Source organism: Paracoccus halophilus (genome assembly GCF_000763905.1).
Taxonomy (GTDB): Bacteria; Pseudomonadota; Alphaproteobacteria; order Rhodobacterales; family Rhodobacteraceae; genus Paracoccus; species Paracoccus halophilus.
This window is the reverse complement of the sequence record NZ_JRKN01000001.1, coordinates 167,073-273,015: the sequence shown is the minus strand read 5'-3', so window position 1 is coordinate 273,015 and position 105,943 is coordinate 167,073. Positions and strand designations below refer to the sequence as shown.

Here is a 105,943-nt window from a genome sequence, read left to right as displayed (position 1 = left end):
GCCTCGGCCTCGATCTTCAGGGTTTCGGGGTTGATCCTGACCAGCTTCGATTCCTTGACCGGCGGGCGGCCGACGGCGCTGGTGACAAAGACGGCGGCGCCGTCCTCGGTCCGGATGACCTGATACAGGCCGCGCGTCACCGGCTCGCTGACCACGTCGAACTTGTCGGCGCCGGAAACCGGGATCTCGGGCGAAATCTTCATCTCGACGACCTGCGCCGCCGCCGGGTTCTCGGCGATGACGACGACCGGCTGCAGGCCGGTTTCGGCCTCGGCGTCGATATCCAGCGTGAAGCTGAAGGCGCCCTTGTCATCGACGGTGATCGGCTCGGCGTTCAATACCTCGTTGCCGCGCATCAGGGTCACGGTCTGGCCGGGGATCATCTCTTCGCCCGAGATTATCGCCTTGCCGCCCTTGTAGATGGGCATGCGGTCGGGTCCCGAAGCCGAGACATCGCCGGCGAAATCCACCAGCGGCTTGGTAAACACGGTGTCGGCCAGGGCCGTACCGGCGCAGGCCATGGCAATGGCCGAAGCGCAAAGCGTCAGCCTGATCCGCGGGAAGGAGATAATCGTCATGCGTCGTTCCTTGTTCTGAACCGCTGCGGGTATGGGCGTCCATACCCGCGACCTCCGAGAGTAGAGACGGATCGGCGCGCCGCGGGCATGGCAGGTCTGTTCGGGAAGCGGGCTGGGAACTGGCTGGCTGGAGGCAGTTAAAAGCACCACGCGCGACCGGGCGCAAGCCCGGAATGACGCGGCGTTCCCCATTCTGGCGCGAAACCCCGGGCAAAGGGCCGGATCGCGGCGATTTCGGACCGCGCCATGACCCCTGCCCCGATGGCGACGCCTGCCGGGTGCGGGCCATGGCGCAACACATGTGCAAAACCGGCGATTTGGCGCTAACATATGAATCCGCGCCGATCCGGGGAGGGAACATGACGTTCCGGATCGCGCCGCGCACCATCCTGCAAACCAAAAAAACCGGGAGGAAGATATCGTGAAGCATTTCCTGAAAGCCGCCGCGACCGCCACGGCCCTGATGATGGCCGGGTCTGCCATGGCGCAAGAGATCATTGTCGTCGCCCATGGTCAGGCCAATGACCCGTTCTGGTCGGTGGTCAAGAACGGCGCCGCCAAGGCCGGCGAGGATACCGGCGCCAATGTCGATTTCCGCTCGCCCGAGACCTTCGACATGGTCCAGATGAGCCAGCTCATCGACGCTGCCGTCAACCAGGAGCCGGACGGGCTGGTGGTTTCGATCCCCGACGCCGATGCGCTCGGCCCCTCGATCCGGCGCGCGGTCGAGGCGGGCATCCCGGTGATCTCGATGAATTCCGGGGGCGATGTGGCGCGCGATCTGGGCGCGCAGCTGCATGTCGGGCAGTCCGAATACGATGCCGGCAAGGCGGCCGGCGCGAAGCTGGCCGAGATGGGCGCGACCAAGGCGATATGCGTCAATCAGGAGGTCGGCAATGTCGCGCTGGATCAGCGTTGCGCCGGCTTTGCCGAGGGCTTCGGCAACCCGGTCGCGGTGATCCCGACGCAGAACGACCCGACCGAGGTGCAATCCAAGGTCCGCGCCGCGCTGGAATCCGATCCCGATGTGAATGCGGTGCTGTCGCTGAATGCCACGCTGGTGGGCGAGCCTTCGGTCGCCGCCGTGCAGGCATTGGGGCGCGACGATGTCAGGATCGCGACCTTTGACATGTCGGCGGGCTTTCTGGAGGCCGTGGCCGAAGGCAAGGCGGCATTCGCCATCGACCAGCAGCAGTTCCTGCAGGGCTATCTGCCGGTCGTCTTTCTGGCGCTGCATGCGCAATACGGGCTGATGCCGGGCGGCGACGTGCCCTCGGGGCCGAACCTGATCACCGGGGACAAGGCCGCGCAGGTGGTCGAGCTGTCCGCGCAGGGCATTCGCTGAACCCTCGGCGGGCGCCCGCAAAGACCGGGCGGCCGCCCCATGACACCGGCGCAGCCGGGTGGAGGAGCCATGACGACGGACCCCGGTATCCCGGCGGATGAGCGGATCAAATCCGAATCCCTCGCCACCCGGCTGATGAAACGCCCCGAACTTGGCGCGATCGGCGGCGTCATTCTGGTCACGATCTTCTTTCTGATCACCGCCGACAGCGCCATGTTCACCCTGTCGGGCATCATGAACTTCATGACCCCGGCCGCGCAGCTGGGCATTCTGGGCATTGCCGCCGCGATGCTGATGATCGGCGGCGAATTCGACCTGTCCATTGGCTCGATGGTCGCCTTTACCGGGCTGATCTTCGGCGTGCTGGTGGTGAATATGGGCCTGCCGCTGATCGTCGCCATCCCGCTGACCCTGCTGGCGGCGGCGGGCATGGGGGCGCTGAACGGCTATGTCGTGATCCGCACCGGCCTGCCCAGCTTCATCGTGACGCTGGCCTTCCTGTTCATCCTGCGCGGTGCCTCTCTGGTGGGTCTCAAGCTGTTCACCGGCGGCTCGACCCAGCTGCGCGGCGTGCGCGACGCGGTCGCGGGCGATTTCCTGACGCCGATCTTTTCCGGCGATGCCTTTGGCGGGCTGTTCCGCTGGCTGGCCGGGCGCGGCATCATCGACAGCTTCAGCTCGGGCGCGCCCAAGGTGCCCGGCATCCCGGTCGAGATCCTGTGGTTCATCGCCATGGCGCTGGTCTGTACCTTCGTGCTGCTGCGCACCCCCGCCGGCAACTGGATCTTCGCCACCGGCGGCGACGACAATGCGGCGGCCAATTCCGGCGTGCCGGTCAGACGGGTCAAGGTCTCGCTCTTCATGCTGACCGCCTGCGCCGCCGCGCTGGTCGCGATCATCACCGTCATCGACGCGGGCTCGACCGATGCCCGGCGCGGCTTCATGAAGGAGTTCGAGGCGATCATCACCGCGGTCATCGGCGGCTGCCTGCTGACCGGCGGCTATGGCTCGGCCATCGGCGCCTTCTTCGGCGCGATCATCTTCGGCATGGTGACCATCGGCCTGACCTATACCGATTTCGATCAGGACTGGTTCCAGGTCTTTCTGGGCGGCATGCTGCTTCTGGCCGTGGTCTTCAACAATGTCATCCGCAAGCGCGTGACGGGAGAGCGTTGAGATGTCCGACCCCATCATCCACATGGAAAACATCAAGAAGCATTTCGGCAATGTCATCGCCCTGAACGGCGTGACCTTCGATGTGCGCGCCGGCGAATGCCACTGCCTGCTGGGCGATAACGGCGCCGGCAAATCCACCTTCATCAAGACCATGTCAGGTGTCCACAAGCCGACCTCGGGCGAGATCTTCTTCGAGGGCCGGCCGCTCAGCTTCGACAGCCCGCGCGAAGCGATGGAGGCCGGCATCGCCACCGTCTTTCAGGATCTGGCGATGATCCCGCTGATGAGCGTGACGCGCAATTTCTTCATGGGCCGCGAACCCAGAAAGGGCGGTTTCATCAAACGCTTCGACCTGGACACCGCCAATTCGGTGACCATGGAGGAAATGCGCAGGATGGGCATCAATCTGCGCGCGCCCGATCAGGCCGTGGGGACCTTGTCGGGCGGCGAACGTCAGACGGTCGCCATCGCGCGGGCGGTCTATTTCGGCGCCAAGGTGCTGATCCTCGACGAGCCGACCTCGGCCCTTGGCGTGCGCCAGACCTCGAACGTGCTCGCGACCATCGACCGGGTGCGCAATCAGGGCGTCGGCGTGGTCTTCATCAGCCACAATGTGCGCCACGCCATGGCGGTGGGCGACCGCTTCACCGTGCTGAACCGCGGCCAGACGCTGGGGACCGCCGTCAGGGGCGAAATCGACGCCGGCGCATTGCAGGACCTGATGGCCGGCGGGCAGGAACTGGCCGAGCTGGAAGGCTCGCTGGGCGGCACCGTCTGAACAGGCCGCGCGACGACCGCTCAGGGCTGCGGGCCGGCGACCGGATAGGTGGCGCGGGACAGGATCTGGCCGTCGACATCGACGGTCAGGCGGCAGGCGAGATTGCCGTGCTGGAAGACCAGCCGCCAGCGGCCCTCATCCTCGTCGATGCCGGTTTCGCAATGCGAGGTGATCGCCCCCTCGCGCATCAGCCGCTGCACATCGGCGGCATCAAGGTCGAATATCCCGGCCAGCAATTCGGCATCGACCACGAAACCGTCACCCTGACGATGCAAGGTCACCTTGCCGCCCGCCAGTAATCATTGGCCGCCGCGACGGTGGCGAAATGCGTCGCCACCACCTGGCTGGCGGCAATCAGCGAATCGGCATTCTCGGCATAGACCGGGCGCAGCCTGTCGCGGGTTTCGGCGTCGGGCTGGGTCAGCTTGACGGCGACACGCGACAGCTTGACGGCCAGGTCAGAGCCTTCGCCCGGGGTTTTCGTGATCAGCGTTGGCAACCATTCGGTCATCTTGTTTCTCCTCTTGCGTGGCTGGGTTCGGCTTCGGAATGAGGATGCGGCAGGAATTGCCGGCGGGGTCGTCGAATTGCCCATGTCGCAGGGCCCAGAAAAACGCGCCAAGCCCGACAAGGCCCATGACGAGCGAGACCGGGATCAGGATCAGCGCGCTCATGCCGGGCCGCCCTCGGGCGCGCCGCGAATGGCGCGAAAGGCGTGCCATGTGCCATGGCCCAGCACCGGAAAGATCACGATCAGCCCCAGAAGCCCGGTCGCCACGGACAGCGCGATGCCGCCCGCCACGATGCCGCCCCAGGCCAGCGCCACAGGCAGGTTCTGCACCGTCATGGAAAAGCTGAGGCCAAGCGCGGTCAGCGAATCGCGCGGCTCGACCAGCAGCATCGGGATCGAGAACAGGCTGAGCGCAAAGGCGAAGGCGGCGAACAGCGCCCCCACCGCGCCGCCGGTCAGGATCAGCCCCCAGCCGCGCGCCGTGGTCAGCACATTGGCCAGCGCGTCACCGGCGCCGGGAAAGGGCGTGATGCCGAAGAACAGCGCATAAAGCAGGTCCGCCGCGCGCAGCCAGAACAGCACCAGCAGCCCCAGCAGCAGCCCGGCATAGGCCAGCTGCCCGCCCGAGGCCGGACGCAGCAGCAGCATCTCGCCCAGCGAGATCGGCTGACCGGCCTCGCGCCGGCGACTTTTCTCGTAAAGCCCGATGGCAAAGAACGGGCCGATGATCAGAAAGCCCGAAATCGCCGGCAGCGCCAGATAAAGCAGCCCCGACAGGTAGAGCAGCGCCAGCACCGCATAGGAGAGCAGCACCACGAACAGACCGTAAGCCAGGCTGGAGGCGGGCGCGGCGCGCAGATCCGCCCAGCCCCGGGCCAGCCAGTCCAGCGCCGCGCGGGGCGGCAATCCGCGCGCGAAAGCGGCGGCGGGACGGGCGGGGGGACGCAATGTGGGAAGGGGTTCTAGCATGGCGTCCTCTCAGCAAGCGGGTCGGGCGGCCATGGCGCTGTCGGACAGCACGCAGGCCGGTTGCGAACGAAAGGCGACGGTAAAGAAATGCGCGTTCGCCAGGATGAAGATGCCGGCCACCAGCAGGGCAGCGGCAATGGCCAGCAGGCGTTGCCTCCGCGGGGTCATTGCGCATCCTCCGCATCGGCCCGCGACAGGCCCGAGACATAAAGCGCGAGCAGGCCGATCTCGGCCTCGGACAGACGGCCTTCCCATGCCGGCATGACGCCGGCGCGGCCGTCGAACAGCGTCCGCATCACCGAGGCCCGGTCCTGACCATAGATCACGGCTTCGTCGATCAGCGATGGCGCGCCGATATCCAGCCCCCCCTCGCCCGCCTCGCCATGACAGGCGGCGCAGTTTTCCACGAACGAGACGCCGGCGGCCGAATCCGGATCGCTGCGGCCGTCAAGCATCCCCGCGACATGGCTTGCCATGGCCGCGCGTTCCTCGCGGCTCATCCAGTTGAAGCTTGGCATTTCCGCGATGCGGGTATCGGGATGCGTGGCATTGATGCCATAGCGCAGCGTCTCGGCGATGGTTTCCGGGTCGCCGCCCCACAGCCAGTAGCCGTCGCTCAGCACCGGAAAGCCGGGGCCGCCATCGCCGGTGGCACCATGGCAGGCGGCGCAATTGTCCTGAAACAGGCGGGCGGCGGCCGGCATGGCCTGCGCCATCAGCGCTTCGTCCCCGGCCAGCGCCGCGTAATCGGCATCGGCGAAACGGGGCAGCCAGTCCTGACGCACCGCGTCCATCTTGCGGAACTGCTCGACCGCAAGCTCGCGCTGATCCAGACCCAGAAGCCCGCGCGTGTAATCGCGCCCCCAGGGAAAGGCCGGCAGCAGCACCCAGGCGATCACCGAATAGACAAAGGTGATCACCAGCGCCCAGATGACGATCCGGGGAAACGGGGTGTTCAGTTCCTTGATGCCGTTCCAGTCATGGCCGGTCGTGTCGTAGCCGGTGACGGGATCGACCTCGGGCGGCTGGTCGCGATGCGCGCTCATGGCCGGTCCTCCGGCCTGGTGTCGGGCAGGATCGAGCGGGCGGCGCGGTCGTGATCGGCCCGGCGCCGGGGATTATAGGTGCGGATGATGACGACCAGAAAGAAGCCCATCATCCAGATCGGGCCAAAGGTCTTGGCGATGAAGACCAGGGTCTCGTAGCTCATTGCGCGCCCTCCTCTGCGGCCATCAGGCGATAGGGCGCGTCGGTCAGCCGGCCCAGCGATTGCAGATAGGCGACCAGCGCATCCATTTCGGTCAGCCGCGCGGGGTCGCCGTCGAAATCGCGCAGGGCGATCTCCTCGCCCCAGCGTTCGATGAACCCCTCGGCCTCGGTGGAATCGGGGCGGCTTTGGGCCAGCGCGTCGGCCGGCGCGGCTGCGATCTGCGCCTCGTCATAGGGGACGCCCAGCCGCGCCAGCGTGGCCAGCCCGTCGCGCAGCAATCCGGTGTCCAGCGGCCGCATCAGCCAGGGATAGGCCGGCATGATCGAGGCCGGCACCACCGCGCGCGGGTCGATCAGATGCGCGACATGCCAGTCGTCGGAATATTTCTCGCCCAGCCGCGCCAGATCGGGGCCGGTCCGCTTGGAGCCCCACAGCATCGGATGGTCATAGGCGCTTTCGGCGGCCAGCGAATAAGGGCCGTAGCGGTCCAGTTCATCGCCCAGGCTGCGCACCATCTGGCTGTGGCAGGCATAGCAGCCCTCGCGGATGAAGATCTCGCGCCCGGCCAGTTCCAGCGGCGTGTTCGGGCGCAGGTCTTCGGGCAGTTGCACGGTCTCGTCGATGCGAAACAGCGGCGCGATCTCGACGATGCCGCCGATCGAGGCGGCGACGATGATCGCCACGACCAGCCCCATCGAGACCTTTTCCAGATTGTAATGCAGCTTCAGCATGGGTCCTTACTCCGCCGGCTGGGGGCTAAGCGGGCGCTCGCTCGTGTCCGGCAGGGCGGGCGCGTCACGGAAGGTGGCGCGGCAGTTCAGCGCGCAGAGGATCGCGCCGGTCAGGAACATGCCGCCGCCGATGGTGCGCAACAGGTAATAGGGGGCCATCGCCTCGACGGTTTCGATGAAACTGTAGGACAGCGCGCCGCCTTCGTCATAGGCGCGCCACATCAGGCCCTGCGTGATGCCGGCGTTCCACATCGAGACGACGTAGATCAGCGTTCCCCCGACAGCCAGCCAGAAATGCCATTCGATGGCGCGCGGCCAGGCCATGGTCTCGCGCCCGGAAAGCTGCGGCACCAGCGTGTAGATGGCGCCAAAGACGATCATCGCCACCCATCCCAGCGTGCCGGAATGGACGTGGCCCACCGTCCAGTCGGTGTAATGGGACAGCGAATTCACCGGCCGGATCGCCAGAAAGGACCCCTCGAATGTGGACAGCCCGTAAAACACCGCCGCCACGAACATGAAGCGCAGCGTGGCGTCGTCGCGGACCTTGTGCCAGGCGCCGTTCAGCGTCGCGATGGCGTTCCCGGCCGAGGCCCAGCTTGGCACCAGCAGCATCACCGAAAATGTCATTCCCAGCGTCTGCACCCAATAGGGGAGCGCCGTGTAATGCAGGTGATGCGAGCCGACCCAGATATAGAAGAACACGATCCCCCAGAAGCTGATGATCGACAGCCGATAAGACCAGATCGGCCGCCCCGAGCGCACCGGCAGGAAATAATACAGCATCCCCAGAAAGCCCGCGGTCAGGAAGAAGGCGACCGCATTATGGCCGTACCACCACTGGATCATCGCGTCCTGAACCCCGGCCCAGACCGGAAAGCTCTCGGCCGTGCCCAGGTTCACCGGCAGGGCGATATTGTTGACGATATGCAGCATCGCCACGACCAGGATAAAGGCCATGTAATACCAGTTGGCGACATAGATATGGGGCTCGTTCCGGCGGGCCAGCGTGCGGATATAAAGCACGAAATAGGTCACCCAGACGACCACCAGCCAGATATCGGCATACCATTCCGCCTCGGCATATTCCTTGGACTGGGTGCTGCCCATCAGATAGCCGCTGGCCGCCCAGAGGCAGAACAGGTTGAACCCGATCAGGATGAACCACGGGCTGACCGAATCGGCCAGCCTGGCCCGCGAGGTGCGCTGCAGCACATGGAACGAGGTGGCGATCAGCGCATTGCCGCCAAAGCCGAAGATCACCCCCGACGTATGCACCGGCCGCAGCCGGCCGAAGCTGGTCCATGGCCATGGCGGCGTGCCCTCGGGCCAGTAGAGCAGCGCCGCCACCCAGACGCCGACACCCATGCCGATCACCGCCCAGATCAGCGTCAGGCCGATGCCGAAACGGGTCGGCGCGTCGTAATAGCGATGCAGCCGGTCGGCGGGCGGCTCGGGCTCGTTCATCGCCCCGGCCAGCGCCACGCTGAGAAACAGCCCCAGGGCCACCGCCATCATGCCATGGGTCGCCATCACGCCCTGCCGCGCGACGGCGGCCATGACCAGCCCGAGCACCGCCAGCCCGATGGACAGGAGCAGGGCCGTCCCGCGCTCCGGCCGGGTAAGTGTTGCGATTGCCTTCATGACGTTCCCTTCCTTCAGGCTGCGACTGTGGGGTGGGTGATATCCGCGAGTGTCGAGCGGTCCAGATCGGCAAGGAATGCCGCCTCGGCCAGCCGCAGCCGGACCTTGAGCCCGCAGCAGCCGTCAAAGGTGCAGGTTCCGCCGCCGGGCCGCAGACATTCGACCAGTTGCGGGCCGCCTTCCAGCAGCCGCACCACGGCGCCCAGCCGGATCTCTTCGGGTGCCTTGGCCAGCACCGCGCCGCCGCCGCCGCCGCGGCGGGTCTGCACCAGACCGCCACGCGCCAGGCGCTGCAATATCTTGGTCAGGTGATTGCGCGACAGGCGCAATCTCGCGGCCATTTCGGCCGTCGAGAGGGCTTGCCCGGGTTGGCTGGCCAGCAACATCAGCATTCGCAACCCGTAATCGGTGAACGAGGTCAGGCGCATGACAGCTTTCGCTATTGAATCGGTATCTATTATACCTATTAATAGTGCTGCCGTGAATACAAGCCGTTTCCGGCCCGCCCGCTGCGACCCGTTGTCGCGATCGCGGGACATGGCGGGCGGATTGACCTTTGCCCCGGAAACGGCCAGAAACCGGCGATAACGCAGCCCAGCCTCGCGCCAGGTCGAACATCCTGACCATTCCAGCGAAAGGCGGCGCCATGCGCGACAAGTTTTCCGTTTCCACCTTGCCTGCGGTCGCCCTTGGGGCGGTGATCGGCACCGCGAGCCCGGCCTTGGCGCAAAGCGACGTGGTGGTGCTGGATGCGATCACGCTGATCGGCACCGGCCTGCCCACCGAGGTGATGCGCAATCCCGCCTCGATCACCATCATCGAAAGCGACAGCATCGAGCGCAGCGCGCCGGTCTCCATCGCCACGCTGCTGCGCGACGTGCCGGGCGTCCAGATATCGGAAGAGGGGATCGAGCGGGTCTCGATCCGGGGCGAGGATGCGCGCCGCGTGGCGATCCTGATCGACGGGCAGAAGCTGACCGACCACACCAATTACGGCCAGCCGATCCTGGTCGATCCGACCATCATCGAGCGGATCGAGGTGGTGCGCGGCTCGGCCTCGGTGGTGTCGGGCAGCCGGGCCATCGGCGGCGTGATCAACATCATCACCAAGCGCGGCGCGGCGCAGCCCTTTGCGCTCAGCACCACCGCCGGCTACATCTCGGCGACCGATGGCTATCGCTATTCGGCGACCGCCTCGGGCACCGTGCAGGCCGGAGCGGGCGCGCTGGATTACCGGCTGAGCTATGGCCGCATGGATCAGGAGAACCGGCAGACCCCGGATGGCGAGCTGGTGCCCTCGGACGTGCAGGACCGCAGCCTTTCGGGACATCTGGGCTATCGCCTGGGACGCCATTATTTCGGGCTCAAGGCGCAGTCCTATGACCTGGCCGCCAATGTCTATGTCGGCCAGCCTGGCTTTGACATCGCGCTGCCGAAACGCGATCTGCGCAAGGTCTCGGGCTTTTACGAAGGGACCGATCTCACCCCCTGGCTGAACCGGCTGTCGGTGGATGTCTACCGCCAGACCATCGACCGTGAATTCGTAAACGATGTCAGTACAATGGCCGGCCCGATGCAGATCGACGTGCAATCCGTCTCGGTCGACGATCAGGAAACCGAGGGCCTGAATCTGCGCGCCGAGATGAGCTTTTCGGCCAATACCCGCACCGTGGCCGGTCTGGAATACGAGGACGACCAGCTGACCACCGACAAGGTCACCCAAACGACGATCACGCCGCCGGGCTTTCCCTCGACCACGCTGCGCTATGACCGGGCCAAGATCCGCACCTTCTCGGTCTTTGCGCAGCACGAGTTTGACCTGAACGAGGAACTCACCGCCACCTTCGGCGCGCGCTGGTACGACGTGGATGCGGATCACGAGGCATCGACCACCGATGGCGCCGGCAATCCGACCTCGTCGAACAGCGACAGCCTGCTGCTGCGATCCGCCGGGCTGGTCTGGACGCCGCGCGCGTCGCTGGCGCTGCGGGCCAATATCTCGGAGGGCTACAGCTATCCGACCCTGTCGCAGCTGTTCCTGACCACCACGGCGGGCGGCGAGGGCACGACCTATGGCAACCCGGATCTGGACCCGGAAACCTCGACCACCTATGAACTGGGCGCGCGCTATGACGCGGATGGCTGGCTGTTGGACGCGACGCTGTTCTATACCAAGGCCGAGGATTACATCGTCTCGGCCCCGTCCGGCCCGCGCATCTTCACCTATGAAAACGTCGATGAGGCGCGCAGCTGGGGGCTGGAAGTCTATGCCGAGCACGAATTCGACAGATGGGGCCTGACGCCCTATATCTCGGCCGCGCTGCTGCGCCGTCAGCTGCGCTATGCCAATGGCTACAACACCTTTGACAGCGGCGCGCCCGAGGCGGCGGGCCGGATCGGCCTGCGCAAGGACTGGCAGATCTCGGATGTCACCGGCACGCTGGACCTGTTCCTGCGCGCCGAAAGCGGCACCGATTACCGCGACGATACCGGCAGCGTGACGAATTCCGCCGGCGGCTACGCCACGATCAACTTGCGCGGCGATGTCGAATTCGTCAATGGCATCCGGCTGGTCGCCGAGCTGAACAACCTGACCGACCGCAGCTATCAGCCCTATGGCCAGATGCCCGGAGCGGAGCGTTCGGTCAACCTGTTCCTGACCAAGAGCTTCTGAGGGGGGCGCCATGCTGAAACCCGCGCTGCTGGTCCTGACCCTGATGGCCGATGGCGGCACCCGCCTGACCCTGAGCGAGGCCGAGACCGCCGAGGATTGCGAGGCCATGCGCGAGGTGGTGACGCAGATCCTGACCGAGGCCGGGCAGCCACCGCTGCTGTCGCGCTGCGGCGCGACAGCGCTGCGGCTGACGCCCTTTGTCCATGGCGTCCCGGCCGAGGCCGAGATCTGGCGCTATCGCGTGGAACTGCCCGAGGGCGGCGGTTTCAGCGTCACGCCGCTGGACAGCGCCGCCGCCTGCGATCCCGCCCCGCAGGCCCGGCCCGCGATCCATTGCGCGCGCTCGGCCCAGAAGGTGCTCGCGGACGGCTAGCCTGCGGATCGGTCGCGCAACCGGCCCCCGCCGGCGCGGCACCGCGCATGATTGTTGAGCGATTCCCGCCAATCACCGGCCGATTTTCACCCTGTCGCACAGCCCGGCTCCGGTTTCGCCGGAATATTCGGACGGGTTTCATGGATGGGCCTCGCCCGATTGGCCGGCAACCCATGCGCATCGGCTTGTCCTTGGCACGCCGCCGGGACATGATCGCCATCCGATGAAAGGATCGCCGATGTCCGAGACCCGCCGCCCCACGCCCAGCCTTGCCGAAGAAACCGCCGAGCGTCTGCGCGCCCGCGTGACCGGCGGCGAGATGCTGCCGGGAGAGCGGCTCTCCGAGGCAAGGCTGGCCGCCGATCTGGAGATTTCGCGCAATACGCTGCGCGAGGTGTTCCGGCTGCTGACGCGCGAGGGGATCCTGCGCCACGAACCCAATCGCGGGGTCTTCGTGGCGACGCCCTCGATGGCCTCGATCCTGGATATCTACCGCGTGCGCCGCCTGATCGAGATCCCGGCGCTGACGCAGGCGTGGCCCGGCCATGCCGCCGTCGCCCGGATGCGCGCGGCGGTTGAGCGCGCAGCGGCGCTGCATGACCGCGGCGACTGGCGCGGCGTCGGCAGCGCCAATATGGAGTTTCATCTGGCCATCGTGGCGCTGACCGACAGCCCGCGCCTGACCGGATTCTTCGCCCAGATCATTGCCGAGCTGCGGCTGGCCTTTGGCCTGCTGGACAGTCCCGAATTGCTGCACCGGCCCTATATCGGCCGCAACGCCGATATCCTCGCCCGGCTGGAAGCGGGTGACCAGACCGGCGCGGCGGAACTGCTGGAGAGCTATCTGCACCAGTCCGAACGCGCCGTGCTCGAGGCCTTTGCCCGGCTGGGATAGCCGCAGACCGGGCAAAGGCGTCGCCGCTGGCGGGGCAATCCTGCCGCAGCCGCGAAAATAGACGGATGGCGCGGGCCATGGCGGCTTGCGCCCCGCCGGCGGGCGCGCCTATCAGCCGCCGGCACCGCCCCGAATCGCGGGCGTCAGGAAACGCGGAATGACACAACCCACCCGGAGCAGACTGCAGCGGATCGGCCAGGCCCTGGGTCCGGCCATCGTCGCCGGCCCCCCGGCCGAGGCCCTGCGCGCCGGCATCGGCGCCCTGGCCGGGCTGGCGGTGACGGGGCTCTTCGTGCTGGCTCCGCTGGCCGACGGGATGCTGGAACTGTACCTGATCGCGCCCTTCGGCGCGACCTCGGTGCTGGTCTTCGCGGTGCCCAACAGCCCGCTGGCGCAGCCATGGTCGGCGGTGATCGGCAATGGCACCGGTGCCGTCATCGGCGTGCTGGCCTGCATGCTGGTTCCCGATCCGATCTGGCGGGTGGCGCTGGCCGTGGGCCTGACCGTCGTCGCGATGATACCCTTGCGGGCCGTGCATCCGCCCGCCGGCGCCGTCGCCATGACCGCCGCCCTGAACCCCGAGGCAATCGCGGATCTGGGCTTCGGCTTTGTCCTGACCCCGGTGCTCGCGGGCACACTGACGCTGGTCGCCATGGCGATGCTCCATGCCCGCGCCACCGGCCGGCGCTATCCCTTTCGCCAGTTCGACGAGCCCGGACCGCATGGCACCGCCGACCCCGCCCCGATCAAGCGGCTGGGCCTGTCCCGCGCCGAGCTGAGCGCGATCCTGCAGCGCTATCGCCAGTCGCTGAACCTTGGGGTCGAGGATCTGGCGCGGCTGATCGGCGCCGCCGAATTGCAGGCCGCGACCCATCGCAGCGGCCCGCTGACCGCCGCCGACATCATGTCGCGCGATCTGGTCTCGGTCGGGCCGGAGACGCGGCTGCGCAAGGTGGCCGAGCTGTTCCGCCAGCATGATTTCACCTCGCTGCCGGTGGTCGAGGACGGCGACCGGTTTCGCGGCATCATCTTCCAGATCCACCTGATCCGGCGCGCGCATGAGGACGCCTTTCGCCATGACCGGCGGCTGATCGCGGCGCTGGCGCGGCTGCTGGACCGGCGCCAGGAACTGCCCACCCGCGCGGCCGAGATCATGCTGACCGATCCGCCCCATGCCGCGCCGGGAACGCCCCTGGGCGCGCTCTTGCCGCTGCTGGCCTCGGGCGGTTGCGACGCGGTGCCGGTCCTCGACGGCGGGCGCATCCTCGGCATCGTGACGCAGACCGACCTGATCGCGGCGCTGGCGCGCGAAAACCTGCGACACGGACCGCCGGCGCGCTAACCAACTGTCGGGATTGACCGCCCGCGCGCATTGACATGCGTCGCGCGGCCAAGGATAGCTGCCCTATCGCCGGACCCGACAGGAGCGTTTCATGACCCGCCCCACCCTTGGCGCCGTGGTGATCGGCCGCAACGAAGGCGACCGGCTCAAGGCGTGTCTGAATTCTCTGGTGCCGCTTTGCGCGCGGGTGGTCTATGTCGATAGCGGCTCGGGCGATGACAGCGTCGCCTTCGCGCGGGGCCTTGGCGTCACGGTGGTCGAACTGGACACCGCCACCCCCTTTACCGCCGCCCGCGCCCGCAATGCCGGCTTTCAGGCCCTGCTTGCGGCGGGCGAGACGGATCTGGTGCAATTCGTCGATGGCGACTGCACGGTTCTGGCCGGCTGGCTGACCGCCGGGACCGAGGCGCTGGCCGCCGATCCCGGGCTGGGCCTGGTCACCGGCTGGCGATCCGAGATCCATCCCATGGCCACGGTCTATAACCAGATGTGCCAGGTCGAGTGGCGTCGCCCCGCCGGGCCGATCACCGCCTGTGGCGGCGACATGATGGTGCGCACCGAAGCATTTCGTCAGGTCGGCGGCTTCAACCCCGGCGTCATCGCGGCCGAGGATGACGAATTCTGCCTGCGGCTGGGCGAGGCGGGCTGGAAGCTGATCCGCCTGCCGGTCGAAATGACCCGCCATGACGCCGCTATGACCCGCTTTGGCCAGTGGTGGCGGCGCGCCAGACGCGCCGGGCACGGGTTTGCGCAACTGAACCGCATGCATCCGCCGCATTTCCGGCGCGAAAAGCTGCGCGTCTGGGTCTATGGGCTGGTCCTGCCGCTGATCTTTCTGCTGGGCCTGTTCACCTGGGCCTGGATTTCCCTTGCCGTTCTGGGGCTTTATGCGCTGTCCTGGTGGAAAACCTGGCGCGGGCTCGCGGGCCAGCCGATGGCCGCGCGGCAGGCCGCGCTGCTGACCCTGGCCAAGCTACCTAACCTTTTAGGAATGTTGACTTACTATCGCCGAGCCCGCAAAGGCGAGGATATGCGTATTATCGAGTATAAATAGGGTATTTCCATGACCTCCGATCTTCGTGTGGGTATTGTCGGCGCGGGCTACATCGCCTCGTGGCACGCGGATGCGATCAGGGCCACGCCCGGCGCGCGGCTGGTTGCCGTCTGCGACCCCGCCGCCGACGCGGCCGAGGCGCTGGCCGGCAGCTATGGCATCGCGGCCTTTACCGACCTTGACCGGATGATCGCGGCCAAGGTCTGCGATGCGGTCCATGTGCTGACGCCGCCGAACCTGCATCGCGACATCGCGGTGAAATGCCTTGAGGCCGGGCTGCATGTCATGGTCGAAAAGCCCGTGGCCCTGTCGCTGGCCGAAATCGACGACATGGCCCGCGCGGCCGATGCCGCCGGCCGCCAGCTTGGCGCCTGCCACAATTTCCTGGGCCTGCCCTCATACGAAAAGCTCAAGGCGCGTAAACAGGCGGGCGATCTGGGGCTGGTCTCATCGGCGCAGATCAACTGGGCGCTGCCGCTGGTGCCGCTGCGATCCGGCCCTTACGGGCTGTGGATGCTGCGCGAGACGAAAAACCTTCTGCTGGAACTGGGCCCGCATCCGTTTTCCATGGCCGTGGACCTGTTCGGCCCGCTGGAGATCGAGCATGTCAGCCTGGGCCAGTGGATCACCCTGCCCGGCGGCGAACAGCGCCCGCAAAGCTGGCGCATCATCGGCCGCGCCGGTCAGGTCGATCTGTCGATCAACCTGTCGCTGGTGGAGACCTTCGACGACCGCTCGGTCAGCCTGCGCGGCTCATCCGCCATGGCGCGGATGGATTTCGCCGCCGATACGCTGGTGGTCACGCGCGACAATACCGCCGATCTGGTGCTGAACCCGCTGATCAAGGAACTGGGCCGCGCCGGCGGCCACCTGCGCGAAGGTCTGCGCAACGCGTTCCGTCAGGCCGCCTCGCTGAACCAGAAAAGCCCCTATGGGCTGAGTTTCCGCACCACCGTCGCCGCGTTTTACGACGGCATCCGCAAGGGACAGCCCGATCCGCGCTTCGCGCCCGCCTCGGCCCGGCTGGTCATGCAGGGGATCGGCGACGCGCTGGAGCGCCTGCCCGCCCTGCCCGCGATCCCCGCCCGCCCGACCGGCACGCCGCGGCCGCGCGTCATGGTGATCGGCGGCACCGGCTTTATCGGCCGCAACCTGACCCGGCGGCTGGTCGAACGCGGCCATGATGTGCGCGTGCTGTCGCGCGGCAGGGGTGGCCCCTTTCCCGACCTTGCCCACCGGGTCGAAACCGTCGGCGTCAGCCTGCGCGACCCCGATGCGCTGCACCGCGCGATGCAGGGCATGGATTGCGTCTATAATCTGGCGAAATCGACCGATAAAAGCTGGGAAGCGGCGCTGGAAAACGATGTCGCCACGACCGAACGCATCGGCCGCGCCGCGCTGCGCGCGGGCGTCGGCCGGCTGGTCCATACCGGCACCATCGCCTCCTACGACATGTCGGACCCTGCCCGCACCATCACCGAGGCCACCGATTTCGGCGATATGGAAAGCCGCAATATTTACGCCCGCTCAAAGGCCGAGGGTGAAAAGCGGCTGCTGGCCATGCAGGCCGAGGGCCTGCCGCTGGTCATCGCACGTCCCGGGATCGTGCTGGGCGATGGCGGGCCGTTGCAGCATTGGGGGATCGGGCGCTGGCACGGCGCCGGCGCGGTGCGGCTGTGGGGGGACGGGCGCAATATCCTGCCCTTCGTGCTGGCCGACGATATCTCGGACGGGCTGATCCTGATGATGAGCCGCCCCGAGGCGATCGGCGAAAGCTTCAACCTGATCGGCGATCCGATGTTCTCGGGACGCGATTATTTCCAGGCGATCCATGACCGGATGGGGGCGAGGCTGCGGGTCAGCGGCTCGAACCTGAGCGCGCTTTGGGCGGTGGACGCGGCGAAACAGGGGCTCAAACGATATGCCCTGCGCAAAAAGGGCGCGGCGCCGGCCTCCAGGGCGGACTGGAAATCGCGCGGGCATCTGTCGCCCTTTGACAACCGCAAGCCCAAGGACCTGCTGGGCTGGACGCCCGAGGCGGATCGCGACGCCTTCTGGCGCCGCGCCATCGACGAGGCGCATCTGTTCTGGTGAGACGCTAAAGGCCGCCCGCCGGCACGCCGGTTTCGGGGATCGAGGTCACCACCTGCCAGACGATTTCCTGCATCCGCCGCGCCAGTTCCGGGCTTGGCGCGGTGGCGGGCGTGCCATCGGCGCGCAGCAATTCATGCGGCAGGCCGACCGGGCTTTTGCCATAGAGCACCGCGTAATGGGTCAGCGCCACCAGATAGATACCCAGATCGTTGGGATGGATGGTGTCCAGCGCGCCCTCGGGCGTGCGACCGAAGAGATCCTCGCGGGTTTTCAGCTCGGCGATGCCGCCCTGCGCCTCGGCCTCGGCGACCAGTTTCGCCATGACCTGCCCGGCGGGGATCAGCCAGACCGGCTTGCCCGCGCCGCGCGCGGCGGGCCATAGCAGATCGGGTTTCCACATGGTTTCCAGATCGGTCGGCAGGCGGTCCAGCCAGTCCTGCGGATCGTCCAGCGGGTGCCATGTCTCATACAGGAAAATCTCGCCCGCGGGATTGCCGGCCGCCGCCTCGGCCGCCCATTTTCCGACATAATCGCGGGTGTCGAAATATTTGATCGCATCGGCCAGCCCGACCATCTCGGTCAGGATGAAATCGTCATATTCGCCGCTGGCCAGTGCCTGATGCGCGTCGCGATATTTCGGCGTGTCGTTTTCCTGCGCGAAGCCGTTGATTTCGACATCGGGTTCGAAATGCGCCTTGAGCGTGGTGCCCCAGCCCAGTTGCAGCGCGTAATCATGACCCGCGACAAGCTGCGCCAGCATCGCCGGCATCTCGCGCCCGACAAGGCTGTGGCCCAGATGATAGACGCGAAGCGGACCCTGCGGCGGGGTACGGCTCTGGCTGTAGTAATCCTGCACATCCTCGCCGTTATCCTTGGCCGGCGCCGCCAGCGGCAGCGCGGCCAGAACGCCCGCGACCAGCGCGCCAAGCCCGGTTCCGGCGCTGCGCAGCCGCGATCCGCGCCGCCCGCGCCAGGTCAGGACCAGCAGAAAGACGGCAAGCGCGGCCAGGGCCAGGGACAGGATCATGGGGTAAGGCAAGGGATGCTCCGTTCCGAGAACCGGGACATTCTAACCCAGACGGGCCCGGGGGCGAAGGCCGGATCGACGCAGCGGCCGATCCGGCTGCGCGATCAGGCCCTGGCCACGCCGTTGCTGCGGTTCCAGCGGATCGAGGCCCAGAGCGAGATCCCGATCAGCGTCGCCCCGCCAAGCCCGGTCACCACCTCGGGGATATGGACCAGGGGCTGCACGAACATGATCACCGACAGCGCGATGATGGCATAGAACGCCCCGTGTTCCAGGAAGCGATAGGCGGTCAGCGTGCCCTTTTCGACCAGCATGATGGTCATCGAGCGCACATACATCGCGCCGATCCCCAACCCGATGGCGATGACGAACAGGTTATGGGTCAGCGCGAAGGCCCCGATCACCCCGTCGAAACTGAAGGACGCATCCAGCACCTCAAGATACAGGAACGCACCCAGCCCGCCCTTGGCGCCGGCCTGCAAGGTCTGCTGGCTGCTGTCCAGAAGCCCGCCCAGCACCTCGACCAGCAGGAATGTCAGCAGTCCCCAGATCGCCGAGCGGAAAAAGACCTCGGATTCGGCAGGATCGAAAAAGCGCGAAAAGATCAGCACGGTGATCAGGGCGATGGCCACCTCGATGCCGCGGATGGTGGCGTATTTCTGCATCCGCCCCTCGAGCCAACGGACCCAGTGCACGTCCTTTTCATGGTCGAAGAAAAAGCTCAGCCCGACCATCATCAGGAAAGTGCCGCCAAAGGCCGCGATGGGCAGATGCGCCTCTTGCATGATGCGCGAATATTCATCGGGCTGGCTGGCGGCCAGAACCATCGCCTGCCAGGGGCCGATATTGGCCGCGATCACCACGATCAGCAGCGGGAACACGATCCGCATGCCGAAAACCGCGATGACGATCCCCCAGGTCAGAAAGCGGTGCTGCCATTTCGGCGTCATGTCCTTGAGCTTGTTGGCGTTCACGATCGCGTTGTCGAAGGACAGCGAGATTTCAAGAACCGCCAGAACCGCGCAGATGAAAAAAACCGAGAGCATGCCCCCGATCGTGCCGGTCGTCTGCCAGCCAAGGGCCGCGCCAAGCACCAGGCCCAGGACCGTGACGATCAGGGCCCATTTGAAATAATGCATCAGCGAAGGCTGGGCGCCACCACCAGCGGCCCCCCCCGGGGGATTGTTTCCGTGCGTCATGCGATAAAAGTCCAGGCGGCTGGTCAAAAGATCGGTGCCGACATCACGAACGTGCCGCCACGTCCGCCAGAGGGGCCCGGACACCAAACTGTATTCACGAATTCGCGAATGGCGGCAAGATGAGGTCAATCATGCCGTTTTGCAAGTCCCCGAGGGCCGGGCCGGAAAAAATTTACCGCCCGAACCCGGCCGAAAACCGCGCCGGCATCCTGCCCGTTGGTCACTGCCATGCCCGCAGGTCATGGCGGCAATGCGCTATGCTGCATTGCAGAAACATTCCATCGGGCCCATGTTTGCGCCATCGGAAATTGATATGCAGACAGGCTACTGACATGAACATCATCCGCTCGGCTCTCCGCGCCCTCCGCGCCGCCGTTTCGGTGGTTTCGGATCTGAAACAGAACAATACCCCGTCCGAGCGCGAGTTGCGCCGTCTGGGGATCTCGAAATCCGATTTCGAGGGCGCCCGCCTGCAATAAACGCAAGCGCGGCGGGCCTTTGCCCGCCGCAGCCCGGCACGGCGCGCCCCCTTACATGCGCCCGCCATTCGTGACAGTCTGCGCTCAGTTGTCATGGACCCCTGAGACCGCATGAGCGCCACGTTTCCCGTACGCATCGCCCGCAGCACCCTTGTCGGAACCGCCCGCGCCCTGCTGAGCCTGCGCGCCATCGACCTGCCGCCGCCGGCCACGGTTCCGCGCATCTTTGTCGCCAATCACGTCAGCCATGCCGATTTCGTGACGCTGTGGTCGGCGCTGCCCAAGCCGCAGCGCCTGCGCACGCGCCCCGTCGCGGGCGCCGATTACTGGCAGGCCTCGCGCCTCAGGGGCTGGATCGCAAACCAGGTCTTCCGCGCCGTGCTGATCGACCGCGACCCGGCCAGACGCAGCGCCGATCCGGTCGAGACCGTGGCCCAGGTGCTGCGCGGCGGCGAGGATGTGATCTTTTTCCCCGAGGGCACGCGCAACCTGACCGACATGGCCCTGCTGCCGCTGAAATCCGGCATTTTCCATCTGGCCCATGCCGCGCCCCGGGCCGAGATCGTCCCGGCATGGATCGTGAACCTGGACCGCATCCTGCCCAAGGGCGCATTCGTGCCGGTGCCGCTGAACTGCGCCGTGCGTTTCGGCGCGCCGCTGCGCCCGCGCGCAGGCGAAACGCGCGACGATTTCCTGCAGCGCCTCGCCGGGGCCATGCTGGCCCTTTCCGGCAGGGAGGGCTGAGATGTCGCGCTTTTATTCCCCCTCGGCCTTCGTGTTCTACGGGCTCTTCGCCTTTCTGATCGTCGCCACGCTGCTGGCGCGCTGGCTGATCGCGCGCGGCAAGGTGCGCGGCGACACGGCGCGCAACCTGATGGACCGGATCTGGGCCTGGTGGGTGATGATCGGCCTTCTGGCGCTGATCTTCACGCTGGGCGCGACGGCGATCACGGTCTTTTTCGCGCTGTGCTCATTCGCGGCGCTGCGCGAATTCGCCACCGTCACCCATACAAGGCGCGCCGATCACGGCGCATTGGCACTGGCATTCTATGTCATCCTGCCACTGCAATATCTGCTGGTCTGGCTGAACCTGCCGATCTTTGCGGCGCTGCTGATCCCGGTCTACTGCTTTTTGCTGCTGCCCGTCGTCACCGTTTTCCGAGGCGAGGTCGCGGGCTTTCTGACGCGCGTGTCGGAAACCCAGTGGGGGCTGATGGTCTGCGTCTATTGCGTCTCGCATATCCCGGCGATCCTGTCGCTGCAGATCCCCGGCTATCGCTACAGTTCCTTCACGCTGGTCGCCTGGCTGGTTCTGGTCGTGCAGGCCTCGGACGTGCTGCAATATGTCTGGGGCAAAAGCATCGGCAGGCATCTTCTGGCGCCGCGCGTCTCGCCCTCGAAAACGGTCGAGGGGCTGGCGGGCGGCATGCTCAGCGCCAGCCTGCTGGGCATGGCGCTGGCGCCGATCACGCCGTTTGCATGGTGGCAGGCCGGGCTGGTCGCGCTGGCCGTGACCGCGATGGGCTTTCTGGGCGGGCTGATCATGTCGGCGATCAAGCGCGACCGGGGCGTCAAGGACTGGGGCACGCTGGTTCAGGGCCATGGCGGCATCCTGGACCGGCTGGACAGCCTGGTCTTTTCCGCCCCGGTCTTTCTGCACATTCTGGCATGGGGATGGCTATGACACAGGATTCCGGCCGCCGGCCGATCGCCAGCCGCAACACGAAATGGGCGGCGCATGTCACCGACCGGCTGGTGCAGCTTCGCGTCGCGCCCAACCATATCTCGGTCGCATCGCTGATCGCGGCATTGCTGTCGGGCGCGGCCTTCGCCCTGTCGCCCGCGACCGGGCCGGGCTGGGGCGCGGCGCTGCTGGTGCTGGGCGCGGCGCTTTGCCAGTTGCGGTTGCTGTGCAACCTGTTCGACGGGCTGGTCGCGGTCGAGGGCGGTCTGGGCACGCCCGACGGCGCCTTCTGGAACGAGATCCCCGACCGGCTGTCGGATCTGCTGATCCTGGCGGGTTTCGGCATGGCGGCCGGCGCGCCTGCTCTGGGGCTGCTGGCGGCGGCGCTGGCGATCCTTACCGCCTATCTGCGCGAATTCGGGCGCGCCTCGGGGTTTGAGCCGGATTTTTCCGGGCCGGGGGCGAAATCGCACCGCATGGCGGTGGTGATCGCGGGCGCATTGCTGCAGGCGGGTGCGCTGATCGCTGGCTCCGGCTGGCCGGTCGCGTCATGGGCGCTGTGGCTGGTCGTCCTGCTGGCCGGCCTCACCGGCGCAAGGCGCAGCCTGCATGTCCTGCGCGGGTTGCGGGATCGGGCCGGCTGAAACGAAGCAAGGCGCGGCCCGTTGCCGCGCCCCTGCCCGTTCAATAGCAGGCGATCCTGGTAATCCTGCCATCCTTGCCGGTTTCCATGTTCAGCCGGCTGGGCCGGTAATCCATGGTGACCGGATCGGCGGGACCAACCACCCGCGTGCCCTCGGGCAGGGTCATGTCCCCGAGCACCGCGCCCGGCTGCCCGACCAGACCCTGGAACCGGCTCGCGCCGCAGGCATCGCTTTCGCTTGGGGCGGCGGGCTCCTGCGCTTCGGGCTGGGCACAGGCCGCCAAGGCGGATAACAGCAGGATCAGCGGCAGTTTATCTGACAGGGCCATGCCGGTCAGCCGCAGTCGATATTGTAGATATTGCCCGCCGCATCGAGGCGGAAGACGATGCGCAGGGGATCGTATTCCTGCGGCTCGATGCCGCGATATTCCGCCACCCGGTAATCGCGGGTCACGCCCAGCGTCGGAATGATCGATCCCGGCTGGCCCAGCGCCGAGGTATAGTTGCCGGCCTTGCAAGCGTCCGGCTCGCGCGTCTCGAGGCCGCTGATGCCATCGACGGGCATCAGCGGCACCGGGGCAACTTCCGGCGCCATGGCCGGCTCGGTCTGATAGGCCGGCGCGCAGGCCGCAAGCATGGCAAGGACAGTAGAAGCGATCAGGGCTCGGGTCATCAACCAGTCATCCAACACAAGAATTTCCGTTGCCGGCATCATAAGAGCATGATCCGGGAATGAGAAGCCGCGCCACCCGCCGACCGGCAGAGTTGTGATCTTGCGGTCCCTATTCGACCAGCGCGACGGCAGGCCGGCCGCCGGTTCCGTAATAGGCCAGGAACATGTCCACCGCGCTGCGATTGACCTTGCGCAGCATGTCCTTGTCGATTGATTGCGGCCCCAGGAACAGGGCGCGGTCATGCACGGTGACGCGCGCCAGTTCGATCAGCTGATCGGCCGCCAGCGACAGATCCGGGATCCTCAGCTCACCCTGGCGGACGCATTTCTCCAGATAGGTGATCAGCTGCTGGCGCAGCAGTACCGGCCCCGCTTCGTAATATTCCTCGGCCAGCGACGGAAAGCGCTCGGCCTCGCCGACGCTGACGCGATAGATCCGCAGCCCGAATTCGGAAACCATATGCGCCGAGATGATCTGCACGATGAAGGGCAGCACCTGCTCGACCGGCAGATCCACCTCGACCAGGGCGCTGGCATCCGCGGCCTCGCGGGCCAGTTCGCTGCGGAACACCTCGATGAACATGACGCGCTTGTCGGGGAAATAGCTGTAGAGAGTCGCCTTGGAGACGCCGGCCTCGCGGGCGATATCATCGACGGAGGCGCCTTCGAAACCGTCGCGAAGGAAAATCGTTCGGGCACCCTCCAGAACCTGGAGAAATTTCCGTCCGCGCGTAACCGGAAGAGCCTTCGGCATCGCTGATACCCCCTACCTATTGATTAACATGCCTGGCGCGCAGAGGTTCGGGGATTGTCAGGGGACGTTGAGCATTGCCGTACATGAACCCATCTCCACAAACCGTTTCAAAGCGCCGACACAATCAAGTTCAATATGACTAAAATCCACATGTCGATTGCACCCGTTGCTTACACTTCTTCAATGGGAAATTTCATGTGGCGCCGGAAGCACCCTGAAAATACCATATATCCCGAAATGCTCGGCGTAATTCTGCCGAGATTCCGCCATCCCCGTCCGGCCGCCGATCGACGGGTCATGCAGTTGCAGCGAAAAGCGCAGCAAAACCCGCCGCCCGGCGGCCCGATGCCACGACAGACCGGCAGATTTCGACGGTCAGCCCCTGCGCGCCCCGGGGGCCGAATTTCGGATGATGGGGGCCAACCGCCCCGGAAAAGCGGGTAAAACCGCCAGAACAGCGGATGGGAGCCCTCATGCGGCCCGATCTGACGGGATCCGGGCCCGAATCACCCGCGCACGGCAAGCGAAAGGGCCGCCCCCTGGGCGGCCCCTGTCGCGGAAAAACTGACTGCCGGTGGAATATCAGGCGGCGTCGGCCTCTTCGGCGGCGTGCCGGCGCTCGCTTTCCTCGCGCGACAGCGCGACCGAGGTGCGCACACCCTTGGCGACGAATTCCATCAGGCCCTTGACGACGCGCTCATTGGGATCGATGCCGGCGCAGGACAGAACCTCGCGCCCGTCACGCGACCGTGCCCAGCGGGCGATCTGATCGGGGCCGTTGCCATATTTCTTGTCATCCGCGATCGCGTCATCAAGCGCCGCCAGAACGACGGCGGCAAACAGCTTGCGGGCCCGCTGCCCCTGCTCGAAATTGAAAGCCGATCCATCTACAAAATCGCGCATTGCCTTGTCCTATTCTTATTGCGGTGCCCCGCCAAAACGTTAAAGTCGGTGCTACCGTGTCTGTCGCCCGTTGCCGGACAGCGAAGGATGGCTTAGCCGATCCACTACGTGATTCGGTACGCCTCCTGCCGCATGACCGCCATGCATTGGTTGCAAGCCAACGCTATTTGCATGTTTATCCCGCCAATAGCAACATTTTCGCGACGCGAGGACAGTGTGCGCTATCTTGACACTGTCGATATTGTCATTTGATCGCTCCGGGATCCGCAGGCCGATATAATCCGGAAAGGCCGAAATTCAAGCCTGACACAAGGTTTTCCGTTGCGTTTTCATGACGTTTGAATCGCCGCACCGGTCCATGCGATGCGCTGCGGCCGCCGGCGCCATGGCGTGCCGCCGCGCAAGCCGGCCCGCCCGTGCCGCGACGTAGCAAATTTCCCGCAGTTGTTTCGGATCGAATCCGCGCCACATTCGTTAACCTCGGAAGGCGGAGTTATTGTCACATGTCACAAGCATCCATCCAGATCTCGCATGAGGATTACGGCAGTTCAGGGCGCTATTTCGCGCAGCTTCCCGGCGTCGAAGGCGAGGCGGAACTGACCTGGAGAAATGGCGGGCCCGGCATCATCGTCGCGGATCACACCTTTGTGCCCAATCCGATGCGCGGCAGCGGCGTCGCCATGGCGCTGGTCAAGCGCCTGATCGCCGATGCGCGGCATCGCGGTTTGCTGATCGCGCCGAACTGCAGCTATGTTCAGGCGCAATTCGACCGGCACCCGGAATGGGCGGACCTGCGCGCCGACAGCTGAACCGCCCGCGGCGTGTTGCCGCTACGTCAGGCGGACGGACCGCCGGGGCAGCCCCTGTCGCTGAGACGGGGCAATTGCCCGATTCCCCATGGCACATATCATTTCAGATATGCAGATCGGCCGAATGCTGAATTGACGGATATATGAACCTGGCGCTAGCTTCGGGCGCAGACGGGTCGATACCGGCCGTCTGCGGCAGCGGCTGGCGTATCCGCGTCACCCGCCCGCGCGGATTGATCGACTGCACCGGCAGGAAAGGTGCTGCGACAGGCAGCCGCCACCGGCGCAGTGAACACAGGGAGGAAACATGCTGAACCTCAGGAAATGCGCTCTGGCGCTGGCCTCGGCGGCTGCGATGGCGATACCCGCCATCGCGGCGGCCCAGGGCATGGTCGGGATCGCCATGCCGACCAAGACCTCGGCCCGCTGGATCGCGGACGGCGACAACATGGTCAAGCAGTTCGAGGCCGCCGGCTATCAGACCGACCTGCAATATGCCGATGACGATATCCCCAACCAGCTGGCCCAGATCGAGAACATGATCACCAAGGGCGTGAACGTGCTGGTGATCGCGGCCATCGACGGCACCACGCTGTCCAATGCGCTGGCCAATGCCCAGGCCGCCGATATCAAGGTCATCGCCTATGACCGGCTGATCCGCGACACGCCCGATATCGACTATTACGCCACCTTCGACAATTTCAAGGTGGGCGTCGAGCAGGCCAATACGCTGGTCGCCGGGCTCAAGGAGCGCTTTCCCGACGTGAAGCCCTGGAACGTGGAGCTGTTCGGCGGCAGCCCCGACGACAACAACGCCTATTTCTTCTATGACGGCGCCATGTCGGTGATCCAGCCGCTGATCGACGACGGCTCGGTGGTGATCCCCTCGGGGCAGATGGGCATGGATACGGTGGGCACCCTGCGTTGGGACCCGGCCACGGCCCAGGCGCGGATGGATAACATCCTGTCGGCGAATTATACCGACAAGCAGGTGCAGGGCGTGCTGTCGCCCTATGACGGGCTGTCCATCGGCATCCTCTCGTCGCTGAAAGGCGTGGGCTACGGCTCGGGCGACATGCCGATGCCGATCGTTTCGGGTCAGGACGCGGAACTGCAATCGGTCAAGTCGATCCTGGCGGGCGAGCAGTATTCCACCATCTTCAAGGACACCCGCGAACTGGCAAAAGTCACCGTCGCCATGGTCGATGCCATGATGAAGGGCGAAGAGCCGCAGGTGAACGACACCGAAACCTATGACAATGGCGTCAAGGTCGTGCCCTCCTACCTGCTGGAGCCGGTGCCGGTCACGGCCGCGAACCTGACCGAGGTACTGGTCGGTTCGGGCTATTACACCGAAGACCAGCTGAAGTGATCGCTTCGCGCCGCCGCGACCCTTGCGGCGGCGCCTCCGCAATCCAAGGAGGTGGCCATGGATGCGATTCTGGAAATGCGGGGGATCACCAAGGAATTCCCCGGCGTCAAGGCGCTCGACAATGTGAACATGACCGTCCGGCGCGGCGAGATCCGCGCGCTGGTGGGTGAAAACGGCGCGGGCAAATCCACGCTGATGAAGGTGCTGTCGGGCGTCTATCCGCACGGCTCCTATGACGGCGAGATCCTCTACAACGGCAAGCCGATGGCCTTTCGCGGTATCCATGACAGCGAAGCGCAGGGCATCGTCATCATCCATCAGGAACTGGCGCTGGTGCCGCAGATGTCGATTGCCGAGAATATCTTTCTGGGCAATGAAATCGCCACGCGCGGCGTCATCAACCGTCACGAAACCAACCATCGCACCGCCGAACTGCTGGCCAAGGTGGGCCTGCGCGAAAGCCCCGAAACCCGCGTGGGCGAGCTGGGCATGGGCAAGCAGCAACTGGTGGAAATCGCCAAGGCGCTGTCGAAAAAGGTCGATCTGCTGATCCTGGACGAGCCGACATCCTCGCTGAACGAACATGACAGCGACGCGCTTTTGCGGCTGTTGGCCAGTTTCCGCGAACAGGGGATGACGGCGATCCTGATCTCGCACAAGCTCAATGAAATCAGCCAGGTCTGCGACAGCCTGACGGTGCTGCGCGATGGTGCGACGGTCGCCCATCACGACGGCATGGTGCCGGAAAGCCGGATCATCAAGGACATGGTCGGGCGCAGCATGGACGACCGCTACCCCCCCCGCGATCCGCAGATCGGCGAGGTGGTGATGCAGGTCCGCGACTGGACGGTCGAGGATCCGGCCGACAGCGAGCGCCTGCTGGTCAAGGGCGCCAGCTTCGAGCTTCACCGGGGCGAGGTTCTGGGCATCGCGGGCCTGATGGGCGCCGGGCGCACCGAACTCGCGATGAGCATCTTCGGCCGCTCGATGGGCAAATACCGCTCGGGTCAGGTCACGATCGGCGGCCAGCCGGTCGATCTGTCCACCGTGCCCAAGGCAATCAAGGCCGGCATGGCCTATGTGACCGAGGACCGCAAATCGCTGGGCCTCGTGCTGATCGATTCGATCCGGCGCAATATCCCGCTGGCCAACCTGCCGGGCGTTGCCACCCGCGGTATCGTCGACCGCCATCGCGAGGGCCGGATCGGCAATGACTTCCGCCAGCGGATGAACATCCGCTCATCCTCGATCGAACAGGAAACCGTGAACCTGTCGGGCGGCAACCAGCAAAAGGTGGTGCTGTCGAAATGGCTGTTCGCCGGGCCGGAAATCCTGATCCTGGACGAGCCCACGCGCGGCATCGACGTGGGCGCAAAATACGAAATCTACACCATGATCCGCGATCTGGCCGCGCAGGGCAAATCGATCATCGTCATCTCGTCCGAGATGCCCGAACTTCTGGGCATCACCGACCGCATCCTGGTGATGAACGAAGGGCGTCTGGTCGGCGAACTGCCGACCGAAGAGGCCACGCAGGAAAAGATCATGTCCATCATCATCTCGTCGGGCCACGACCTGACCGAAACCAACGTCACCCCCGAGGAAATCGAGGCAGAGACCGCCCATGTCTGATACCCCAGCCCGCCCCGCCGGCGATACCTTCGGCTTTATCCGCCGCAATATCCGCGAATACGGCATCCTGTTCGCGCTGGTCATCATCATGGCCTTTTTCCAGATCGTGACCGGCGGCATCCTGTTCCGGCCGGTGAACCTGACCAACCTGTTCCTGCAAAACAGCCATATCGTCATCATGGCGGTGGGCATGCTGCTGGTCATCGTGGCCGGGCATATCGACCTGTCGGTAGGCTCGGTCGCGGCATTCGTGGGCGCGCTGGCCGGGCTGATGATCGTCAAGATGGGGCTGCCGATTCCGCTGGTCATCGTGCTGAGCCTGATCGCGGGGGCGATCATCGGCGGCATTCAGGGCTATTGGATCGCCTATTGGAAAATCCCCAGCTTCATCGTCACGCTGGCCGGGATGCTGGTCTTTCGCGGGCTGACCATGTGGATCCTCAAGGGCCAGAATATCGGCCCCTTCCCGCGCGAATTCCAGATGCTGTCCTCGGGCTTCATCCCGGATATCTTTGGCCCGGACAAGCCCAACACCCTGTCGCTGATCCTGGGCTGGGGCGCGGCCGTCGCGATCCTCTGGCTGCAGATCCGCGCCCGCCGGCGCGAGGAATCCATGGGCATCGCGGATGAGCCCTTCGCCTTTTTCGCCGCCAAGAACGCGCTGATCTTCATGGCGCTGGTGATGATGACCTGGGCGCTGGCCAATTTCCGTGGCCTGCCCAATGTCTTCATGGTCATGGCCGTGCTGGTCGCGCTTTACGCCTTTATCTCGGAACGCACGACCATCGGGCGGCGCATCTTCGCCATCGGCGGCAATGCCAAGGCGGCCAAGCTGTCGGGGATCAATTCCGAACGCGTCGTGTTCATGACCTTCGCCAATATGGGCATGCTCGCGGCGCTGGCCGGGCTGGTCGTCTCGGCCCGGCTGAACTCGGCCACGCCCAAGGCCGGCGAAGGCTTCGAACTGGACGTGATCGCCGCCGTCTTTATCGGCGGTGCCTCGATGGCCGGCGGCGTCGGCACGGTGATCGGCGCGGTGGTCGGCGCCTTCATCATGGGCGTGATGAACAACGGCATGTCGATCCTGGGCATCGGCATCGACTATCAGCAGATCATCAAGGGTCTGGTGCTGATGGCCGCCGTGATCTTCGACGTCTCGAACAAGAGCAAGTCATAAGCCATGCAGCCAGACTGGATCGCCGTAGACTGGGGCACCACGAGGCTGCGCGTCTGGGCCATGTCCGGCGCGCAACCTGTGGCGGCGCGCGCCTCGGACAAGGGCATGGGAGGGCTCACGCCCGAGGGCTTCGAGCCGGCGCTGCTGGAGCTGATCGCCGACTGGCTGCCCGATCGCGGGCAGATGCCGGTCATCGCCTGCGGCATGGTCGGCGCCCGCACCGGCTGGGCCGAGGCCGAATATCGCGCCACCCCCTGCACGCCGCTGGACCCGCATCGCGCCACCCGCCCGCCGGTCCGCGACGCGCGGCTGGATCCGCGCATCCTGCCCGGCCTGTCGCAAGCCGAGCCCGCCGACGTGATGCGGGGCGAGGAAACCCAGATCGCCGGCTTTCTGGCGGCGCAGCCGGATTTCGACGGCACGCTTTGCCTGCCCGGCACGCATTGCAAATGGGTCGCGATCCGGGCCGGCCGGGTCGAGCGCTTTCAGACCTTCATGACGGGCGAGCTTTTCTCGCTGATCTCGCGGCAATCGGTGCTGCGCCTGACCATCGGCGACGCCGCGACGGATGACGAGGCCTTCGCCGCCGCCGCCAGCCGCGCCATGGCCGATCCGAACGCCGCTCATGCGGGCCTTTTTGCGCTACGCGCCGGCGCACTGCTGCACGATCTGGGCGCCGAAAAGGCGGCGGGTGCGCTTTCCGGCCTGCTGATCGGCGCCGAGCTTGGCGCGGCGCGGGATTTCTGGCACGACCGCACGACCATCGTGATTGGCGCGCCCGCGCTTGCCCGCCTATATGAGACACCGCTGCGTGCGGCCGGGGCCGATGCCGCCCATCTGGATGGCGGCGAACTGGTGCTGGCCGGCCTGACCGCAGCCCGAACCGCCCTGCAGGAGAAACCATGACCACTCCCATCATCGCCATTCTGCGTGGCCTGACCCCGCCCGAAGCCCTGCCCGTGGCCGAGGCCCTGGTCGAGGCCGGCATCGACCGGATCGAGGTGCCGCTGAATTCGCCCGAGCCGCTGGAAAGCATCCGCCTGATGGTGCAGGCCCTGGGCGGGCGGGCCATGATCGGCGCGGGCACCGTGCTCAGCACGCAGGAGGTGCAGGCGGTCAAGGACGCCGGCGGGCGGCTGATCGTCTCGCCCAATGCCGACCCGACCGTCATTCGCGAAACCCGCAGGCTGGGGCTGGAAAGCTGGCCCGGCGTGTTTACCGCCACCGAATGTTTCGCGGCGCTCGCGGCCGGCGCCTCGGGGCTCAAGCTGTTTCCCGCCGATCAGGCCGGCACCGTCGCGCTGAAGGCCCTGCGCGCCGTGCTGCCGCGCGAGGCGCCGGTCTATGCCGTGGGCGGCGTCGGACCGGCGAATTTCGCCGACTGGCTGCGCGCCGGCGCGCAGGGTTTCGGCATCGGCTCGGCGCTTTACAAGCCCGGCGACAGCGCCGAGGCGGTGGGCACCCGCGCGCGCGAAATGGTGGCGGCGCTGAAAGCCGCGACATGAGTGCCGAGCTGTTCGATTCGCGCCGTTGCGAACTGGGCGAAGGCGCATTCTGGCACCCCGAACGCGAACAGGCGTTCTGGTTCGACATTCACGGCCGGCGGCTGCTGTCGCGCGACGGCGACCGCGAACTGTCCTGGCAATTCGGTGAAAAACCCTCGGCCGCGGGCTGGATCGACCGCGACCGCCTGCTGATCGCCACCGAGACCGGCCTTGCCCGCTTCGATCTGGGCGATGGCAGCCTCGGGCAGGTCGTCGCGATCGAGGCCGATCAGCCGGGCAATCGCTCGAATGACGGACGCGCCGATCCTTTCGGCGGGTTCTGGATCGGCACCATGGCGCATGACGCAGGCCGTGGAAAGGGCGCGATCTATCGCTATTATCGCGGCGAGCTGCGCAAGCTTCGGGCCAATATGTCGATCCCCAACGCGATCTGTTTTTCGCCCGATGGCCGCAAGGTCTATTTCGCCGATACCGCCGAACAGAAGGTCTGGTCGCAGGCGCTGGACGATCAGGGCTGGCCTTTGGCCGAGCCGCGCATCTTTCTGGATCTGGCCGGCAGCGACCAGAATCCCGATGGCGCGGTGACCGACGATCAGGGCCGGTTCTGGAACGCCCGCTGGGGCAGCGGCACGGTGACCTGCCATGCGCCCGATGACGGCCGGCTGCTGCAGCGCATCGACCTGCCCGCGGCGCAGGTCAGCTGCCCCGCCTTCATCGGTGCCGCGCTCGACCGCATGATGGTAACCAGCGCGGCCGAGAACCTGAACGGCCCGCAGGACGGCCGGACCTGGCTCGTCGTGCCCGCAAATGCAAGGGGAAGACCCGAGCCCCCTGTCCTGATCCGATGATCCGGGATTTCGGCACGCTGCCAGGTCGCGGTTGCGTCCGGCGCGCGACCATCTCGGGCCATGGCCTGACGGTCTCGGTCATCACGCTGGGCGCCTCGGTGCAGGATATGCGGCTGGAGGGCACCGATCACCCGCTGGTGCTGGGCTTTCCCACGCTTGCGCCCTATCTGGACGAGGGGCGCTATTTCGGCGCCATCGTCGGGCGCTATGCCAACCGCATCGCCCAGGGCCGCGCCAGGCTGGACGGGCGCGAGTTGCATCTGGACCGCAACCAGGACGGGCGCCACCTGCTGCATGGCGGCAGCGACGGCACCAGCACGCGAAACTGGATGCTGGCCGCACATGAGCCGGGCATGGTCGCCCTGGCGGATCACCTGACCGACGGGCATATGGGGTTCCCCGGCAATATGCTGATCCGCGCGACCTATCTGATCCTGCCCGGCCCGGCGCTGCGCCTGACCATCCTTGCGACCTCGGATGACGAGACCCTGTGCAGTTTCGCGCAGCACAGCTATTTCAACCTCAGTGGCGCCGCGACCGTCGGCGGGCATTGGCTGACCGTGCCGGCCGAGCACTGGCTGCCGGTCGATGACGATCGGATCCCCAGCGGCCCGCCGGCATCGGTGCAGGGCACGCATCTGGATTTTCGTCGGCCGGTGCGGCTGGATCAGCGCCTTGGCGGCCCCGCGATCGACCATAACCTGTGCCTTGCCGATCGCCGCCGGCACACCCCCCGCGAGGCCGCGACCCTGCGGGCCGGCCGGCTCAGCATGACGCTGCGCTCGACCGAGCCGGGCTTGCAGGTCTATCCCGCCAACCATCTGCGGCCGGGCGCGCCGGGGATCGGCGGCGCCGCCTATGGCGCCCATGCCGGCATCGCGCTGGAGCCGCAGCTCTGGCCCGATGCCCCGAACCATCCCGGCTATCCCTCGGCGGTGCTGGGGCCGGGCCAGGTTTACCGTCAGGTCACGGTCATGAGCTTTCACGACCATCATTCCGGTTGAACGTCAGCCCGAAGGTGCAATCAGGTTGCCCGGCGCCTGCCGATGCAACATAGTCGCGCCGTTAACCCAGGCTGGGCGGGAATCGCAATGGTCACGAGAAACGGCACGAAACACGGCGATGTCATCATCGGCAGCAGGTTCGACGATCTGCTGCGCGGTCTTGGCGGCGACGACACGATCTTTTCGGGTCGCGGCGCGGACAGTCTTTACGGCCATTCCGGCGATGACCGGCTGAACGCCGGCGAGGGCGAGGATTCGCTGCGCGGCGGCTCCGGCGACGATCTGCTGACCGCCGGCAGCGGCGACGACACGCTTTACGGCGATGACGGCGATGACAGCCTGACCGGCGATGACGGCAATGACTGGTTGCAGGCGGGGATCGGCAATGACACCGCCTTTGGCGGTAACGGCGCCGACACGATCCATGGCTATCACGGCAATGACCGGGTCGCCGGCGGCGATGGTGCGGACCTGCTGTTCGGCAATGACGGCAGGGACATCGTGCTTGGCCAAAGCGGCAATGACACGCTTTATGGCAATGCCGGCGACGATCTGCTGCGCGGTGGTCTGGGCGATGACCTGTTGTTCGGCGGCGCGGGCAAAAACACCCTGTTGGGCGGCCAGAACCAGGACCTGATCTATGGCCATGTCGGCAATGACCGCCTTTACGGCGGCGCCGGCAACGACACCCTTGTCGGCCACACCGTGCTTTACACCCCCGGCGACAATCCTCGCTACCAGATTCGCGACGCGTTCGCGGGAAAAGACGCCTTTTACGGTGGCCAGGGCCACGACCTGATGATCGGCGGCTCCGGTGACGACTGGTTCGACGGCGGGAACGGCAATGACGGGATATATGGCGGGTCCGGCGACGACCGGCTCTGGGGACTTGCGGGCGACGACACTCTGTACGGCGACGAGGGCCACGATTCGCTTTACGGCAATGAGGGCCACGACCAGCTGCGAGATTTCAGTGGCGGCGACTATCTGGATGGCGGCGACGGAGATGACAAAATCCGCACCCTTGCCGTTGGCAACGGCGGGGTAGTTACCCAAGGCTCTACGCTGGTCGGCGGCAACGGCCACGACACGATATCGGGCCATATCGCCGACGACACCATATTCGGCGGCGAGGGCAATGACAGCATCGAAGCGACCTCGGGGAACGACATCGTCGACCTCGGGCCGGGCGGCGAGGACACGATCGCCTATTACTACGTCGAGAACAGCCTCGCCGATTCCGGCGGCGACACCATTTTCGGTTTCGAGCCCGGCATTGATCGGTTCGATTTCTTCTTTTTCTACGTCGAGCCGCGGGTGCCGTTGTTCGATGGCCCGGGTTGGAGCGATTCCGGCCCCGCAGCCAACAGCATCTGGGTCGTCACGCTGAATCAGAGCTCGCTGGTCCGCATGGATAACGACGGCGACGCGGAATATGACTTTCAGGTCTATGTCGCGAACGCGACCGGCCTGACCGAGGGTGACTTTCTTTTTGTGTGATAAGGCACGCGACCGGCCAGGAATGGAACCGGCGGGCCGTGACGCGCCGGGCCGGTACCCCGCCACCGGCCACATGTTGAAACGATTTCGCCCGGCCGCTTGCGGCCGGGCGCTGTCTTTCGTTCCGGCTGGCCGCGCAGCGCGGCCGCCCGGTCAGGCGTTCACGTCCCAGCCGCTGATCTGCTTGCTGTCCATGAACTCCTCGATCCCCCAGACGCCGCCCTCGCGCGCCCGGCCCGAGGCCTTGACCCCGCCAAAGGCCGAGCCCGCGCCACGGGCCTCGCCATTCGTCTCGATCATGCCGGCGCGCAGGCGCCGCGCCAGCCGGTTGCGGCGCTGGCCGTCCTGGGTCTGGACATAGTTGGTCAGGCCGTAGATCGTGTCATTGGCGATCTCGACGGCCTCATCCTCGCTGTCGAAGGGGATGATCGACAGGACCGGGCCGAAGATTTCCTGCCGCGCGATGGTCATGTCGTTGTTCACATCGGCAAAGACCGTCGGCCGCACGAAATAGCCGCGATTGACGCCCTCGGGCAGGCCGGGACCGCCGGCGACCAGCCGCGCGCCCTCGTCGATGCCCTTCTGGATCAGATCCTGGATCTTGTCCCATTGCAGCTTGCTGACCACCGGCCCGATATGACGGCCCGGTTGATGCGCGGTCGCGACGGGCGTGTCCTCGGCCACCTTCCTGGCCTGCTCGACCGCCTGGTCATAGAAGGACCGCTCGACCAGCATCCGGGTCGGCGCGTTGCAGGACTGGCCGGAATTGTTGAAGCAATGCCGGGCGCCGCGTTCGACCGCCGCCGGGTCGGCATCGGCAAAGATCAGGTTGGCGCCCTTGCCGCCCAGTTCCAGCGTGACCTTTTTCACCGTATCGGCGGCCGCCTTGGTGATCGCGATGCCGGCCCGGGTCGAGCCGGTAAAGCTGATCATCTCGACATCGGGATGCACCGAAAGCTGCGTGCCGACGCCCACGCCATCGCCGTTCACCATGTTGTAGACGCCCGGCGGCAGCCCGGCCTCGTCCATGATCTCGGTCCAGACGATCGAGGAAAGCGGCGCGATCTCGCTGGGCTTCAGCACCACGGTATTGCCCGCCAGAAGCGCCGGGATCACCTTCAGCGTGACCTGGTTCATCGGCCAGTTCCAGGGCGTGATCAGCCCGACCACGCCGATCGGTTCCCAGGCGACCATGGTGGTCGGGGCATGCGGCCCCAGCGGGCGGATGAATTCGAAACCCTTGAAGTTTTCGATGAAGGTGGCGATGTGAAACTCGCCCGCGCCGGTCTGGTCGCGCAGCGCCATGTCCTGTGGCGCGCCCATCTCGTCGCTGATCGCCTTGGCCATGTCGGGCGCGCGGCGGCGATAGATCTCGAGGATTTTCTCGACATAGGCCAGCCGCTCGGCCGGAGCGGTCGCGGACCATGCCGGAAACGCCGCCTTGGCCGCCGCCACCGCAGCGTCCGTATCGGCCTGATCGCCCAGCGAGATCACGGCGACGGGTTCCTCGGTCGAGGGGTCGATCACCTCAAGATCGTTGGGCCTGGCCGGGTCGACCCATTGGCCGTTGATATAGAATTTGCGCTTGTCGGCAAGATCGCTCATCCGGGTGCTCCTCTGTCTTTCATCCGTGCGTTTGCAGTTCAAGTTGGCAGCGGCGCGCGCCGGCTTCAAGCCGCGGATCGACAATTAATCGCCCGCCGGGGCGGGTGGTTGGACAATTGACGCGACGTGACTATCTTGGCGCTGACAGCAACCGAAAGGACCGGATCATGTCACTGCGTATCAACGATACCGCCCCCGATTTCACCGCCAACTCGACCGAAGGCCAGATCTCCTTCCACGACTGGATCGGCGACAGCTATGCGATCCTGTTTTCGCATCCGCGCGATTTCACGCCGGTCTGCACCACCGAATTCGGCGTCGTGGCGCAGCTGGTCCCGGAATTCGAGAAGCGCGGCACCAAGGTGATGGGCGTCTCCGTCGATACGGTCGAGGATCACGGCAAATGGATGCATGACATCGAGCAGGTCGCCGGCGTGCCCGCCAATTTCGCCATCATCGACGATGCCGAGCTGAAGGTGGCCAAGGCCTATGACATGCTGCCCGCCGATTACTACCTGCCGACCGAGGGGCGCACGCCGCAGCATTCCGCCACCGTGCGCACGGTCTTCATCATCGGGCCGGACAAGAAGGTGCGGCTGACGATGACCTACCCGATGTCGGTCGGCCGCAACTTCGCCGAGATCGTCCGCGCGCTGGACGCGGTTCAGCAAACCGACGGCGTGCCGCTGGCGACGCCTGCGAACTGGATGCCCGGCCAGGACGTGATCGTGGCCACCGCCCTGAACGACGCCGATGCCGAGGCGAAATACGGCAAGCTGGACAAGAAGCTGCCCTATCTGCGCTTTGCCCGGGATCCGAAGCACGGCTGATGGGCACAGGCCGCGCCCGGGCGGGGCGCGGCCTGTCCGGGGCGACGCGGCTGATGCGCAGATTCGATCGACGGCCCATGATATGGATCGTCGGCGACCGAACGGTAAAATCGGCGCAAGAAATGGACCGATCAGCCAGCCTGACAGATAAGGTTGCTAGAATTTCCAGGATGCTCTGAGGCCGGCGCTCCATGCGTCGGCATCAGTGCCCGAGCCACCGATATTGTTGAACTCATGCTCGAGCAGTTCCAGGCTGACGATGGCCCGGGGGCTGACGGCATAGGCGGCGCCAAGACCATAGAAACCGCCCCAGTCATCACCGAGACCATCAACATCCACTTCCGCAGTGCCGGCGACGACATATAACAACGTCCGGCCCAAATCGTAGCCGGCGGTCGCCTTGAAGCGCATCACCCGATCGACGGAAACATCGCCGGAGACAAGATCAATATCCGTCCAGTCATGCTCGAATTCGCCGCCCAGAACCCATTGACCCCCATCATACCTGTATCCGGCGTGAATACCGTAAGCTACGTCGTTTTCCTTGACACCGGCGATGCTGGTATCCACCTCGAGATTGCCGATACCGACGCCGGCGTAGAAACCTGACCAGTCTTGGGCGAGTACCGAAGTTGCCGATAGCGCCAGAAACGCCGCGCCCGTCGCAAGATGCTTTCTCATTGCTCCCTCCATGTGAACGTCCATTCGAGCAAAGCGCCGCGTTTGCGGGCTCATCAAGCGATACGTGCGGGATCGTCCGATGAATCAAATTTCCGCGTCGGCGGTTAATGACAAATATGTGAACACGGTTTGGGCATTGTGGCGCCAGGCGGCAATTCTGTGCCGGAGAGCTGATAGTATTGGCTCAAGGCAGCCATTGCCGAACCTCCATCCGCCGCGCATCAGGCCGAAGGGTTCGCGTGCCCAGACCTGCCGATTGCGCAAATCGGCCAGTACGTCCCGGCAGGTCCGCCCCCCGCCTAAAAACTGTTCCGCTCGTGATAGGTGCGCAGGAAGGCCTGAATGCGCGCATCCTCGGGCTCGTGCAGGATGCGGGCGGGGCTGTCCACGCCGACCAGCTCGCCCTTTTCCATGAAGGCGACCTGATCGGCGACATGGGCGGCAAAGCCCATCTCATGGGTGACAACGACCATGGTCATGCCCTCGGTGGCCAGCGCCTTCATCACGTTCAGCACCTCGCCCACCAGTTCCGGGTCCAGCGCCGAAGTCGGCTCGTCGAACAACATGACGCGGGGCTCCATGGCGATGGCGCGGGCGATGGCCACGCGCTGCTGCTGGCCGCCGGACAGGCGCGAGGGGTGGTTGGCCATCTTGTCGCCCAGACCCACCTTTTCCAGCGCCTCGGCGGCGCGTTCGCCGGCCTCGGCCCGGGACATGCCGCGCACGCGGATCAGCCCCTCGGCCACGTTTTCGCGCGCGGTCATGTGCGGCCACAGGTTGAACTGCTGGAACACCATGCCGATGGCGCGGCGCATCCCGCGCAGCTTGCGGCCCGGCATCCTGCGGCCCGGCGCGTCATAGCCGATCATCTCGCCGTCGATGCGGATTTCGCCGCTGTCATATTCCTCGAGGAAATTGATGCAGCGCAGCAGCGTGGACTTGCCAGAACCGGACGGCCCGATCAGGCAGGTCACCTTGCCCGGCTGGATCGCCAGATCGATGTCCTTCAGCGCGTGAAAGGGGCCGTAGAACTTGTTGACCTTGCGGATATCGACAGAGGCGGCCTGCATGTTCAGGTCCTTTCTTCGACCAGATGTTTCGTGATGCGCGCCTCAAGCCGCCGGCCCACGCGCGAGATCGCCTCGACCAGCAGCCAGAAGAACAGCGCCAGCACGAGGTTGGTTTCCAGATAGCGGAAGGTCTCGGCCGACATGCGGCCGACCTGATACATCAGTTCCGGCACGGTGATGATCGACAGGATCACCGTTTCCTTGGTCAGGATGATCGAGAAATTGACCAGCGCCGGCAAGGACGAGACCAGCCCCAGCGGCAACAGGATGCGCCGCACGATGGCCAGCTCGGCCATGCCGATGGCGCGGGCGGCCTCGATCTGGCCATGCGGCACGGCGCGAAAGCCCGAGCGGAAGATTTCCGCGAAATAGGGGCTGCCATAGACGGTCAGTCCCAGGATGCCCGCCGGCAGCGCGTCCAGCCGCAGCCCGACCAGCGGCCCGCCGTAATACAGCACGAACAGCTGCACCAGAAAGGGGGTGCCGCGAATGATCTCGATATAGGCCTGGATGATCCAGCCCAGCCAGCGCGGGCCATAGCGCTGGATCAGCGCGACCACCAGCCCCAGGGTCATGCCGAAGACGGTGCCGGCAAGCCAGCACAGCACGGTGATGCCAAAGCCTTTCAGCAGTGCCGGGCCGTATTGCAGGAAGATGCTGAAATCCATCACACGGCCGTCCTGTGTTCAAGGTAACGCCCCAGTGCCGCAAGGCACAGGTTGATCAGCAGATAGATGCAGGCCGCCGCGATATAGACCTCGAGCGGGCGAAAGGTGGTCGCGGCCTGCGCCTGGCTGGCGCGCGTGACCTCCATGATGCCCACGACCGACACGAGCGAGCTGGCCTTGACCAGCAGGATCAGCTCATTGATCAGCGCCGGCAGCGACATGGTGAAGGCCTGCGGCAGGATCACCCGCGTCCAGACATCGCGCGGCCCCATGCCGATGGCGATGGCGGCCTCGGTCTGGCCCCTGGGCAGGGCGGCGATGGCGCCGCGCCAGATTTCGCTGATATAGGCGCTGGCGCAGATGCCGACGGTGACGACGGCGGCCACGATGGCGGGCACGTCGATGCCGATCACCGGCAGCGTGTAAAAGAACACCAGAAGCTGGACGAGCAGCGGCACGCCGCGCAGAAAGCTGACCCAGACAGCCGCGAAACGGCGCAGCGGACCATAGGGCGACAATCGCGCGGCGCAGATCAGCGTGCCGATGACCAGCCCCAGGGCGATCCCCAGGACCGAGATCAGCAGCGTATAGCGCGCCGCCAGGAACAGCGGGTAAAAGCTGTCCAGAAAGACGGGGATCGAAAACATGCGGGCCTCGGGCTTGGTCAGGTGACGGGCGGGGCCGACCCCGCCCGCAAAGGGCTTATTCGGCCGGAACTTCCAGCGGCAGCTCGGTATAGGTGCCCAGCCATTTTTCCTGGATCGCCTGCACGCGGCCATCTTCGGTCATCTTGATGATGGCGTCCCTGATGGCATTGGCAAAGCTTTCGGTGGCCTCTTCCTTGCGCAGCACCCAGGCGAAATATTTCGGCTCGCCGAATTTGGGCTCATCGAACAGGGCAAAGGTCTCGGGGCGGTTCTTCACCAGATAGGTCAGGTTCGGCAGCGAACCCGCCACCGCGTCCAGACGCCCGGCGGCCAGATCGGCATAGGCTTCGTCCGTGGTGCCGTATTCCTTGATCGTAACATCGCCCAGCGACTGGCCGAATGCCTCAAGCTGCTTGAACTGCGCGGTGCCCTGCTGGACGCCGACGGTCTTGCCCTTGATATCCTCGGGCCTGGTCAGGGTGTCGTTGGCGGCGGCCCTGACCAGCGCCACGGTCGCGTCCGCGATCGGCAGGGTAAAGGTATAGCGTTCCAGCCGTTCGGGGGTGATGGTCACCGGCGCGATGACGATGTCGAACTTGCCGACCTCGAGCCCCGGCAGTTCGGCGGTCCAGGGAATGTCCTGATAGACCGGCTCGACGCCGATTTCCTTGCTGACCTCATCGAAAAGGTCCTTGGTCATGCCCTCATAGGTGCCGTTGGTCAGCATGTCGAAGGGGGCGTAATGCATGTCGGTCGCGGTCACGATCTTGCCGGCCGCCTTGATATCGGCAAGCTGGTCGGCCGATGCGGCGCTGCCAAGGCCAAGGGCGGCCAGACCGAACAGCGCGGCCCTGATGCTGGTTTGGAAAGTCATCTGTCTTGCTCCTTGTTGGACGGTTTTACAGGCGCGGCCACGATGCGTTGCGCCGCCGCGCCCCATGGATCAGAGAATCCCGGGCAGATTCAACCCGTGCTCGCGCGCGCAGTCCAGCGCGATCTGATATCCGGCATCGGCATGGCGCATGACGCCGGTTGCGGGGTCGTTCCACAGCACGCGGGCGATGCGCCGGTCGGCATCCTCGGTGCCGTCGCAGCAGATCACCATGCCGGAATGCTGCGAAAAGCCCATGCCGACGCCGCCGCCGTGATGCAGCGACACCCAGGTCGCGCCCGAGGCCGTGTTCAGAAGCGCGTTCAGCAGCGGCCAGTCCGACACCGCGTCCGAGCCGTCCTGCATCGCCTCGGTCTCGCGGTTGGGACTGGCAACCGAGCCGCTGTCAAGGTGGTCGCGGCCGATCACGATCGGGGCCTTCAATTCGCCCGTGCGCACCATCTCGTTGAAGGCCAGACCCAGCTTGTGGCGAATGCCCAGCCCGACCCAGCAGATCCGCGCCGGCAGGCCCTGAAAGCTGATCCGGTCCCGCGCCATGTCCAGCCAGTTGTGCAGATGCGGGTCGTCGACCAGTTCCTTGACCTTGCGATCCGTCGCATAGATGTCCTCGGGGTCGCCCGACAGCGCCGCCCAGCGGAACGGCCCGATGCCCCGGCAGAACAGAGGCCGGATATAGGCGGGCACGAAACCGGGAAAGGCAAAGGCGTTCTCAAACCCCTCTTCCAGTGCCATCTGGCGGATATTGTTGCCGTAATCGACGGTCGGAATGCCCGCCTCATGGAATGCGACCATGGCCTCGACCTGCTGGCGCATGCTGGCGCGGGCGGCCTTTTCCACGCCCTTGGGGTCGGTTTCCTGACGCGCGCGCCATTCCGCGACCGTCCAGCCCCGGGGCAGATAGCCATGGACCGGGTCATGGGCGCTGGTCTGGTCGGTGACGATATCGGGCCGCACGCCGCGGCGGACCAGTTCGGGAAACACCTCGGCGGCATTGCCGATCAGGGCCACGGATTTCGCCTCGCCGGCCTTGGTCCAGCGCTCGATCATCTCCAGCGCCTCGTCAAGGCTGTGCGTCTTTTCATCGACATAGCGGGTGCGCAGGCGGAAATCGGCGCTGGCCTCATTGCATTCGACGGCGAGACAGCAGGCCCCGGCCATCACCGCAGCCAAGGGCTGGGCGCCACCCATACCGCCAAGCCCGGCGGTCAGGATCCAGCGGCCTTTCAGATTGCCGCCGTAATGCTGGCGGCCGGCCTCGACAAAGGTTTCATAGGTGCCCTGCACGATGCCCTGCGACCCGATATAGATCCACGACCCGGCGGTCATCTGGCCGTACATGGCCAGACCTTTCTTGTCGAGTTCGTTGAAATGGTCCCAGTTGGCCCAATGCGGCACAAGGTTGGAATTGGCGATCAGCACGCGCGGGGCGTCCTTGTGGGTCTGGAATACGCCGACCGGCTTGCCCGATTGCACGAGCAGGGTCTGGTCCTCGTCCAGCGCCTTCAGACTGTCCACGATGATGTCGAAATCGGCCCAGGTGCGGGCGGCGCGGCCGATGCCGCCATAGACGACCAGCTCATGCGGGTTCTCGGCTACGTCGGGATGCAGGTTGTTCATCAGCATCCGCATGGGGGCCTCGGTCAACCAGCTTTTCGCGGTGATCTCGGTGCCGGTCGCGGGATAGATGTCGCGGGTGTTGTGGCGGGGGTTGTTCATGGATGCCTCCCTCAGGCCAGCATATTGCCGGAAATGATGATGCGTTGAATCTCGGACGAGCCTTCGTAGATGCGCATGATGCGCAGGTCGCGGGCAATCCGTTCGATGGGGAAATCGCGGGTATAGCCATAGCCGCCATGCAGTTGCAGCGCGGTGTCGGCGATCCTGCCCGCGGCTTCGGATGCGGCCAGCTTGGCCATGCTGGAGGCCAGCGAAAAGCGCCCGCCGCTGCCGTCATGCGCGGCCTGCCGCTGGCGCGCGGCGTCCTGCGACAACAGCAGCGCCTGTCGATAGGCAAGGCCCATATCGGCGATCATCCAGCGGATGCCCTGACGCTCGCTCAGCGCCTGCCCGCCGATCACGCGGTCCTTGGCATAGGCGATGGCGGCCTGCATCGCGGCGCCGGCCAGCCCCAGACATTGCGCGGCCACCTCGATCCGGCCGTTGTCCAGAACCTGCATGGCGGTGCGGAAACCGCGCCCTTCCTCGCCCAGCAGGGCATCGGGGGGCAGTTGGCAGTCGATGTTCAGGGTAAAGACATGGCCGCCCTTCAGGCCCATGGTGCGCTCGGCCGGGCCGGGATCGAACCCCGGGGTCCCCTTGGGCAGGATAAAGGCCGAGATGCCGCGATGCCCCTGCTCCGGGTCGGTCACCGCATAGACCACGAGGAAATCCGCAACGCCCCCGTTCGAGATAAAGCATTTCGCGCCCTTCAGGTGCCAGCCATCGGCGGTCCTGCGGGCGCGGGTCTTCATGTCGGCGGGGTCCGAGCCGGCGGTCGGTTCGGTCAGTGCGAATGCCCCTAGGGCCGTGCCGATCGCGGCGCGCGGCAGCCATTCCTGTTTCTGCGCCTCGGACCCGCCGATCAGGATCGAGTCGGTGGCCAGATAATGCGCCGTCAGCGCCGAGGCGGTCGAGCCGCAGGCCCCCGCCACGATCGCCACCGCCCGCAACAGCGCCGGGGCGGAAATGCCGCTGCCGCCATATTCCTCGGGCAGGTTGGCGCCCAGCATCCCGGCCTCGGCCAGAATTGCCAGCTGATCATGCACAAAGGTCGCATTCTCATCGGTATCCGCGGCTTTCGGGGCGATCCTTTCCGCGCAGATGCGGGTCAGCAGATCGCAGAACAGCCGTTCCTCATCGGCCAGCATATGCCAGTCGTCATTCATGCGGATCTCTCCAATCCAAGTTCTTTCAGGACGGCCTCAAGATCGCCGCCCAGGGCGGGGGCCGAGGCCGGGGCGATGGGTTTTGCCCCGTCGAAACGCACCGGCTGGCCGACCGTCGGGGCGGTGCCCAGCACCGGATGCGGCAGATGGCTGACCAGGCCGCGCGCCGCCGCGTGATCGTTTTCCGCCGCCTGCGCGATATCCCAGATCGGCGCGGCGGGCAGACCCGCGCCCGACAGCGCCGCCACCGCCTGTTCGGTGGTCAGGGAACGCGACCAGGTCTCGATCAGTGCCCTGACCTCGGGTTCATGCGCGGTGCGGGTTTCGTCGCTGGCAAAGCGCGGATCGCTGGCCGCGCCGGGCGCGCCGATCAGATCGGCCAGGGCGCTGAATTGCCGGCCGGACAGCACCGCGATCACCACCTGCCCGTCGCGCGTGGCAAAGCAGCCAAAGGGGGTGGACAGGGGGTGCCGGTTGCCGACGCGCTGCGGCAATTGCCCTGCATAAAGATGCAGCGCATGGCTGGTGGTCAGCATGGAAAACAGCGCGTCATACATGGCGACATCCAGCGTGGCACCCTGCCCGGTGCGGTCGCGCTGCACCAGCGCCGCCATGATCGACCAGCTGGCAAACAGCCCGGCGATCAGATCGGCCACGCTTTCGCCGGTCTTCAAGGGCGCGCCGCCCTCTTCGCCGGTGGCGGCCATCAGCCCCGACATGGCCTGCACGACCAGATCATAGGCCGGCAGGTCTCGAAACGGCCCCTGCTGCCCGAAGCCCGAGATCGAGCAATAGATCAGCCGCGGATTGGCGGCGCGCAGCGTTTCGGCCCCCAGACCCAGCCGGGCGGCAACGCCGGGGCGAAAATTCTCGACCACCACATCGACGCGCGCGGCAATGGCCTGCGCCAAGGCCAGATCGCCCGGATCCTTGAGGTCCAGCGACAGGCTTTTCTTGCCGCGATTGTTCAGCGTGAACAGCGCGCTTTCACCATCGCGAAACGGACCGATATGGCGGTAATCATCGCCCTGCGGCGGCTCAAGCTTGATGATCTCGGCCCCCAGATCGGCCATCAGCGCCGTGCAATAGGGGCCGGCCAGCACGCGCGACAGGTCCAGCACACGGATAGTTTGCAGCGGGCTCATGCGCGCAGCTCCGGCGCCAGCGCGGCCAGACGCTCAAGAATGGCGCGCAGGGTGAGGCGCAGCGCATCGGCCTTGGCCTCGTCATAGGCAAAGGGCGGGGTCTCGGTCGCCAGATGGGTGGATTGCGCCAGCTCCATCTGGATCGCATGGACGCCCTGCCCCGGCTGGCCGTAATGGCGCGTGGTCCAGCCGCCCTTGAACCGGCCGTTCAGCACATGGCTGCGGCCGGTGGCGGCACACAGATCGAACACAGCCTGTTCCAGACGCGGATCGCAGGAGGCGCCGCTGTTGGTGCCGATGTTGAAATCGGGCAGCCTGCCCTCGAACAGGAAGGGGATATGGCTGCGGATCGAATGGCAGTCATAGAGGATCGCCACGCCATGCAGCGCCCGCACACGTTCGATCTGGGCTGTCAGCGCGGCGTGATAGGGGGCGTGGAACGCAGCCTTGCGGGCGGCGATCTGATCCTCGCTGGGTTCCTCGGTCCAGATCGGGGCGCCGTCGAAATCGGTCAGCGGCACCAGCCCGGTGGTGTTCTGCCCGGGATAGAGGCTGGCATCGTCCGGCCCGCGATTGGCGTCGATGACATAGCGGTGAAAGGTCGCGCGCACGGTGGTCGCGCCGGGCAGCAGCCCGTCATAGAGCCGGTGGATATGCCAGTCGGTATCGGCCAGCACCTGCCCGCGCGGGTTCAGCCGCGCCCGGATATCGTCAGGCAGAAAGGTGCCGGTATGGGGCAGGCCCAGAATGACCGGGCCGTCGCCTTCGTGGATTTCGACCGGGGTCATGGGCGGACCTCATGCAGCAGTTCGGCAGGCACGGCGGCGACCAGTTCGCCCTGACGGATCAGGCGCGCGGCCTCGGCCAGATCGGGGGCAAGATAGCGGTCCTGATCCAGCGCCGGGACGGTCGCGCGCAGCCGGCCGATCACCGCCTGCAACGGCTCCGAGGTCGCCAGCGGCGCGCGGAACTCGACGCCAGCGGCCGCGCAAAGCGCCTCGATCCCGATGATCTGCGACAGGTTCGCATTCATCCGCCGCAGGCGCCGCGCGCCATGGGCGGCCATGCTGACGTGATCCTCCTGATTGGCGGATGTGGGGGTAGAATCCGTCGAGCAAGGCGTTGCAAGATGCTTGTTTTCGCTCATCAATGCGGCGCTGGTGACCTCGGCGATCATCAGGCCGCTGTTCAGCCCCGGGTCGGGGGTCAGAAAGGGCGGCAGATCATGCGACAGGGTGGGGTCGACCATCAGCGCGATGCGGCGCTGCGAAATCGCGCCGATCTCGGCCAAAGCCAGCGCGATCTGATCGGCGGCAAAGGCCACCGGCTCGGCGTGGAAATTCCCGCCCGAGACGATCTGATCGGCCCGGGTCAGCACCAGCGGGTTGTCGGTCGCGGCATTGGCCTCGATCTCCAGCGTGCGGCCGGCCTGCCACAGCAGATCGAGGCAGGCGCCCGTGACCTGCGGCTGGCAGCGGATGCAATAGGGATCCTGCACGCGGGTATCGCCCTCGCGATGGCTTTCGCGGATGACCGAGCCTTCCATCAGGGCGCGGATGGTGCGGGCGGCCAGGATCTGTCCGCGATGGCCGCGCAGCGTGTGGATCTCGTCCAGGAAGGGCGCGGTCGAGCCCATGATCGCGTCGGTGGAGAGCGCCGAGACGACCAGCGCGGCGCGCGCGGCGGCAAAGCCCTCGAACAGGCCGGCCAGCGCGAAGGCGGTCGAGACCTGGGTGCCGTTGATCAGCGCCAGCCCCTCTTTCGCGGCCAGAACCACCGGCGTCAGCCCGGCTGCGGACAGCGCATCGGCCGAAGGCATCTCGCGGCCCTGATGGGTCGCGCGCCCCTCGCCCAGCATGGCGGCGGCCATATGGGCCAGCGGCGCCAGATCGCCCGACGCCCCGACCGAGCCCTGCGAAGGGATCACCGGCAGCACGTCGCGGGCCAGCATATCCTCCATCAGCGCGACCACCTCGGGGCGGATGCCGGATGCGCCACGGCCCAGCGACAGCAGTTTCAGCACCATGATCAGGCGCACGGTTTCCGGCTCGACCGACTCGCCCACGCCGCAGCAATGCGACAGGATCAGGTTGCGCTGCAGCGTGGCCGTGTCACCCGCCGCGATCTTGATCGAGGCCAGCTTGCCAAAGCCGGTATTGACGCCGTAGACCGGCACATCGCCATTGGCGGCGGCGGCGATGCGGGCGGCCGAGGCGGCGATGCCTGCGCGCGCGCTGTCGTCCAGCCGCACGGCGGACTGCTGGCGCCAGACCTGTTCCAGCTGGGCAAGCGTGGTTTCGCCGGGGGTCAGGATCAGTTCAGTCAATTTCGCCTCCGAAGATACGCTTGTGCAGGGGGTTGAAGCCGATGCGATAGGTCAGCTCGGCCGGATGGCCGACATCCCAGACCGCCAGATCGGCGCGCATGCCGGCGGCAAGCCGGCCGCGATCGGTCAGCCCGAGGGCCTTGGCCGCATGACGGGTCACCCCGGTCAGGCATTCGGCCGGCGTCATGCGAAACAGCGTCGCGCCCATGTTCATGGTCAGCAAAAGCGAGGTCAGCGGCGAGGTGCCCGGATTGCAATCCGTGGCCAGCGCAATCGGCACACCGGCCTCGCGCAGGCCCTGCATCGGCGGCAGCTTGGTCTCGCGCAGCGTATAGAAGGCACCGGGCAGCAGGACCGCGACGGTGCCCGATTCGGCCATCTCCGCGATCCCGTCCGCGCCCAGATATTCCAGATGATCGGCCGAGATCGCGCCCCGCTGCGCCGCCATCAAGGCCCCGCCCAGATCGGACAGCTGTTCGGCATGCAGCTTGACCGGGATGCCCAGCCTTGCCGCATGATCGAAGATCGAGGCCATCTCGTCGCGGGAAAAGGCGATGCCCTCGCAGAACCCGTCCACCGCATCGACCAGCCCTTCGGCATGGGCGGCGTCCAGCCCGGCAATCACCACATCGCGGATATAGCCGGCGCGGTCGTCCTTGTATTCCGGCGGCAGGGCATGGGCGGCCAGCCAGCTTGTCTCGACATGGATGGCACGGGTTTCGCCGATCAGCCGGGCTACCCGCAACATTTTCATTTCGGTCGCGATATCCAGCCCGTAGCCGGATTTCACCTCGATCGTGGTCACGCCCTCGGCGATCAGGTGATCGACGCGGCGCAGCGCGGACGCCAGCAGCGTGGCCTCATCCGCCTCGCGCGTGGCCCGCACCGAGGACAGGATGCCGCCCCCCGCGCGCGAGATTTCCTCGTAGCTGGCGCCCTCCAGCCGCATCTCGAACTCGCGGGCGCGGTCGCCGCCGAAGACGATATGAGTGTGGCAGTCGATCAGCCCCGGCGTCACCAGCCGCCCGCCCAGATCGTGGCGCGTGGCACCGGAAAATCGGGTGGGAAGCTCAGCCGCCGCCCCGATCCAGACGATTCGCTCGCCCTCGATCACCAAGGCGCCGTTTTCGATCAGGCCGTAGCCGTTTGATTCGGCGTCCATTCCGGCCAATGTGGCATGGGTGAGAAGCTGCATGGCGAAAGCTCCGGATTGATTTATCATCGGATATATGTCTAAACTTAATTGCGATCTATGTCTAAACTTATTTTTGGAAAAATGAAGGGCGGCGAAATGGTTGATATCTGGGCGGAACGGGCCTTGCTGCCCGAAGGCTGGGCGGAAAACGTCGGCGTCACGCTGGCTGACGGGCGAATCGCCTCGGTCGAAACCGGCGCCGCGCCCGGCGGGCAGCGGGTCGGATTGTTGCTTCCTGCGCCGGCCAACCTGCACAGCCACGCGTTCCAGCGCGCCATGGCCGGGCTGAGCGAGGCCCGGGGCCCCGAGCCGCGCGATACGTTCTGGACCTGGCGCCGGATCATGTACCGCTTCCTGGACCACCTGACGCCCGACGATGTCGAAACCATCGCCGCGCTGGTGCAGATGGAGATGCTGGAGGCAGGCTATGCCACCAATGTCGAATTCCATTACCTGCATCACCGCCCCGGCGGCGGCCATTACGACAATATCGCCGAGATGTCGGAACGCATCGCCGCCGCCGCCGCCCGGACCGGGATCGGCCTGACGCTCTTGCCGGTGCATTACCAGTTCGGCGGCGTGGACGGCCGGCCTCTGGGGCCGGGCCAGAACCGTTTCGGCACCACGCCCGACGAATTCCCGCGCCTGCTGGACGCGGCCGAGGCGGCGCTGGCAGCCCTGCCCGCCGATGCCGGAATCGGTGTCGCGCCCCATTCCCTGCGCGCGGTTTCCCCCGAGGCGCTGCGCCTGTGCGAAACCCTGCGCCCCGGCCGGCCGCTGCACATGCATCTGGCCGAACAGGTCCCCGAGATCGAGGAGGTCAGCGCCGCTTACGGTCTGCGCCCGGTCGAGTGGCTGCTGGAAAACCACCAGCCCGACCGGCGCTGGACGCTGATCCACCTGACCCATATGACCGGGGACGAAACCCGCCGCCTTGCCGCCACCGGCGCGGTCGCGGGGCTGTGTCCGATCACCGAATCCTCGCTGGGCGACGGCATCTTCAACGGCACGATCTGGACGGCGGCGGGCGGGCGCCTGGGCTTTGGTTCGGACAGCAATATCCGCATCTCGCTGGTCGAGGAATTGCGCACGCTGGAATACAGCCAGCGCCTGCGCGACCGGGGACGGGCCATTCTGGCACAGCCCGAACGCTCGACCGGGCGGGTAATCTATGATGCCGGGCTGGAGGCCGGGCCGACCGCCGCGGGGCGCGAGACCGGCGCCATCGCCGCCGGCCTCTGGGCCGATCTTTTCGCGGTGGATCTGCAAAACCCGGTCATGGCCGGCCGCAGGGGCGACCAGATGCTGGACAGCCTGATCTTTGCCGGCCATGACGGTCTGATCCGCGAAGTCTGGTCCGCCGGCCGCCATATCGTGCAGGATGGCAGGCATATCGACCGCGACCGGATCGTCGCGGATTATCTGGCAACCATCGCCCGGCTCGAGGATCGCATGTGACCGACCGACCCGCCCCGACCTCCAAGGCCCAGGCCATCGTCAACGAGGTGCGCCGCCGCATCGTCGACCGCGAATGGCAGCAGGGCGACCGCATTCCCGACGAGGCCGAGCTGGCGGTGGAATTCGGCGCGGCGCGCGCCACGGTGAACAAGGCGCTGCAACTGCTGGCCGAAGAGGGGCTTCTGGACCGCAAGCGCCGCGCCGGCACCCATGTCACGGTGAACCCGGCGCGCAGGGCCACGCTGACCATCCCCATCGTGCGCGAGCAGGTCGAGGCCGCCGGTCTGGCCTATAGCCACCGGATCGTGGCGCAAAAGCTGAGCCCGCTGCCCGCCGATGTCGCCGCCCGCATGGCCCTGCCCGAGGGGCATGAGCTGATCCATCTGCGCACCGTCCATTACGGCGACGACACCCCGTTTCAGGTCGAGGATCGCTGGCTCAACCCCGCTGCCGCGCCGGGGGTCGAAAGGATCGACTTTCACCGCATCAATCCCAATGAATGGCTGGTGCGCAACTTTCCCTGGCTGCGCGCCGACATGGCCTTTTCCGCGGCAAGCGCCGATGCCCGCGACGCGCGGCTGCTGGAATGCCGGCAGGGCACCGCGCTTCTGATCCTGCAGCGCACCACCTTCAACGATCTGGGCGCGATCACCAGCGTGCGGCTGGCCTTTCACCCCGGCTATCAGCTGATCGCAACGCCCTGACGCAGCTCGGGCCGACCGGCTTCCTTGCGCAGATCAGACCGGGCCGCCCCCCCTATCCCAGCCGGTAATTCGGGCTTTCGCGGGTGATCTGGACGTCATGGACATGGCTTTCCTTGAGGCCCGCGCCGGTGATGCGCACAAAGCTGCAGCCGCGGCGCATCTCGGCCACGGTGGCATTGCCGGTATAGCCCATCGCCGCCCGCAAGCCGCCGACCAGCTGGTGGATGACGGTGCCGGCCGGGCCCTTGTAGGGCACCTGCCCCTCGATCCCCTCGGGGACCAGCTTGTCGGTGGCGGCGTCCTTCTGGAAATAGCGGTCGGCCGAGCCGCGCGCCATGGCGCCCAGGCTGCCCATGCCGCGATAGCTCTTGAAGCTGCGGCCCTGATACAGGATGACCTCGCCCGGGCTTTCATCGGTGCCGGCAATGGCGCTGCCGACCATGGCGCAACTGGCGCCCGCCGCGATCGCCTTGGCGAAATCGCCCGAGAACTTGATGCCGCCATCGGCGATGACCGGCACCTCGCCCGCGCCCTGCACCGCATCCATGATCGCGGTCAGCTGCGGCACGCCCACGCCCGCGACGATCCGCGTGGTGCAGATCGAGCCCGGCCCGATGCCGACCTTGATCGCATCGGCGCCGGCATCGACCAGCGCCCGGGCGGCCTCGGCCGTCGCCACATTGCCGGCCACCACCTGCACCTGGTTCGAGTGCGACTTGATGCGGCTGACCGCGCGGGCCACGCCTTCGGAATGGCCATGCGCGGTGTCGATCACCACCAGATCCACCCCGGCATCTATCAGCGCCAGGCTGCGCTCATAGCCCTCGTCGCCGACGGTCGAGGCGGCCGCGACCCGCAGCCGGCCCAGATCGTCCTTGCAGGCCAGCGGGTTGAGAACCGATTTCTCGGTATCCTTCAGCGTCAGCAGACCGGTCAGCTTGCCGGCCTGATTGGTGATCAGCAGCTTTTCGATCCGGCGCTCCTTCATCAGGGCGATCGCCCGTGTCCGGTCGGCGGGTTCGTGCAGGATGGCCAGGTTCTGGCTGGTCATCACCGCCTTGACCGGCGTGCGGTCGTCGCTGGCAAAGCGCATGTCGCGATTGGTGATGATCCCGACCACGCGGCCGCCGGCATCCACGACCGGAAAGCCGGTGACGTTATAGCGCTCCTGCAGGGCCTTGGCGTCGGCGACGGTCTGTTCCGGGGTCAGCGTGATCGGGTTGTAGACGATGCCGGATTCGAACCGCTTGACGCGGCGGACCTCATCCGCCTGCTGCTCGGCGGTCAGGTTGCGGTGAATCACCCCGATCCCGCCCGCCTGCGCCATGGCGATCGCCATGCGGCTTTCGGTGACGGTGTCCATGGCGCTGCTCAGCAACGGGATGTTCATCCGGATCTGTCGCGTGACATGGGTGGTCACATCGGCGGTCGAGGGCATCACCGAAGAGGCCGCAGGAACGAGAAGAACATCGTCGAAGGTCAGAGCCTCACGAATCTGCATGGCAGCATCCTTGTCAGGGGTTCGTTTGGCAGTTTCCCATTTCACGCGCGCGGCGGAATGTCCAGCCTAGGGCGACGTCGCGGCATGGGTTTTTTTAACGCCCGGGCAGTTGCGGGGAATCCCCGAAAGGCCCCGAAAGCGATTGACGAGAGGTCATATCGTTGCCGGCCGGACACGATTGCACCATCGCCTGCACTGGAACGCTACGTCAGAAATGCAAGGCAATTGACGCAACCAATGGCCTACATCACGCTGTAACGGCATGCTCGTGACGAGCATTCGAAGGGAGGAAACAAAAATGAAAAAAGTCGTTACAGGGGTCGGGCTGATGCTGGCCGGAACCGCACCCGCATTCGCGGGCGGGATCGAGCGCGCGCCGCAATCGCTGGCGCCGCTGTTCGAAAAGGGAAACTATGCCGAGATCAGCTTTGGCGCCGTCGACCCGGATGTGAGCGGTCGCGATGTCGCGCCGGCTGCAATCGGCGGCCCGTTCTCGACCGGCGATGTCGCGCAGGGCTACGGCTTCTTTGGTCTGGCCTATAAACACCAGTTCAACGAAAACCTGTCCGGCGCCCTGATCATCGAGCAGCCCTTTGGCGCGGATGTCCGTTACGATCAGGCCCCCGAGGGCTCACCCGTGGTGGGCGGCACGCGGGTTCGGGTCGATTCGACAACCTATACCGCGCTCTTGCGTTACAAGTTCGACAATAATTTCTCGGTCCATGGCGGTGTTCGCGGCTCTTATGCCGACGGCCGAGTGCAGCTGCAGGGTGCCGGCTACGCGACCACTTCGGGCTATGATCTGGATATCGACGGCACCTGGGGGTTCGGCTGGGTGGCCGGCGTGGCCTATGAGGTTCCCGACATCGCGGCGCGCATCTCGCTGACCTACAACTCGCCCATCGAGCATGATTTCGACATGTCCGAGACCGGCGGCCCGCTGCCGATCGAGTTCACCGGCGAATACGAGGTCAAGACGCCGCGCAGCTGGACGCTGGAGGGCCAGACCGGCGTGGCCAAGGACACGCTGGTCTTCGGCTCGATCCGCTGGGTCAACTGGTCCGAATTCAAGGTCGACAACTTCCTGTTCCCGATCGCCAGCCCGGCCGGAGAGATTCCGCTGGTCGAGGTCAAGGACACCACGACCTACACGCTGGGCCTGGGCCGCAAGTTCACCGAACAATGGTCGGGCTCGGTCTCCTTCCTCTATGAGGAGAGCCGGGGCAGCACCGTCTCGCCGCTGGCGCCGGTCAACGGGCGCAAGGGTGTGACCCTGGCTGCGATCTATACGATGGACAATCTGAAGGTCACCACCGGCGTCAACTATACCAAGCTTGGCGATGCCGATCTGGGCGTCGGCGCGAGCGGCGCCAAGCGTGAGGTCGCCAAGATGGATGACAGCGAAGCCTGGGGCATCGGCGTGCGGCTGGGCTATTCCTTCTGATCTTCGCGCCAGAACCGCAAGAGGCCCCGGTCGCACCGGGGCCTTTTTCATCAGCGGATCCCGCGCCGGTTGCCCGGCCGCATGGATATTTGGGTGAAGAAGAAGATCACGACGTGAGCGCCAGGACCAGCGCGGTGAAATGTTCGCCGCGCTTTTCGAAATTGGGATATTGGTCGAAACTGGCGGCGGCGGGGGCGAGAAGGACGGTTTCGCCCGGCTGCGCCTCGGCCGCGGCGCGGGCGACGGCCTCGTCCATGGTGCCCAGGACATCATGGGGGATGCGGCCGGCCTGAAGCGCGAAATCGCGGGCGGAATGGCCGATGAAATAGGCTTTCACCACCTCGTCCAGATAGGGGCTCAGCGCCTCGATGCCGCCATCCTTGCCCATGCCGCCGGCGATCCAGCGGATGCGCTTGAAGGCGGTCAGCGCCTTGGCTGCGGCGTCCACATTGGTGGCCTTGCTGTCATTGACCCAGCGGATGCCGTCGATTTCCGCCACCGTCTGGCTGCGATGCGGCAGGCCCTGGAAGCTGTGGAATGCGCGCTCGATCTCGCGCGGGGGGATATTCACGGCGCGAACGGCGGCATAGGCGGCGGCGGCGTTCTGGTGGTTGTGCTCGCCCGGCAGGCCGGTCACCTCGCGCAGGTCGATCGAGGCGATCTGGCGGCCCTTGCGATATTCCGACAGGAACCCCTTGCGGGCAAAGACCGACCAGCCGAAACGCTCGAGCTTCTGCCCCGAGGAGATGCGGATCACCCGGTCGTCTTGGGGCGCCATGGCAAGCTGGCCGGCGAGATAACGCCCCTCGGGCTCATCGACGCCGATGATGGCGCGGTCGGGGCCGCCCTCGGCGAATAGCCGGCGCTTGGCGGCGAAATAGCCGCCCGGGCCGCCATGGCGGTCGAGGTGATCGGGAGAGAGGTTGGTAAAGACGGCGATATCGGGGGTCAGGGCGCGCGCGAGATCGGTCTGGTAGCTGGAGAGTTCCAGCACCACCACCTCGCCGTCATGGGCGGGGTCGAGCGACAGGACGCCGGTGCCGATATTGCCGCCCATCTGGGTGGGACGGCCGGATTCGCGCAGGATGTGATGGATCAGCGCCGTGGTGGTGGATTTGCCGTTCGAGCCGGTAACCGCGATGACCCTGGGGGCGGTGTCGAAATCCTCCCATTCGCGGCTGGCGAAGCTGCGAAAGAACAGGCCGATATCGTTATCGACCGGCACGCCAAGCTCGCAGGCCTTGGCGATGACCGGGTGCGGTCTGGGGTAAAGATGCGGGATGCCGGGGCTGGTGATCAGCGCAGAGATGCCGTCCCAATGCGCGTCGCGGGTCAGATCGACGACCTTCATGCCCTCCTGCGCGGCCTCTTCGCGCGTATCGGCGCCATCGTCCCAGACGACGACATTGGCGCCGCCGGCGGCAAGCGCGGCCACGGTCGCGCGGCCCGAACGGCCGAGGCCGAGCACGGCGATGGTCTGGTTCTCGACACCTTGGACGGGGATCATGTGCGGGCCTTTTCGTCATGCCGGTCAGGGGATATTTGCGCCAGGATCAGGCCGGGGGCAAGCGCACCGATGTCACGCGCCCGGGCAGCGGATCAGCCTGCCGTGCTGATCGACCCGCGCATAGATGCGCGGATCGGGTTCGGGATGGGGCGGGAACGCGAACCGCTAGCGCAGCTTCAGCGTCGCCAGACCGATCAGCGCGAGAATCAGCGCGATGATCCAGAAGCGGATGACGATCTGTGCCTCGCCCCAGCCCTTTTTCTCGAAATGGTGGTGGATCGGGGCCATCAGGAAGACGCGCTTGCCGGTACGCTTGAAGTAGAGGACCTGAATGATGACCGAAAGCGCCTCGACCACGAAGAGGCCGCCGACAATGGCGAGCACGATCTCGTGCTTGGTGACCACCGCGATGGCGCCAAGCGCGCCGCCAAGCGCAAGGCTGCCGGTATCGCCCATGAAGACCGCCGCGGGGGGCGCGTTATACCACAGGAAACCCAGCCCGCCGCCGAACAGCGCGGCGACGAAAACGGCCAGCTCGCCGGTGCCGGGCACGAAATGAACGCCCAGGTAATTGGCGAAATTCGCATGGCCGACGGCATAGGCGATGACCGCGAAACTGCCGGCGGCGATCATCACCGGCATGATCGCCAGACCATCCAGCCCGTCGGTCAGGTTGACCGCATTGGCCGCGCCCAGGATCACCACGATGGTGAAGGGCAGGTAAAGTATGCCCAGATTGATCAGCGTATCCTTCAGGAAGGGCAGCGCCAGCTGGCCGCTCAGCGGGTCGGGATGCAGCCATGCTGCCGCCGCGCCCGCGCCCAGGGCGATGCACAGCCCGATCAGCAGGCGGATGCGACCCGACAGGCCGGCATGGTGCTGCTTGGTCACCTTGGCGTAATCGTCGGCAAAGCCGATCAGCGCGAAACCCATGGTCACCAGCAGCACGATCCAGACATAGCCATTGTCCAGCCGCGCCCAGAGCAGCGTGCCGACCAGCAGTGCGGCCAGGATCAGAAAGCCCCCCATGGTCGGCGTCCCGGCCTTGCTGAAATGGTTCTGCGGCCCGTCGTCGCGGATCGGCTGACCCTTTTTCTGCTTGCGGCGCAGCATGTCGATCAGCGGCCGGCCGAAGAGAAAGCCGAATATCAGCGCGGTAAAGAACGCCCCCCCGGCGCGGAAGGTGATATAGCGGAAGAGGTTGAAGAAATCCCCGCCATCAGACAGGTTGGTGAGCCAGTAGAGCATTAAGCTGTCCTTTCGCCGGGCGCGCCGCTTTGCCGCGTTCGCCGCAGCGCGTCAACCACCATCGAGATTTTCGATCCCTTGGAACCTTTCACGAGCACGATATCGCCGGCGGCGACCAGTTCATCCACCCGCTCGGCCAGGGCGGCGGCGGTTTCCGAATAGAGCCCGCGCCGCGTCCCGGGCAGCGCCTCGTAAAGCGCACGCATGCGCGGGCCCGCCAGATGCACCAGATCGACCGAGGCCATCGCCGGATCGTCAGCCATGGCGCGATGCATGGCGGCCTCATCGGGGCCAAGCTCAAGCATGTCGCCCAGAATCGCCACGCGGCGGCCACCGGTCAGGCGCGCCAGCGTCGCCAGCCCGGCCGCAAGCGAGGTCGGGTTGGAATTATAGGCGTCGTCGATCAGGCGGATGCCGTCCAGATCCTCAACCGCGCCGCGACCCGCCGGCGGGCGCCACTGCGACAGTGCCGCGGCGGCCTGTTTCACATCGGCGCCGGCGGCGGACAGCGCAGCCAGCACGCCCACCGCGTTCATCACGAAATGCGCGCCGACGCTGGCCAGCGTGAAATCGACCGTATCGCCCAGGATGCGGGCGCGGACCTGCGTGGTATCGCCGTCGGTCCGGGCGGTGACGGGGCTGGCCATGCCGTGCTGGCCGAAACCGATCACGATGCCCCCCGCCGCATCGGCACAATCGCGCAGAAGCTGCGTTACCGGCAGATCCTCGGGCAGAATGGCGGTGCCGGGCTGGGTCAGGCCGCGAAAGATCGCGCCTTTTTCCCGCGCGATGCCCTCGATGGCGCCAAAGGCTTCCAGATGGGCGGCGGCGACGGTGGTGATCATGGCGACATGCGGCCGGGCAAGCCGGGCCAGCGGCTCGATCTCGCCCGGGTGGTTCATGCCGATCTCGACAATCGCGAAATCGCTGTCCTGCGGCATCCGGGCCAGGGTCAGGGGCACGCCCCAATGGTTGTTGTAGCTGGCCTCGGCGGCGTGGATCACGCCCTGCCCGGTCAGCGCGATGCGGGCCATCTCCTTGGTCGAGGTCTTGCCGACCGAGCCGGTAATGGCGATCATCTTGCCCCGCATCCGGGCGCGGCCGGCGCGGCCCAGGGCCTCAAGCGCGGGCAGAACTTCGGGCACGACCAGCAGCGGCGCATCGGATGCGACGCCTTCGGGGATGCGGCTGACCAGCGCGGCGCCAGCGCCCTGCTCCAGCGCCCGGGCCACGAAATCATGCCCGTCGCGGGCCGCCTGCAAGGCCACGAACAGGTCGCCCGGCCGAATGGTGCGGGTGTCGATCGACACGCCATCCACCGCGAAATCGCGCGTCACGCGGCCGCCGGTCGCAGCCGCCGCATCCTCGGAGGTCCAGAGCGTCATATCCTGCCATCCAGTGCCGCCACCGCGACCGAGGCCTGTTCGGCATCGTCAAAGGGGTAGACGTCGCTGCCGACGATCTGCCCGGTTTCATGGCCTTTGCCGGCGATCAGCAGCGCATCGCCGGGCTGCAGCGCATCGACGCCGCGCAGGATCGCCTCGGCCCGGTCGGCGACCTCGACCGCCTCGGGGCCGGCGCCGGCCATGATCTCGGAACGGATCGCGGCCGGGTCCTCGGTCCGGGGGTTGTCGTCGGTGACAAAGACCAGATCGGCATGTTCGCGCGCCGCTTCGCCCATCAGCGGGCGTTTCAGCCGGTCGCGGTCGCCGCCGGCGCCAAAGACCACGACGATGCGGCCCATCACATGCGGCCGGAGGCTTTGCAGGGCCGAGGCCAGCGCGCCGGGCTTGTGGCTGTAATCGACAAAGACGGCGGCGCCGTTGTCGCGCATCGCGGCCAGTTCCATGCGGCCGCGCACGGTGGTCAGCTCGGGCAGCGTCGCGATGACCCGGGCGGCATCGTCGCCGGCGGCGATGGCCAGCCCGGCCGCCGCCAGCACGTTCTCGGCCTGGAAACCGCCGATCAGCGCCAGCCGCACCAGATGGGCCTGCCCCTGATACGAGAAGCGAAGATCCTGGCCGGTCGCGTCATAACGCTGGCCGAGGATATGCAGATCCGCGCCCTCGGCCCGGCCGATGGTGGTCAGCTCCAGCCCGCGATCGTCGGCGATCCCGGCCATCTGGCGGCCGCGCGGGTCGTCGATATTGATGACCGCGCCCGCGCCCTCATCCAGGATATGGTTGAACAGCAGCGCCTTGGCGGCGAAATAGTCGTCGAAATCCTTGTGATAATCCAGATGATCCTGGCTGAAATTGGTGAACGCGCCGGCCCGGAGTTCCACCCCGTCCAGACGCCGCTGGTCCAGCCCGTGCGAGGACGCCTCGAGCGCGGCATGCGTGACGCCCTCGGCCGCGGCGCTGGCCAGAACCCGGTGCAGGGTCAGCGGATCGGGCGTGGTATGGGCCAGCCGGGCCTGAAAATCGCCCTGCACCCCCATGGTGCCCAGGCTGATCGCGCGGTGCCCCAGCAATTGCCAGATCTGGCGGGTAAAGCTGGCGACCGAGGTCTTGCCCGAGGTGCCGGTGACCGCGACCATGGTCCCGGGCTGGGTGGCGAACCACAGGGCGGCGGCGCCAGCGAGCGCGGCGCGCGGATCCTCGGCGACCACCAGGGCGGCGTCCGAGCCGGCCAGTTCGGCCGCCGCGATCGTCGCCCCCTGACGGTCGGTCAGGATGGCGGCCGCGCCCTGGCGCAGCGCATATTGGATGAATTCGCCGCCATGGGCCAGCGTGCCCGGCAGCGCCGCGAACAGGTGGCCCGGGGCGACCTGCCGCGAATCGACGGCAAGGCCCGTCACCTCGGGGTCGCGCCCCTTGTCCCCTCTTAGCCCCAGAAGGGACAGCCGCATCGCCCGATCGGTCACGAAACCTCCGCTTGTCAGTTCGAGACGAGCTTTAGCCGATCCGGCAAAGGCCGTTCAACCATCGGCAATTGCGATTCGGTGGCCGGGCGCAGCCCCATCAGCGGTGCGACGCGACGGACCAGTTCGGCCGCGACCAGCGTCGCGGTGGCGCCGGCCGTGCGGCTGACCGCGCCGCTCACCCCGGTCACCGAAGGCTCGTCCAGCGTCACCACCAGCACATATTTCGGATCGCTCGCCGGGAAGACCGAGGCGAATGTCGCCACCACCTTGCTCTTGTAATAGCCGCCGTTCGGGCTGGGCTTGTCGGCGGTGCCGGTCTTGCCGGCGACCTCGTAGCCCGCGACCTCGGCCGAGCGCGCGGTGCCGCGCGTCACCACCTGGCGCAGCATCGCCATCGCCCCCCGCGCCGCCTCGGCGGAAAGCACCTGCTCGTCGCGGCGCGGCTTGCGGCCATGGATCAGCGTCGGGCGTACCCGCGTGCCGCCATTCGCGATGGTGGCATAGGCCGCCGCCAGATGCAGCGGGCTGGTGGCGAGGCCATGGCCGAATGAAACCGTCGCCGCGGTCACCGCGGGCCAGCGCTGCGGCACCAGCGGCCGGCCGGTCGAGGCCTCGCTGATCTCGATGGCGGTCGGCTCGAACAGGCCCAGATCCTTGAGGAATTCCCGCTGCCGCTCGACCCCGACCAGCTGCGCGATGCGCACCGTGCCGACGTTCGAGGATTTCACGATCACGTCGGTTACCGACAACCGTTCGCCGTAATTGCTGAAATCGTTGATCAGATATTTGCCGATCTTCATCGGCGTCTGGGAATTGATCATCGTGTTCGGGCTGACCAGCCTCAGGTCCAGCGCCTGGGCCACCGGGAATATCTTGAAGGTCGAGCCAAGCTCGTATTGCCCCTGAACCGCGCGGTTGAACAGCGGGCTGTCCGACGGATCACCCTTGAGCAGCGGCCGCGGCCGTTCGTTGGGGTCGAAATCGGGCAGGCTGGCCATGGCCACCACCTCGCCGGTCGCGACCTCCATCAGGATGCCGGTCGCGCCCTTGGCGTTCATCACGCTCATGCCGTTGCTCAGCACTTCCTCCATCGCGGCCTGAACGGTCAGGTCCAGCGACAGGGTCAGGGGCGCGCCCTCGTTGGCGGGGTCGCGCAACCATTGGTCAAAGGCCTTTTCCACCCCCGCCACGCCGATCACCTCGGCGCTGGCCACGCCCTCCTTGCCGAAGGTCGAGCCGCCAAGGATATGGCTGGCGATCTTGCCATTGGGGTACAGCCGCATCTCGCGCGGGCCGAACAGCAGCGCCGGCTCGCCGATATCATGGACCGCCTGCATCTGTTCGGGGCTGATCTTCTTCTTGATCCAGACAAAGCTGCGCTTGCCCGAGAAATCCTTGCGCAGGCGCTCCAGGTCAAGATCGGGGAATATCCCGGCCAGCTTGCGCGCCGCCGCCTCGGGGTCGATCATCTGCCGGGGATGGGCATAGAGCGAATAGGTCAGCAGGTTCGTCGCCAGCACCCGCCCATGGCGGTCGGTGATGTCCGCGCGCTGCGAGATGATCTGCGCGCCGGTGGTCTGGACGCGGGGCTCGCTGGGGCGGCTGCTGGCCAGCACCGCCATCTTGAACCCCACCGTGCCAAAGGCCAGCACGAAGCCGGCGGCCATGAAGCACAGCCGGCTGCGCGCTCTGCCGCGCGCCTTGTCCTGGATCTCGGCATGCCGCTGGGCGCGGTTCTCGGCCTCGATCGCATCGGGGTTCTCGCCTCTTTCGCGGGCGCGAAGGATGCGTGCCAGCGGGCGCAGGGGGGTGCGGATCATGGCGTGCTCTCCTGTGGTCGGCGGGGGGGATAGCCCGCGGGGCGTTCGACGATGGCGGCGGCGACGGCCGCCGCGGGCTGTGTCGGCGCGGGAAAGGCGACCTGTCCGACATCGACGAACTGATCGGAGCCGAAGGGCACCAGTTGCAGCCTGTCGAAATTCAGGTTGACCAGTTCCCGCAGCCGCGCGGGACGGTTCAGATAGGCCCATTCGGCGCGGAACACGGCCAGATCCTCGCGCAGGCGGCCGATCTGGTGCTGCACGTCGGACATCTCGGCGATCGTGGCCTGGGTGCGGTAATTCTCGCGATAGGCCCAGAAGGCCAGCCCCATGACGATCAGCGTGGTCAGGAGATACAGCACGGATCGCATCACACCCTCCTTTCGGTCAGCATCGGCAGGCCAAGCGCATCGGGATCGACGCGGCCGGCGGGCGCATCGGTGCGGATACCGACCCGCAACAGCGCCGAGCGCGCGCGCGGATTGGCCGCCATTTCCGCCTCGTCCGGGCCGATGGCGCGACGAAAGGGCAGCCGGAAGGCCGGCGCGGCCTGCGCGGTCTCGGGCGCGTGACGGCTGCCGCCGCCGGCGCTGTTCGAACGCGCCTGCATGAAGCGCTTGACGATCCGGTCCTCGAGCGAATGAAAGCTGACCACCGCCAGCCTGCCGCCCGGGCGCATCGCACGTTCGGCCGCGGCCAGCCCCGCGACAAGCTGGCCGAATTCGTCATTGACCCAGATGCGGATCGCCTGAAAGCTGCGCGTCGAGGGGTGGCTGTGGCCCGGCTTGGGGCGCGGCAGGCAGGCCGAGACGATATCCGACAACTGGCCCGTGCGGCTGATCGGGCGCGCCGCCACGATGGCCTTGGCGATACGGCGCGAGGCGCGCTCTTCGCCGTAAAGATACAGCACGTCGGCGATGGTGGCCTCAGCGGCCGCGTTCAGCAGATCGGCCGCGGTCGGGCCGTCGCCGCCCATGCGCATGTCGAGCGGCCCGTCGCGCATGAAGGAAAAGCCGCGCTCGGGCTGGTCAAGCTGCATCGAGCTGACGCCCAGATCCAGCACCACGCCATCGACCTGGCCGCCGGCCAGCAGGTCCATGTCGGAAAACGTGCCCTGCGCCAGCCGCAGCCGGTCGCCATATGCGCCCGCCCATGCCGCCGCCATGGCAAAGACCGCCGGATCGCGGTCGATGCCGATAACCTGCCGCGCGCCCTGCTCCAGCAGGACGCGCGCATAGCCGCCGGCGCCGAACGTGCCGTCGATCCAGACCCCGTCCACAGGCGCAACGGCCCGCAAAAGCGGGCCAAGCAGGACGGGAATATGGGGATCGGTCGCCCGTGCCATGGCCTAGCCCTGCCCCGGGCTGGACGCCGCCACCTGCTGGGACAGCAGCGACAGCGGATCGGCACCCGGCTCCAGCTCGGGCACGCGGGCCTCGATGGCGCGCTCTTCCTCTTCATAGGCGGCGGGGGACCAGACCTTCAGGTTGTCCCCGCCCGAGATGAACACCGCGCTGTCGGTCAGGCCGATCTTGTCGCGCAGTTTCTGCGGCAGGACCAGCCGGCCGTCGCCGTCGATCTCGGCCTCTTCGGAATGGCCCTGATAGATATGTTCCAGATAGTTGCGGCTGGGACTGCCGCGATCGAGCCGCGAAATCCGCTCGTCGATCTCTTCGATCGCCTCGATGGTGAACAGTTGCAGGTATTTCCAGTCGCGGGTACCGAAGACGATGACCAGTTGCGGACGCTTGCCGGTTTCCCATTCGGGATCGGCGGATTCGAAGACCCGGCGGAACTTGGCCGGAATCGAGACGCGGCCTTTCGCGTCGACCCTGACCTCTTCCGATCCTCTGAACCTGCGCGCCACCGGCCCGCACTCCTTCCACTGTTTCGTCCCTGCCCGTCACCCCGAACAGGAAAAGCGGACCGGGTTGCTGCCACGACCCGATCCGCCACCCTCGTTCCCATCTCTGGGCCCCGTAGTTTCGGGGATCGCGCCCCGCTATCCGCGCCACCTGGGGGAGGTGCTGCTCGCGCGCCGCGGGGTCATGTTCGGAAGCGGGTGCCCGTATGAAGCCTGCTTGTCGCCTTATGGGGTCTTGGCGCCCCTTCAGCCCGTCTCCGTAGGCAATGGATGACACGGGAATTAACGGGGCGCAATGGGTATCTTTGGGACAAGCGGAAAAGTCGCAGCACCGTCACACATGAACATTAAGCGAACATCAAGAAGTCAGCCGAGGCAACACGGAAAGTATTGCTGTCACAATTCACCAGACCACAACATATGGGAGGCGGAACATGGCAAACAGCGGCCCAGGGAATTCCCAGGCGAAGGCGGGCATCTGCCGAAATTCGGCTGAAACTTTGGCATCTGAGCCGGCTTTTCCTCGGCTCTCGGTTGAATCACCGGCCAACACGTTCGAGTGATTCGGCCAAAAATCACGCGACGGAAGATTCTCGCCCCGGTTCCCATGCATTCCCGGCCCTGTTTTCAGCCGCGCCCGATGCCGGTCCCATGATTTCCCGGATCGGCGGCCGGCGCGGTCGCCCGCCGCCTCGCCGCAGGTCCGGGGCGTCAGGCCGGCTCACGCCATGCCGCCGGCAACCAGCCGCTCGGCCAACCGGGCAAAGGAGTGGGCGACGGGGCTGTCCCCCGCCGCGATGGGCGTGCCGTCATCGCCGGCCAGCCGCACCTCCAGGTTCAGGGGAATCTCGCCCAGGAAGGGCAGGCCCAGCTTCGCGGCCTCGGCGGCGACACCGCCATGGCCGAACAGATGCGCCTCATGGCCGCAATTGGGGCAGATATAGGTGGACATATTCTCGACCAGCCCCAGCACCGGGGTTTTCAGCTTGTCGAACATGTCGATCGCCCGGCGCGCATCCAAGAGCGCCACATCCTGCGGCGTCGAGACGATGATGGCGCCGCTGACCTGCGCCTTTTGGCACAGGGACAGCTGCACATCGCCGGTGCCGGGCGGCAGATCGACCAGCAGCACGTCCAGTTCGCCCCATTTCACCTGATTGAGCATCTGCTGCAACGCGCCCATGAGCATCGGGCCGCGCCAGACCACGGCCTCGCCTTCCTTCATCATCAGGCCCAGCGACATGACGGTGACGCCATGCGCGTGCAGCGGCTCGATCATATTGCCTTCGCCGCTGACCCGTTGTCCGGTCAGGCCCAGCATCCGCGGCTGCGAGGGGCCGTATATATCGGCGTCCAGCAACCCGACACGGCGCCCCTGCCGCGCCAGCGCCACCGCCAGATTCGCGGTCAGCGTGGATTTTCCGACGCCCCCCTTGCCCGAACCGATGGCCAGAATCCGCGCCACCCCGCTGACCGGGGCCGGGCCGGCCTGCGGGGTGGGATGACGACCGATCTTCATGCTGGGCGGGGCGTCCCGCCCGCCCCCGGCGCCGGCCGCCGCCCGGGGCGGGGGCGCTTTCGATGCGGCGGGGGCGGTCATCACGATCTGCACCTTCTGATCGCCGCAGAGCGCGGTCAGCCGGCGCTGCGCCTCGGCCTCGACCGGAGCCAGCGCGCGGGCGCTTGCGGCATCCTCCGTCTCGATCACGAATCGGATTGCGCCGGAATCGACATGCAGCGCGCGCAGCAGATCCCTGGAAACCAGGTTTCCACCGCCCGGGACCTCGATCCGCGCAAGCTCCTCAAGCACACGTTCGCGTGATATCGCCATGGCCACCCCCGGATTTCAAAGCCCGCGCAGAATGGCAATTCGCGGCGGGATCGGCAAGCTGGCTGCGACCCGCTGTCGCAGGCTTGACGCTAAGCCATTGTGACCTCGCGTAAATACGACCCATTTTGCCGTGATAGCGCCAGCATTCGATAGCAAAATCGGAAATATTAACTACTTTTTAGTGACTTGCAGCAAGGTTCCAGAAACAGTTATGCCATTTCTGCATAGCAGCATTTCATCGGCAGCCATTGTGCAAACGCAGAAAAGGGATCATGTTCCCCTCAACAGCGCGACGGCAATCCGGCCTGCCGCGCAGACGCAAGAAAGATGAGCAAGTAAAATGGCTGTTCTCGTACTGAACCAGAACAATGTCCGCAACACCGGCCGCATCGCCAAATTCGTGGCCGATCTGCGCGACAACATGGCCCGCCGTTCGGTCTATCGCCAGACCCTGCGCGAACTGGACGAGCTGAGCGATCGCGACCTGAACGACCTGGGCCTGAGCCGGTCGAGCATCCGCAGCGTGGCCTATGAGGCCGCCTGGGGCGCGAAGTAAGGAATAGAATACCCGACCCCCTCCTCCTCCCTGGGGTCCGGGTTCAGGCGGCATCCTCCCTCCTCCTCCCTGAGGATGCCGCCGCCAGAATACGGTGAAGCCCTCTCCTCCTCCCTGGGCTTCGCGGTAAAGGCGGCCTCCCCCTCCTCCTCCCTGGGGAAGCCGCCGACTTATACGGCGGGACCGACCTCCTCCCTGGTCCCGCGGTGCAGGCGGCAGCCTCTTCCTCCTCCCCGAGGGTGCCGCCAAACCGATCCGCCGGGCCCCTCCTCCTCCCTGGGCCGGCGGTGCTGGCGGCGCCCTCCCCCTCCTCCTCCCTGGAGGGTGCCGCCCAAAATCCCCGCGAAGGCGGGACGGAATGCGACGGTCCTCTCCTCCTCCCTGGGACCGTCAGCTTGCGGCGAATGGCATCCTCCTCCCTGCCATGCGCCGCACCCCATACGCGGCCCCTCCTCCTCCCTGGGCCAGCGTTGCGCGGCGGTACCCCCTCCTCCTCCCTGGGTACCGCCGCTTTTTATTTGCGCGGCGGCGGTATAGAGGCAGGCCATGTTGTCCTATCAGCACGCCTATCACGCCGGAAACCTGGCCGATCTGCACAAGCACGCCCTGCTGGCGTGGATGCTGGATTACCTGACCGCCAAGCCGAAACCGCTGAGCTATCTGGAAACCCATGCCGGGCGCGGGCTTTACGACCTGGCCGGCGCGGAAGCGCAAAAGACGGGCGAGGCACGGGCCGGCATCACCCGCGCGCTGGTGCAGGGCTGGCTGGACGCGGATCATCCGCTGTGCCGGGCGCTGCACCAGATCCGCGCCCGGAATGGCGCGACGGCCTATCCCGGCTCGCCGCTGATCGCGGGGCATTTCCTGCGCCCGGGCGATACCGCGCATCTGGCCGAGCTGCACCCCGCCGAGCATGAGGCCCTGACCCGCGTCGCCGGTTTCGCCCATATCCACCGACAGGACGGATTCGCGATGGCACAGGCGCTTTGCCCGCCGGTGCCGCGCCGGGGGCTGCTGCTGATCGACCCCAGCTATGAGGTCAAGGCCGATTACGACCAGATCCCCGGCCAGATCGGCAAGCTGGCGCGGAAATGGAATGTCGGCGTGATCGTGCTGTGGTTCCCGGTGCTGAACGATGCCCGCCACGCGCCGATGATCGCCGCCCTGCGTCGCGATCACCCGCAGGCATTGCTGTCGCAGGTGGCCTTTGCGCCGGCGCGGCCGGGGCATGGCATGACCGGCTCGGGCATGTTCGTGCTCAACCCGCCCTACGGGCTGCAGGACGAGGCGGCGCGAATCGCCGCGATCTACGAGGCGCTATAGGCCAGCGCGGCCGCGAGCCTGCGATCGGTCGCGTCCTCTGGCCCCTCGGCCCAGGGACGAAAGCGCAGCCGAAAGGCGGCCAGCCGCGCCGGGCTGTCGGGATAGCCGATCCGCGCCAGACTGTCGGCCAGCGGCAGATCGCTGCCCGGCCCATCCGGCCAGATCGCCAGCCTCCGCAGGGCCAGCCGCCGCCAGTCAAAGCGCGGGCCGGGGTCGGATTTGCGCTCGGGCGCCAGATCGGAATGGCCGATCACGCCCTGCGGCCCGATTGCCCAACGCCTGAGGATCGCGGCCAGCAGATCCTCGAGCGCGGCCATCTGCGGCTCGGGAAAGGGGCGGTCGCCGGGATTGACCAGCTCGATGCCGATGCTGCGGGAGTTCACATCCTCGCGGCCCTGCCAGCAGCCGGCGCCGGCATGCCAGGCGCGCCTGCCCTCGGGGACCAGCGCCTCGGTCAGGCCGTGCTCGTGGATCAGCCAATGCGCGCTGACCTCGGACGCGGGATCGCACAGGCGGGCGCGGGCCGAAGCCGCGTCCGCCATGCCGGTGTAATGGATCACCACAAGTTCGGGCCGCTGCCCGCGCCGGTCGCCGTGATTGGGCGACAGGCTCACATCCGCGACTGGCGGAAGGGGCGCGGATCCCAGCCGCAGACGAAACCGTCGCCATCCGGGTCAAGCCCGCGCGGGTCGATCATCGGCCCGCCGGCGGCGATAAAGGCGGTCTGCGCCGCATCGGCCGAGGCAAAGCCCCGGCAGGCCCGCTCTGCCGCCGCGACGGATCCGCCGCTGCGCGTGTATTTGCCCGTTCCGGGGGCCTGATCCTCCTGATGGGCATAGCGTACCAGCACCGGGGTCGAGCCGGGATAGGGGCCGCTGGTCGCCACCTGCGCATCGGCGGGAACACCGGCCGGAGCCTTGGTCGCCGCCGCGGGCGTGGCGGCGGTCTGCGCCGGCGCCCGCTTGCCCATGATCGCCTCGGGCGTCGGGGCTTCGGCGGGCAGTTGCACCGGAATCACCCGCGGGATCGGCGCCTTGCCCTGCAGGGCGGCCTCGCGCTCCTGCGAATATGTGGCATAGCCGGTGCCATTGTTCATGGCGCTGTAATTCGGGTTCCAGCCGGTATTCTCGGCACAGGCGGACAGTGCCAGCACGGGGCCGAACACGGCCAGAATCGCGATCCTCTGCATCGTTTGCTCCCAGTTCGGGCCGGTTACCACCAGCGCGTCGGTTTCGCGGTAAACCCTGCCGCAGATTCGAGTACCTGCGCAAGGTTCAACAGTCCGGCTTCGTCCCATGGCCGGCCGATCAGCTGCATGCCCAGCGGCAGGCCCTGCCCGTCCAGCCCCACCGGCACCGAAATACCCGGCAGGCCGGCAAGGTTGACGGTCACGGTAAAGACATCGTTCAGATACATCTCGACCGGATCCTTGCCCGACATCTCGCCCAGGCCGAATGCGGCGCTTGGCGTGGCGGGGGTCAGGATCGCATCGACGCCGGCGGCGTAAGCCTGATCGAAATCGCGCTTGATCAGCGCGCGCACCTTGCGGGCGCGGTTGTAATAGGCGTCGTAAAAGCCCGCCGACAGCACATAGGTGCCGATCATGATCCGCCGCTGCACCTCGGGGCCGAAGCCCTGGGCGCGGGTCTTTTCATACATCTCGACCACGCCATCGCCCTGGCCCAGCCGGGCGCGGCGGCCATAGCGCACCCCGTCATAGCGCGCGAGGTTCGAGGACGCCTCGGCCGGTGCGATGACGTAATAGGCGGGCAGCGCGTATTTCGTGTGCGGCAGGCTGATATCGACGATCTCGGCACCGGCATCGCGCAGCATCTCGGCGCCGCGACGCCACAGCGCGTCGATTTCGTCCGACATGCCCTCCATGCGGTATTCGCGCGGGATACCGATCCTCTTGCCGCGAATATCGCCGGTCAGCGCCGCCTCGTAATCGGGCACCTCGCGTTCGGCGCTGGTCGAATCCTTCGGATCGACCGAGGCCATGGCGCCCAGCATGATCGCGGCGTCGCGCACCGTCTTGGTCATCGGCCCGGCCTGATCCAGCGAGCTGGCAAAGGCGATCACCCCCCAGCGGCTGACCCGGCCATAGGTCGGCTTCAGCCCGACCGTGCCGGTAAAGGCGGCCGGCTGGCGGATCGAGCCGCCGGTATCGGTGCCGGTCGCGGCCATACACAGATCCGCCGCCACCGCCGCCGCCGAGCCGCCCGACGAACCGCCCGGCGTCAACTGCCGGTCATCGACCTTCCACGGGTTCACGACCGGCCCGTAACAGGCGCTTTCGTTCGAGGACCCCATGGCGAATTCATCCATGCTGAGCTTGCCCAGCATGACCGCACCGGCATTCCACAGATTCTGCGTCACCGTCGATTCGTATTGCGGCAGGAAACCGTCAAGAATGCGGCTGGCCGCCTGCGAGGGCACGTCTTTGGTGCAGAACAGATCCTTTATGCCCAGCGGGATGCCGCACATGGCCGGCGCATCGCCGGCGCCGATGCGGCCGTCGGCGGCCGCCGCCATCTCGCGCGCGCGCTCGGGCGTCAGGTGGCTATAGGCGTTCAGCGCCCAGGCGCCCTCGATCGCGGTCAGACAGGCCTCGGTCAGGTCGAGACTGGTGAAATCGCCCCTGCGCAACCCGTCGCGGGCCTGGGCGATGGTCAGCTGGTTCAGATCGCTCATTCCACCACCTTCGGCACGGCAAAGAACCCCTCGCGCGCGTCGGGCGCATTCTTCAGCACCAGATCCTGCATGTCGCCATCGGTGACAACATCCTCGCGCCGCTTGAGGCGCATCGGCTCGACCCCGGTCATCGGCTCGACATCCGTGACATCGACCTCGTTCAGCTGCTCCATGAAATGCAGGATGCCGTTCAGCTCCTGCGCCAGTCCCGGCAGGTCCGCCTCATCGACCGCTATGCGCGCCAGATGCGCGACCTTGCGGGCCTCATCCTCAGTGATCGCCATGGGGGCTCCTTTCGCTTGCGCCGGGTTTACCGCCGCTCTCGGGGCGGGGCAAGCGGGGCCGCCGCGTCGCGGGAACTTTACGCGCTGCCGCCAACTTGGCAGGATGCGCCTGCATCTCGAAAGGAGCCCTCCCATGAAACTGACCTGGCTTGGCCATTCCGGCTTTCGGCTGGAAATCGAAGACGCCGTGATCCTGATCGACCCCTGGCTGTCGGGAAACCCCATGTTCCCCGAGGACCGCCGCACCGAGGCCATCGAGGGCGCGACCCATATCCTGCTGACCCATGGCCATGGCGATCATAGCGGCGACGCGCTGTCCATCGCCCGCGCGCAGAAGATCCCGATCGCCGGCATCTATGACCTGATCGGCACCTGGCAGACCCATCACGGCATCGAGGGCATCGGCTTCAACAAGGGCGGCACCGTCGATCTGGCCGGCGCGAAGGTGACGATGGTGAATGCCTGCCATTCCTCGTCCATCGAGGGAAGCGAAGGGCCGATCTATGCCGGCCACGAATCGGGCTACATGATCGCGGGCGACGGCCATGTGCTCTATGTCAGCGGCGATACCGACATCATGGCCGACATGGAATGGATGGCCGAATATCACCAGCCCGATATCGGCATTCTCTGCGCCGGCGGCCATTTCACCATGGACATGAAGCGCGCGGCCTATGCGGCGCGGAAATATTTCCGTTTCCAGGTCGTGATCCCCTGCCATTACCGCACCTTCCCGCTGCTGGAGCAGAACGCCGATGCGCTGAAATCCGGCCTGCCGGGGGTCAAGGTGATCGAGCCCGAGGTGCTGGAGCCGATCCGCTTCTAGGGCCAGCGATAGCCGCTGCGGCCGGGCCTCGGGCGATCCAGCGGGCCGGCCGGGGCGAAGATCTCGACCAGAAGCGGATGGCAGGCGGCCGTGTCGCTGGAATGCTCGGCGCCGCAATCGCCGCCGGGACAGGCCGACAGGCCGCCGATCAGGTCGATCTCGGCGAAGAACTCGATATAGTCGCCGGGACGCACCGGGCTGGCCTTCATGAAATACTGCCCGGTATCGCGGGTGAAGCCGGTGCACATGAAGACATTGAGCACGTCATGGACCAGCGGCTCGGCCGCCTCGCGCCCGAGGCCCAGTTCCTCGGCCAGCGCATTGGTCAGGTTGGAATGACAGCAGCGGTGGTAATCCTCGCCGCTGAGCATGTGATGGGTATAGGGATCGCAGCGCGTGCCGATCACGTCATGAACCGAGCCGCCATGTTCGTCGATGCCGTACCATTCCAGCGTATCCTCGGTCACCGTGGCCATCGGCCGCAGATAAGGAAAGCCGGACCACATGCGGTCGCCGCGCGTCAGATGCGTGCCATGCAGCGCCCGCGTCTTGCCGGAATAGAAGCGTTCCTGCGGGTCGGCGGCGGACCACAGGTTCAGATCGCCGACCTGCGGCCCCTGAACGCTGGTGATGCGAAAGAAATGGCCGGCCGGAACGTGGAAGCAGCGCGCCTCGCGCGGGGGGACCAGGCATTCGCCGGTCTTGCGCGCATTGGGCCGCGCCCGCGCCAGGGTCGCCATATCGGGATCGGGCAGCGTGGCATTGGGATAGCAGATCACGGGCTCGACAGCCCGGCGCTCTGCCGCGTCAGAGGGGATGGAACTGTTCATGGGCGCGATGCTAGGGGGCGGCGGGCCAGCCCGCAAGACATGACCGGCTGGCCCGGCCGCAGCGTCGGATGGATATTTGGGTGAAGAAGAAATGCCCGACGCGGCGCGGCGTCGGGCACCACCTTCAGGCCGTGAGGCGGCGATCCGCCTCGAGCGGCAGCGGCGCAAAGCTGAAATAGGCATACATCTGTTCCAGAACGGCCAGTGCCGCCAGCGCGGCGCGGTCCCGGGCCGGGTCGATTGCGGCGACCTGGGCCGCGTTCTTGTGGTTTTCGGCGCGAATGGTCATCTGTGGTCTCCGGGTTGAAGGTCTGCTTCCCCCCTTGCCGGAAATATAACGCCGCGCCGCAGCATTTTCCATGGCTGCAACGCGGCGTCACTGCTGCGGGCCGGGGATACCGGCCATGTGCGTGGCGCGGGTCAGACGATCCGGTCGACCATCATATGCTTGATCGAGGCGATCGCCTTGGCCGGGTTCAGCCCCTTGGGGCAGGTATTGGTGCAGTTCATGATCGTGTGGCAGCGATAGAGCTTGAACGGATCCTCGAGATCGTCGAGCCGTTCGCCTGTGGCCTCGTCGCGCGAATCGATGATCCAGCGATAGGCGGCCAGCAGCGCCGCCGGGCCAAGATAACGGTCGCCGTTCCACCAGTAGCTGGGGCAGGCGGTCGAGCAGCTGGCGCAGAGGATGCATTCGTAAAGCCCGTCCAGCTTCTTGCGATCCTCGATCGACTGGCGCCATTCTTTGTCCGGGGTCGGCGTTTCCGTCCGCAGATAGGGATGGACCGAGGCGTGCTGAGCGTAGAAATGCGTCAGGTCCGGCACCAAGTCCTTGACCACCGGCATATGCGGCAGCGGGTAGATGTTCACGTCGCCCTTGATCTCGTCCATGCCGTAGATGCAGGCCAGATGGTTGCCGCCATCGATATTCATCGCGCAGGAGCCGCAGATCCCCTCGCGGCAGGAGCGGCGGAAGGTCAGCGTCGGGTCGATCTCGTTCTTGATCTTGATCAGCGCGTCCAGCACCATCGGCCCGCAACGGTCCATATCGACGAAATAGCTGTCGATACGCGGGTTTTCCCCGGTATCCGGGTCCCAGCGATAGATGTTGAAGCGGCGCAGATTGGTCGCGCCATCCGGTTTTGGCCAGGTTTTCCCGACCCGCATGCGGCTGTTCTTGGGAAGGTTGAATTGGACCATTGGGGTATCTCCTGGTGGTCAGGCCGGACGCGCCTGAAAGCGGTCGTGGCGGATATTGGCATGGGGCCAGCGGGTCGCAAAGGACCACAGCAGCTCCTTGTAGGCGGCATGGCCCTTGCGGGCGACGCTGTGGAACAGCGAGGACGGCTTGAGGTTCCGGGGCAGATCGTTCGACAGCCAGCCGGCCTCGCGCGGGAGGATCCAGGGCAGGATGCCGTTGCGGAACAGCCAGTGACAGAAGGGGATGTCGCAGGCGCCGGCATTCGGCTCGATCTCGGACAAGGGCGGGATCGAGGAGCCGCGCGCGCAAAGCGTGCCGGTGCCGATGATCGAGGCGCCCAGCACCTGCTCGACCGGCTGGTGAAAGATGTAATTGTCCCAGGCCGTCTGCGGCGCGGCGCGCGGCCCGACATAGATATTGCCCTGATAGCCGACGACATTGCCCTGCGGGCCGATGGCGTTCAGATGCGCCAGCGTGCGGGCGACGTAATCGGCCGGATAGCCGATATCGTCGTCGATGGTAAAGACGATGTCGTCCGGCGCGGGCGTGAACCAGAACTTGCCGGCATCCTTGACGTCACGGTCGGGGATGATGGCAGTCACCCGCGCGTCCTTGGCCAGATAGCCCGGAATCTCCTGATAGCCGTTCAGGACCACGAACAGGTGATCGACCTGCGGCAGGATCGCCGCGCAGGTCCTGCGCAGCAGCCGGCGGCGCGGCGGAAAGGTGGCCAGATGGGCACGGATCACGACGCGCCCCCCCAGCCCGGCATCTGGTAGAGCGAGCGCGACGGAGCCTGGCCCGAGCGGCTGATCACACAGTCGCGGAACAACGCCTCGGGGTCGTCGATGCGGCGGCTGTATTCGGGGCTGAAGTCGATCCCCATATAGCCGCCGTGATGGCCGCCCGAGCCGATTCCGACGCTGAGCCGCGGATGCGCGCGCATGCCGAAGGAACCCTGGCCGAGGTTCTGGCTGCAATAGCGCTCGGCCTCGGGAAGGGGCAGGTTCTGCCGCGGCTGCGCGCAGGCCGCCAGCCCCAGCATCGCTGCCGGGGCCAGAAAGGCGCGCAGATACCGCGGCACGGACATCAGGCCTGTCCCCGACCGGCGGCAGCCGCATTGGCGATGCACTGCCCGGTCGCCGGACGGCTGACGATGACGGCAACCGCGCTCTGGGGATCGGAGCTGGTGGTAATATTGGCCAGTTCGCTCGGCGAGGCGTTCGCCATCACGCAATCGGTAAAGGGCGCGATATTGTAGCCCGACACCTTGGCCGCCATTTCGCGGTTGATGATGACCCGGGCCGAGCTGCGGATCGCGGCATCGGGCGCGGGCGCCGGCGGGCTGGTCGGCATCGGCATCGGCGCCATGCCGGGGTTTTGCACCACGCAGCCGGACAATGCCAGTGCAGCAACGGTCATGATCAGGGAAAGACGCATCAGTAGACCCTTTTCTTCGGAGCGATCTTGTTCAGGTCGATGCCGCCCTCCTCTTGCGCTGTCAAAGGCTCGAGATGGACCGGCCGATAGGCCAGTTTAACATCGTTGCCTTCGATCCATGCAAGCGAGTGCTTGCGCCAGTTGGCATCATCCCGCTCGGGCCAGTCCTCATGGGCATGGGCGCCCCGGCTTTCCTTGCGCGCCTCGGCCGCGACGATGGTGGCCAGCGCGTTGGGCATCAGGTTGGTCAGCTCCAGCGTCTCCATCAGGTCGGTATTCCAGATCAGCCCGCGATCGGTGACCTTCAGGTCATCCAGCTTGGCGGCGATCACCTTCATCTTCTCGACGCCCTCGGCCAGGGTCTTGTCGGTGCGGAAGACGGCGGCATCGGCCTGCATGGTCTTTTGCATCTCAAGCCGCAATTCGGCGGTCGGGGTGCCACCATCGGCATTGCGGATCCGGTCGAAACGGTCCAGCGCGCGATCGACCGCCTCCTTGTTGGTCAGCGGGATCGGCGCATTGCGGTCGATCACCTCGCCGGCACGGATCGCGGCGGCGCGGCCGAACACGACAAGGTCGATCAGGCTGTTCGAACCCAGCCGGTTCGCACCATGCACGCTGGCACAGCCCGCCTCGCCCACCGCCATCAGGCCGGGGAAGATTGCATCCGGTTCCTCTTCGGTCGGGTTCAATACCTCGCCCCAGTAGTTCGTCGGAATGCCGCCCATGTTATAGTGCACCGTCGGCAGGATCGGGATCGGCTCGCGCGTGACATCGACACCGGCGAAAATCTTGGCCGATTCCGAAATCCCCGGCAGACGCTCATGCAGGCTTTCGGGCGGCAGGTGCTGCAGGTTCAGGAACATGTGGTCCTTGTGTTCGCCCACACCGCGACCTTCGCGGATCTCCAGCGTGATGCAGCGGCTGACCACGTCGCGGCTGGCCAGATCCTTGTAGGTGGGCGCGTAGCGTTCCATGAAACGCTCGCCCTCGGAGTTGGTCAGATAACCGCCCTCGCCGCGCGCGCCCTCGGTGATCAGGCAGCCCGAACCATAGATCCCGGTCGGGTGGAACTGCACGAATTCCATGTCCTGCAGCGGCAGGCCGGCGCGCGCCACCATGCCGCCGCCGTCGCCGGTGCAGGTATGGGCGCTGGTCGCGCTGAAATAGGCGCGGCCGTAACCGCCGGTGGCCAGCACCACCATCTTGGCGTTGAAGACATGGATGGTGCCGTCATCCAGCTTCCAGCAGACGACGCCGGTGCAGCGGCCGTCGGTGATGATCAGGTCCAGCGCGAAATATTCGATGAAGAATTCGGCCTTTTCCTTCAGCGACTGGCCGTAAAGCGTGTGCAGGATGGCGTGGCCGGTGCGGTCGGCGGCGGCGCAGGTGCGCTGCACGGGCGGGCCTTCGCCGAATTCGGTGGTATGGCCGCCAAAGGGACGCTGATAGATCTTGCCCTCTTCGGTGCGGCTGAAGGGAACCCCGTAATGCTCCAGCTCATAAACGGCCTTGGGGGCCTCGCGCGCCAGGTATTCCATGGCGTCCGTGTCGCCCAGCCAGTCCGAGCCCTTGACGGTGTCGTACATGTGCCATTGCCAGTTGTCGGGGCCCATGTTGGACAGGCTGGCGGCAATGCCGCCCTGCGCCGCGACCGTGTGGGAGCGGGTCGGAAAGACCTTGGTCACGCAGGCGGTGCGCAGCCCCTGTTCGGCCATGCCCAGCGTGGCGCGCAGCCCGGCGCCGCCGGCGCCCACGACCACCACGTCATAATCATGCGTTACATATTGATATTCGGACATGGTGGACCCTCAGATGACGACGATCGCGCCCAGACCCATGCGGGCCAGCGCGTAGATGGCAAAGGCGATGACCGCCCAGCCAAAGATGACGGATGCGATGATCGCGGCCTTGCGGGCACCGCCCTGCAGGTAATCGTCGATCATGATCCGGGTGCCCTTGATGAAATGGAGCATGCCGACGATGATGAACAGCGCCGTGATCAGGGCCGGGAAGGGGCGGCCGAAATAGACGACCAGCAGTTCCTGCGGCAGGCCGATGGCGCGGGCGACGGTGATCATGAACAGCGGCGTCAGGATCAGCAGCGCCACGGCGGTGACGGTCATCGCCCAGTGATGCTGCGTGCCCTCATGGGCGGAGCCCAGCCCTTCGGCGGCCTTGCGGGGGGTGATATAGCGCATGTCCCTGCCCTTCCCTCAGAATGCGAAAAACACGATCAGCGTCAGCACGGCCAGCCCGACCGAGCCGGCGATCAGCGCCTGGCTGGATTTATGCGATGCCTCGATGGTCATACCGTAACCCGCATCGTAGAACAGGTGCCGGATACCGGCGAGCAGGTGATACCACAGCGCCCACATCGAGCCGGTCAGCACCAGAAAGCCCAGCCAGGACCGCAGCACCCAATCCGCCCAGGCGAATGCGCCCGGCGAGGTGACGGCCGCGACCAGCCACCAGACGATCAGCACGATGCCCGCGACCAGCGCATGGCCGGTGATGCGGGTCATGATCGAGGTGATTGCGGCTAGGGGCAGGCGGTAAACCTGCAAATGCGGTGACAGCGGCCGGTTGCCCCGGTTGACGTCAGCCATGATGCGCTCTCCTGCGTTCAGGGGCCCTCGGCGCGACGGCTGGCGGCGAGGGCTGGCCGGTATGGTCATTTCATGTTTGGCGATGTTTCTAGTGATTTTCTCGCATCTGTCACGACCGCTGACCAGACGAAAGACGGATAAGGACGGATTTTCCATTTTTGTGATCACACAATCGCGCCATGTGATCACAGTTTGGCGCTTGTTGGCGGTACCATGGCAGACTCACCCGTTCGCCCAAAAACCCGAGTGATTTCGTTGCCATCCCGGCAATCCGAGCCGGGAAGCGCCGCGCCATCGCAGGAAACCGGCCAGCTTGTGATCACCGGCACCGGCAGGCGATGCCCGGCCGCCTATTGCTGGCCCAGCTTCATCTCGGGGCTGTAATCCGCCTCGATCTCCTTGGTCACGGCCTGGGCGCAGCGCATCCGGCCCGACGCAGCGTCAAAGGCCATGGCGGGGCCGCCATGCAGTTGCCAGCCCCGCGACAGCGCCAGGCTGACCTTGTGGCAGAAATCCGATGTGTCGTCTTCGGTCAACAGGCGATAGATCAGAGGCATGTCAGGCTCCGAACGGGTTATAGCCAAGCCAGGCGTGGATCAGGCCCATCACCAGCAGCACGATGACGGCGCCGGCGGCGGCCATCACCTCCTTGCGCAGCGGCACCTCGGCCGGCGCCGGCTGCCAGGCCGGATCGGCGCGGTTGATCACCGCCATCTCGACCAGCGCCCAGACAAACAGCCCGCCGAACAGGATGAACGAGGGCAGATCGCCATTCGGCAGCAGATGCGCAAAGGCCCATAGCGCGAATCCGGTCAGTTGCGGGTGGCGCAGCCGGCGGCCGATGCGGGTCTTCATGCCATCGGCCGCGAAGAGGTAGATCGCGACCAGCACCAGCAGGTTGTTCACCCCCTTGAGCGGCGCGCTGGCGCCCCACCAGACGGGGCCCCCGCTCATCCGGTAGCCGATCACCATCAGAACCACCGCGACCAGCAGCGCGCCGGCCACCGCGCCGCGGCCCAGTTGCGCGCGCAGCCCGGGCGCGATGCGCTTCATCAGATGCGCCGCCCACCACAGCGCCACGCCGAGTATCAGTATGAACATCTGGCTTGCCTCTTGCTGGATGTCGGTTGCGGTTAACTTGGGGTCATTCGGCGCGCAGCGCAATCGCCTCGGCCATGGCAAGGGTGGCGCGGGCGGCCTCGACATGCAGATTCTCGACGATCTGGCCCTCGAGCACGGCGATCCCCTGCCCCTGCGCCACGGCAGTGTCAAAGGCGGCGATCTGGCGCCGCGCCAGGTCCAGCTCGGCTTCGGTCGGGGCAAAAACCTCGTTGGCGATGGCCAGCTGCGCGGGGTGAATCAGGCTTTTGCCGTCGAACCCCATCTCGCGCCCCTGCTCGCATTCGGCGCGCAGCCCGGCTTCGTCCTGATAGGCGTTGTAGACTCCGTCCACGATCACCCTGCCATGGGCGCGCGCCGCCAGCAGGCACAGGCCCAGCCCGGCCATCAGCGGCTGCCGGTCGGGACGAAAGCGGGCGCGCAGTTCCTTCATCAGGTCGTTCGTGCCGATGACCATGCCGCGCAGCTGCGGATGGGCCGCGATCTCGGCGGCGTTGAGCATGCCCTCGGGCGTCTCCATCATCGCCCAGAGGGGGGCGCCGGGGACGCGCGCGATCACCCGGTCCAGATCGGCGCCGCGCGCGACCTTGGGCACCAGCACGGCATCGGCGGCGCGGCCAAAGGCGCGCAGATCGCCCTCGGCCCATTCGGTATCCATGCCGTTGATGCGCACGATCCGCACCCTTGGGCCGAAATCCTGCAGCAGCGCCTTGGCCAGCAGGTCGCGCGCCGGAACCTTTTCGGCCGCCGTCACGGCATCCTCGAGATCGAAGATGATCGCGTCGGCGGGCAGGCTGCGCGCCTTTTCCATCGCGCGGGCATTCGCCGCCGGGACATACAGGACTGAACGACAGGGACGCATCATCGGGGCCTCATCTCGGTTTTCCGCCCAAGGCTGCCCCGGACGCCCCCGAAGCGCAAGCGCCCCTGGCTGCGACCTATTGCAGCCCGTCCCAGACCAGCTTGAGCGAAACCACCGCCAGCGCCCAGGTGATGAACTTGTAAAAGAACGTGGCGGGCAGGCGCTTGATGATCCACAGCCCGGCCGCCACCCCCAGGAGCGCCGGCACGATCAGCGCGGCCGAGACCGCGAGGTTCTGCGCCGAAAGCTGCCCCAGCGAGGCATAGGGGATCAGCTTCACCGCATTGGTGATGGCAAAGAAGATGGTGGTGGTGCCGGCGTAAAGCATCGGCTCCATCCGCATCGGCTGGACATAGATCTGATAGGGCGGCGCGCCGGAATGGGACACGAAACTGACATAGCCCGAGACGATGCCCCAGGCGCTGCCCGCACCCCAGGACGCCCCGCGCCCAAACTGCCCGGCAAGCGAGGGGCGCAGAAAGGCGTTGAGGCAGAACCCCAGGCCGATCAGGCCGACGATCAGCCCGATGCGGCTTTCATCGACCAGGCTGGCGGTCGCCCAGCCCAGCATGACCCCGGTGATCATGCCCGGAATCAGCGTCGCCAGCACCCGCCGGTCAAAGCTGCGCCGGAACGCGATCAGCCCGCCGATATCCGAGACGATATAGACCGGCAGCAGAATCCCCGCCGCCTGCACCGGCGAGATGACCAGCGCCATCAGCGGCACGCCGAGCATGCCGACCATCGACAGGCCACCCTTGGCCAGCCCGACCGCGAACGCGGCGATGCAGGCCAGAACCCAGCCGAGAATCCCCATATCCATGACGCCCTCCGACCATCCTGCGCACCGCCTATGCCAGTGTGCGACCGGAGGCAACGCACAAGATATACCCCTGTTAGCGTGCAAGGCCGGGCGATTCCGGCGACTTATGTCAGCCAAGGCTTGCGATTTCCACGCCAAGGGACTAGGCCACCGCGCGAGAACCATCATGAAATCGGAGGTTACCATGGCCCGACCCAAGATCGCACTCATCGGTGCGGGGCAGATCGGCGGCACGCTGGCACATCTGGCAGCGATGAAGGAACTGGGCGATGTCGTCCTGTTCGACATTGCCGAGGGCATCCCGCAGGGCAAGGCGCTGGATATCGCGGAATCGGGCCCGTCCGAGGGCTTCGACGCCGTGCTGAAAGGCACCAATGACTACGCCGACATCGCCGGCGCCGATGTCTGCATCGTGACGGCCGGCGTGCCCCGCAAGCCGGGCATGAGCCGCGACGACCTGCTGGGCATCAACCTCAAGGTGATGAAATCCGTGGGCGAAGGCATCAAGACCCATGCCCCGAACGCTTTCGTCATCTGCATCACCAACCCGCTGGATGCCATGGTCTGGGCGCTGCGCCAGTTCAGCGGCCTGCCGCATCAGAAGGTCGTCGGCATGGCCGGCGTGCTGGATTCGGCCCGCTTCCGCCACTTCCTGTCGCTGGAATTCGGCGTCTCGATGCGCGACGTCACCGCCTTCGTGCTGGGCGGCCATGGCGACACCATGGTGCCGCTGGCCCGCTATTCGACCGTCGCCGGCATCCCGCTGCCCGATCTGGTCAAGATGGGATGGACCACGCAGGAGAAACTGGACGCCATCGTCCAGCGCACCCGCGACGGCGGCGCCGAGATCGTCGGCCTGCTGAAGACCGGCTCGGCCTTCTATGCGCCGGCCACCAGCGCGATCGAAATGGCCGAAGCCTATCTCAAGGACCAGAAGCGCGTCCTGCCCTGCGCGGCCTATGTGGACGGCGCCTATGGTCTCAAGGGGCTGTATGTCGGTGTGCCGACCGTGATCGGCGCCAAGGGCATCGAAAAGGTCATCGACATCAAGCTGGACAAGGACGAACAGGCGATGTTCGACAAGTCCGTCGATGCGGTCAAGGGTCTGGTGCAGGCCTGCAAGGGCATCGACGGCAGCCTGGCCTGAGCCGGACCGTCACGAATGACCGAAAGTGCCGGCCGCCCTGCGCGCCGGCACTTTTCTTATGCACCCGCGGGGCAAAGAGCCCTCCTGACGGCGAAGCTCGTTTTCCAACCGGGGCGCGCCGGGCATTCCGCGCGGCCGGCGGATCGGTTCGCGTTTCCGCGCCGGGCACCACTTTTCGATTCTGCGGATGCCGCGCCGGCCATCGCGCCAATGCTGCGCCGCCGCAATTCCGGTCCTTGTGATCACGGCCCCGAAATGCGTGATCACAAAATGACAATAAGCAGCAATTTTACATGCTTGACAGCGCTAACCCCTTTGAGAGCGCGCCGCCGATATGCCACAACCGCGGCAACCGATAACTGCGGGGAAGCATCATGAACATCCATGAATATCAGGCCAAGGCGCTGCTGCGCCAATACGGTGCGCCGGTCTCGGACGGGCGCGTCGTGATGAAGGCCGATGAGGCCAAGGCAGCGGCGGGCGAACTGGACGGCCCGCTCTGGGTCGTCAAGGCCCAGATCCATGCCGGCGGCCGCGGCAAGGGCCATTTCAAGGAAAAAGAGGCGGGCGAAAAGGGCGGCGTCCGGCTGGCGAAATCCGTCGCCGAGGCCGAGGAACTGACCCGCCAGATGCTGGGCCGCACACTGGTCACCCACCAGACCGGCGCATCGGGCAAGCAGGTCAACCGCATCTATATCGAGGACGGCTCGGACATCGAGCGCGAGTTGTATCTGGCCCTGCTGGTCGATCGCGGCAGCAGCCGCGTCAGCTTCGTCGCCTCGACCGAGGGCGGCATGGATATCGAGGAAGTCGCGGCCCATACCCCGGAAAAGATCGTCAGCTTCTCGGTCGATCCGGCCTCGGGCCTGTCGGATTTCCACGGCCGCCGCGTGGCCTTTGCCCTGGGGCTGAAGGGCGCGCAGGTCAAGCAATGCGTGGCGCTGGTCAAGAACCTGTTCCGCATGTTCATCGAGCGCGACATGGAGATGCTGGAGATCAACCCGCTGATCGTCACCGACAAGGGCGATCTGAAATGCCTCGACGCCAAGATGGGCTTCGACAATAACGCCCTCTACCGCCAGCCCGACATCATGGCGCTGCGCGACGAGACCGAAGAGGACCCCAAGGAACTCGCCGCCTCGAAGTTCGACCTGAACTATATCGCGCTGGATGGCGAGATCGGCTGCATGGTGAACGGCGCCGGTCTGGCGATGGCCACCATGGACATCATCAAGCTGTACGGCGCCGAGCCGGCCAACTTCCTCGACGTGGGCGGCGGTGCGACCAAGGAAAAGGTGACCGAGGCGTTCAAGATCATCACCTCGGACCCGAATGTCAAAGGCATCCTGGTCAATATCTTCGGCGGCATCATGCGCTGCGACATCATCGCCGAGGGCATCGTCGCCGCGGTGAAAGAGGTCGGTCTGCAGGTCCCGCTGGTCGTCCGGCTCGAGGGCACCAATGTCGAACAGGGCAAGCAGATCATCCGCGACAGCGGGCTGAACGTGATCCCCGCCGACGACCTGAAGGACGGCTCCGAGAAGATCGTGAAGGCGGTGAAGGGGTGACACTGAATGACGCTTCAGCTCTTCCTGAAAGGCTCTCACGTCTCGTTAAAGACAAAGGGTACGTCACTTTCGTCGAGATTACTCGTGAATTTCCTGACGAACACGGCGAATTCGCCATGTGCTTCCCCCAAAACCCCAGCATAATGCTGTGGTGGGGCATGTCAGAAAAACTCGTCCGTACTATCACGCAGTTGCTGGCTGACGACGTAATACATATTCATCCTGCAACCGAGCTAACCTATCTAGCGGACGGTGCCGTGCCATCTTACCCCATCGCGAAGAGCCTTCGCGAATATAAGAAGCCACGCTGGTACCCGGTCTGCTTCCACGACTCCGCATATAAAGGAAAGTGACGAATGGCCGTTCTCGTAGACAAGAATACCAAAGTCATCACCCAGGGCATCACCGGATCCCAGGGGACGTTCCATACCGAACATGCCATCGCTTACGGCACGCAGATGGTCGGCGGCGTGACGCCCGGCAAGGGCGGGACCACGCATCTGGATCTGCCGGTCTTCAACTCGGTCCATGAGGCGGTGGCAAAAACCGGCGCCAATGCGACCGCGATCTATGTGCCGCCGCCCTTTGCCGCGGATTCGATCCTGGAAGCCATCGACGCGGAAATCCCGCTGATCGTCGCGATCACCGAGGGTATCCCGGTTCTCGACATGATGCGCGTCAAGCGCGCGCTGGTGGACAGCAAGTCGCGCCTGATCGGGCCGAACTGCCCCGGCATCATGACCCCGGACGAATGCAAGATCGGCATCATGCCGGGCGCGATCTTCAAGCGCGGCTCGGTCGGCGTGGTCAGCCGCTCGGGCACGCTGACCTATGAGGCGGTCAAGCAGACCTCGGATGTGGGTCTGGGCCAGTCCTCGGCCGTCGGCATCGGCGGCGACCCGATCAAGGGGATGGAGCATATCGACGTGCTGCGCCTGTTCCTCGATGACCCGGAAACCGAATCGATCATCATGATCGGCGAGATCGGCGGCTCGGCCGAGGAAGAGGCCGCCGAATTCCTGGCCGAACAGAAGCGCAAGGGCAAATGGAAGCCCACCGCCGGTTTCATCGCCGGCCGCACGGCGCCTCCGGGCCGCCGCATGGGCCATGCCGGCGCCATCGTCTCGGGTGGCAAGGGCGATGCGGAGAGCAAGATCGAGGCGATGAAAAAAGCCGGGATCGTGGTCGCCGACAGCCCCGCCGGTCTGGGCGAGGCGGTGCTGAAAGCCCTGGGCAAGTAAGCCTGCCGCAAGTGTTTTGACTTGGGCGTGGCCCCTGCCTAACCTCGGGGGGCCGCGCCAGAACCATCACAGCCAGGTGCCAGAGTGGACCGCCGACGCCGTCATGACCCGATCCGACCCGCGAAGGCAGAGCCCTGCCGCCGCCCGGCCGGTCTGTGGCCCGCGCCTTCGCCCGCAGGGGGCCAGCGATGAGCGAGCAGCACGCGCAGGTTTCGCAACAAGCTCCGCCGCCCGCTGCCCCGCCTGATGCGGCGCGGCACTGGGCGCTTTGTGTCTCGACCTACAATCGCGGCGGCATGTTGCGCGAATGCGCGCGCCATGCGCTGGCCTCGACCCTGCCGCCCTCGGAAATCGTGATCGTCGATGCCAGCGACGACTGGCGGGACAACCGCGTCCTGATCGAGACGGAAATCGCGGAAGCCGGCACCACCACGCTGCTGCGCTACGTCGCCGCGAAGCGCAAGTCGCTGACCGTGCAGCGCAACCAATGCGTGGCGCTGGCCGAGGCAGATATCCTGTTCATGATCGACGATGACGCCATGCTGCACCCCGACGCGGCCGCGCGGATCATGGGCTTTTACCGCGCCGATACACAGGGCCGGATCGTCGCGATTTCCTGCTGCAACACGCCGCTCGCCGCCCGCCCCGAACCGGGCGAGGCGATCAAGCAGACCAACCGCGCCGGCCGGATGGTCGCCAATCGCCCGGCGCCGGTGCAGCGGGTCATCGACTTTCTGCTGCGCCACGCGCTGATGATCCCGGCCGATCAGCGGTTCCTGCCCTATGACCGCCCCGAACGGCGCTGGCGCGGCAATGCCGCGCTGCCTTCGGGGCTGTTCCGCGTGCCCTGCATCGTCGGTTTCGCGCTGACCGTGCGCCGTGCCGTGGCGCTGCGCGAACCCTTTGACGAAGGGCTGGTCGGCAGCTGCATCGCCGAGGATCTGGACGCCTGCTATCGCTTTGGCCGCCACGGCCTGCTGGCCTTTGCGCCGGAGGCCGGCATAGACCACCTGGAGGCGGCCGCCGGCCGCGACAGGCGCCGCGTGAACACGGCGCTGGCGCTGCTGAACGTCGCCTATTTCACCCGGCGCAACTCGACCCGGCAGGCGCGCGACTTCGCGCGCTACGCCATCTGGTACCTGCGCATGACGCTGGCCGAACTGCCCAAGGACGCGGTCGGCCGCCGCTTCGGCTTTCCGCAACTGCGCGGCGCGCTTCTGGCCGGGCGGCATCTGCCCGCGCTGCTGCGCCAGCCGCGCGACGGGCTGGCCCAATGGTACCAGGCCCGACAGATGCAGATCATGACCGGGATCGCACCCGGCCAAGGTCAGAACCCCGCGACAGCGCCCCGCAAGGGCCTGAACGGATAGGAATTTCCCCGGAGGCAATGCCATGAACGATCAATCCCCCAATTCAGCCTTCCACGACTCGAGCTTCCTGCAGGGCCAGAACGCGGCCTATGTCGAGCAGCTTTACGGCCAATGGGCGCAGGACCCGGCCGCCGTCGATCAGGCCTGGGACGCGTTCTTCCGCGGCCTCGGCGATGACGAGGCCGTGGTCACCCGCGAGGCGCGCGGTGCCAGCTGGCAGCGCCGCGACTGGCCGCCGATGCCCACCGACGACACCACCGCCGCGCTGACCGGCGAATGGCCGCAGACCAGCCCCGCCGAGGTCAGGGCGGCGCTGGCCAAGATCGGCGCCAAGGCCGATGAAAAGGGCGTCACCCTGACCAATGACCAGCTCAAGCGCGCCGTGCTGGACAGCATCCGCGCGCTGATGCTGATCCGCGCCTTCCGGATCCGCGGCCATCTGCATGCCGATCTGGATCCGCTGGGCCTGCGCGAGGTGCCCGACAATGGCGAGCTGAACCCCGAAACCTACGGCTTCACCAGCACCGATCTGGACCGGCCGATCTTCATCGACAACGTGCTGGGCCTGCAGATCGCCTCGATCCGCCAGATCGTCGACCTGATGCAGCGCACCTATTGCAACACCTTCGCGCTGCAGTTCATGCATATCTCGCATCCCGAGGAAGCCGCCTGGCTGAAGGAGCGGATCGAGGGTTACGGCAAGGAGATCGCCTTTACCCGCGAGGGCCGTCGCGCGATCCTCAACAAGCTGGTCGAGGCCGAAGGGTTCGAGAAATTCCTGCATGTCAAATACATGGGCACCAAGCGCTTCGGCCTGGATGGCGGTGAATCGCTTATCCCGGCGATGGAGCAGATCATCAAGCGCGGCGGCGCGCTTGGCGTGAAGGAGGTCGTGATCGGCATGCCCCACCGGGGCCGGCTCTCGGTGCTGGCCAATGTGATGGGCAAGCCCTATCACGCGATTTTCCACGAATTCCAGGGCGGCAGCTACAAGCCCGAGGATGTCGATGGCTCGGGCGATGTGAAATACCATCTGGGCACGTCATCGGACCGCACCTTCGACGACAATACCGTGCACCTGTCGCTGACTGCCAACCCCTCGCACCTCGAGGCGGTGAACCCGGTGGTTCTGGGCAAGGCACGGGCCAAGCAGGACCAGCTTTCCGACCAGGTCGAGCGCAAGGCCGTGCTGCCGATCCTTCTGCATGGCGACGCGGCCTTTGCCGGCCAGGGCATCGTGGCGGAATGTTTCCAGCTTTCGGGCATTCGCGGCCATCGCACCGGCGGCACCATCCATATCGTGGTGAACAACCAGATCGGCTTTACCACCGCGCCGCATTTCTCGCGCACCTCGCCCTATTGCACCGATATCGCGCTGATGGTCGAGGCGCCGATATTCCACGTCAATGGTGACGACCCCGAGGCGGTGGTGCATGCCGCCAAGGTGGCGACCGAATTCCGGCAGAAATTCCACAAGGACGTGGTTCTGGACATCATCTGCTATCGCCGCTTCGGCCATAACGAGGGCGATGAGCCGATGTTCACCAACCCGGCGATGTACAGGCAGATCAAGGGGCACAAGACCACCTTGCAGCTTTACACCGAACGGCTGGTGCGCGACGGGCTGATCCCCGAGGGCGAGATCGAGGACATGAAGGCCGCCTTCCAGTCGCATCTCAACGACGAATTCGAGCTGGGCAGGAACTTCAAGCCGAACAAGGCCGACTGGCTGGACGGCAAATGGTCCGGCCTCGTCACCGAGGGCGAGGAATATCATGCCGGCCAGACCGGCATCAGCCCCGCCACCATGGCCGAGATCGGCACCGCCCTGACCCGCGCCCCCGACGGGTTCGAACTGCACAAGACCGTCGGCCGGCTGATCGAGGGCAAGCGCAAGATGTTCGAGAGCGGCCAGGGTTTCGACTGGGCCACCGGCGAGGCGCTGGCATTCGCCTCGCTGCTGATCGAGGGGCATCCGGTACGGCTTGCCGGTCAGGATTCGACCCGCGGCACGTTCAGCCAGCGCCATTCCGCCTTTGTCGACCAGCTGACCGAGGACCGCTATTACCCGCTCAACCACATCCGCAGCGGTCAGGCGCGCTACGAGGTCATCGACTCGATGCTGTCGGAATATGCGGTGCTGGGCTTTGAATACGGCTATTCGCTGGCCGAGCCGAACGCGCTGACCATCTGGGAGGCACAGTTCGGCGATTTCGCCAATGGCGCGCAGATCATGTTCGACCAGTTCATCACCTCGGGCGAAAAGAAATGGCTGCGCATGTCGGGGCTGGTGATGCTGATGCCGCATGGCTACGAGGGTCAGGGCCCCGAACACAGTTCCGCCCGGCTCGAGCGCTGGCTGCAGATGTCGGCCGAGGATAACTGGATCGTCGCCAATTGCAGCACGCCGGCGAACTATTTCCACATCCTGCGCCGGCAGCTGAAACGACCGTTCCGCAAGCCGCTGGTGCTGATGACGCCGAAATCGCTGTTGCGCCACCCGCTCGCCGTCTCCAAGGCCGAGGAGTTCCAGACCGATTCCTGCTTTCACCGGGTGCTCTGGGACGATGCCGATAGCCACCATCCGCATGGCTCTTCGGAACACGGGCTGGCGGCGGACGACAAGATCCGCCGGGTGGTGATCTGCTCGGGCAAGGTCTATTACGATCTGGTCCAGGCCCGCGACGCGGCCGGTATCGACGATGTCTATATCCTGCGGCTCGAGCAGTTCTACCCCTTCCCGGCGCAGTCGATGTCCAAGGAACTCGAACGCTTCAAGCAGGCGCAGATCGTCTGGTGCCAGGAAGAGCCCAAGAACCAGGGCGGCTGGAGCTTCGTCGAGCCGAATATCGAATGGGTGCTGTCGCGCATCGGCGCTGCCCATCCGCGCGCGCGCTATGTCGGCCGCAACGCCGCCGCCTCGCCCGCGACCGGCCTCGCCTCGCGCCACAAGGCCGAGCAGGACGCGCTGGTCGCCGAAGCCATTACCGTTGAGGATTGAGGATGCCGGTGGAAGTACGCGTCCCCACGCTGGGGGAATCGGTCTCGGAGGCGACCGTCGCCACCTGGTTCAGGAAACCGGGCGACAGGGTCGCGGTCGATGAAATGCTGTGCGAGCTGGAGACCGACAAGGTCACCGTCGAGGTGCCCTCGCCCGCCGATGGCCAGCTTGCCGAGATCGCCGCGCCCGAGGGCGCGGTGGTTGCCCCGGGTGCCCTGCTTGCCCGGATTGCCGAGACGGGGAATGCAGGCCCCGAGGAAATGTTGCCAAAGTCAGACACGAAAACGAAGACCCAGGAAGGACTTGAGAAGATGAGCGGAAAATCCGTCGATGTGATGGTGCCCACCCTGGGCGAAAGCGTGACCGAGGCGACAGTCGCCACCTGGTTCAAGAAGGTCGGCGATGCCGTCGCGCAGGATGAAATGCTGTGCGAGCTGGAAACCGACAAGGTTTCGGTCGAGGTGCCCTCGCCCGCCGCCGGCGTTCTGGCGGAAATCCTCGCCCCCGAGGGCGAGACGGTCGAAGCCAACGCGCGCCTCGCGGTGATCACCGAAGGCGCCGCCGCGACCGCCGCCCCCGCCGGCGAAGGCGACAAGGCCGGGAGCAAGGCGGCGCGCGTCGCCTCGCCCGGTGCCGGCCCGGAAACGCCCCGGCCCCGCGCCGGTGACGAGCGCGCCGATATCGAGGATGCGCCCTCGGCGAAAAAGGCCATGGCCGAGGCCGGCGTCAGCCGCGATGCCGTCACCGGCACCGGCCGCGACGGCCGGGTGATGAAAGAGGACGTCGCCCGCGCCGGCTCGGCCCCCGCCGCGCCCGCCTCTGCCCCGCCGCCCGCAGCCGCCGCGCCGCGCTCGCCCTCGAACGCCGAGGACGCGGCCCGCGAGGAGCGCGTCAAGATGACCCGGTTGCGCGCCACCATCGCCCGCCGGCTCAAGGACGCGCAGAACACCGCCGCCATGCTGACCACCTATAACGAGGTGGACATGAAGGCGATCATGGACCTGCGCAACGCCTACAAGGACCAGTTCGAGAAAAAGCACAAGGTCAAGCTGGGCTTCATGTCCTTCTTCGTGAAGGCCTGCTGCCACGCGCTGAAAGAGGTCCCCGAGGTCAATGCCGAGATCGACGGCGGCGACGTGGTCTACAAGCATTTCGTCCATATGGGCGTCGCCGTCGGCACGCCGAACGGTCTGGTCGTGCCGGTGGTGCGCGACGCCGACCAGCTGGGCTTTGCCGAGATCGAAAAGCAGATCGGCGAGCTGGGCCTGCGCGCCCGCGACGGCAAGCTGACCATGGCCGAGATGCAGGGCGGCACCTTCACCATCTCGAACGGTGGCGTCTATGGCTCGCTGATGTCCTCGCCGATCCTGAACCCGCCGCAATCGGGCATCCTGGGCATGCACAAGATCCAGGAGCGCCCGGTGGTGGTGAACGGCGAGATCGTGATCCGCCCGATGATGTATCTGGCGCTGAGCTACGACCACCGCATCGTCGACGGCAAGGGCGCGGTCACCTTCCTCGTGCGCGTCAAGGAGGCGCTGGAGGATCCGCGCCGGCTGCTGATGGATCTGTAAGAAGGACGGATGCGCGCAATGGACAACCTCCAGAAATCCGAGGCAGTCATCGCGCGCATCCTTACGCATCTGGCCGAGAATGGCCTCAAGACTTCAGACTTGGGCGCGACCGAAATTGGACTGGACGACGAACTACAATCGTTTTTCGAGTACTGCGCCCGCTGGCTCTCTAGTGAGGGAATTATCCGGGTGGGCACGGTTGTGAGTGGGACCGAACCGGGCGAAGTCTACTTTTTGGACAGCGTCATCACTGCCTACGGGTTTCAACTGCTCTCGCAAGGCGTCTCACTGGGTGGCAAAGAGAAATCTCTTGGAGCAGCCGTGAAAGAAGTGTCTTCTGGAAAATCCTATTCATCGCTTGGCGATCTGATCGGAGGCATCCTTGGTGGCTTCACCAAATCCATCAGTTCGTAATATACCTTGGCAATCTGTCCCGCCCAATGGGCACCACCGGGTAACGCCCGGCCGTCCCACCGGGCGGGCGTTTCGCACCCACCCGCGGCCGGTACCTGCCCTCATCGCCCTGGACAGCCCAAACCATGGCAAGCTCGCGCCCCTCAAGCGGCTCTCGCCCGGTGACAGCCTGATCTTCTATTCGCCGAAAACCGCCTATCCCGACGGCGCGACGCTCAAGACCTTTACCGCCCTGGGCACGGTCCGCGACGCGCCGCCCTATCAATGGGAAATGCGCCCCGGCATGCTGGGCTATCGCCGCGATATCGACTGGATGAAGGCAACCGAAACCGCCATCTCCTCGTTAAGCGAAAGACTGGAATTCACCCGTGGCAACTGGGGCATGCTGGCCCGCCGCGGTCTTTTCGAAATCTCCGACGCGGATGCCCGCACCATCCGCGCCGCCATGTTGCAGGAGGAACACGATGACCCAGTTGATCGCCCATTACTCCATCGCTGAATACGCGAAGTTCAAGACCGCCTTCGACGCCGATGCCGAGGATCGCGGCAATAACGGCCTGTCCCTGCTGCAGCTCTGGCGCGAGGACGACCTGAACCTCTGGGCGCTCTACAGCGTCTCGGATGCCAGGGCGGCGCGCGACTGGCTGCAGGGTGCGGCCGGGGTGTTCAACAGCCAGGCCGGCGTGCTCTCGACCGATTTCCATTTCGTCGAGACCGTCTGATGGCCGCCGAGACCACCGCCCTTGCCCTTGCGGCACTGTTGCAAGCCGCCCAGATCTGCGCGGTCGCGATCGCCACCAACCGCGATGCCGGCGTGAAATGGAATGCCGGGCCGCGCGACACCCAGCCGGAATTCGCCGAGGTGACCGGCCGCTGGCGGCGCGCCATGCAGAACCATTTCGAGGGGCTGATCCTGTTCACCATCGCCGTCGTGGTGGTGGTGACCGGCGACGCCACCTCGCCGGTCACGGTGTTCTGCTCGTGGCTCTACCTGCTGGCGCGGCTGCTATACGTGCCGGCCTATGTGCTGGGCTGGTCGCCCTGGCGCTCGGTCATCTGGGCCGTGGGCTTCTTTGCCACCATGGTCATGATCGTGACGGGCCTGCTGTGATGCTGCGTCGCGGCAGTGCCTTCATGCGGGAAGAAGGGTTTGACAGTGGCAGGTTCCGGGCACACAACCCGGGAAAGCCCGCGCAGATCCTCTCTGCCATCCATCCGTAACGGTGGCCCGAGCCACCAGACTTCCTGAACGAGGACAAGAATATGCCCACCTATGATCTGATCGTCATCGGCGCCGGACCCGGCGGCTATGTCTGTGCGATCCGCGCCGCCCAGCTGGGCCTCAAGGTCGCCTGTGTCGAGGGCCGCGAGACGCTGGGCGGGACCTGCCTGAACGTGGGCTGCATCCCCTCCAAGGCGCTTTTGCATGCCAGCCACATGCTGCACGAGACGCATGAGAATTTCGCCAGGATGGGCCTGATGGATGCCTCGGTGAATGTCGACTGGGCGCAGATGCAAAGCTACAAGTCCGACACCGTCGGCACCAATACCAAGGGCATCGAATTCCTGTTCAAGAAGAATAAGATCGACTGGATCAAGGGCTGGGCGCAGATCGAAGGCCCCGGCAAGGTCCGCGTCGGCGACACCACCCATGAGACGAAGAATATCGTCATCGCCTCGGGCTCGGTCCCCTCGGCGCTGAAAGGGGTCGAGGTCGATAACGAGGGCGGCGTGATCGTGGATTCGACCGGCGCGCTGGCGCTGCCGAAAATCCCGAAATCCATGGTCGTGATCGGCGCCGGCGTCATAGGGCTCGAGCTTGGCTCGGTCTATGCGCGCCTTGGAGCCGAGGTCAGCGTGGTCGAATTCCTCGACGTCATCACCCCCGGCATGGATGGCGAGGTGCAAAAGCAGTTCCAGAAGATCCTTGGCAAGCAGGGGCTGAAATTCACCCTTGGGGCCGCCGTCTCGGGCGTCACGGTCGAGAATGGCACCGCCACGGTCAGCTACAAGCTGCGCAAGGATGACAGCGAGCACAGGATCGAGGCCGAGACGGTGCTGGTCGCCACCGGCCGCCGCCCCCATGTCGACGGGCTCGGCCTCGACAAGATCGGGGTCGAACTGAACGAGCGCGGCTTTGTCACGATCGACGAGCACTGGCAGACCAATGTCCCGGGCATCTATGCCATCGGCGACGCGGTGCCCGGCCCGATGCTGGCCCACAAGGCCGAGGATGAGGGCATGGCCGCAGCCGAGGTCATCGCCGGCAAGCATGGCCATGTGAATTACGGCGTCATCCCGGGCGTGATCTATACCACGCCCGAGGTCGCCTCGGTCGGCCTGACCGAAGAGGCCGCCAAGGAGACCGGGCGCAGGATCAAGACCGGCAAGTTCCCCTTCATGGGCAATGCCCGCGCCAAGGCCATGTTCCAGGGCGAGGGCTTCGTCAAGATGATCGTGGATGCGGATACCGACCGCGTGCTGGGCTGCCATATCATCGGCCCCAATGCCGGCGAGATGATTCACGAGGTCTGCGTGGCGATGGAATTCGGCGCGGCGGCGCAGGATATCGCGATGACCTGCCACGCCCATCCGACCTGCTCGGAAGCGGTGCGCGAGGCCGCGCTCGCCTGCGGCGACGGCGCCATCCACGCCTGAGCCGCAGCGCCCGGCCCGCCCCGCCGGCTGCACGAAAACGGCGGATTCCTGCCGATTTGCCGCCCCCTTGCGGGGCGGCACCATATTTTGAATTCCCCGTCGCCCCCGGCTGTGGCTTATCCGGTAGCAATCACAGAACGAGGGGCAGTCATGAACTCCATGATGGGAATGCTGGTGCTGGGCGGCGTGCTTGCGCTTGGCGCCTGTGCCGACAACCGGGTCGATCCCGACCGCCGTTATCTGGTCGAGCCGCGCGCCTCGGCCGCCGAGACCGCGGCGCTTTACCCGAACGAGACGCCGGAACTGCGCCGGCTGATCAACAAATACGCGGCCGAATACGATGTTCCGGTCGAACTGGTGCAGCGTGTGATCATCCGCGAATCCACGCATCGCCCCTGGGCGCGCAACGGACCCTATTACGGGCTGATGCAGATCCTGCCAGCCACCGCGCGCGGCATGGGCTATCAGGGCGGGGCCGAGGGGCTTCTGGATGCCGAGACCAATCTGAAATACGCGGTCAAATACCTGCGCGGCGCCTATATGGTCGCCGGCGGCAATCAGGACAATGCCGTGAAATGGTATGCCCGCGGCTATTACTACGAGGCCAAGCGGATGGGACTGCTGCAGGCCACCGGCCTGCGCTGATTTCCCGGCCAGCCATCACTGGGGACGGTGAGTGCGAAAGGGCGGCCTCGTGCCGCCCTTTTCATGTCGCGGCCGGCGGCGATGGCGGCCAGACGGCGGTTCCGCAGCCCCCCGATCGCCGGTCATGCGCGGCCGGTCAGAATACAATCCGAAGCAATGGGCTAGTGACAATCGCGCACTCATCCTTTAAGGGGGCCGCAAGGAGCCGGCAAACAGGCGCCCGGCTCCCGGAGGAACGATGAAAGCCCAGACCTTTCTGCCCGAAGATTATCGCCCCGCCGAAGACGAGCCCTTCATGAACGAGCGGCAACTGGAGTATTTCCGCCGCAAGCTGATTGCGTGGAAACAGGAATTGCTGGAACAGTCCGCCGAAACCCTTGAGGGTTTGCAGGACAGCGCGCGCAACGTGCCCGACCTGGCGGATCGCGCATCCGAGGAAACCGACCGTTCGCTGGAATTGCGCACCCGTGACCGCCAGCGCAAGCTGGTCAGCAAGATCGACTCGGCCCTGCGCCGGATCGAGACCGGCGAATACGGCTATTGCGAGATGACCGGCGAAGCGATCAGCCTCAAGCGGCTGGACGCGCGCCCCATCGCCACCATGACGCTGGAGGCGCAGGAGCGCCACGAGCGGCGCGAGCGCGTGCATCGCGACGACTGACGCGACCGGCGGCCGTCAGGCCGTGGTCACAGCATGACTGCGGGTGAACCTGCCATGTCCGCATTGAGGGATCGTCCCATCACCATCGTCGGCGCCGGCGTCGCCGGCCTGACAGCGGCCTGCGCGCTGGCGCGGCGGGGCGCGCGCGTCACGGTTCTGGAACGCGCGGGCGCGCTGCGCGAGCTGGGTGCAGGGCTGCAGATTTCACCGAATGCGGTGCGGGTTCTGGACGCGCTTGGGCTTTGGCCGCGCTTTCGCGACATCTCGCTGCGTTCGGACCGGGTCGAGCTGCGCGACTCGGCCGGCCGCATGGTCGCCCGGCTGGATCTGGACCGGCAGCGCCCGCAGGACCGCTTTCGCCTGGTCCACCGCGCCCGGCTGGTGGCGCTGCTCGAAGCCGCCGCGCGCGAGGCCGGGGCGCGGATCGAGCTGGGCCATGAGGTCACCGAGCCGCCCCGCGACTGCCCGTTGCTGATCGGCGCGGACGGGGTGAAAAGCCGCATCCGGCCGCTGCTCAATGGCAGCGAGGCGCCCTTTTTCACCGGCCAGACCGCCTGGCGCAGCCTGATCCCGGCCGAGCCGGGCGCGGCGGGCGCGGCGCAGGTCTTCATGGGGCCGGGGCGGCATCTGGTCAGCTATCCGCTGGGTCGGGGCCTGCGCAATATCGTCGCGGTGGTCGAGCGTCCCGACTGGCAGGACGAGGGCTGGTCGCTGCCCGGCGATCCGGCCGATCTGCGCGCGGCCTTCGCGCGTTTCGGCGGGCCGGTGCCGGGCTGGCTGGCGCAGGTCGAAAATGTCGGCATCTGGGGGCTGTTCCGGCATCCGGTCGCCGCGCATTGGCAGAACGGCCGCATGGCGCTGATCGGCGACGCGGCGCATCCGACGCTGCCCTTTCTGGCGCAGGGCGCCGTCATGGCGATCGAGGATGCCTGGGTGCTGGCCGCCTGTCTGGACGCCGATCCCGATCAGGCCGCGGCGCTGGCGCGGTTTCAGGCGCTGCGCCGGCCCCGCTGCCAGCGCATCGTCGAGGCCGCCAATGCCAATGCCCGCAATTATCACCTGCGCGGCCCGACCCGCGCGGTGGCCCATGCCGGGCTGCGCGCGGTCTCACGCCTGGCGCCCGGCCACCTGGCCGAACGTTTTGGCTGGCTTTACGATTACGATCCCGTCACCGCGACCGAGGCCGGCTGACGCCTTTCCGGTCGCGCTCGATCCATTTCCGCCCGGGTGGGCGCGGAACGCTTCAGGCCGCCTGTTCGACCGCCGCGACGATCCCCTCGACCACCTCGCGCAGGACGGTTTCATCCTCGGCCTCGGCCATGACGCGGATCAGCGGCTCGGTGCCGGATTTGCGGATCAGCACCCGGCCCGAGCCGTTCAGGCGCGCCTCGGCGCGGGCGATTTCGGCCTGCACGCTGTCCCTGGCCAGCGGATCCGCGCCATCGCGGTAGCGCACGTTCTTGAGCATCTGCGGCACCGGCTCGAACTGGGCCACCAATTCCGAGGCCCGCTGCCCGCTATCGGCCATCGCGGCCAGGAACTGCAGCCCGGCGATCAGCCCGTCGCCGGTGGTCGCGTAATCGGTCATCACGATATGGCCGGATTGCTCGCCGCCCAGGTTGAAGCCCTGCCCGCGCATCCGCTCGACCACATAGCGGTCGCCGACGGCGGTGCGCTCCAGCCGCAATCCGCGGGTCTGCAGGAAACGTTCCAGCCCCAGATTGGACATGACCGTGGCAACCAGCGCGCCGCCCCGCAGCCGGCCCTGTTCGGCCCAGCGGCCGGCCAGCAAGGCCATGATCTGGTCGCCATCCGCCACCCGACCCTGTTCGTCCACGATCATCACCCGGTCGGCATCGCCGTCCAGGCTGATGCCCATATCGGCGCCATGCTCCAGCACGGCACGGGCGCAGGCCTCGGGATGGGTCGAGCCGACGCCGTCATTGATGTTATGGCCGTCCGGGTTGACGCCCAGCGGGATGACCTCGGCCCCCAGTTCCCACAGCACATCCGGCGCGGCGCGATAGGCGGCGCCATTGGCGCAATCGACGACCACCTTCAGCCCGTCCAGCCGCCGGCCGGCCGGAAAGGTGGTCTTGGCATATTCGACATAGCGCCCGCGCCCGTCGTCGATCCGCCGCGCGCGGCCGATATTCTGCGGCTGCGCGGGCGCGATCTCGCCGGCGACGATGGTCTCGATCTCGGCCTCGGCCTCGTCCGAGAGCTTGAAGCCGTCGGGGCCGAAGAACTTGATGCCGTTGTCATGCGCGGGATTGTGGCTGGCCGAGATCATGATGCCCAGATCCGCCCGCATCGAGCGGGTCAGATAGCCCACCGCCGGGGTCGGCACCGGCCCCAGCAAGAGCACGTTCATGCCGGTGCTGGTCAGCCCGGCGGTCAGCGCGTTTTCCAGCATATAGCCCGACAGGCGGGTATCCTTGCCGATGACGACGCGGTGGTGATCCTCGCCATTGCGGCGAAAGAACCGGCCGGCGGCAGCGCCAAGGCGCAGCGCCATCTCGGCGGTCATCGGATGGCTATTGGCGCGGCCGCGCACCCCGTCGGTTCCGAAAAGTTTCCTGCTCATCTTTCCCCCTCGGTCACGGCCTGCCAGAGGGCGAGGCCCTGCCTTGTTTGTGCCACGTCATGGACGCGGTGGATTTGTATGCCCTGCGCGATCGCCGCCAGTGTCACAGCCAACGTTCCGGGAAAGCGCCCGGTTGCATCGGGGACATTGCCGACGCTGCCGATGAACCGCTTGCGCGACACGCCCAGCAACACCGCGCAGCCCAGCCCGTGAAACAGCGAGATCCGCCGCAGGATCGCCAGATTATGCGCCTGGGTCTTGCCGAAACCAATGCCCGGATCGATCACGATATGTGACCGGCGGATGCCCGCGGCCTCGGCCCGCGTGATGCGCTGCGCCAGCGCGTCATGGACATCCAGCAGCACATCATCGTAGCTGGGATTGTCCTGCATGGTCTCGGGGATGCCCTGGGCATGCATCAGGCAGACCGGCACCCCGGCCGCCGCGACCACGCCCGCCAGCGCCGGGTCGAAATCGAAGCCCGAGACATCGTTGACCATGCCCGCCCCGGCCGCCAGCGCGGCGCGCGCGACCGCCGATTTCCGCGTATCGACCGAGATCGCGGCCAGCCCCTGCGCGGCGGCAATGCCGGGGAGAATGCGGCCGATTTCCTCGGTGGCGGGAATTTCGCGCGCGCCGGGCCGGGTCGATTCGCCGCCGATATCAAGGATATCGGCGCCCTGCCCGGCCAGCAGCCGCACCTGCGCCGCGCCGTCATAGCTGCCGCCGTCCGAAAAGCTGTCCGGCGTGGCATTGACGATACCCATGATCCGCGGGCGGTCCATGCTCAGGCCAAGCAGCGGCGCGCGGGGCGCGGTCAGCGCCGCCATCACACTGTCCGGCGCGCGGTCCACGACGCGCGGCGCGGCACCGCGCCGCAACAGCTCGAACTGCGAAAAGCGCACCCAGCCGCCGGCCAGTTGCCAGCGCCCGGCCGGGCAGGGAATGGGGCGGAAATATTCGCTCATGAGCAAGCCCGATGCGCGGTCAATCACAGGCGCCGCATCGGGATCGGGAACCCCGCCGGCGCCGCCGGCATGGCCGCCCCCTCGAGGAGCGCCCAGTCCAGCGACGAGGCGCCCAGCCTTTCGGCCAGCCACAGGGCCAGCGCCCTTGCCTCGGCCGGCAGGCCCGCGACATCGCGCACCATGCGGGCGGGCGCCCAGACCACGGCGCGGCCCTCGGTCGCGGCCCAGTCCAGCTCGGTCCTGCTGTTGGCGACGGTCAGGCCCAGACGGCCGGCCAGCGCCCAGGCGGCCTGATCCAGCGCCAGCAATTCGATCTCTCGCGCATTGCCGCCCTGGGGCAGCGGCAGGCCCGGCGCATCGGGGACCAGCGCCACCGCGCCCTCGGGCAGGGGCAGATCCGCGCCCAGAAAGATGACCCGGATCGGGGCCGCGATCGCATCCGCCTGAACCCGCGCCTGCCGGCGCACCAGCGTCACCCCCAGAGCGCCGGGGATACGGTCCAGCTTCTCGACCGAGACCGCGACCTGCGCGGCGCGCGGGTGCATGAGGATCTGCGCGGCGATCTTTTCGGCCAGCGTTTCCAGAAGATCATAGCGGCGATCCGCCAGCCCCGCGGCCACGGCGCCGGTCAGGATGTCATAGCTGAGGATGCGGTCCACCTCGTCATTGACGCCGACGACATGGGCGGCCAGATCGACCTCGATATTGAAGCGCAACCGCTGCGGGTGGCCGCGCTCGGTCTGGAACGCGCCGATCTCGGCGGCGACGACATGGTCGCGCAGGTGAATGCGGTCTGGCTGCTCCATCGGGACCCTGTGTCATGCGGGCGGCCCCGCCGCAAGGGACGGGGCCGCTGGAATCTCGGATTGGTTTGCGCCGCCGCGCGACCCCGCGTCAAGCCCGATCAGTTCGAAGCAAGACGACGGTCCGAGCGATAGAAGATATGCGCCCCGATGCGGGTCGTGCGCTCGAAGCGGCGCGACCACGAAGGGCTGACGGCGCGGGTGTGGAAATAGGTCGCGCCATTGGTCAGCGTGCGCGGCGCGCCGGACAGCGCGGCGATGGCGATCTTGCGGACCCGGGCATAGGTGCCCTTGTCGCGAATCCGCGCGTTCTTGTTATAGGTGAACTGGCCGCGCTGGTTCACCACGGCGCAGACGGTCTGCGGAAAGCGCGGATGATCCACGCGGTTCAGGATGACCTCGGCCACGGCGCGCTGACCATTGGCGCCTTCGCCGCGGGCCTCGAAATAAAGCGCCTCGGACAGGCATTCCAGATCGCTCTGGCTGATCCTGGTGGCGGCAGCCTTGTTCCTGGCATTGACGCCATTGCCCTTTTCGGCCAGCGCGGGCAGCGTGGCCAAGGATGAAAAGGCGATCGCGACACACACAAAAACGCGCGCCCGCCATGACTTGTTCAGTGCCATGTTGGTCCTGTTTTCGGTTCTGATTTCCGGGAGCAGACCGGAAAGCTGCAATAAGGTGACCCCGTTCTGGGGCAAAGCTTCCCGGCTAAAGACGCTGAAACGCGGCCTTCGTTCCAGCCCACATATCGGTGAGCCTGGTTAATTGCCTGAATTTCTAATGGTTTGGCGGAAACCCGCCGATGGCATTTCGGCCAACGGGCGAATTCCGGCCAAAACCGGCGGATGCTAAGACCTGGGCGCGGGCCGGTTCTTCGCCTCTTCCCTGGCCATCAGAATCGATTCCTGTGCCGCCGCGAGGCGCGCGACCGGCACCCGGAAGGGCGAGCAGGACACATAGTTCACCCCGGCCCGCAGGCAAAAGGCGATCGATTCGGGATTGCCGCCATGTTCGCCGCAAACCGAGATGGTGATGCCCGGCTTGCGCCGGCGCGCGCGCTCGGCGCCGATGGCGACCAGCTCGCCCACGCCCTCCTGGTCGAGGATGTGGAACGGGTCCTCGGAATAGACGCCCTGGCTGACATAGGTGGCCATGAAGCGCCCGGCATCGTCGCGCGACAGGCCATAGGTCATCTGCGTCAGGTCATTGGTGCCGAAGGACAGAAAGGCCGTATGCTCGGCGATATCGCCGGCGCGCAGCGCGGCGCGCGGGGTTTCCACCATGACCCCCAGACGATAGGTGAAATCCTTGCGGGTCTCGTTGCGTACGGCGGCGGCGACAGCATCGATGCGGGTCTTGACCAGTTCGACCTCGCGCCGGGCGCTGACCAGCGGAATCATGATTTCGGGCACCACCGGATCGCCGTTATGGCTGGCCTCGATGGTGGCCTCGAAAATGGCGCGGGCCTGCATGTCGTAGATTTCCGGCACGGTGATGCCCAGCCGCACGCCGCGCATGCCCAGCATCGGGTTGAATTCCGACAGCGCCTGCACCCGGCGGGTGACGTCCGACAGCGGCAGATCCAGCGATTCCGCCAGTTCCCGCATGCCTTCGCGGTCATGGGGCAGGAACTCGTGCAGCGGCGGGTCGAACAGGCGGATGGTGACCGGCAGCCCGGCCATGATCTCGAACAGCTTGGTGAAATCGCCGCGCTGCATGGGCAGCAGGCGTTGCAGCGACAGGCTGCGATCCTCGGGGCGGCTGGCGAAAATCATCTCGCGCATGGCCGGCAGGCGTTCATCGTCGAAGAACATGTGCTCGGTCCGGCACAGCCCGATTCCCTGCGCGTTGAATGTGCGCGCGGTGCGGGCATCCTCGGGCGTGTCGGCATTGGCGCGGACCTTGATGCGGCATTCGGCATCCGCCCATTCCAGAAGCTGCGAAAAGCTGCCGTCAAGCGCCGGCTCTAGCATCTCGGCGGCGCCGGCCAGCACCTCGCCCGAGGTGCCGTCGATGGTGATCACCTCGCCCTCGCGGAACTGGCGGTTTCCGGCCTGCAGCAGGCGGCGGCGGGCGTCGATCTGGATGCCGCCCGCGCCGACGATGCAGGGCAGGCCGATGCCGCGGGCGATGACGGCCGCATGGCTGGTCATGCCGCCCCGCTCGGTCAGCACCGCGACCGAGGCATGCATGCCGCGGATATCCTCGGGGACGGTCTCGCGCCGCACGAGGACGCAACGCTCGCCGCGCGCCTCGGCATCCTGGGCGGCGGCGGCGGAAAAGACGATGCGGCCGGTCGCGGCGCCCGGGCTGGCATTGATGCCATGCGTGATCACGTCCCGAGGCGCGCGCGGATCCACCTGATGATGCAGAAGATCCGAAAGCGCGCGCGGCTCGACCCGCATGAGGGCCTCTTGCGGCGGAATGATCCCGTCACGCACCAGCGCGACGGCAGTGCGCACGCTGGCGCGCGAACTGCGCTGCGTGCGCACCGCGTCGATGATCGAAAGGCTGCCGTCCGAGACCACGAATTCGATCTGCATTTCCTCGCGCAGGCGCTCGCGCGCGGCGACGCCGAAGCGGACCAGATCGGCAAAGACCTCGGGCGCGGCCTCTTCCAGCGAGGGGCCGCGCGGATCGCGGGTAAGATAAAGCGTCTCGGCGCCCTCGCCCTTTGCCGTGCCCTGGGTCTGGCCGCGGAAGCGCCCGGTGATGCGCGGCGTGCCGGTCACGCTGTCGATGAACTGGATCGTGCCCGAGCCGGTGACGCCCGGGCCGATGGCCAGCGCCATGTCCTGCACCACCAGCCCCAGCGGCGCGATCGCCGGCGCGCCCTTGGCCTGGCGCAGAAGCCTGGCGGTCGGGCCGTCCCAGGCGCGGGCCATGGAGCGCAGCACCTCGGCCAGTTGCCGGGTGGGGTCCTGGGGAAATTCCTCGTCGGTTTCGTCCTCATAGGCGCGCAGCGTGGCGTCGAGCCCGATATCGCCATCCGAGAACATGTCCGGATCGAGCCGCGCGACATGAACCGCATAGGATTGCACGAAGCCCTGATAGAGCGCGTCGGCCGCGCTTTTGCCGCGCGTCTGCGCCAGGCGGGCGTGGCGGTCGCGGTTGATGCCCACGTTCAGCACCGTGCGCGGCCCGCCCCAGGCCGGGTCCCGCGCCGATGGCCGCACGCTGACAAGCCCGTCGGCGCGTTCGATGATCGCCGCAAGCCGGGCACGGTCGGGCATATGGCCGGCGGCGATGGCGCGCACCGCCTCGGCCGAGAGGGCGAAGCTGGGGGGAACCGGCAGGTCCATGCGGATGAGCCGCTGCAGACATTTCGCGCGCCAGCCATGGGTCGAGGTATGCACCGCGGCAGAGGCGGTGATTTCGATAATGGCGGCGGGATCGGTCAGCGCTTTCATGATGCCGACACATTAGGCACGGGCCGCGCTTTGCTGCAAGTGCGAAGCGATGGGGCGGCAAAAGCCGGGGGCTGCCGCCCCCGGACCCCCGCGGATATTTGCGTGAAGAAGAAGAGATCAGCCCTCGATGCGGGTGAAATCGGCGATCTGGCGGCCGGCTTCGCGAATGCGCGAGAGCAGGTTGAGCCGGTTGCGGCGCAGGATCTGGTTGTCGGTATTGACCTGAACCGCCTCGAAAAACGCATCAATGGGGGTGCGGAGTGCTGCGATGGCCTGCATGGCGGCGGGGAAATCCTCCTGTGCCATGGCCTTTCTGATCGCGGGTTCGGCGGTGTCGAGGGCCTTGAAGAGGGCGCGTTCCTGATCGGTTTCGGCGAATTTTTCATCGGCGCCGAAGCTGTATTCGACGCCGTCCTTTTCCTCGGCCTGGGCAAGGATATTGCCGGCGCGCTTGAGGCCCTGGGTCAGGTTCCGGCCGTCCTCGGTCTGCAGCATGTCGTTCAGCGCAGTGGCGCGGTTCACCACCTGCACGAGGTCGTCATTGCCGGGCTGGGCCAGCACCGCGTCGATGATGTCGTGGCGGATGCCTTGGTCGCGGAGATGGACCTTGAGGCGGTCGTGGAGGAAGGTGAGGAGGTCGGAAGCCAAGCTGACCGACCTGTCTGAAAGATTGCCATCGTCGTGTGCGCTCTCAATCTGCGCAATAGCTATTTTCAGCGCCTCGGCCTCTAAGTTCAGCGCCGCTACGCGCACTCCCAAATCATCCGCATGGGGGATTAACTGAGCATATTTTAGAGCTGCGTTCTCCCTCACAGCTTGCCCAACAACATGAGCAGCCACGGGTTTCATCATCATTTTTTCTAGTGACAATTTACAGTTATTCCCCAAAACCAACCGAATAACCCCCAACGCCGCGCGGCGCAGCGCAAAGGGGTCCTTCGACCCCGTAGGCTTCTCATCAATCGCCCAGAAGCCCGTCAGCGTGTCGATCTTGTCGGCCAGCGCCACGGCCACGGAGACCGGCGCGGTCGGCACCTCATCCGAGGGTCCAAGCGGCGAATAATGGTCGCGGGCGGCATCGGCGATGGCGGGCGCCTTGCCGGCCTCCAGCGCGTAATAGCGGCCCATGATGCCCTGCAATTCGGGGAATTCGCCGACCATGGCGCTGCGCAGGTCCAGTTTCGCAAGGCGCGCGGCCTCTTCGGCCTGATCGCGGTCGGCGTCGACCAGCGGGGCGATTTCACGCGCCAGCGCGGCAATGCGGGCGATGCGGTCGGCCTGCGATCCCAGCTTGTTATGGAAGGTCACGGATTTCAGGCCCTCGGCCCATGCCTTCATGCCCGCTTTCGCCTCGCGCAGGTCGTTTTCAAAGAAAAAGGCCGCGTCGGAGAGGCGCGCGGCCAGCACGCGCTGGTTGCCCGCAAGGATCGTCGCGCCGTCATCGGGGGTTTCGATATTGGCGACGGTGACGAAACCTTCGATCCGGCCGGTTTTCGGGTTCCGGGCCGAAAAGAATTTCTGATGCTCCTTCATCGAGGTTTGCAGCACCTCGGGCGGCAGGGTCAGAAAGCGGTCCTCGATCGCGCCCATCAGGGGGACGGGCCATTCGACAAGGCCCGCAACCTCGGACAAAAGCCCGTCATCGGGGACGATGTCCCAGCCGCGGGCAAAGGCCAGGTTCGCGGCCTCCTGCCGGATCGCGGCCTCGCGCTCGGCACTGTCCAGCATGACGCGGGCGCGGCGCAGCTTGGCGGCGTAATCGTCGAATCCGGTGACGGTAAAGGCGTCGGGGGCCATGAAGCGATGCCCGCGCGTGGTGTCGCCGGCACGGATGCCCTCGATTTCCAGCGGCACGACCTGCGCGCCGGATTCGTCGGAAAGCAGGCAGATGATCGAATGCAGCGGGCGGACCCAACGCAGGCTGCCCGCGCCCCAACGCATGGATTTCGGCCAGGGGAAATTGCGGATGGTGGCGTCCAGCACCCCGGCCACGATATCGGCCGCCGGGCGGCCCGGGCGGGTGATGGTGGCGAACCAGACCTGGCCTTTCTTGTCGTCACGGACCTCAAGCTGGTCTTTCGTCAGGCCAGCCCCGCGCAGAAAACCCTCAAGCGCCTTTTCGGGGGCGTCGGTGCGGGGTCCCTTGCGCTCTTCGTGCGTGGTGGGGCTTTCGGCGCTTAGGCCCTGCACGGTCAGCGTCAGGCGGCGGGGCGTGCTGAACGCACCGGCCGAAGCATAGGTCAGCCCGGCCTCGACCAGCCCATCGGTGATGCGTTTCTTCAGGTCCTCACGCGCGCGGGCCTGCATGCGCGCCGGGATTTCCTCGGAAAAAAGTTCGATCAGCAGGTCGGGCATCAGTCCATCACTCCGCGTTCCGGGGTCTTGTCGTTATATTGGTGCCAGCCATAGGCGCGGCCATCGGGATAGACGGCGATCACGCGATCCACGTCGGGGCGGATCTCGGGCCGGGACAGATAGGCCGTGGCGGCGCCGGTTTCCAGATCGTGGCCGATCCGGTCGGCCTCGAAACAGTCGAACCAGTTCGGGCCATAGGCCGGGGCAGCGGCGGGGAATCTTTCGGCCGCAGGCGGCAGCGGCCCGTCCAGACGGAAACAGCCGCGCCAGCGATGCGGCGCGCTGGAGGCGTCGATGATCCGGGCGTCCCGCACCGGCAGGGGTTGCGCCTGCCCGCCCGCCATGATCGTCAGATCGGCCGCAGCCGGGTCGATTTCATCGTAATAGGCGTATTCCTGGGCATACCAGATCCCGCCACCGACCAGCGCGGCGGCGGCGAGCAGGGCAAGGACGGGCCATTTTCCGTTCACGCCGCGACCTCATCGGCGCGCGCCGCGTCGGTGGTGACGAACAGATCGGCGCAGGCCTTGGCCAGGGCGCGTACGCGGCCGATATAGGCCTGACGCTCGGTCACGCTGATCACGCCGCGCGCATCCAGCAGGTTGAACAGGTGGCTGGCCTTGATGCACTGGTCATAGGCCGGGTGCGCCATGGGGATGCGGCGACCGGCCCCGTCCGCCTCGGCGGCGGTCAGGATACGGGTGCATTCGGCCTCGGCATCCCTGAAATGGTCGAAGAGCATCTTGGTATCGGCCTGATCGAAATTCCAGCGCGAATATTCCCGCTCGCTCTGGCGGAAGATGTCGCCATAGCTCAGCGGAATCGGGCTGTCCGGGGCGTTGAAGGGCATGTCCATGACATGCTCGATGCCCAGCACATACATGGCGAGGCGCTCCAGCCCATAGGTCAGTTCGCCCGAGACCGGCTTGCAGTCATGGCCGCCGACCTGCTGGAAATAGGTGAACTGGCTCACCTCCATGCCGTCGCACCAGACCTCCCAGCCCAGACCCCATGCGCCCAGCGTCGGGCTTTCCCAGTCGTCCTCGACGAAACGGACATCGTGGATCATCGGGTCCAGACCGATCGCCTTGAGGCTGCCCAGATAAAGCTCCTGCAGGTTCGGCGGGCTGGGTTTGATGATCACCTGATACTGATAGTAATGCTGCAGCCGGTTCGGATTCTCGCCATAGCGCCCGTCGGTCGGCCGGCGCGAGGGCTGGACATAGGCCGCCGCCCAGGGCCGCGCGCCAAGGCTGCGCAAGGTGGTCGCGGGATGGAACGTGCCCGCCCCCACCTCCATGTCATAGGGTTGCAGCACCGCGCAGCCCTGCGCCGCCCAATAGGTCTGAAGGCGCAGGATCACGTCCTGAAAGCAGACCGGTTTCGCCATCCGGTCGTCCTGGGGGCTGGTCATCTGCGCATCCTTCGGCATAACTGGCAGAAAATGTCAGCCGTCTTCTAGGCAGAGGCCGGCGCGGGGTCAATGAGAGGGGCGTGCATGCGGCGTTTTGCATTCATCATCGGGGCGGCCTTGCCGCTGATCGCGGCCAATTCCGCCATGGCCGAGGTAGTGGTGATCCGGATCGAGGCAAAACGCGGCAGCGAGGCCGCCGAGGCGACGGCGCAGGGCTGGCGCGCGCAATTCCCCGATGTCGTGACCTTTCCGCTGGCCGATGGCTGGATCGGCATTGCCTTGGGTCCGATGCCGCGCGAGGCGGCAACGGCCCGCCTGTCCGAGCTGAAAGGCCAGAACAGGGTTCCCGCCGACAGCTTCCTGTCCGCAGCCGCGGGCCGCGAGCTGATGCAGATCGGGCCGGCAGGCGATGACCCGGCCGCGGAGGACAGCCCAACGACGCAGGACGCGGTGCCGGATGGCGGGGCGGGTTCGCCCTCGATCTTTCCATCGGATGCCACCGGGGCGGGTTCCGTGACCGGGATGGGCGCGACCCCCGCGACCACGCCCGGGGCCGAGGACGAGCCCCCGCCCCCGGTCGAGCCCGCCGCCCCGGCAGGGTTCTTCATCCGCATCTCCTCTACCGCCGACCGCCAGCAGGCCGAGGAAACCCTGGCGGAGTATCGCGAACTTCTGCCCGAGGCGGGCCTCTGGACCCTGCCCAACGGCCGGCTGGTCGTCGCGCTTGGCCCCTATGACGAGGCCGCCGCCGGGGCATGGCTGGCCGCCTTCAAGAATGCCAGGGCGATCC

General features: G+C 66.3%; 108 protein-coding genes and 1 pseudogene (1 of these 109 running past the window's edge). 45 read left to right on the top strand and 64 right to left on the bottom strand.

The genetic code is table 11. The annotated features are described in order from the left end of the window. Positions 1–578: pseudogene (locus IT41_RS01340) on the bottom strand (ATP-binding protein); the annotation flags it as partial. 421 nt (positions 579–999) lie between these two features. Here IT41_RS01340 and IT41_RS01330 point away from each other — a divergent pair. The 3 genes from IT41_RS01330 to IT41_RS01320 all read left to right on the top strand — a co-directional run bounded on the left by IT41_RS01330 (position 1,000) and on the right by IT41_RS01320 (position 3,877). After that, the gene (locus IT41_RS01330) at positions 1,000–1,923 is read left to right on the top strand and encodes a sugar ABC transporter substrate-binding protein (RefSeq protein ID WP_036738084.1); all 924 of its coding nucleotides are present in this window, start codon (positions 1,000–1,002) and stop codon (positions 1,921–1,923) included. 69 nt (positions 1,924–1,992) lie between these two features. Further along, a complete protein-coding gene (locus IT41_RS01325; protein WP_036738082.1) occupies positions 1,993–3,099 on the top strand; it encodes an ABC transporter permease in 1,107 nt (368 codons plus the stop codon). A gap of 1 nt (position 3,100) precedes the next feature. Continuing rightward, positions 3,101–3,877 (top strand): ATP-binding cassette domain-containing protein, encoded by a 777-nt coding sequence (locus IT41_RS01320; protein ID WP_036738080.1) that lies wholly within the window; start codon positions 3,101–3,103, stop codon positions 3,875–3,877. Between the two features lie 20 nt (positions 3,878–3,897). On the opposite strand, the gene IT41_RS01315 is transcribed toward IT41_RS01320, so the two are convergent. The 10 genes from IT41_RS01315 to IT41_RS01285 are packed head-to-tail and all read right to left on the bottom strand — an operon-like array spanning position 3,898 to position 9,370. Further along, complete coding sequence (locus IT41_RS01315; protein WP_036738078.1) at positions 3,898–4,158, bottom strand: DUF6522 family protein; 261 nt, start codon at positions 4,156–4,158, stop codon at positions 3,898–3,900. Continuing rightward, positions 4,155–4,388, bottom strand: a complete 234-nt coding sequence (locus tag IT41_RS01310; protein ID WP_036738076.1) for a hexameric tyrosine-coordinated heme protein — start codon at positions 4,386–4,388, stop codon at positions 4,155–4,157. Before IT41_RS01310 ends, IT41_RS01315 begins: the two co-directional genes overlap by 4 nt. Further along, positions 4,336–4,551: a cbb3-type cytochrome oxidase assembly protein CcoS gene (gene ccoS, locus IT41_RS21930; protein WP_074948006.1), complete on the bottom strand. Its 216-nt coding sequence runs from the start codon at positions 4,549–4,551 to the stop codon at positions 4,336–4,338. Before ccoS ends, IT41_RS01310 begins: the two co-directional genes overlap by 53 nt. Then, complete coding sequence (locus IT41_RS01305; RefSeq protein ID WP_052081220.1) at positions 4,548–5,357, bottom strand: DUF2189 domain-containing protein; 810 nt, start codon at positions 5,355–5,357, stop codon at positions 4,548–4,550. Before IT41_RS01305 ends, ccoS begins: the two co-directional genes overlap by 4 nt. Before the next feature lie 9 nt (positions 5,358–5,366). Further along, positions 5,367–5,525, bottom strand: coding sequence for a hypothetical protein (locus tag IT41_RS21235; protein WP_175496372.1), 159 nt, complete (start codon positions 5,523–5,525; stop codon positions 5,367–5,369). Further along, positions 5,522–6,403 (bottom strand): cytochrome-c oxidase, cbb3-type subunit III, encoded by an 882-nt coding sequence (gene ccoP / locus IT41_RS01300; RefSeq protein ID WP_036738072.1) that lies wholly within the window; start codon positions 6,401–6,403, stop codon positions 5,522–5,524. Before ccoP ends, IT41_RS21235 begins: the two co-directional genes overlap by 4 nt. Then, the gene (locus IT41_RS19665; protein ID WP_081967419.1) at positions 6,400–6,567 is read right to left on the bottom strand and encodes a cbb3-type cytochrome oxidase subunit 3; all 168 of its coding nucleotides are present in this window, start codon (positions 6,565–6,567) and stop codon (positions 6,400–6,402) included. The genes ccoP and IT41_RS19665 overlap by 4 nt, the downstream gene beginning before the upstream one ends. After that, the gene (gene ccoO, locus IT41_RS01295) at positions 6,564–7,298 is read right to left on the bottom strand and encodes a cytochrome-c oxidase, cbb3-type subunit II (protein WP_036738069.1); all 735 of its coding nucleotides are present in this window, start codon (positions 7,296–7,298) and stop codon (positions 6,564–6,566) included. Before ccoO ends, IT41_RS19665 begins: the two co-directional genes overlap by 4 nt. Positions 7,299–7,304: 6 nt before the next feature. After that, positions 7,305–8,942, bottom strand: coding sequence for a cytochrome-c oxidase, cbb3-type subunit I (ccoN, locus tag IT41_RS01290; RefSeq protein WP_036738066.1), 1,638 nt, complete (start codon positions 8,940–8,942; stop codon positions 7,305–7,307). 14 nt (positions 8,943–8,956) lie between these two features. Continuing rightward, the gene (locus IT41_RS01285; protein ID WP_036738064.1) at positions 8,957–9,370 is read right to left on the bottom strand and encodes an RrF2 family transcriptional regulator; all 414 of its coding nucleotides are present in this window, start codon (positions 9,368–9,370) and stop codon (positions 8,957–8,959) included. Between the two features lie 218 nt (positions 9,371–9,588). On the opposite strand from IT41_RS01285, the gene IT41_RS01280 reads away from it, so the two are divergent. The 6 genes from IT41_RS01280 (at position 9,589) to IT41_RS01255 (ending at position 17,374) form a co-directional block, all read left to right on the top strand. Continuing rightward, positions 9,589–11,616, top strand: coding sequence for a TonB-dependent receptor plug domain-containing protein (locus IT41_RS01280; RefSeq protein ID WP_036738062.1), 2,028 nt, complete (start codon positions 9,589–9,591; stop codon positions 11,614–11,616). Positions 11,617–11,626: 10 nt separating this feature from the next. After that, a complete protein-coding gene (locus tag IT41_RS01275; RefSeq protein ID WP_036738061.1) occupies positions 11,627–11,989 on the top strand; it encodes a hypothetical protein in 363 nt (120 codons plus the stop codon). 238 nt (positions 11,990–12,227) lie between these two features. Continuing rightward, entirely contained in the window at positions 12,228–12,884 is a 657-nt protein-coding gene (locus tag IT41_RS01270) for a GntR family transcriptional regulator (protein WP_036738191.1), read from the top strand. Positions 12,885–13,041: 157 nt separating this feature from the next. Next, positions 13,042–14,226, top strand: coding sequence for an HPP family protein (locus IT41_RS01265; RefSeq protein ID WP_036738060.1), 1,185 nt, complete (start codon positions 13,042–13,044; stop codon positions 14,224–14,226). A gap of 91 nt (positions 14,227–14,317) precedes the next feature. Continuing rightward, the gene (locus tag IT41_RS01260) at positions 14,318–15,280 is read left to right on the top strand and encodes a glycosyltransferase family 2 protein (RefSeq protein ID WP_036738058.1); all 963 of its coding nucleotides are present in this window, start codon (positions 14,318–14,320) and stop codon (positions 15,278–15,280) included. Positions 15,281–15,289: 9 nt separating this feature from the next. Continuing rightward, positions 15,290–17,374: an NAD-dependent epimerase/dehydratase family protein gene (locus IT41_RS01255; RefSeq protein WP_036738056.1), complete on the top strand. Its 2,085-nt coding sequence runs from the start codon at positions 15,290–15,292 to the stop codon at positions 17,372–17,374. A 4-nt stretch (positions 17,375–17,378) separates the two neighbouring features. Here IT41_RS01255 and IT41_RS01250 read toward each other — a convergent pair whose 3' ends face one another. Together IT41_RS01250 and IT41_RS01245 are read right to left on the bottom strand one after the other, a co-directional pair. Beyond that, positions 17,379–18,413 carry a hypothetical protein gene (locus IT41_RS01250; RefSeq protein WP_231564666.1) on the bottom strand — a complete coding sequence of 345 codons (1,035 nt, stop codon included), beginning with the start codon at positions 18,411–18,413 and terminating at the stop codon, positions 17,379–17,381. A gap of 92 nt (positions 18,414–18,505) precedes the next feature. After that, on the bottom strand, positions 18,506–19,600 hold the full coding sequence (locus IT41_RS01245; protein WP_052081221.1) for a DUF475 domain-containing protein: 1,095 nt from the start codon (positions 19,598–19,600) through the stop codon (positions 18,506–18,508). A gap of 332 nt (positions 19,601–19,932) precedes the next feature. Between IT41_RS01245 and IT41_RS20535 the strand changes: the two genes are divergently transcribed. From IT41_RS20535 to IT41_RS01230, 4 genes are all read left to right on the top strand, one after another. Next, positions 19,933–20,079 carry a hypothetical protein gene (locus IT41_RS20535; protein WP_156116949.1) on the top strand — a complete coding sequence of 49 codons (147 nt, stop codon included), beginning with the start codon at positions 19,933–19,935 and terminating at the stop codon, positions 20,077–20,079. Between the two features lie 111 nt (positions 20,080–20,190). Continuing rightward, a complete protein-coding gene (locus IT41_RS01240; RefSeq protein ID WP_036738052.1) occupies positions 20,191–20,823 on the top strand; it encodes a lysophospholipid acyltransferase family protein in 633 nt (210 codons plus the stop codon). A 1-nt stretch (position 20,824) separates the two neighbouring features. Further along, positions 20,825–21,763 (top strand): phosphatidate cytidylyltransferase, encoded by a 939-nt coding sequence (locus IT41_RS01235; protein ID WP_036738051.1) that lies wholly within the window; start codon positions 20,825–20,827, stop codon positions 21,761–21,763. Further along, complete coding sequence (locus tag IT41_RS01230) at positions 21,760–22,407, top strand: CDP-alcohol phosphatidyltransferase family protein (protein ID WP_036738049.1); 648 nt, start codon at positions 21,760–21,762, stop codon at positions 22,405–22,407. The genes IT41_RS01235 and IT41_RS01230 overlap by 4 nt, the downstream gene beginning before the upstream one ends. A gap of 40 nt (positions 22,408–22,447) precedes the next feature. On the opposite strand, the gene IT41_RS01225 is transcribed toward IT41_RS01230, so the two are convergent. The 4 genes from IT41_RS01225 to IT41_RS01210 all read right to left on the bottom strand — a co-directional run bounded on the left by IT41_RS01225 (position 22,448) and on the right by IT41_RS01210 (position 24,736). Further along, complete coding sequence (locus IT41_RS01225; protein ID WP_036738048.1) at positions 22,448–22,735, bottom strand: I78 family peptidase inhibitor; 288 nt, start codon at positions 22,733–22,735, stop codon at positions 22,448–22,450. A gap of 5 nt (positions 22,736–22,740) precedes the next feature. After that, on the bottom strand, positions 22,741–23,079 hold the full coding sequence (locus IT41_RS01220; RefSeq protein ID WP_036738188.1) for a hypothetical protein: 339 nt from the start codon (positions 23,077–23,079) through the stop codon (positions 22,741–22,743). A 109-nt stretch (positions 23,080–23,188) separates the two neighbouring features. Further along, on the bottom strand, positions 23,189–23,833 hold the full coding sequence (locus IT41_RS01215; protein ID WP_036738047.1) for a TetR/AcrR family transcriptional regulator: 645 nt from the start codon (positions 23,831–23,833) through the stop codon (positions 23,189–23,191). A gap of 582 nt (positions 23,834–24,415) precedes the next feature. Further along, a complete protein-coding gene (locus tag IT41_RS01210) occupies positions 24,416–24,736 on the bottom strand; it encodes a DUF6280 family protein (RefSeq protein ID WP_024842734.1) in 321 nt (106 codons plus the stop codon). Positions 24,737–25,239: 503 nt separating this feature from the next. Here IT41_RS01210 and IT41_RS01205 point away from each other — a divergent pair. From IT41_RS01205 to IT41_RS01165, 9 genes are all read left to right on the top strand, one after another. Continuing rightward, positions 25,240–25,545, top strand: coding sequence for a GNAT family N-acetyltransferase (locus tag IT41_RS01205; protein ID WP_036738045.1), 306 nt, complete (start codon positions 25,240–25,242; stop codon positions 25,543–25,545). A 307-nt stretch (positions 25,546–25,852) separates the two neighbouring features. Next, on the top strand, positions 25,853–26,917 hold the full coding sequence (chvE, locus tag IT41_RS01200) for a multiple monosaccharide ABC transporter substrate-binding protein (RefSeq protein ID WP_036738043.1): 1,065 nt from the start codon (positions 25,853–25,855) through the stop codon (positions 26,915–26,917). Positions 26,918–26,974: 57 nt separating this feature from the next. Further along, positions 26,975–28,549 carry a multiple monosaccharide ABC transporter ATP-binding protein gene (gene mmsA, locus IT41_RS01195; protein ID WP_036738042.1) on the top strand — a complete coding sequence of 525 codons (1,575 nt, stop codon included), beginning with the start codon at positions 26,975–26,977 and terminating at the stop codon, positions 28,547–28,549. Further along, on the top strand, positions 28,542–29,726 hold the full coding sequence (gene mmsB / locus IT41_RS01190; RefSeq protein WP_036738041.1) for a multiple monosaccharide ABC transporter permease: 1,185 nt from the start codon (positions 28,542–28,544) through the stop codon (positions 29,724–29,726). The genes mmsA and mmsB overlap by 8 nt, the downstream gene beginning before the upstream one ends. A gap of 3 nt (positions 29,727–29,729) precedes the next feature. After that, positions 29,730–30,632, top strand: a complete 903-nt coding sequence (locus tag IT41_RS01185; RefSeq protein WP_036738040.1) for a 2-dehydro-3-deoxygalactonokinase — start codon at positions 29,730–29,732, stop codon at positions 30,630–30,632. After that, positions 30,629–31,231, top strand: coding sequence for a 2-dehydro-3-deoxy-6-phosphogalactonate aldolase (locus IT41_RS01180; RefSeq protein WP_036738037.1), 603 nt, complete (start codon positions 30,629–30,631; stop codon positions 31,229–31,231). Before IT41_RS01185 ends, IT41_RS01180 begins: the two co-directional genes overlap by 4 nt. Further along, positions 31,228–32,079 (top strand): SMP-30/gluconolactonase/LRE family protein, encoded by an 852-nt coding sequence (locus IT41_RS01175; RefSeq protein ID WP_036738035.1) that lies wholly within the window; start codon positions 31,228–31,230, stop codon positions 32,077–32,079. Before IT41_RS01180 ends, IT41_RS01175 begins: the two co-directional genes overlap by 4 nt. After that, positions 32,076–33,083, top strand: coding sequence for an aldose epimerase family protein (locus IT41_RS01170; protein WP_036738033.1), 1,008 nt, complete (start codon positions 32,076–32,078; stop codon positions 33,081–33,083). The genes IT41_RS01175 and IT41_RS01170 overlap by 4 nt, the downstream gene beginning before the upstream one ends. Before the next feature lie 87 nt (positions 33,084–33,170). Further along, positions 33,171–34,583, top strand: coding sequence for a calcium-binding protein (locus tag IT41_RS01165; protein WP_052081219.1), 1,413 nt, complete (start codon positions 33,171–33,173; stop codon positions 34,581–34,583). Positions 34,584–34,736: 153 nt separating this feature from the next. Here the strand turns inward: IT41_RS01165 and IT41_RS01160 are convergent, their stop codons facing one another. Continuing rightward, positions 34,737–36,188, bottom strand: coding sequence for an aldehyde dehydrogenase family protein (locus tag IT41_RS01160; RefSeq protein WP_036738032.1), 1,452 nt, complete (start codon positions 36,186–36,188; stop codon positions 34,737–34,739). A 167-nt stretch (positions 36,189–36,355) separates the two neighbouring features. Here IT41_RS01160 and IT41_RS01155 point away from each other — a divergent pair, with 167 nt between their 5' ends. Continuing rightward, positions 36,356–37,018 carry a peroxiredoxin gene (locus IT41_RS01155; protein WP_036738030.1) on the top strand — a complete coding sequence of 221 codons (663 nt, stop codon included), beginning with the start codon at positions 36,356–36,358 and terminating at the stop codon, positions 37,016–37,018. Positions 37,019–37,174: 156 nt separating this feature from the next. Here IT41_RS01155 and IT41_RS01150 read toward each other — a convergent pair whose 3' ends face one another. From IT41_RS01150 to hutI, 11 genes are all read right to left on the bottom strand, one after another. Next, positions 37,175–37,699: an outer membrane protein gene (locus IT41_RS01150; protein ID WP_175496373.1), complete on the bottom strand. Its 525-nt coding sequence runs from the start codon at positions 37,697–37,699 to the stop codon at positions 37,175–37,177. Between the two features lie 299 nt (positions 37,700–37,998). Further along, positions 37,999–38,769, bottom strand: a complete 771-nt coding sequence (locus IT41_RS01145) for an amino acid ABC transporter ATP-binding protein (RefSeq protein ID WP_036738029.1) — start codon at positions 38,767–38,769, stop codon at positions 37,999–38,001. A gap of 2 nt (positions 38,770–38,771) precedes the next feature. After that, complete coding sequence (locus IT41_RS01140; RefSeq protein WP_036738028.1) at positions 38,772–39,437, bottom strand: amino acid ABC transporter permease; 666 nt, start codon at positions 39,435–39,437, stop codon at positions 38,772–38,774. Next, complete coding sequence (locus tag IT41_RS01135) at positions 39,437–40,084, bottom strand: amino acid ABC transporter permease (protein WP_036738025.1); 648 nt, start codon at positions 40,082–40,084, stop codon at positions 39,437–39,439. Before IT41_RS01135 ends, IT41_RS01140 begins: the two co-directional genes overlap by 1 nt. A 55-nt stretch (positions 40,085–40,139) precedes the next feature. After that, positions 40,140–40,958, bottom strand: coding sequence for a transporter substrate-binding domain-containing protein (locus IT41_RS01130; RefSeq protein WP_036738024.1), 819 nt, complete (start codon positions 40,956–40,958; stop codon positions 40,140–40,142). 69 nt (positions 40,959–41,027) lie between these two features. Next, positions 41,028–42,692, bottom strand: coding sequence for a urocanate hydratase (hutU, locus tag IT41_RS01125; protein WP_036738021.1), 1,665 nt, complete (start codon positions 42,690–42,692; stop codon positions 41,028–41,030). 11 nt (positions 42,693–42,703) lie between these two features. Further along, positions 42,704–43,861, bottom strand: a complete 1,158-nt coding sequence (locus tag IT41_RS01120) for an acyl-CoA dehydrogenase family protein (RefSeq protein WP_036738019.1) — start codon at positions 43,859–43,861, stop codon at positions 42,704–42,706. Beyond that, positions 43,858–45,006 (bottom strand): CaiB/BaiF CoA transferase family protein, encoded by a 1,149-nt coding sequence (locus IT41_RS01115; protein ID WP_036738017.1) that lies wholly within the window; start codon positions 45,004–45,006, stop codon positions 43,858–43,860. The genes IT41_RS01120 and IT41_RS01115 overlap by 4 nt, the downstream gene beginning before the upstream one ends. Continuing rightward, positions 45,003–45,794: an N-formylglutamate deformylase gene (gene hutG / locus IT41_RS01110; RefSeq protein ID WP_036738016.1), complete on the bottom strand. Its 792-nt coding sequence runs from the start codon at positions 45,792–45,794 to the stop codon at positions 45,003–45,005. Before hutG ends, IT41_RS01115 begins: the two co-directional genes overlap by 4 nt. Then, on the bottom strand, positions 45,791–47,332 hold the full coding sequence (gene hutH / locus IT41_RS01105) for a histidine ammonia-lyase (RefSeq protein ID WP_036738014.1): 1,542 nt from the start codon (positions 47,330–47,332) through the stop codon (positions 45,791–45,793). The genes hutG and hutH overlap by 4 nt, the downstream gene beginning before the upstream one ends. Further along, positions 47,325–48,527 carry an imidazolonepropionase gene (gene hutI, locus IT41_RS01100; RefSeq protein WP_036738012.1) on the bottom strand — a complete coding sequence of 401 codons (1,203 nt, stop codon included), beginning with the start codon at positions 48,525–48,527 and terminating at the stop codon, positions 47,325–47,327. The genes hutH and hutI overlap by 8 nt, the downstream gene beginning before the upstream one ends. Before the next feature lie 96 nt (positions 48,528–48,623). Here hutI and IT41_RS01095 point away from each other — a divergent pair, with 96 nt between their 5' ends. Both IT41_RS01095 and IT41_RS01090 read left to right on the top strand, forming a co-directional pair. Beyond that, entirely contained in the window at positions 48,624–49,985 is a 1,362-nt protein-coding gene (locus tag IT41_RS01095; RefSeq protein WP_036738181.1) for a formimidoylglutamate deiminase, read from the top strand. Beyond that, entirely contained in the window at positions 49,982–50,689 is a 708-nt protein-coding gene (locus IT41_RS01090) for a GntR family transcriptional regulator (protein ID WP_036738010.1), read from the top strand. The genes IT41_RS01095 and IT41_RS01090 overlap by 4 nt, the downstream gene beginning before the upstream one ends. A 52-nt stretch (positions 50,690–50,741) precedes the next feature. Here the strand turns inward: IT41_RS01090 and guaB are convergent, their stop codons facing one another. Beyond that, positions 50,742–52,190 carry an IMP dehydrogenase gene (guaB, locus tag IT41_RS01085; protein ID WP_036738008.1) on the bottom strand — a complete coding sequence of 483 codons (1,449 nt, stop codon included), beginning with the start codon at positions 52,188–52,190 and terminating at the stop codon, positions 50,742–50,744. Positions 52,191–52,488: 298 nt separating this feature from the next. Between guaB and IT41_RS01080 the strand changes: the two genes are divergently transcribed. Beyond that, positions 52,489–53,634 (top strand): OmpP1/FadL family transporter, encoded by a 1,146-nt coding sequence (locus IT41_RS01080; RefSeq protein WP_036738007.1) that lies wholly within the window; start codon positions 52,489–52,491, stop codon positions 53,632–53,634. Positions 53,635–53,740: 106 nt separating this feature from the next. Here the strand turns inward: IT41_RS01080 and murD are convergent, their stop codons facing one another. The 9 genes from murD to IT41_RS01035 form a co-directional block, all read right to left on the bottom strand. Beyond that, entirely contained in the window at positions 53,741–55,141 is a 1,401-nt protein-coding gene (gene murD / locus IT41_RS01075) for a UDP-N-acetylmuramoyl-L-alanine--D-glutamate ligase (RefSeq protein WP_036738005.1), read from the bottom strand. Between the two features lie 165 nt (positions 55,142–55,306). After that, complete coding sequence (gene mraY / locus IT41_RS01070) at positions 55,307–56,389, bottom strand: phospho-N-acetylmuramoyl-pentapeptide-transferase (protein ID WP_036738004.1); 1,083 nt, start codon at positions 56,387–56,389, stop codon at positions 55,307–55,309. Beyond that, positions 56,389–57,774 carry a UDP-N-acetylmuramoyl-tripeptide--D-alanyl-D-alanine ligase gene (locus tag IT41_RS01065; protein ID WP_036738001.1) on the bottom strand — a complete coding sequence of 462 codons (1,386 nt, stop codon included), beginning with the start codon at positions 57,772–57,774 and terminating at the stop codon, positions 56,389–56,391. The genes mraY and IT41_RS01065 overlap by 1 nt, the downstream gene beginning before the upstream one ends. Then, complete coding sequence (locus tag IT41_RS01060; protein WP_036738000.1) at positions 57,771–59,240, bottom strand: UDP-N-acetylmuramoyl-L-alanyl-D-glutamate--2,6-diaminopimelate ligase; 1,470 nt, start codon at positions 59,238–59,240, stop codon at positions 57,771–57,773. Before IT41_RS01060 ends, IT41_RS01065 begins: the two co-directional genes overlap by 4 nt. Before the next feature lie 29 nt (positions 59,241–59,269). Further along, positions 59,270–61,075 (bottom strand): peptidoglycan D,D-transpeptidase FtsI family protein, encoded by a 1,806-nt coding sequence (locus IT41_RS01055; RefSeq protein ID WP_036737999.1) that lies wholly within the window; start codon positions 61,073–61,075, stop codon positions 59,270–59,272. Then, complete coding sequence (gene ftsL / locus IT41_RS01050; RefSeq protein WP_036737996.1) at positions 61,072–61,446, bottom strand: cell division protein FtsL; 375 nt, start codon at positions 61,444–61,446, stop codon at positions 61,072–61,074. The genes IT41_RS01055 and ftsL overlap by 4 nt, the downstream gene beginning before the upstream one ends. Continuing rightward, entirely contained in the window at positions 61,446–62,420 is a 975-nt protein-coding gene (rsmH, locus tag IT41_RS01045) for a 16S rRNA (cytosine(1402)-N(4))-methyltransferase RsmH (RefSeq protein ID WP_036737994.1), read from the bottom strand. Before rsmH ends, ftsL begins: the two co-directional genes overlap by 1 nt. A 3-nt stretch (positions 62,421–62,423) precedes the next feature. Continuing rightward, positions 62,424–62,942: a division/cell wall cluster transcriptional repressor MraZ gene (mraZ, locus tag IT41_RS01040; RefSeq protein ID WP_052081217.1), complete on the bottom strand. Its 519-nt coding sequence runs from the start codon at positions 62,940–62,942 to the stop codon at positions 62,424–62,426. 718 nt (positions 62,943–63,660) lie between these two features. After that, positions 63,661–64,770, bottom strand: coding sequence for an Mrp/NBP35 family ATP-binding protein (locus IT41_RS01035; protein ID WP_036737992.1), 1,110 nt, complete (start codon positions 64,768–64,770; stop codon positions 63,661–63,663). Positions 64,771–65,110: 340 nt separating this feature from the next. On the opposite strand from IT41_RS01035, the gene IT41_RS01030 reads away from it, so the two are divergent. Then, positions 65,111–65,326 (top strand): DUF1127 domain-containing protein, encoded by a 216-nt coding sequence (locus tag IT41_RS01030; protein ID WP_036737989.1) that lies wholly within the window; start codon positions 65,111–65,113, stop codon positions 65,324–65,326. A gap of 546 nt (positions 65,327–65,872) precedes the next feature. Next, the gene (locus IT41_RS01025) at positions 65,873–66,649 is read left to right on the top strand and encodes a 23S rRNA (adenine(2030)-N(6))-methyltransferase RlmJ (RefSeq protein ID WP_036737987.1); all 777 of its coding nucleotides are present in this window, start codon (positions 65,873–65,875) and stop codon (positions 66,647–66,649) included. On the opposite strand, the gene IT41_RS01020 is transcribed toward IT41_RS01025, so the two are convergent. Genes IT41_RS01020 through gatC form a run of 4 tightly spaced genes read right to left on the bottom strand, consistent with a single transcriptional unit; the run spans position 66,634 to position 69,627 of the window. After that, positions 66,634–67,263, bottom strand: a complete 630-nt coding sequence (locus IT41_RS01020; RefSeq protein ID WP_036737985.1) for an N-acetylmuramoyl-L-alanine amidase — start codon at positions 67,261–67,263, stop codon at positions 66,634–66,636. The genes IT41_RS01025 and IT41_RS01020 overlap by 16 nt on opposite strands. Continuing rightward, positions 67,260–67,838 (bottom strand): hypothetical protein, encoded by a 579-nt coding sequence (locus tag IT41_RS01015; RefSeq protein ID WP_036737983.1) that lies wholly within the window; start codon positions 67,836–67,838, stop codon positions 67,260–67,262. The genes IT41_RS01020 and IT41_RS01015 overlap by 4 nt, the downstream gene beginning before the upstream one ends. A gap of 23 nt (positions 67,839–67,861) precedes the next feature. Then, the gene (gene gatA / locus IT41_RS01010; RefSeq protein WP_036737982.1) at positions 67,862–69,343 is read right to left on the bottom strand and encodes an Asp-tRNA(Asn)/Glu-tRNA(Gln) amidotransferase subunit GatA; all 1,482 of its coding nucleotides are present in this window, start codon (positions 69,341–69,343) and stop codon (positions 67,862–67,864) included. Next, positions 69,340–69,627, bottom strand: coding sequence for an Asp-tRNA(Asn)/Glu-tRNA(Gln) amidotransferase subunit GatC (gatC, locus tag IT41_RS01005; RefSeq protein WP_036737981.1), 288 nt, complete (start codon positions 69,625–69,627; stop codon positions 69,340–69,342). Before gatC ends, gatA begins: the two co-directional genes overlap by 4 nt. 133 nt (positions 69,628–69,760) lie before the next feature. Between gatC and IT41_RS01000 the strand changes: the two genes are divergently transcribed. Continuing rightward, entirely contained in the window at positions 69,761–70,453 is a 693-nt protein-coding gene (locus IT41_RS01000; protein WP_036737980.1) for a metal-dependent hydrolase, read from the top strand. Here the strand turns inward: IT41_RS01000 and IT41_RS00995 are convergent. From IT41_RS00995 to IT41_RS00940, 13 genes are all read right to left on the bottom strand, one after another. Further along, positions 70,450–71,283 (bottom strand): urea carboxylase-associated family protein, encoded by an 834-nt coding sequence (locus IT41_RS00995; protein ID WP_036737979.1) that lies wholly within the window; start codon positions 71,281–71,283, stop codon positions 70,450–70,452. The genes IT41_RS01000 and IT41_RS00995 overlap by 4 nt on opposite strands. 124 nt (positions 71,284–71,407) lie before the next feature. Further along, the gene (locus IT41_RS20530; RefSeq protein WP_156116948.1) at positions 71,408–71,572 is read right to left on the bottom strand and encodes a hypothetical protein; all 165 of its coding nucleotides are present in this window, start codon (positions 71,570–71,572) and stop codon (positions 71,408–71,410) included. Positions 71,573–71,703: 131 nt separating this feature from the next. Further along, a complete protein-coding gene (locus IT41_RS00990; RefSeq protein ID WP_036737977.1) occupies positions 71,704–72,483 on the bottom strand; it encodes a succinate dehydrogenase iron-sulfur subunit in 780 nt (259 codons plus the stop codon). Positions 72,484–72,501: 18 nt separating this feature from the next. Then, entirely contained in the window at positions 72,502–73,233 is a 732-nt protein-coding gene (locus tag IT41_RS00985; RefSeq protein WP_036737976.1) for a hypothetical protein, read from the bottom strand. After that, the gene (locus IT41_RS00980; protein WP_036737975.1) at positions 73,230–73,574 is read right to left on the bottom strand and encodes a hypothetical protein; all 345 of its coding nucleotides are present in this window, start codon (positions 73,572–73,574) and stop codon (positions 73,230–73,232) included. Before IT41_RS00980 ends, IT41_RS00985 begins: the two co-directional genes overlap by 4 nt. Beyond that, positions 73,574–73,924, bottom strand: a complete 351-nt coding sequence (locus tag IT41_RS00975; protein WP_036737973.1) for a hypothetical protein — start codon at positions 73,922–73,924, stop codon at positions 73,574–73,576. The genes IT41_RS00980 and IT41_RS00975 overlap by 1 nt, the downstream gene beginning before the upstream one ends. Next, entirely contained in the window at positions 73,924–75,726 is a 1,803-nt protein-coding gene (gene sdhA, locus IT41_RS00970; protein ID WP_036737972.1) for a succinate dehydrogenase flavoprotein subunit, read from the bottom strand. Before sdhA ends, IT41_RS00975 begins: the two co-directional genes overlap by 1 nt. A 9-nt stretch (positions 75,727–75,735) precedes the next feature. After that, a complete protein-coding gene (locus tag IT41_RS00965; RefSeq protein ID WP_036737971.1) occupies positions 75,736–76,125 on the bottom strand; it encodes a succinate dehydrogenase, hydrophobic membrane anchor protein in 390 nt (129 codons plus the stop codon). 15 nt (positions 76,126–76,140) lie between these two features. Next, positions 76,141–76,533 (bottom strand): succinate dehydrogenase, cytochrome b556 subunit, encoded by a 393-nt coding sequence (gene sdhC / locus IT41_RS00960; protein WP_036737970.1) that lies wholly within the window; start codon positions 76,531–76,533, stop codon positions 76,141–76,143. A gap of 350 nt (positions 76,534–76,883) precedes the next feature. Further along, a complete protein-coding gene (locus IT41_RS00955) occupies positions 76,884–77,090 on the bottom strand; it encodes a DUF1737 domain-containing protein (protein ID WP_036737967.1) in 207 nt (68 codons plus the stop codon). A gap of 1 nt (position 77,091) precedes the next feature. Further along, on the bottom strand, positions 77,092–77,634 hold the full coding sequence (locus IT41_RS00950; RefSeq protein WP_036737965.1) for an NnrU family protein: 543 nt from the start codon (positions 77,632–77,634) through the stop codon (positions 77,092–77,094). A gap of 43 nt (positions 77,635–77,677) precedes the next feature. Then, positions 77,678–78,517: an HpcH/HpaI aldolase/citrate lyase family protein gene (locus IT41_RS00945; RefSeq protein WP_036737964.1), complete on the bottom strand. Its 840-nt coding sequence runs from the start codon at positions 78,515–78,517 to the stop codon at positions 77,678–77,680. 73 nt (positions 78,518–78,590) lie between these two features. Beyond that, positions 78,591–79,337, bottom strand: a complete 747-nt coding sequence (locus tag IT41_RS00940; protein ID WP_036737963.1) for a sulfite exporter TauE/SafE family protein — start codon at positions 79,335–79,337, stop codon at positions 78,591–78,593. Between the two features lie 184 nt (positions 79,338–79,521). Between IT41_RS00940 and mdh the strand changes: the two genes are divergently transcribed. From mdh to IT41_RS00870, 15 genes are all read left to right on the top strand, one after another. Further along, on the top strand, positions 79,522–80,484 hold the full coding sequence (gene mdh, locus IT41_RS00935; protein ID WP_036737960.1) for a malate dehydrogenase: 963 nt from the start codon (positions 79,522–79,524) through the stop codon (positions 80,482–80,484). Between the two features lie 374 nt (positions 80,485–80,858). After that, positions 80,859–82,052, top strand: a complete 1,194-nt coding sequence (gene sucC / locus IT41_RS00930; RefSeq protein ID WP_036737958.1) for an ADP-forming succinate--CoA ligase subunit beta — start codon at positions 80,859–80,861, stop codon at positions 82,050–82,052. Next, positions 82,049–82,405, top strand: coding sequence for a hypothetical protein (locus tag IT41_RS20525; protein ID WP_139221597.1), 357 nt, complete (start codon positions 82,049–82,051; stop codon positions 82,403–82,405). Before sucC ends, IT41_RS20525 begins: the two co-directional genes overlap by 4 nt. A 3-nt stretch (positions 82,406–82,408) precedes the next feature. Beyond that, positions 82,409–83,293, top strand: a complete 885-nt coding sequence (gene sucD, locus IT41_RS00925; protein ID WP_036737956.1) for a succinate--CoA ligase subunit alpha — start codon at positions 82,409–82,411, stop codon at positions 83,291–83,293. A 188-nt stretch (positions 83,294–83,481) separates the two neighbouring features. Next, the gene (locus IT41_RS00920) at positions 83,482–84,663 is read left to right on the top strand and encodes a glycosyltransferase family 2 protein (RefSeq protein WP_052081216.1); all 1,182 of its coding nucleotides are present in this window, start codon (positions 83,482–83,484) and stop codon (positions 84,661–84,663) included. A 22-nt stretch (positions 84,664–84,685) separates the two neighbouring features. Then, positions 84,686–87,664, top strand: a complete 2,979-nt coding sequence (locus IT41_RS00915) for a 2-oxoglutarate dehydrogenase E1 component (protein ID WP_036737955.1) — start codon at positions 84,686–84,688, stop codon at positions 87,662–87,664. A gap of 2 nt (positions 87,665–87,666) precedes the next feature. Further along, entirely contained in the window at positions 87,667–89,238 is a 1,572-nt protein-coding gene (odhB, locus tag IT41_RS00910; RefSeq protein WP_036737953.1) for a 2-oxoglutarate dehydrogenase complex dihydrolipoyllysine-residue succinyltransferase, read from the top strand. An 18-nt stretch (positions 89,239–89,256) separates the two neighbouring features. Next, entirely contained in the window at positions 89,257–89,652 is a 396-nt protein-coding gene (locus IT41_RS00905) for a hypothetical protein (RefSeq protein WP_074948007.1), read from the top strand. Then, a complete protein-coding gene (locus IT41_RS20520) occupies positions 89,621–90,151 on the top strand; it encodes an EVE domain-containing protein (RefSeq protein WP_139221598.1) in 531 nt (176 codons plus the stop codon). Before IT41_RS00905 ends, IT41_RS20520 begins: the two co-directional genes overlap by 32 nt. Further along, on the top strand, positions 90,117–90,374 hold the full coding sequence (locus tag IT41_RS00895) for a hypothetical protein (protein WP_036737950.1): 258 nt from the start codon (positions 90,117–90,119) through the stop codon (positions 90,372–90,374). The genes IT41_RS20520 and IT41_RS00895 overlap by 35 nt, the downstream gene beginning before the upstream one ends. After that, positions 90,374–90,763, top strand: a complete 390-nt coding sequence (locus IT41_RS00890; RefSeq protein WP_036737949.1) for an MAPEG family protein — start codon at positions 90,374–90,376, stop codon at positions 90,761–90,763. The genes IT41_RS00895 and IT41_RS00890 overlap by 1 nt, the downstream gene beginning before the upstream one ends. 152 nt (positions 90,764–90,915) lie before the next feature. Then, positions 90,916–92,310 (top strand): dihydrolipoyl dehydrogenase, encoded by a 1,395-nt coding sequence (gene lpdA, locus IT41_RS00885; RefSeq protein WP_036737948.1) that lies wholly within the window; start codon positions 90,916–90,918, stop codon positions 92,308–92,310. 150 nt (positions 92,311–92,460) lie between these two features. Next, positions 92,461–92,955 (top strand): lytic transglycosylase domain-containing protein, encoded by a 495-nt coding sequence (locus IT41_RS00880; RefSeq protein WP_036737947.1) that lies wholly within the window; start codon positions 92,461–92,463, stop codon positions 92,953–92,955. Positions 92,956–93,193: 238 nt separating this feature from the next. Continuing rightward, the gene (gene dksA / locus IT41_RS00875; protein ID WP_036737945.1) at positions 93,194–93,616 is read left to right on the top strand and encodes an RNA polymerase-binding protein DksA; all 423 of its coding nucleotides are present in this window, start codon (positions 93,194–93,196) and stop codon (positions 93,614–93,616) included. Positions 93,617–93,670: 54 nt separating this feature from the next. Beyond that, positions 93,671–94,807, top strand: a complete 1,137-nt coding sequence (locus IT41_RS00870; protein ID WP_036737944.1) for an FAD-dependent oxidoreductase — start codon at positions 93,671–93,673, stop codon at positions 94,805–94,807. A gap of 52 nt (positions 94,808–94,859) precedes the next feature. Here the strand turns inward: IT41_RS00870 and glmM are convergent, their stop codons facing one another. The 8 genes from glmM to IT41_RS00830 form a co-directional block, all read right to left on the bottom strand. Then, positions 94,860–96,203, bottom strand: coding sequence for a phosphoglucosamine mutase (glmM, locus tag IT41_RS00865; RefSeq protein ID WP_036737943.1), 1,344 nt, complete (start codon positions 96,201–96,203; stop codon positions 94,860–94,862). After that, entirely contained in the window at positions 96,200–97,171 is a 972-nt protein-coding gene (gene folP / locus IT41_RS00860) for a dihydropteroate synthase (RefSeq protein ID WP_036737942.1), read from the bottom strand. Before folP ends, glmM begins: the two co-directional genes overlap by 4 nt. A 23-nt stretch (positions 97,172–97,194) precedes the next feature. Beyond that, entirely contained in the window at positions 97,195–97,977 is a 783-nt protein-coding gene (locus IT41_RS00855; RefSeq protein ID WP_036737938.1) for a dihydroneopterin aldolase, read from the bottom strand. Positions 97,978–98,075: 98 nt separating this feature from the next. Further along, on the bottom strand, positions 98,076–98,597 hold the full coding sequence (locus IT41_RS00850) for a cell wall hydrolase (RefSeq protein ID WP_036738172.1): 522 nt from the start codon (positions 98,595–98,597) through the stop codon (positions 98,076–98,078). A 225-nt stretch (positions 98,598–98,822) separates the two neighbouring features. After that, a complete protein-coding gene (locus IT41_RS00845) occupies positions 98,823–101,384 on the bottom strand; it encodes a putative PEP-binding protein (protein WP_036737937.1) in 2,562 nt (853 codons plus the stop codon). Between the two features lie 117 nt (positions 101,385–101,501). Then, entirely contained in the window at positions 101,502–103,739 is a 2,238-nt protein-coding gene (gene glyS / locus IT41_RS00840; RefSeq protein WP_036737936.1) for a glycine--tRNA ligase subunit beta, read from the bottom strand. After that, positions 103,739–104,209: a DUF6446 family protein gene (locus IT41_RS00835; protein ID WP_036737935.1), complete on the bottom strand. Its 471-nt coding sequence runs from the start codon at positions 104,207–104,209 to the stop codon at positions 103,739–103,741. The genes glyS and IT41_RS00835 overlap by 1 nt, the downstream gene beginning before the upstream one ends. Continuing rightward, positions 104,206–105,153 (bottom strand): glycine--tRNA ligase subunit alpha, encoded by a 948-nt coding sequence (locus tag IT41_RS00830; protein ID WP_036738169.1) that lies wholly within the window; start codon positions 105,151–105,153, stop codon positions 104,206–104,208. The genes IT41_RS00835 and IT41_RS00830 overlap by 4 nt, the downstream gene beginning before the upstream one ends. An 84-nt stretch (positions 105,154–105,237) precedes the next feature. Here IT41_RS00830 and IT41_RS00825 point away from each other — a divergent pair, with 84 nt between their 5' ends. Continuing rightward, positions 105,238–105,943, top strand: the beginning of a protein-coding gene (locus IT41_RS00825) for a peptidoglycan-binding domain-containing protein (protein WP_036737934.1). The gene runs 752 nt beyond the window's last position; the window shows 706 of its 1,458 coding nt (coding positions 1–706); its start codon is at positions 105,238–105,240; its stop codon lies off the right edge, out of view.

Coding starts and splice junctions, on each gene's coding strand:
- IT41_RS01325 (WP_036738082.1), top strand. CDS start 1,993: ATGACGACGGACCCCGGTATCCCGGCGGATGAGCGGATCAAATCCGAA.
- IT41_RS01320 (WP_036738080.1), top strand. CDS start 3,101: ATGTCCGACCCCATCATCCACATGGAAAACATCAAGAAGCATTTCGGC.
- IT41_RS01310 (WP_036738076.1), bottom strand. CDS start 4,388: ATGACCGAATGGTTGCCAACGCTGATCACGAAAACCCCGGGCGAAGGC.
- ccoS (WP_074948006.1), bottom strand. CDS start 4,551: ATGAGCGCGCTGATCCTGATCCCGGTCTCGCTCGTCATGGGCCTTGTC.
- IT41_RS01305 (WP_052081220.1), bottom strand. CDS start 5,357: ATGCTAGAACCCCTTCCCACATTGCGTCCCCCCGCCCGTCCCGCCGCC.
- IT41_RS21235 (WP_175496372.1), bottom strand. CDS start 5,525: ATGACCCCGCGGAGGCAACGCCTGCTGGCCATTGCCGCTGCCCTGCTG.
- ccoP (WP_036738072.1), bottom strand. CDS start 6,403: ATGAGCGCGCATCGCGACCAGCCGCCCGAGGTCGATCCCGTCACCGGC.
- IT41_RS19665 (WP_081967419.1), bottom strand. CDS start 6,567: ATGAGCTACGAGACCCTGGTCTTCATCGCCAAGACCTTTGGCCCGATC.
- ccoO (WP_036738069.1), bottom strand. CDS start 7,298: ATGCTGAAGCTGCATTACAATCTGGAAAAGGTCTCGATGGGGCTGGTC.
- ccoN (WP_036738066.1), bottom strand. CDS start 8,942: ATGAAGGCAATCGCAACACTTACCCGGCCGGAGCGCGGGACGGCCCTG.
- IT41_RS01285 (WP_036738064.1), bottom strand. CDS start 9,370: ATGCGCCTGACCTCGTTCACCGATTACGGGTTGCGAATGCTGATGTTG.
- IT41_RS01280 (WP_036738062.1), top strand. CDS start 9,589: ATGCGCGACAAGTTTTCCGTTTCCACCTTGCCTGCGGTCGCCCTTGGG.
- IT41_RS01275 (WP_036738061.1), top strand. CDS start 11,627: ATGCTGAAACCCGCGCTGCTGGTCCTGACCCTGATGGCCGATGGCGGC.
- IT41_RS01270 (WP_036738191.1), top strand. CDS start 12,228: ATGTCCGAGACCCGCCGCCCCACGCCCAGCCTTGCCGAAGAAACCGCC.
- IT41_RS01265 (WP_036738060.1), top strand. CDS start 13,042: ATGACACAACCCACCCGGAGCAGACTGCAGCGGATCGGCCAGGCCCTG.
- IT41_RS01260 (WP_036738058.1), top strand. CDS start 14,318: ATGACCCGCCCCACCCTTGGCGCCGTGGTGATCGGCCGCAACGAAGGC.
- IT41_RS01255 (WP_036738056.1), top strand. CDS start 15,290: ATGACCTCCGATCTTCGTGTGGGTATTGTCGGCGCGGGCTACATCGCC.
- IT41_RS01245 (WP_052081221.1), bottom strand. CDS start 19,600: ATGACGCACGGAAACAATCCCCCGGGGGGGGCCGCTGGTGGTGGCGCC.
- IT41_RS20535 (WP_156116949.1), top strand. CDS start 19,933: ATGAACATCATCCGCTCGGCTCTCCGCGCCCTCCGCGCCGCCGTTTCG.
- IT41_RS01240 (WP_036738052.1), top strand. CDS start 20,191: ATGAGCGCCACGTTTCCCGTACGCATCGCCCGCAGCACCCTTGTCGGA.
- IT41_RS01235 (WP_036738051.1), top strand. CDS start 20,825: ATGTCGCGCTTTTATTCCCCCTCGGCCTTCGTGTTCTACGGGCTCTTC.
- IT41_RS01230 (WP_036738049.1), top strand. CDS start 21,760: ATGACACAGGATTCCGGCCGCCGGCCGATCGCCAGCCGCAACACGAAA.
- IT41_RS01225 (WP_036738048.1), bottom strand. CDS start 22,735: ATGGCCCTGTCAGATAAACTGCCGCTGATCCTGCTGTTATCCGCCTTG.
- IT41_RS01220 (WP_036738188.1), bottom strand. CDS start 23,079: ATGACCCGAGCCCTGATCGCTTCTACTGTCCTTGCCATGCTTGCGGCC.
- IT41_RS01215 (WP_036738047.1), bottom strand. CDS start 23,833: ATGCCGAAGGCTCTTCCGGTTACGCGCGGACGGAAATTTCTCCAGGTT.
- IT41_RS01210 (WP_024842734.1), bottom strand. CDS start 24,736: ATGCGCGATTTTGTAGATGGATCGGCTTTCAATTTCGAGCAGGGGCAG.
- IT41_RS01205 (WP_036738045.1), top strand. CDS start 25,240: ATGTCACAAGCATCCATCCAGATCTCGCATGAGGATTACGGCAGTTCA.
- chvE (WP_036738043.1), top strand. CDS start 25,853: ATGCTGAACCTCAGGAAATGCGCTCTGGCGCTGGCCTCGGCGGCTGCG.
- mmsA (WP_036738042.1), top strand. CDS start 26,975: ATGGATGCGATTCTGGAAATGCGGGGGATCACCAAGGAATTCCCCGGC.
- mmsB (WP_036738041.1), top strand. CDS start 28,542: ATGTCTGATACCCCAGCCCGCCCCGCCGGCGATACCTTCGGCTTTATC.
- IT41_RS01185 (WP_036738040.1), top strand. CDS start 29,730: ATGCAGCCAGACTGGATCGCCGTAGACTGGGGCACCACGAGGCTGCGC.
- IT41_RS01180 (WP_036738037.1), top strand. CDS start 30,629: ATGACCACTCCCATCATCGCCATTCTGCGTGGCCTGACCCCGCCCGAA.
- IT41_RS01175 (WP_036738035.1), top strand. CDS start 31,228: ATGAGTGCCGAGCTGTTCGATTCGCGCCGTTGCGAACTGGGCGAAGGC.
- IT41_RS01170 (WP_036738033.1), top strand. CDS start 32,076: ATGATCCGGGATTTCGGCACGCTGCCAGGTCGCGGTTGCGTCCGGCGC.
- IT41_RS01165 (WP_052081219.1), top strand. CDS start 33,171: ATGGTCACGAGAAACGGCACGAAACACGGCGATGTCATCATCGGCAGC.
- IT41_RS01160 (WP_036738032.1), bottom strand. CDS start 36,188: ATGAGCGATCTTGCCGACAAGCGCAAATTCTATATCAACGGCCAATGG.
- IT41_RS01155 (WP_036738030.1), top strand. CDS start 36,356: ATGTCACTGCGTATCAACGATACCGCCCCCGATTTCACCGCCAACTCG.
- IT41_RS01150 (WP_175496373.1), bottom strand. CDS start 37,699: ATGAGAAAGCATCTTGCGACGGGCGCGGCGTTTCTGGCGCTATCGGCA.
- IT41_RS01145 (WP_036738029.1), bottom strand. CDS start 38,769: ATGCAGGCCGCCTCTGTCGATATCCGCAAGGTCAACAAGTTCTACGGC.
- IT41_RS01140 (WP_036738028.1), bottom strand. CDS start 39,437: ATGGATTTCAGCATCTTCCTGCAATACGGCCCGGCACTGCTGAAAGGC.
- IT41_RS01135 (WP_036738025.1), bottom strand. CDS start 40,084: ATGTTTTCGATCCCCGTCTTTCTGGACAGCTTTTACCCGCTGTTCCTG.
- IT41_RS01130 (WP_036738024.1), bottom strand. CDS start 40,958: ATGACTTTCCAAACCAGCATCAGGGCCGCGCTGTTCGGTCTGGCCGCC.
- hutU (WP_036738021.1), bottom strand. CDS start 42,692: ATGAACAACCCCCGCCACAACACCCGCGACATCTATCCCGCGACCGGC.
- IT41_RS01120 (WP_036738019.1), bottom strand. CDS start 43,861: ATGAATGACGACTGGCATATGCTGGCCGATGAGGAACGGCTGTTCTGC.
- IT41_RS01115 (WP_036738017.1), bottom strand. CDS start 45,006: ATGAGCCCGCTGCAAACTATCCGTGTGCTGGACCTGTCGCGCGTGCTG.
- hutG (WP_036738016.1), bottom strand. CDS start 45,794: ATGACCCCGGTCGAAATCCACGAAGGCGACGGCCCGGTCATTCTGGGC.
- hutI (WP_036738012.1), bottom strand. CDS start 48,527: ATGCAGCTTCTCACCCATGCCACATTGGCCGGAATGGACGCCGAATCA.
- IT41_RS01095 (WP_036738181.1), top strand. CDS start 48,624: ATGGTTGATATCTGGGCGGAACGGGCCTTGCTGCCCGAAGGCTGGGCG.
- guaB (WP_036738008.1), bottom strand. CDS start 52,190: ATGCAGATTCGTGAGGCTCTGACCTTCGACGATGTTCTTCTCGTTCCT.
- IT41_RS01080 (WP_036738007.1), top strand. CDS start 52,489: ATGAAAAAAGTCGTTACAGGGGTCGGGCTGATGCTGGCCGGAACCGCA.
- murD (WP_036738005.1), bottom strand. CDS start 55,141: ATGATCCCCGTCCAAGGTGTCGAGAACCAGACCATCGCCGTGCTCGGC.
- mraY (WP_036738004.1), bottom strand. CDS start 56,389: ATGCTCTACTGGCTCACCAACCTGTCTGATGGCGGGGATTTCTTCAAC.
- IT41_RS01065 (WP_036738001.1), bottom strand. CDS start 57,774: ATGACGCTCTGGACCTCCGAGGATGCGGCGGCTGCGACCGGCGGCCGC.
- IT41_RS01060 (WP_036738000.1), bottom strand. CDS start 59,240: ATGCGGCTGTCCCTTCTGGGGCTAAGAGGGGACAAGGGGCGCGACCCC.
- IT41_RS01055 (WP_036737999.1), bottom strand. CDS start 61,075: ATGATCCGCACCCCCCTGCGCCCGCTGGCACGCATCCTTCGCGCCCGC.
- ftsL (WP_036737996.1), bottom strand. CDS start 61,446: ATGCGATCCGTGCTGTATCTCCTGACCACGCTGATCGTCATGGGGCTG.
- rsmH (WP_036737994.1), bottom strand. CDS start 62,420: ATGGCACGGGCGACCGATCCCCATATTCCCGTCCTGCTTGGCCCGCTT.
- IT41_RS01035 (WP_036737992.1), bottom strand. CDS start 64,770: ATGGCGATATCACGCGAACGTGTGCTTGAGGAGCTTGCGCGGATCGAG.
- IT41_RS01030 (WP_036737989.1), top strand. CDS start 65,111: ATGGCTGTTCTCGTACTGAACCAGAACAATGTCCGCAACACCGGCCGC.
- IT41_RS01025 (WP_036737987.1), top strand. CDS start 65,873: ATGTTGTCCTATCAGCACGCCTATCACGCCGGAAACCTGGCCGATCTG.
- IT41_RS01015 (WP_036737983.1), bottom strand. CDS start 67,838: ATGCAGAGGATCGCGATTCTGGCCGTGTTCGGCCCCGTGCTGGCACTG.
- gatA (WP_036737982.1), bottom strand. CDS start 69,343: ATGAGCGATCTGAACCAGCTGACCATCGCCCAGGCCCGCGACGGGTTG.
- gatC (WP_036737981.1), bottom strand. CDS start 69,627: ATGGCGATCACTGAGGATGAGGCCCGCAAGGTCGCGCATCTGGCGCGC.
- IT41_RS01000 (WP_036737980.1), top strand. CDS start 69,761: ATGAAACTGACCTGGCTTGGCCATTCCGGCTTTCGGCTGGAAATCGAA.
- IT41_RS00995 (WP_036737979.1), bottom strand. CDS start 71,283: ATGAACAGTTCCATCCCCTCTGACGCGGCAGAGCGCCGGGCTGTCGAG.
- IT41_RS20530 (WP_156116948.1), bottom strand. CDS start 71,572: ATGACCATTCGCGCCGAAAACCACAAGAACGCGGCCCAGGTCGCCGCA.
- IT41_RS00990 (WP_036737977.1), bottom strand. CDS start 72,483: ATGGTCCAATTCAACCTTCCCAAGAACAGCCGCATGCGGGTCGGGAAA.
- IT41_RS00980 (WP_036737975.1), bottom strand. CDS start 73,574: ATGTCCGTGCCGCGGTATCTGCGCGCCTTTCTGGCCCCGGCAGCGATG.
- IT41_RS00975 (WP_036737973.1), bottom strand. CDS start 73,924: ATGCGTCTTTCCCTGATCATGACCGTTGCTGCACTGGCATTGTCCGGC.
- sdhA (WP_036737972.1), bottom strand. CDS start 75,726: ATGTCCGAATATCAATATGTAACGCATGATTATGACGTGGTGGTCGTG.
- IT41_RS00965 (WP_036737971.1), bottom strand. CDS start 76,125: ATGCGCTATATCACCCCCCGCAAGGCCGCCGAAGGGCTGGGCTCCGCC.
- sdhC (WP_036737970.1), bottom strand. CDS start 76,533: ATGGCTGACGTCAACCGGGGCAACCGGCCGCTGTCACCGCATTTGCAG.
- IT41_RS00955 (WP_036737967.1), bottom strand. CDS start 77,090: ATGCCTCTGATCTATCGCCTGTTGACCGAAGACGACACATCGGATTTC.
- IT41_RS00950 (WP_036737965.1), bottom strand. CDS start 77,634: ATGTTCATACTGATACTCGGCGTGGCGCTGTGGTGGGCGGCGCATCTG.
- IT41_RS00945 (WP_036737964.1), bottom strand. CDS start 78,517: ATGATGCGTCCCTGTCGTTCAGTCCTGTATGTCCCGGCGGCGAATGCC.
- IT41_RS00940 (WP_036737963.1), bottom strand. CDS start 79,337: ATGGATATGGGGATTCTCGGCTGGGTTCTGGCCTGCATCGCCGCGTTC.
- mdh (WP_036737960.1), top strand. CDS start 79,522: ATGGCCCGACCCAAGATCGCACTCATCGGTGCGGGGCAGATCGGCGGC.
- sucC (WP_036737958.1), top strand. CDS start 80,859: ATGAACATCCATGAATATCAGGCCAAGGCGCTGCTGCGCCAATACGGT.
- sucD (WP_036737956.1), top strand. CDS start 82,409: ATGGCCGTTCTCGTAGACAAGAATACCAAAGTCATCACCCAGGGCATC.
- IT41_RS00920 (WP_052081216.1), top strand. CDS start 83,482: ATGAGCGAGCAGCACGCGCAGGTTTCGCAACAAGCTCCGCCGCCCGCT.
- IT41_RS00915 (WP_036737955.1), top strand. CDS start 84,686: ATGAACGATCAATCCCCCAATTCAGCCTTCCACGACTCGAGCTTCCTG.
- odhB (WP_036737953.1), top strand. CDS start 87,667: ATGCCGGTGGAAGTACGCGTCCCCACGCTGGGGGAATCGGTCTCGGAG.
- IT41_RS00905 (WP_074948007.1), top strand. CDS start 89,257: ATGGACAACCTCCAGAAATCCGAGGCAGTCATCGCGCGCATCCTTACG.
- IT41_RS00895 (WP_036737950.1), top strand. CDS start 90,117: ATGACCCAGTTGATCGCCCATTACTCCATCGCTGAATACGCGAAGTTC.
- IT41_RS00890 (WP_036737949.1), top strand. CDS start 90,374: ATGGCCGCCGAGACCACCGCCCTTGCCCTTGCGGCACTGTTGCAAGCC.
- lpdA (WP_036737948.1), top strand. CDS start 90,916: ATGCCCACCTATGATCTGATCGTCATCGGCGCCGGACCCGGCGGCTAT.
- IT41_RS00880 (WP_036737947.1), top strand. CDS start 92,461: ATGAACTCCATGATGGGAATGCTGGTGCTGGGCGGCGTGCTTGCGCTT.
- dksA (WP_036737945.1), top strand. CDS start 93,194: ATGAAAGCCCAGACCTTTCTGCCCGAAGATTATCGCCCCGCCGAAGAC.
- IT41_RS00870 (WP_036737944.1), top strand. CDS start 93,671: ATGTCCGCATTGAGGGATCGTCCCATCACCATCGTCGGCGCCGGCGTC.
- glmM (WP_036737943.1), bottom strand. CDS start 96,203: ATGAGCAGGAAACTTTTCGGAACCGACGGGGTGCGCGGCCGCGCCAAT.
- folP (WP_036737942.1), bottom strand. CDS start 97,171: ATGAGCGAATATTTCCGCCCCATTCCCTGCCCGGCCGGGCGCTGGCAA.
- IT41_RS00855 (WP_036737938.1), bottom strand. CDS start 97,977: ATGGAGCAGCCAGACCGCATTCACCTGCGCGACCATGTCGTCGCCGCC.
- IT41_RS00850 (WP_036738172.1), bottom strand. CDS start 98,597: ATGGCACTGAACAAGTCATGGCGGGCGCGCGTTTTTGTGTGTGTCGCG.
- IT41_RS00845 (WP_036737937.1), bottom strand. CDS start 101,384: ATGAAAGCGCTGACCGATCCCGCCGCCATTATCGAAATCACCGCCTCT.
- glyS (WP_036737936.1), bottom strand. CDS start 103,739: ATGCCCGACCTGCTGATCGAACTTTTTTCCGAGGAAATCCCGGCGCGC.
- IT41_RS00830 (WP_036738169.1), bottom strand. CDS start 105,153: ATGACCAGCCCCCAGGACGACCGGATGGCGAAACCGGTCTGCTTTCAG.